The organism is Algoriphagus aquaeductus (genome assembly GCF_003253485.1).
GTDB classification, from domain to species: Bacteria; Bacteroidota; Bacteroidia; order Cytophagales; family Cyclobacteriaceae; genus Algoriphagus; species Algoriphagus aquaeductus.
Map to the genome: position 1 here is coordinate 57,672 of NZ_QKTX01000001.1, position 115,343 is coordinate 173,014.

Consider the following 115,343-nt stretch of genomic DNA (forward strand, 5'->3'; position numbering starts at 1 on the left):
GTTGAGCTTTAAAGTGGACAACAAGTTGCTGGATGTATCTGCCGAGTTTTCGAATATTCTTGCCAAAATGAATTCCCTTGACGAGCGTAACGCCGAGCTTGATTATCAACTGAAGTATTTTGAGGAGATCAAAGATTACATGGTGAGAAAAAGCAAGGACTTTTCTGATGTCATCGCTCCTTCGGTCATTGGGGTGCCGGACCCGCTTTTGAATGGCCTGATTCAGAATTTGGTCACGCTATCTCAGGATAGAAGGAAACTTCTGGCTACCGTCAATGAAAACCATCCGGAGGTGATCAAAATTGATGTTCAGATGGAAAAGGTACAAGACGCTCTCTTTGAGAACGTCGTCAATTTGATCGAGAATACCAAAAAGCAAAAAGACGGGATACAGCGGGAAATCAAAAGCTATGACTCGGAGTTTTCAAGACTTCCTGAATCTGAATCGAGGTACTCAGACATCTTTAGAGAATTCCAACTTCGGGAAAATATTTTCACCTACCTGTTGGAGAAAAGAGTGGAAGCAGGCATTGCCCGTGCTGCGAATGTATCTGATAACGCAATTTTGGATCTGGCCAAAAGAGGAACTCTTGTATTTCCCAAGAAAACGCAAAACTACGGTTTAGCGATTGCTTTGGGCTTTTTGTTGCCTTTTGGATTCATTGTGTTGAAAGATATTTTCGATGACACCATCAAAGATCAGCGAGACCTGAAAAAGCACTTTATGATACCTCAATTGGGGGTCATCGGATACAGTACCAAAGATACCAATATGGTGGTGCTTGAGCATCCCAAAACTGCCGTTGCAGAGTCTTTCCGATCCCTGAGGTCAGCGATTACCTATTTGGCCTCTGGCAAAAACACCAAAAAAATTCTGGTTACATCTTCTGTTTCGGGCGAGGGTAAAACATTCACCTCCTTAAACTTGGCCTCGGCTATGGCTTTGGGTTCTAAAAGGACAGTAGTGGTCGGGGCTGATTTGAGAAGACCTAAACTCGCGACGTATTTCAACCATTCTGATAAAGTGGGTCTTTCGACGTATTTGATTGGAAAAGTGAGCGCAGAGGAAATAATCAAGCCTTCTCAACACGAAAACCTCTTTTTTGTGCCTTCCGGTGTGATTCCTCCCAATCCGGCAGAATTATTACAAACTCCGAGATTATTGGAGTTCCTGAAGTATCTGGAGGAGAGGTTTGATATTATAGTTTTTGATACCCCACCCATGGGTTTGGTGTCTGAGACCATCGATTTAATGCGTCTTTTTGATATCAATCTATACGTAGTACGTCAAAACTATACCGTGAAGGATCACTTGGTCATGATCAATGACTTGTTTAATAACAAGCAGGTGAAAAGTGTTTATGGGGTATTTAACGGAATTATCAACTCAGGTTACCATTATGAGGGATACAATTATGGATATGGAAATACCTACCTGTACTCTCAGAATAACAAATACATGTACAACTATTATGGGGAGGATTTGGAGACCAAAAAGAAGAAAATTAAGAAGTCTGAAAAGTTTGATCCTGTGAAATTGATTAAGAAAGCATTCAGGTTAAAGTGATTTGGCATATAATGAACTTTGCCAATAGCATTCTTTTAAGGTGAAATGAATCAGAAAAAGCCAATTCTTTGATTTCTTCGGTCTTCTAGCCCAAAGTCAGATTATAATTCGTCAACTGACAGAGTAACGTTAATCAGGTTAGACTTGAATCCCACACTTCCATTCCATTAGAATGTTGTTATTTTACTTCTTTAATTAATATTGATAAAAGTTGAAAACCGCCGCCCTGATTCCAGCTCGATACGCCTCTACCCGTCTGCCTGCCAAACTCGTTCAGGACCTTGGCGGTATTTCTGTGATACAAAGGACCTTTGTCAGTACCCTTGCAACAGGTGTTTTTGACGAAGTATGGGTGGTCACAGATCATGAGAAGATCCGTGAGCAGATTTTGGATTTGGGGGGGAAGGTTTACTTCAGTCAACGGGTCCATGAGAGTGGTTCGGACCGGATCGCGGAAGCCCTGGAAGTAGTCGATGCAGATCTGATTGTCAACGTACAGGGAGATGAGCCTTTTCAGGACCGCAAATCATTGAAAGATCTGGTTGCCGCTTTTGAGCGGCCTAAGGTCAAGATGGCGAGTTTGATGTGCCGGATTTCAGAAGATGAGGCCTACAATCCCAATGCGGTAAAAGTCGTGATCGATGAAAAAAGCAATGCCATTTATTTTTCTAGATCCCCGATTCCGTTTAACAGAGAAAGACGAGAAGATATCTTTTATTGGAAACACATTGGGGTATATGCCTATACTAGGGAAATGCTTCAGGAATACACCGCCTGGCCTAAAGGCCAACTGGAGCAGATAGAAATGCTCGAACAGCTTCGGCTAATCGAACGGGGAGTAAAAATTAAAATGGTGGAAACCACCCATCAGGCAATTGCCATTGATACCAAAGAAGATTTGGATCGGGCCAGGAACTTCCTCCGAAGTATTCTTTAGTCTTCCGTTGGAATCCTCACAAAACTTCAGTCCTTTTCCATCCTTGCTTTTCCTTTACCCGATGAGAACGTTTCTGGCAATCCTACTTTTCACCCTATGTTCATTTGAATCGGTAGAGGCCCAAGAATCCATATATCGTATTCAGGCGTTAGAAATTCATCAAATTTCGCCAAACGCATATTTGCACATTTCTTACCTGAATACGGACGATTTTGGACGGGTTGCATGCAATGGTTTGGTCGTGATCCATGCCGGAGAGGCGATTGTTCTCGATACACCGGTAGACCGGGAGGCAAGCCTTTCTTTGATTCACTGGATCGAGCAAGAAATGGGGGCTAAGGTCAAAGGAGTGATTGCCACACATTTTCATAATGACTGTCTTGGAGGATTGGAATCGTTTCATCATCGGAGTGTGCCTTCCTTTGCAAATGAGAAAACTATTCAACTGGCTAGGAAAGAAGTAATAGAAATCCCCCAAAATGGCTTCAAAGATCAAATGACTTTTCAAGTGGGCAACTTACAGGTGGAGTCAGTTTTTTTGGGAGAAGGCCATACCACTGACAATGTGGTTTGTTATGTAAAAGAGGAAAAGCTCCTGTTCGGAGGCTGTTTGGTCAAAGAAGTCGGAGCAGGAAAAGGGTTCTTAGGGGATGCTAACCTGCTGGAGTGGTCAAATACAATCCAAAGGGTGAGAGAAAAATTCCCTGAAACCGAACTGGTGATTCCCGGCCACGGCAAGTGGGGAGGCCAAGAACTTTTGGAATATACCCAAGCGCTATTTCGTTGAATCGGAGGGGAATAAATTCTTTATTTTATACGCAAAGGTTTTGTTTTTCCGCTTCTTACGTTAAGGCTTTGCTTCCCTGAGGAATTTATCGGAGAGGCCGAAATCAGGAATTCTTTGGTCGCCTGTGCTGAGCTGTCGAAGTATCCAACCCTTAAATCATAGCCGATTTGGATGAAGGTGCAAATGCGGGCAATCCTGTTAAGTTTTTTGGGGAGCATACATTTGTTTTAATGAGTATCCGCATTCTTGCACGAATCCAAAGGATTTAAAGGTTTGATGCTGGATTTTGGCAAATTCCCCCTTTCAAAGGGGGCTAGGGGGATTTAAATCCAAATAATTTCAAATTCCATAACACGTGCAGCGTTCCGAATAGTCATATTTGTTTTTTTGTATTTATTCAACAGGTTATTGGTTATCAAAAATTAGGGTCGGTCTTCCTTTTCACTAAAATGATTGATTTTGACTTCGAAAGGCTGAATTTTTAATCATAGTAAATAAACTAATAAATAAAATATATCCACTAATTTTTTAACCGCTAGTAATCGTCAATTGCCTTTTGTGTAAAAGCGAGCAAGGGCTCACAATAAAATCGGAAAATAGTTGGCCTCATTTTAAATTTAGAGAATAATATTTTTGTCTTACCTCAGCCTGAACATGAAAAAAAATTCCAGAAGAGATTTTCTTCGGTCAAGTACTGCACTTGCTTCTTTGACAACCATTTCTACCCCATGGTTTTTGAAGGACAAGGCGATCCTTCATCTCACCGTCCCCGCCGATAAGGCAACGATTTCTTTAATCCATACCGCTGGATTAAAAGGTACCATAGAAGGAGTCGGGCAAATAGGAGGCTTGAATGCGATCCAAGGATATCTTCAGTCCTGTCCCCAAAGCCCGATATTTTTGGATTCAGGTGATTTTATGAATGCTGAGCGTGATCGCTCTTTCAATCTGGATTACCTGACTGAATTGGTTAAAAGTGGTTTGATGCTCACAGCTTTAGGGGAAAGTGAAATGAATATTCCCAAGGCGGATCTCCACTATTTAATAGAGCATTCGGGGGCTAAAATCCTCGGAAATGCGCTTGAGAAGAATGGGCTTATTTTAGGTGAGACGTATTACTCCAAAGCAATTATCCAATGGGGAAAATATAAAGTGGGTGTCCTGCCAACTCGCGGAATTTCGCTTTCTGAAATCAATAGAAAGGGTCTGGAACTGAAACTGATTCACCAATGTGACCTGATACTGGGATTGGGGCCCATTCCACTTGCTGCCAGGATGGAGTCCCTCAAGTCCAAGCACCATGAAGTAAATCACTACCTCAGTGATTCTGGAAATTCTTTTCCCTTGGGTACCCAGGTAGTTCGGTCATCGAAACAATCTGAGTTTTGGATTTCAAAATCGGGTGAATTTGGACAATTTCTGGGTGTATTTCATTACACGATGAACCCAGCCTATCAAGTACATCACATTACCAATCTTTCTTTTGTCCCTGGAGATGCCAATATGGCTAAAAAAATGGCGTACCTATCCCAACCCTTCACCAATTCAAATCAAGTTGTCTAATGGAACCATTTCTATCTGAAATCTATCTTTTTGCCTTCAATTTTCCACCCAAGGGATTTGCCTTTTGTAATGGTCAATTGCTTCCGATCAATCAAAATCAGGCACTTTTTGCACTATTAGGAACAACCTATGGTGGAGATGGCCGTGTCAATTTTGCCCTTCCCAACTTGAGGGGGAGAGCACCCGCACATTTTGGTAACGGATATTCCTTGGGAGAGGCTACCGGATCCACATCAGTCACCATCAATATCCAAACTTTACCGACGCATAGTCACCAGGCTTCCAAATCGTTAAGTTCCAACTATACGCCTCAAGCCGGTCAGACAGCCTCCTCCGGTGATCCAAATGGTAAACTCTTTGCCGGAAACACGGAGTTTCCGGAAAGATTTTCCAACAAGTTTGACGAAGGGCTTGCTGACCAGACTCAGGCGGGTACCCAAAACTCTGCTTCTGTAGGAGGAAGTCAGCCTCATCAAAATATGATGCCCTACCTGGTTCTGAATTATTGTATTGCCCTTCAGGGTGTTTTTCCATCTCAAAATTAATCTGTCATGGCTGGATTAGAACCATTTGTTGCCCAGATAGCAATATTCCCATTTAATTTTCCTCCGGAAGGATGGGCTTTTTGCAATGGGCAGCTCTTACCTATATCTCAAAATACCGCACTGTTTTCCTTGCTTGGGACAACCTATGGTGGAAATGGCGAATCCAATTTTGCGCTTCCGGATTTCCAGGGAAGAGTACCCATACATCCGGGCCAAGGAGCCGGACTTAGCCTTCGGGATTTAGGTGAAGCAGGCGGCCAGGATTCTGTTTCCTTGATGGAATCCGAAATTCCGGCGCATACACATAGTGTGACGCTCAGGGTTCCTGTGGGAGGAACTGCCAATACGGACAGCCCACTAAATGCATTTCCGGCAACTTTTGCAGATGGCGCACAGGTTGACGGAAAGCCGGGGATTTTCTATGCTTCAACTACTGACCCCAACCTTACCCAAATGGGAACTGTCACTGCCGATATCAGCACATTTCCCAATGGGGGCAGTCTTCCCCATAACAATTTGCAACCCACCTTATTCCTGAATTTTTGCATTGCCCTTCAGGGTGTATTTCCACCTAGATCTTAATACCATGCCACCATACGTTGGAGAAATCAGATTATTCGCCGGAAATTTTGCCCCTGCTGGTTGGGCTTTTTGCGAAGGCCAACTTTTACCCATTTCCGAAAATGAGGTACTATTTCAACTCATAGGTACAACATTCGGAGGAGATGGTGAGTCTACATTTGCAGTTCCGGATTTAAGAGGTAGAGTGCCTATTCATATGGGTACAGGCCCTGATGGCACCACCTATCAAATCGGGGAAATGGGTGGGGTGGAAGAAGTGACCCTGACCGTCCAGCAAATTCCAAATCACGCGCATAAGCTCAAAGGGCCTGGGATGGTAGCTTTAGGTTCTGGAGCTGGTAACTCTTCCAGTCCTGCCACCCGGTATCCGGCGATGGTTCCAGGTACAAACCTATATAGTACAACCATTCGAGATGGGGTTTTTATGGAAGATCCCACGGTCTCTAACCCCTCCGCTTTTTTGAGTTCAGCCGGTGGAAGTCAACCGCACAACAACATGCAGCCCTACCTTGCGGTGCATTTTATCATCAGTCTTTTTGGAGTTTTTCCTTCGCCAACCTAATGAAGAACATTGGTATACTTCTTCCCAAATCAAGTACGCATCCCGAAATCGGGTACGATTTCTTCTTTGGGTTGAAAGGGTATTACGCAGGCAAGAACCAAACCCCCGATTTCCATACGGCAAACATCGGCTTTGGAATTGATGAGGATTTACTTTTTTCCGAAGCTGAACGCCTGTTTTTGGAGAAAAATGTAGACATACTCCTGGTGTTTGCTGAGCATCCCAAAGTGGACAAAATCTTTCCGCTTGCGACTCTTTTCAAAAAACCAATTCTGGTAGTCAACCCTGGAGCTAAATACCCCTGGAAATGGAAAACCCCGGATTATGTGGCCATTCTTTCGCTTCAGGAAATGCTTTCGGCAAAAATTGCAGCCAAACTCGCCGTCTCTCAATTGGGAATCAAAAACGGGATCAATGCGACCAACTTCTATGATGGAGGTTATGGGATAGGAGATAGTTTTTATCAAGGACAGGAGACCTCAGGCGGTCAGATCAAGTATAACTTCGTGGGCAAACATCTACCCGCTGAGTTTGACCCAAGGCCTTTGCTGGAATATTTGGATTCGAATAGTGAGCCACATTTGATCTTTTCGATCTTTACAGGCCCGGTTCTGGAACTTTTCCTTCAGGCAATCCAAACTCATCATCGTGCTCAAGTACTAGTCTGTTCTCAGATGATGCTACATGAAATTGGAAAGAAAAATCTCCGGGAGAAAACCTCCCCTATGAGGTTATTTGCTAGCTCTTCTCTGAACCCAAATTCTGAAAATGAAGCTTCAACTGCTTTAGGAAAGTATCTCCAAGAGGTTGCCAAAAGAGAAATCGGCATCTTTTCTTATTTGGGTTGGGATGCGGGTCTGGTGATCGATGAGCTTATAGCGAAACAGGACTTGGATTGGACCTTGCAAAAAGCTCAGCTGAAAAGTAATAGGTTAAATGGAAGTAGGGGAGAGCTGGTTTTTCATCCGGAGACTAGCCACTTTCTTCCTCAATTATATCGGATTCATGCCTCAGATAAAGGTCTTGAAACCGACGCTATCGAACTTCCCATTGTGGTATCCGAATGGGAAGAATTGATTGCCAACCGTACAAATCCCCCTCAAGTAGGGTGGTTTAACACTTATTTATGTTCTTAATCTTATCATGAGTAAAAATCCACCCAACTAATTTCAATCATTTTTCTGATCAATTAGCGGGCTGTTTTCTGCACTTAAATATGAAGCAACTTTACAAGAGTTTTTGGATTTGTCTCGCCCTTCTTTGGGCCGCACTCACCCCCGTATTGGGCCAGTGTATCCTTTTTCCCGGAAACCTGGTTTTTTCGGGAGTAAACTTGGACGATGATGGGGTAGATGGTACCCAAAAAAATGACCGCTTCAGTTTCGTTCTGCTTCAGGATGTGAGTGAGAATTTTGAAATCTACTTTACCGATATTGGTTGGACCTCCGCCGGTTCATTCCAGTCTTCAGCTCAAGCCTTGTCTGATGGAGCGATTAAATGGACTGCTCCAGTAGGTGGGGTAGAGGCGGGCACACAGATCACCATTGATGCAAAATATAATCTGTCTGCATCCCATGGAACGGTGTCGGGGGTTCGGGCGACACCAAACAATTCTGCCCTTTATCTGGATCTGGGAATTTCAGGTGATCAGTTATTCGCATTTACAGGAAGTTTGGCCTCCCCGACTTTTATCGCAGGGGTCAATCTGAACCAAGCCTGGACTTCACTTTTACCGGATAAGCTAACCTCTTCAGAATCAGCTATTCCTTCAGGATTATCCATTGCCAATGTTCAAAATTTAAGCTTGACCAGTTCTTTTCAAAATGGATTTACGAATGCTGTAATCACGGGAACAAGCTTCTCTGGTCTATTCTCCACCATTGTATCTTCGTTTAATTCTCCTGCTAACTGGTCTTTTGATGAGACCTATTTGCCAACTTCTATTCCAGCAGGGTTCCAGCTCCCTAAAAACCTTTCGTTTACTGTCACTCCGTTTAATTTCTTAAACGCACCTACGGGTACCAATACGATCACGTATGGGAACAATACCCAGTTTGGAGTTACAACAGTGGATATCAGAAACATTGCTACTTACCAATGGCAAATCAGTATCAACGGCGGTGTTGCCTTTAATCCTATCACGGAAGGTGGAATTTATTCAGGAGTATCGACCAATACCCTGGTGATTACCAAACCTCCTGTATCCTACACCAACTATCAGTATCGGGTTTATGCTGTGGATGCCTGTGGAAATGAAACTTTTTCCTCTGCCATTACACTGACAGTCAATCCCAAAACCTTAACTGCTAGCCTGATTGGTACAATTCAAAAGGAAAGAGACGGGAACACCAATGCAACCATCCAGAATTCAAATTTGGAACTGAACGGAGTGGTCGGTACTGATCTTGTAGCCTTGGTCAATCCGGGGACGGGAACCTATGCTTCTGCTTTACCGGGTACCAATATCCAAGTCACTGTTTCCGGCCTTTCCATTACAGGAGCGGATGTGGCCAATTATATACTAAACCCATCTACTGCTTCAGCAGCTATTGGAATTATCATGGACACCACGCCTCCTGATGGGTATACAGTGGCCATTGATCAAGACCTGATTAATGAGTCGAATCAAAGTGCGGTAAGTTTCTCGTTTGCTGATGCGGAAATCGGTTCTACGTACCAATATTCATTTACCAGTTCAGGTGGGGGTACTCCTGTGAGCGGGTCTGGAACAGTTTCATCAGCTTCCCAACAGGTTGCAGGAATTAATCTTTCAGGATTGGGACAAGGGACAATTACATTGACTTTGACACTGACTGACTCCTATTCCAATACCGGTTCTCCCGTTACCGATACGAGTATCAAGTTTATTAACTCTCCACCAACGGTCGCTAATCCCATTCCGAATCAAGATACCGATGAAGATACAGCTTTTAATTTCCAGTTTGATCTAAATACCTTCCAGGATCCGGACAATCAAGTATTGTCCTATACCGCTCAACTTTCAGGTGGCGGTCCTTTACCTGCCTGGCTTATGTTTGATCCTGCTGAAAGAACCTTCAGCGGAACCCCTGCCAATTCAGATGTGGGGACGGTTTCCATTGCGGTGACAGCAGATGATGGAAACGGGGGAACGGTAACGGATACCTTTGACCTTACGGTCATCAATACCAATGATGCTCCGACCGTTGTAAATCCCATTCTGGACCAGTTTGCCACACAAAATGCTGCGTTTAACTTTCAATTTGCCCTAGATGTATTTGCGGATATTGATTTGGGTGATGTACTGACATATACGGCCCAAATAAGTGGTGGAGGGGAATTGCCAACATGGCTGAGTTTTGATGGGGTAAACCGAAGGTTTAGTGGTACCCCAGGTCAGTCCGATGTAGGTAATTTGGATATTGATGTCATAGCGAGTGATGGAAATGGAGGTACGGTAACCGATACTTTCCGGATCACCGTGGTGGATGTCAATGATGCGCCAACGGTGCAGAATTCTATTCCTAACCAAGACGCAACAGAAGATGAGGAATTTGTTTTCCAGTTTGGCTCGGATGTTTTCTTTGATCTGGATGGTGATGATTTGAGTTATTCCGCCCAACTCTCAGGTGGAGGCTCCCTGCCTGGCTGGCTGACTTTCAATCCGGCAATTAGGACCTTCAGCGGAACTCCGACCAATTCAGATGTAGGTACGGTTTCCATTACGGTTACGGCAGATGACGGAAATGGTGGGACGGTGACGGATACCTTCGATATCACAGTGATTAATGTGAATGATGCTCCAACAGTAGCCAATCCGATTGCGGACCAATTTGCCACAGAGGATATTGCTTTCAACTTCCAGTTTGGATTGAATGTATTCAATGATATCGATGTGGGGGATATTTTGACTTATACCGCCCAATTGTCTGACGGAGGTAGTTTACCGCTATGGTTAAGCTTCGATGGGAATAATCGAAGGTTCAGCGGAACACCAGGGAATTCGGATGTGGGCAATTTGGATATTGTGGTGACGGCAAGCGATGAATTAGGGGCCTCTGTTTCTGATACTTTTACCCTAATTGTGGTAGGGGTTAATGATGCTCCGGTGGTCACAGCGCCATTTTTTATCCAGGTAACTGAAGATGTTTTGACACCACTGACCGGAATCAGTATTGAGGATGTAGATGCGGGAACAGGGGAGATCACCTTGACTTTAAGTGTAACTTCGGGCGCGCTTTCCGCTACCGCTGGCAGCGGGGTTACTGTGGGAGGCACGTCAAGTTCGCTTATCCTTTCGGGAAGCTTATCGGATCTGAATGATTTTATTTCAGCAGGTCAGGTGGGCTTTACGACAGCTTTGAACCAAACGGATCAAGTAGGGATGGAATTGGAGGTGAATGATAATGGCAATACGGGAACAGGTGGAGCCAAAACCGACAACACGACTGTGAATTTGCTGGTTCTTTCAGTAAATGATCCTCCTGTAAACGTAGTTCCCGGGCCACAAAACGTGGATCAGGGAGGAGTTTTAATTTTCAGTATAGCAAACGGTAATGCTATTTCTACCTCAGATGTGGAAACCGGAGATGATGGTCTGATTACGGTCACCCTCACAGCAATAAACGGAACGCTTACCTTGGGTGGGAATACCGGAGTGACCACCAGCCCTGGAGATGGGATTGAAGATCCTACCATTACCCTTTCAGGGACTGTATCGAATGTCAATAGTGCGATGAATGGGTTGGCGTTTCGGCCGACGGTTGGATATAACGGTAGTGCTAGCCTCACCATCACTTCCAATGATGGGGGAAAATTTGGACTGGGAGGTGTCCTGACAGACACGGACGAAATTTCGATCACTGTCAATTCAATAAATCCAATTGTAAATCGGGTTACAAGCAGTGTAGCCGACGGATTTTATAAGATAGGGGACGTTCTTATTATTGAGGTTGAATTTGATCAGGTAGTAGAGGTGAATGCTACTGGAGGATCTCCAACTTTAAAACTGGAAACAGGAGGAACAGACAGGGAAGCAGTCTATCTGGAGGGTTCTGGAACCAATACCTTAAGCTTCACCTACACCGTACAGGAAGGGGATTTTTCATCGGATTTGGACTACACTGGAATTGATGCCCTTGCATTAAATGGAGGTATTATTGAGAATGTTTCAAATGATCCTGCAGTGTTGGATTTGCCTGTTGCTGGAACTTCCAATTCTCTCTCAGGACAAAAGGATATTGGCATTGACGGAGTTGTTCCTGTAATTACTTCCGTTTCGGTTCCTTCTAATGGGATTTATGCCATCGGTCAGAATTTGGATTTTACGATCAACCTCTCTGAAGCGGTGCTTGTCAATGGTACTCCACAACTCAGCCTTACCGTGGGAGCAACGACCCGACAGGCCATTTATATAGCTGGTTCAGGTTCCACGGCTTTGGTGTTCAGGTATACTGTACAAAGCGGCGACCTTGATCTAAACGGAATTGTTGTAGGGTCTTTGTCGCTCAATGATGGAACGATTAGGGATGCAGTTGGTAATAATGCCAATTTAACCTTGAATAGCGTTGGGAGTACCAGCCAGGTTTTGGTAGACGGGGAAAGACCCTCGGTTATAACCTTCACAGTATCAGAAAATCAGTTGGCAATCGGTCAAACAGCCACGGTATCGATTACCTTCAGCGAGGCGGTCACGGGTTTGACGGCTGCCGACTTCACGGTAGCCAACGGGACATTGAGCGGATTGAGCACTGCGGACGGAGGGATTACCTGGACGGCGACGCTGACTCCGGTCAACGGCGTGGAAGATCCGATCAATATCATCCAGCTGGACAATACCGGATATGCAGATCTTGTGGGCAATTCGGGAAGCGGAGTTTCCGCATCCGATAATTACGCGGTGGACACGCAGCGTCCGGTTGTTGTGAGTTTCATGGTATCGGACACCCAGTTGGCCGCAGGGGAAACCAGCTTGGTGACCCTCACCTTTAGCGAGGCGGTCACGGGTTTGACAGTTGCCGATTTTACGGTAGCCAACGGGACATTGAGCGGATTGACCACTTCAGACGGAGGGATTACCTGGACGGTGACACTGACTCCGGACAACGGCGTGGAGGATGCGACCAATGTGATCACGCTGGATAATACAGGATACACAGATCTTGCCGGCAATTCGGGTACAGGCACCACCGATTCGAACAACTATACGGTGGATACCCAGGTACCGACTGCGATACTTTCGGTGAATGATACCCAGTTGATTCTTGGAGAGACGACTACGGTTACGGTCACCTTCAGCGAGGCGGTCACGGGTTTGACAGTTGCTGACTTCACGGTAGCCAACGGGACCCTGAGCGGATTGAGTACCGCGGACGGAGGGATTACCTGGACGGCCACCCTGACTCCGGACAACGGAGTGGAAGACCCGACCAATGTGATCACGCTGGATAACACGGGATATCAGGATGCAGCGGGGAATGCAGGCACAGGCACCACCGATTCGAACAACTATGCGGTGGACACCCAGCGTCCCACTGCTACCATCACGGTTGGCGACACGCAGCTTACGGTTGGGGAGACGACTATAGTTACGATCGCCTTCAGTGAAGCGGTGACCGGATTGAGCCTTGGAGATTTTATAGTTTCAAACGGACTTTTGGGAAGCCTGAGCACCGAGGACAACATGACCTACACGGCAATCTTGACCCCTTTGCCCAATACCGAAGATGCAACCAATGTGATCCGTTTGGATAATACCGGTTTCCGGGATTTAGCGGGTAATTCAGGTTCGGGAACTACCGAATCGAACAACTATCTGGTGGATACACAGCCTCCATTGGTAAACACCCAGAATATCACGATTCAGCTGAATGAAACGGGCAATGTCAGTATCCAGGCCAACCAGGTTGACGATAACAGTACCGACGGATTTGGAATCGCAGATCTGATGATCGACCAAACTGATTTCGACTGCAGCGACGTGGGACCGAACACCGTGACCCTGACGGTAACCGATGTGAACGGCAACACGGCCACCGGCACGGCAATCGTCACGGTTGAAGACAACACGGCTCCGGTGGTGAACACCCGAAACCTCACAATCCAGCTGGATGCGACAGGCAATGCCAGCATCACGGCAGATCAACTGAACAACGGCAGTGCGGACGCCTGCGGAATCCAGAGCATTACAGCCAGCAAGACCAGCTTCGACTGCAGCAACGTGGGACCGAGCACCGTGACCCTGACAGTAACCGATGTCAACGGCAACACGGCCACCGGTACGGCAATCGTCACGGTTGAAGATAACATCGCTCCTGTGGTGAACACGCAAAACCTCACAATCCAGCTGGATGCGACAGGCAACGCCAGTATCAATGCTGCTGATCTCAACAACGGAAGCAATGATGCCTGTGGAATCCAGAGCATCATACTGAGCAAGGCTACTTTTGATTGTTCCGATATTGGGGAAAACACCGTAACGCTGACCGTCACCGATGTGAACGGCAACACGGCCACGGGTACGGCCGTGGTGACGGTAGAGGATAGGCTAGCTCCGGTACCCACCCGGGCACAGCTCAATCCGATCACGGCGATCTGTCAGTTGACGGAGTTGGTGGCGCCAACCGCAGAGGACAACTGTGGAGGCTTGATTACAGCAACTACCGATGCCAAACTTCCAATCCGAGAAACTACAACAGTGACATGGGTCTTTGTGGATTCCCAGGGAAATCAGACCATACAGACCCAAGAGATCCGAATAGAGGATCCGGTTGCTCCGGAGATTTCAGAGGTTCCGGAGGATTTCGAGGTGATTTTGTTTGCAAACCGGCCGTATGTGTTGCCTGATTTTACCAAAATAGCAAATGCAAAAGACAATTGTACTTTGGTAAGTTTCACTCAAAATCTGGAACCCGGAAGGGTCTTCATGACTCCAGGTAAAATAGAGGTGGTCTTGACAGCGGTGGACAGCTTTGAAAATGAGACCACGGTCAGTTTCACCATTACCCTGAGTAACCGTCTGCTCATAGGCCTGACGGATCCGGCCCTGATAACCGTTCCTTGGAATACCGCTGCCAATGCGATTTCAGTTCCACAGAATATAACGGTGACGCTATCCGACGGAGAGGTGATTACGCTTCCGGTGACCTGGGATCTTGCGGGGTACAATCCGCTCCTGTCGGCTGTCTATCAGTTCATGGGGACCCTTACGCTGGGTGATATTCAAAATCCGGAAAACCTTCAGCCTAAATTGACTATTCTGGTAGCTGACAAGTTGTTGCCGACGGATATCCTTTTGTCAAATTCTGCTTTTGGAGCCAACACGGGGACCAATCTGCCGATAGGAGGGTTTACGACGGTGGATCCCCAGGACAATATCCATGTGTATGAGTTGGTATCTCCGGGATTGAATGACGGAAAGTACTTCCGGATCGTTGGAAATCAGCTGTTCTTTGACACAGAGGAGTCCTTACCTGGTAAGGTGAATTTCACCATTACGGTGAGAAGTACGGACAGGGTTGGCAATTCCATTGAGCGGACCTTTACCTTGACCAGAACCCGGATTCCGATAGAACAGATAGAAGTGTTCAACAGCTTTACGCCAAACAACGATGGGACCAACGATACCTGGGGGATTCCGGATTTGCAATTCTTCCAAGGGGGTAGAGTACAGGTGTTTGACCGGGACGGTAGAAGAGTCTTTTATACTGAAAGTCCTGCTGTCCGCTGGGATGGAAGTTTCGAAGGAAAAGAGCTTCCGACCGGTTCCTATATCTGGATTTTGGAATCGAGAGAAACCGGTGAGGTGAGAAGAGGAACGCTCACGTTGATCAGGAATTAACCAGTTGAGTCAAGAAAATTTTTACCGGGTGAGATGAGCAATTCTCACCCACTCTTAAAATCAGGAAATTGAAATGAAAAAATACAGCTACCTATTCCTCCTTTTTCTGCTGACAGTAAGTACGGCATCCTATTCCCAATCCCGAAAGTTTGTCAGCCAGTTTTCCCACTTTCAGGGCTACTTCAACCCGGCTTTGACAGGCTATGAAGGAAGTGTGGTCCGGGGTTTTGTCCGCAATCAATGGGGCGGGATAGAGGGGGCACCGAAGACCTACTTTCTATCCGCGGACATTGACTTTGGCGAACTGGCAGGGGAGGAGGATCCGGCCCTGTTGGGCAAGAATGCACTTTCGGTGAACCTGCTGCAGGATAATTTTGGTGCTTTCCGTGAAAATGAGCTGATGGTAAACTATGCCGCACGGGTCAGAATCAGTCAATCCCATAATCTTCGCCTGGGTACGGGAGTGAGCTATCAGAGCATCCGGTTGGACGGAAATGCGCTGACTACAGAGGAGGCCAACGATCCGACGATAGGACAGTACCTGGGGACATTCAGCAATCTGAATGTTATCGACTTCAACATCGGGATGGCCTTGACGCATGCCAACTACTATTTGTCCTACGGGATCCACCGGGCCAACGGAGGTAAATTTCAGCGAGGGGATGAGTTTATGGAGGGCTATCCGGCAGAGCACATGGTGCAGGCGGGTTTCCGTCAGGCGGTGAGTGAAAATCTTGCTTTCACAGGCAATGCATTTTACCGAACACGAAAAAACCTGCCCGACATAATGGAACTGAACCTGAAGCTGCTGATGATGGATCGGTTTTGGATAGGGTTGGGCCATCGGTTCGACTATGCAACAAATGTTCAGGCCGGAATTCTGACAGGCAAACTAAGAATTGGCTATGTGTATGAATTTCCGATGGTGGGTTCCTACCTGCTTCCGGGAGGGATCCATGAGTTTACGGTCGCGCTGAACCTGTTCCGCTTCAATGAAAGACAGAACAAAGATGAGGTGATTATGTGGTAAGGGGAGAAGAAAGAGCCGAGAGATAAGAGGCTAGACTTAAAAATAAGACTTACACACTCTCCCCTAAGACCATTTTTAGGAAAAAATTAGATATGCTGGGGAGAAAAATTTGGTAAGTATTTCATTTAGAACTGATTGTATTTTTGGATTTGACTAAGAAATTGGAAGTTAGTACCCAAACTTGTCTAGCTCATTCCTAGGTAAGGGTAATGAAGGTTTAAATTAATTCCAGAACATGCCGCCCAAAGTGGTCGACAGGGTTATTCTCACAGCGAATCTGAAAAACTCAGTCCACACAAACATGTGACTTCACCCCCTTTTTTCAAGGGCTACTTTAGTGTCGGGAGATTTAAAAACTCTTTAACCTGGATGATGCATTAGATTTCGTAGCTGCCTTTCCCGATAGCGTGGCGTATCGGGAGGAGCTCAAAATGCAAGAAAATCAGTCACTTTGGATCCCGATAATTATCTGGAGAAAAGTGAAGTGAAACGACTGATTTTGTCCGCCGCGGCCGATAAGCTCGATGTGGATTTTCTAATGCATATTTCAGGTTTAAACTATATGATAAGGGTATTTTTACGATTTCTGCATTTCTCCGGACCTTCACTTTTTCATAGCAGGCCAGATATTATTTCCTCATGGGATAAGAAGATGCAAAAGGCTTATCCTTGTTTCTCTGGGGAGTAAAAAATGACTCTTCCGGGTTTCAATACTCATTTCTCCCAAATCATAGGACTGGGACAAAAAGGAACAAAATTCTTTGAAAGATTGGAAAAATCGAGCAATCTGAATTTCACCCATTTATGTGGTTTCAGACACCTGCTTATCTTCTGAAATTTGTCAAATAAAAAAATCAATCTAGAAGGATCGGCATGCTTGAGATATTTCCCGAGAAGGTTGAAAACAAGAATCCTTCGATAGCCGGTAATGAGCAGGTCAAAGTTTCGGTCATCACATCTACCTTCAGGTAGGAAGGCTTCCGATCCAATAATCAAAGCCGGTTAGGCTGGTGGTGCTAGGGGTCAATCTAAAAATTCAATCATGCCACACATAGGTTATAAACCAAAAATTATAAATCTCCGGAAAAGTGTTCAAGCCAAAGACAGTAACAGCGTCATATTTTTATAAAGACCTGAATCGAGACTTAAAACTAATTCTAAAGTAAATAATACGAATGAATCTTGAACATGTAGCACTTTGGACAGAAAATCTAGAAACCTTGAAAGACTATTATAGCCGGTATTTTCAAGGCAAGGCCAATACCCTATATATCAATCCCAAAACCGGGTTTAAAAGCTACTTTATCTCTTTTCAATCTGGAGCGAGGCTGGAAATTATGCAAATGCCGGGAATACCGGACAATCAAAATGACAGGAAACAAAAACAACATCTTGGATTGATCCATCTTGCCTTCGGGGCAGCGTCTAAAAAGGATGTGGATGCAAAAGCTTTAGAACTTCTGGAGTCAGGTTTTGAAATTTTAAAGGGTCCCCGAATCACTGGAGACAACTACTATGAATTCGAAACCTTAGACCCTGACGGCAATAGGATTGAGGTGACTTTCAGATTATAGTCCCATGCGATACCCTGATTCATTTTTCTAGTACATTATCTAACTGTAATAAATACCATGAACACAAAATTCTTTATCATCATAGTTTTCTGCCTAGTTTTTACTAAAGGAAAAAGTATGGCTCAAATGCCAGATTCGGTCAAAACATACATCGACAGTGCTCTGTATATCATGGAATCCAAATCCATTTATGCTAAAAATTTAGACTGGAATAAAATCAGGGATTCTACTTATCAATTGGGGAAAAAAGCCAGTAACATTCAGGAATCTTTTATTGCTATAAAATATGCCTTTGAACAATTGAATGATTCTCATGGCATGTTGGCCAGCAAAAGTGATTACCATCGGGTACCTTTATCGATTAATTTCAGCGAAGTATTAAGTCCTGGAATTAAATCAGAGTTTTTGAAAGGAAATAGATTTGTTCATCAATTTTTGCCGGGAAATATAGCCTATCTCCGCGTACCGACCATGCCAATCACAGAACAGGAGGATATAGATGATTTAGGCAATAAGTTGAGAAACCTGCTATGTGAACTTTTAGCTGAAAATCCCTCAGGATTGATTTTGGATCTGAGGATGAATTCAGGAGGAAATTCCGCTCCCATGCTATCCGGTTTGGGTCCTATTTTTCATCAAGAAGTAATAGGATATAGCGTAGACAAGGACGGCAATCTGCTTAATGAGATCAAGCTCCAAGATGGTGTGGTAATCGGTGAAAATGGAGAGAAAATGGTCAACATTCAAAATTCATGTATGGCAAGTCCTGAAATGCCAATAGCTGTTTTGATTGGTCCATCCACAGCTAGTTCAGGAGAAATCTTAGCATACTTGCTCCATGCTCAGCCCAATGTATCGGCATTTGGAGAGCCTAGCCTTGGTTTTTGCAATGCCACCCAAGGATTCTTTTTTATGGATCAAAAGGGATATCTGCTCCTGACTGTCCAAATGATTGCAGATGCCAATCAGTCAGTCAATTTTGGTATGAAGGTTATTCCCGATGTCTATATCAAAAGTGATGATAATTATGAAAACCTATTGGAGGATGTGACTGTCCTTCCTGCCATTGATTGGATAAAGGGAAGCAAATCAGCTCATTTTTGAAGTGATACCATGCATCATAGTGCGTGTAAAGCAATCTAAAACCCGATCTACCCAAATGCATCAGCTTTTGGGGAATTGTAAGATTTAGATTTATCCCATTTTAGGCTTTAAACCTTCAATTTTTCTGACCACCCTCAATGATCAATATGCTCTTAAAGGTTTTGAATTGGATGTAATTGATTACCTTATGAAACTCTTCTCTTTTGAGGGGTTTTACAAAGGCCTTTCATAAAACTATCAAGCTGGTGAATTGGAACCTGTACTGTCAGAAGACCCCTTTTAGAAAGTTCATGGAATAATGGTTTTTAAATTTCCATTAAATCTCTTTCTTTAAAAGTCATTAGTAAATCCAAAAACCCATTGAATACTTTTTCACTTTCCAGACTTTCTGGTGATGAGCAGCTTTGGAATGGGCTCATCCTTGGTGATCGCGATTCCTTAGGCGCGATCTACCATAAGTATGTGCAGGATTTATTCAGGTTTGGCTGTTCCTTAGTTCATGACGAGGATTTGGTCAGAGATGCCATCCAGGAAGTATTTGTTGATCTCTGGAAATATCATTTGACACTTCAGCCTACGGACAAGGTCAAGGTCTATTTATTCAAATGCCTGTCAAATCGAATTCAAAAAGAATCCCAATCCGGGCAAAAGCGAAAGGCAAAACTTGAAAAGTATATGCTGGATGAAGAGGTAATAGTCGAAAGCATCGAAACTAGTCTTATCACGGCCAGTCAGAATAGATCTCTTCAAACTCGTCTTCGAAAGGCATTGGAATACCTGCCTCTAAGGCAAAAAGAGGTAATCAACTGCCTGTTTTTTGAAAATTTCTCCTACGAGGAAACTGCCAAGATCATGAATATTAACCTTAGGTCTGTGTACACCTTGGCTTGGAAAGCCATCTCCAGTCTAAAAGAATCCGTAGGGTTCAGGATTTTTCTGCTGTTTGCAGTGGGATTATTTAGCTAAAAAGGGCTGGTGTGGGGCTCAATAAGCAGCAGGGACACAGAAAGAAATGATTCTGTTTAAGAAAAAATCGGTTCCAATCCATTCTTTGCAAAACTTATGAGACTGCTCAGGTCACCGGGTGCGAAGTCTATGACCTCACTTTTTATAGAAATCCTTTAAGTTATGATTTTTCCTCACGCTGTGTCAGTGGTGGTTTTTTGAAGTTGTATTTAAGATCAGGACGGGAATTGATGGACCAATAAAGATTGATATACGCTACAATCTTTGCTACCTTTGTCTTTCTAAAGGCAAACATCCAAAGGCCTTGGTTAGTGTTTTAGTCATGTTGCACATCAGGAAATCGAAAATCATCTTCCCCATTTGATAAGCACCCGCGGGTGTGCTTGATTTCCTGTAGTCTTTTCGCAAACCATACTTCTAAACCTTCTTTCTTACCGGGGTGATTACTCGCGGCGAATAGACTTTTCCCGATACAGGAACTGCGTACGGTATTCCATTCTACAGTCCTTAAATGAATTTTACCATGGCAAAAGGAAAAGATTTAAAACCCTCAACGGTTGATTTAAAAGCCCGAAAACAGGAGAAAATCCTAAAAAAGCTGGAAGAAAAGAAAAATAAAAAACGTCGTTAATCAACAATAGCGAATCGAGAACCTATAGGGCCAATTTTCTTGGTCAATTGGCAAATTGAGCCAACCTAAAAGCCACCTGATTTCGATTGGGTGGCTTTTTATTTTGAGCAAGAGAAGTTTTTACAGTGATCCAATCCAAGGATCACTTTTGGGGGAAATTCCAAATTGGATTGCTTTGGATCTCTCTCATCCTTTAGCAGGAAGAATTCCTAACCGGATGAAAAAGCAAAAACGACCAATAGTTTTGTCAGTTTTTTCAGAATAAATCTGAATAAAATTGAGTTTAATAGATGTTTTATTTTGTTTTCTTGATCAGCTGAAAAAAAATCTAAAACTGAAGGATAACTTTTTTCATTGTGGGACTTATGTGGATGAATACCTTCTCCTATGAGCAAATCGGAATATTCTACAGAAGATTTTGTCCTGGATCCTGACTTCAGAAAATGGGTTCTGGAAAACCATCCAGAAAGTAAAATCTATTGGGAGGATTTTCTTAACCAATATCCTGAAAAGGTGAAGGAGATTTTTCAGGCAAGGGAGATCCTGGTGCACCTGTCCCGCGAGAAAAAGGAGCTGTCCCAAGACCAGGTCGAGTCTCTTTTTGCCAACATTTCCAGAGAAATAGCACTTCTTCAAAAAGCCGAAGTTGCTGAATCTTCCAAAGTCGTTTCTCTGGATAGCTGGGCTACTATCCAGCGATATAATCTTGAAAAGGAACGTATGCGACGCAGGAGAAATAGAATCCGATGGGCCGCATCACTCGCTCTGATCTTGGGATTTAGTACAATTTTTTATTGGTTCAAAGGAGAGTCCGTCAACTCCAGTCCGGAGTTGGTTGCAGAATCGGTTACATTTGAAGCTCCTGCGGGAGTAAAGTCCTCGATCAGTTTGGAAGATGGCTCTAAGGTGCATCTCAATTCGGGTTCAAGAATCACCTATCCCAAAAATTTCTCTGAAGATAAAAGGTTGATCCGATTGGAGGGAGAGGCATTTTTCGAGGTAGCCAAGGATCCAAACCGACCGTTTATGGTCAACTCTGGGCATTTGACTACCACCGCTCTTGGTACCTCTTTTAATATCAAAGCCTATCCCAATCAATTTGTAGCAGTCTCACTGGTCACCGGAAAAGTGAGGGTAGAAGATCAAAATAATCAGGCCAATCAGGCATTGCTTTCTCCGGGGGAGGGGATTCAGGCAGATTTGGAAAAGCACCTTTGGAAACAATCCAAATTTGATTTGGAAGAAATCCTTGCTTGGATGAACAAAACCCTGGTTTTTAAAAATACCCCTCTCAAAGAAGCCATCCTGCAAATGGAAAACTGGTATGGTGTCAAGGTTCAGGTAGCAGGAGAAATCCCAAAAGATCTGAGCGTATCTGGCAAATTTAAAGATGAAACCCTTCAGAATATCCTGGAGGGATTGAGTTTTAGTGCAAGGTTTTCCTACAAAATCCAGGGAAAACAAGTCCAATTAACCTTTAAACCCTAACCCAAAAAGCCTATGAAACATCCAGCGATCCAAAAGTGAAAAGCCGGGAATGAATCAACATCCCCGGCCAGTGCATGTGAAGTCCTGTCTGCGAAACATCCTTCACAAGCCGTCTAAACCCATTCTTTAAGTTTAAACACCAAGTAAAGTTATGAAAAAAGTCATACTGTTACATGTATTGGCTATGTCCAAGAGAATACTGCAAGTTTTTCTGATACAGTGCCTTTCGATGAGTGTCTTGCTCGCCTCCAGCGGCAATGCACAGGTGAAAACCATCGATCAGGTCAAACTGAAGCTTAACCTCAACAATGCACGCCTATTGGATGCATTTTCCAGGATTGAGCATGCCACCGGTTTCAACTTTGTGTACACCAACAAAGAGTTGAAAGATATACCCCAAATTAATCTTGATGCGGATTCCAATCTCTATGATGCTTTGGTAGAAATGTCCAGGCAAACGGGTCTCAACTTCAAGCAAATCAACCAGAATATCCATGTTCGGAAAATACCCGCAACTGATCAGGAAATACCCGTAAGCATCATGGAGCAAATCCCGGTGACCCTTACAGGCACGGTGCTGGACGAGTCCAATGCACCGCTTCCCGGCGCTTCTGTGATCGAGAAAGGGACCACCAACGGAACAATTACTGACATGGACGGGAAGTTTTCCCTGAATGTGGCAGGACCGGAATCGGTGGTGATCATTTCCTTTATTGGTTACCTCAGTCAGGAAATTACGGTAGGCCAACAGTCTCAGCTTAATATTTCACTTAAACCTGATACCAAATCACTGGATGAAGTGGTGGTCATTGGCTATGGTACCCAAAAACGAAGGGAGATTACTTCCTCAGTAGCCAAGGTGGACCAGGAAAGCTTTAACTCAGGTGGGGTAAGGTCTCCTTTGGACCTGATTCAGGGTAAAGTTGCCGGATTGAGCATTACCCGTACGGAGGGAAACAATCCTAATTCCGGAGCAGCAATCCAATTGAGAGGGGTGACGTCTCTTACTGGAAATCTCAGCCCTTTGATCGTTATAGACGGTATTCCGGGAGGCTCCCTTGATCTTCTTCAGCAGGATGATATCGCATCCTTTGAAGTGTTGAAAGATGGTTCTGCTGCTGCCATCTACGGTACTCGGGGGAATAACGGGGTCATCCTGATCACAACTAAAAAAGGAAAGGCGGGAGACCCAAGATTTGAATACTCCAACTACATTCAAAGAGATGTAGTGGACCGGAAACCGGATTTTCTGTCCGCAGAGGAATACAGGGATCTTATCCGTCAAGGTCTTATTGGGGAAGGAAATGACCTTGGAGCATCCACAGATCTGTATGACGAATTATTAAACAGAAAAAACTTTTCCCAATATCACAATTTCGCGGCATCAGGAGGCTCTCTCAATTCCAATTATAGAGCATCTTTTTATTTCAACGATGCGGAAGGGATTGCAAAAGAAAATGGAAGGAGACAGTTTGGAGGCAGGGTAAATTTGAACCAGACCGGTTTAAATGGAAGACTGCAAATGCAATCTAATTTGGCTACCAACTTCAATCTTGCCAACCTCTTGGGCGGCGGTGGAGGTGATTTCGAACAAGCCATTCAACGTAATCCAACCGCTCCGATCAGAACTCCAGATGGGAGGTTTGTTGAAACAGAAGCATTTAACAATTACAATCCGCTTTCCCGCTTGGCAAACCGGGTCAATGAGCGGAATCAAGCTACTTTTTCAGGAGACACCCGCTTGACATTGGAAATCATTGAAGGACTCACTGTCAGTGCATTTGGTGCACATGTTCGAAATATGTTCAATGACCGACAGTATAGATCACTGAATGACTTCGAGCAGCGGCCAAATTCTCAGTTTCAGGGAACTGGCTATGCCCGAAAATACAATGAAGTGACTTGGACCAATGTGTTTGAGTCGACTGCCAATTACAAGCGTAATTTTGGAAGTCATAGCTTGGATTTTATCGGAGGCTATTCGTATCAGTACAGTGCTTTTGAGAATTTCGCGGTAAATAACAGTGGATTTACTACTGATGGTTTTCTGGATTGGAATTTGGGAGCAGGCAGTGCGATCAATAATACCCGACTTCCCCGTCCTGGAATGTCCAGTTTCAAAGAAGACAATACCTTGATTGCTCTTTTCGGGAGAGTCAGCTACTCCTTTAATGAACGCTTTTTTGGCCAGGTTACTTTGCGGAGAGAGGGATCTTCCAAATTTGGAGCAAATAATAAATGGGGCAATTTCCCTGCGTTTTCCGCAGGTTGGGATCTTTCCAAAGAGCAATTTCTCTCCAATCTGAAAGAGATAAATAACCTGAAGGTTCGGGTTGGATACGGAATCACAGGGAATCAGGGAATTCCCAACTACCAATCCTTGGTCACGCTCAGTACCGGAGGAGTCTATCCACAGGAAGGGGTGTTTTATCAGACTTACGGTCCTTCCCGTAACCCAAATCCAAACTTGAGATGGGAGAAAAAACAGGAGTGGAACTTTGGTTTGGACTTTGGATTGTTTGAAAATCGGGTTTCCGGTGCTTTGGATATTTACCAGAGAAACACCGTGGATTTGTTGAACAATTATACTGCGCAACAACCACCTTTTGTGCGTAGCTCTATCTATACCAATGTGGGAAGTATCCAAAACAGAGGGGTGGAGCTTTATGTCAATGCCATTTTGGTCCAAAAGGATAATTTCCGATACAGCATTGACTTTGCGGGAAACTCCCAGTTCAATAAGTTGAGCACGCTTTCCAATGAATTTTATTCTGCTGACTTCTTGGAATATGGATTCCTCCCTTCTCCGGGCAACTTGGGTGCAGCAATCCGTATTGAAGAAGGTGGCCAAGTAGGTAATTTCTTCGGCAAGCGTTTCGCCGGATTTGACGAGGATGGAAAATGGCTCTTTTTCAAAGCGGATGGTACCGCTGTTCCTGCCAGTCAGATTGCTCCGGGTGACCTAGCCGTGATCGGAAATGGGGTGCCTAAATTCATGGCCTCTCTATCCCATAACTTCAGTTACAAAAACTGGGACCTTACCGTCTTTTTCAGAGGGAAGTTTGCCTATGATATTCTCAATACTCAGGATCTCTATTTTGGCAACAAAGCTTGGTTGCCTAATAACCTGTTGAGAAGCGCAATAGAGAAAAATGCCGACCTCAATGACAATCCCCAATTCTCTGACTACTACCTTGAAAACGGAAGCTTCGTCAAGCTGGACAACGTCACCCTTGGGTATAATTTCAACCTAAAAGGGAAAGCAGTGAAAAATTTCCGGGTGTATGCTACCGGAAGAAACTTACTCACTTTCACCAGCTATTCAGGACTTGATCCTGAACTCCAGGACACAGGATTTACTACAGGGATCGATAACCGAGGATTCTATCCTCGAACCAATTCCTATACCCTCGGATTGAACATTACTTTCTAAAGGACGATGAAGATGAAAATTTTAAGAAAATCATATAAAGTATTAGTCGCTACCGCGGTTTTGGGATTCTCGGGTTGCATGGACCTGTCCGAAACCTTCTACAGCCAATTATCAAAAGACAACTTCTACAACAATCGGGTGGAAGTTATGCAAGGAGTGCTCCGGCCTTTCACCCACATGCAGGCTTGGCTGGCGCCCACTGGTCAGAATGGATATTACTACCATAGTGAAATGGCAGCGGACCAAGTGGCCTGGCCTCAAAAGGGCCGGCACGGATTTGATGGCGGTGACCATATCAGATTGCATTACCACACCTGGACTCCTGATGAACCCAGGATGAGAAGTGCCTGGTCACTTATGTGGGAAGGGGTAGGCTACGTCAATGCGATTTTAGGTGATTTGGAAACGCTGGATATTGCAAGGGCAGGGCTTACCGAACAGGAAAGACAAAAATTGATTGCCGAGGTGAAGGTAATGCGTGCCTATCATTATATGCGGATCATGGATATGTGGGGTAATGTGCCCATCATCACCAAAGTTGGTGAACCTTTGAATCCGCCGACTGCTCCCAGAGCAGAAGTATTTCAATTTGTCATGAATGAATTGGAAGAGAATGTAGAAATGCTTGAACCCCTATCCCAAGCCTTGGTAGGTCGGGTTTCCAAAGCTGCTGGCTATGCCATGCTTTCAGAACTATACCTCAATGCGGAAAAATGGTCCGGTACTCCGATGTGGGATAAGTGTATTCAATACTCGGATAAGGTAATCAATGGAGAGGGGGGATCACTTTCCGGAGCCATGCGGCTGGATCCGGATATACTCGGTCCTTTCAAAAACAACAATCATCTTTCCCCGGAAAACATCTTCCAGTTTGCATTTAGTAGAGAAGGCGGATTTACCTTCAACTGGTCAGGGTTCTATTTCGGCTATGGGAATATGTCCCAAGCTTTGAATGTTACCTATAGTGGTTGGAATGCGTTTGTCGTTATTCCCACAGCTTTTGATGCCTTCCAAGAAAAGGACTTGAGAAAGAAAGAATGGTTCCTTTTTGGACCACAGTATTTCTTCAACACTCAAAATCCAATCTTAGGAACAGAAGAGTACGACGGTAAACCCTTAGTCTATGTCAATTCAATCCGAAGAAACAGTGAGGGGCAAACCGGAGAAGGTTCCATGACAGCCGGAGAAGAGAATAGTGGAGCTCGATTTCATAAGTATCGCTCGGGTACCTTAAATGATCCGATGTACTGGGAAAATGATTACATCATTTATCGATTGACAGAGATTTATTTCAATAAGGCTGAGGCCATTATGCGGCAGAATGGGGGAGTTGCCAATCAGGAGGCAGTTGATCTGATCAACGCCTCACGGAAGCGGGCATTTTCGGAAGCTGACTGGGCATCGGCTGCCTACACGACCTCTAGCTTGACGCTAGACGAATTGTTGGCGGAGCGTGGTCGGGAATTTATTTTTGAGGGAAAAAGACGGACGGACCTGATCCGTTTCGGGAAGTTTACCACAGGTGACTGGTGGGATCATAGACCTACCAATAATCCTAATCTGGAATTGTTTCCCATCCCTCAGATTCAAATCACCTCCAATCCAAACCTGCAACAAAACCCGGGTTATTAATTTCATTGAAGTCTCTGGCCTGCAAAGCCAGACCAGAGACTTTTACTTTTCAACTAGAGTATAGAAATTGTCACTTTCAACCCTATTCTCCAAAACAAAAAAGAATAGTAACCATGAAAGTTGTATTGTGCTCGTTTTCAGCGACCTAAGTATGCTGATCTAAGCGGTATAAAATGCCCTAATTCCAGATTTAATTCTGAAATCTCAAATTCACATCACTCAAACCTAAAATCATCAATATCTAATCAAACCCTTATGAATTTCAATCCCGGAAAGATTGGCTTTGGGCTCGCCCTCATAGTCGGGGTCACGCAGTCATCGTGGGCTCAAACCACCGTTAGGCTTTCGGACTTTAAAGACCCTTCCAAAAGCTGGAAAGAAGTTGGTCAAGTTTGGGCTGATCCATCCTTGCCAAACTCCCTGTTTACCGATGGCCAAGGTTCTGTCTTGGTCAATCTCCCCGACAAAAAAAATCCAGGTAAAGACCTTGTTAGCACTGAATCTTACGGAGATCTTGAGCTGAAACTCGAGTACATGATGGCTCAGGGCTCCAACTCGGGCCTATACCTGCAAGGTCAATATGAAATCCAGCTCCTGGATAGCTGGACCAAAATTTCACCCAAAGCAGGAGATAATGGGGGGATCTACGAACGATGGGATGAAGCACGCCCTGATGGCCAAAAAGGATACGAAGGATATGCTCCCCGTCAAAACGCCAGCAAAGCACCGGGACTTTGGCAAATCCTCGAAGTGGGTTTTCAGGCGCCTAAGTTTTCTGCTTCCGGAGAAAAGATCCAAAATGCCCGCATACGTTTTGTTCGTCTAAATGGTGTAACCGTACAGGAAGACATCGAACTTCAGGGACCTACTCGTGGATCTCTTCGTTCAGTTGAAGTAGCACGAGGTCCTATCCGTATCCAAGGGGATCATGGGCCGATTGCCATTAAATCTCTTGAAATCAAGCCCATGGATACTCAGGCTCCATCCTTGGCCAACCTGACGATGGAAGTGTATTCCGGATCGTTCGCCGACTTAAATGAACTTGCCGGAAAGACTCCGGTAAATAAAAAGTCACTCCACTCATTGAATGAGCTGTCAACCGGAGTTACGGGGACTTCGCTCACCAAGGTACAAGGCACCATTCAAATAGTTCAGGCTGGGAATTATACCCTGGACATGGCGGTACCCAATGGATTGGGCGCAATTTCAATTGGAAGTGAATCTGCTTCTTCCTTAAGTTCCGGAAGAATCCGGGTTGAGAAAAATCTTTCTGCAGGTTCGCATCCGATCACTTTTTTTGTTTCCAAACCAAGAGATTGGACGACTCAGGGCTTTTCTCTCCAAATCCAGGAAAACGGACTCTGGCCTGTTCAACTCAGTCAGCCTGCCGGAAATACCCAGACGGATTCCGATCCAATTTGGGTTGATACGGATCAAACTCCGGTTCTTCGCTCCTTCATTGAGATGCCGGATAGAGGTAAAATCTCCCATGCGGTTTCGGTTTCTTCAAAGGCAGGCATTCATTTTTCGTATGACTTGAGTACCGGAAGGCTAATCCGGGTGTGGAGAGGCTTGTTTCTTGATGCCACCCCGATGTGGAACAATCGTGGAAATGGGGTCTCCAGGCCTTTGGGTAATTTGACCTATCTCAATTCCAGTTCCAAATCCGACCCCATCACAGGAACTGATTCTTTTACTCCCAAAGGATATCAAATCATCGGAGATGGACAGGTTCGCTTCTTGGCTACTACTGCGACTGGAGAATTGACCGACCAAGTGCAGTTGCTGGCTGATGGCAAAGGGTTAACCAGAACCTTGAAAAGGACCGGAGGTTCTTCTATTGAAGTCCCTGTCTTGGAAGGTAAGTCGATCAAGCAGATCCGGGAAAATTTCTATTGGATCGAGGACGCAGGACTTTACCTCCAAGTCGGAGATAAATCCGTCAAACCCACGCTTAACTCCCAAGGTCAAGTGGTTTTGCCATTTTCTTCGGAGTTGACTTATACGCTCTTGTTTTAAACCGAATAGCTCATCATGTTGACATATAAATCACTAATTAAAAAAGGAGCTTTACTGGCCGTGACTGCAGGACTCATTTTTTCTGCATCAGCTCAGGAATCTCCCAAGGAGGAGGACTTCTTCAAAATAGCCAAAGTACCTGCGCCGGAAGGGACGTTGTTGGAAGTGGGAGGCTTAACCATGCTACCCAATGGATCGCTAGGTGTGGCCACTCGTCGGGGAGATGTGTTTGTGGTGGAAAATCCCACAGCCTCCAGACCCTATTTCCGAAAGTTCGCATCGGGCCTGCACGAGATCCTGGGATTGCATTATGAAGAAGGCAGCTTTTATGCCGTGCAGCGGGGAGAACTTACCCGACTTAGAGACATGGATAGTGACGGAAAGGCTGATTGGTACGAGACTGTTGCTGCATGGCCGCTTTCTGCCCATTATCACGAATATAGCTTTGGCCCAAAACTCGCTCCGGATAATACCTTCATCGTCACTACCAACGTGGCCTTTGGAGATCAGGAATGGTGGAGAGGAGAAAGCCGGGTTCCTTACCGAGGTTGGACCCTAAAAATCCATCGGGATGGAAAGATTGAGCCATTCGCTACCGGGATGCGCTCTCCAGCCGGTCCGGGCATACTGAACGGAGAGGTGTTTTATACCGAAAATCAAGGCGACTATATGGCTTCAGGTGGGCTTTGGCACTTGGAGAAAGGAGACTTTTCCGGACATCCGGCAGGGTTGGCCTGGTCTCAAACCCCAGGATCTCCCATTACGATGACTACCGAGCAATTCAATGCAGTGGTAGATCCAATGAAAATAAAAGATGAAAATGGGCGCTTCATCAAGCCTGAAAATGTTCAGGATGACAACTTCATAACCCTTTATGAGGCTAAAAAATCGCTGCCTGCTATCAAGCTTCCAGCGGTATGGTTGCCCCATGGTATCCATGGAATCTCGAATTCGGAACCCTTGGTAATTCCTGAGAACTATTGGGGGCCATTTGCAGGTCAGATTCTCATCGGAGATCAGGGCCAAAGCAAAATCATGCGGGTAATGCTCGAAAAAGTCAACGAGGTCTATCAGGGAGCATCGATTGACTTCCGATCCGGATTTCAGTCGGGGGTTCTTCGAATGGCTTTTGCGGCAGATCAGTCCTTGTTTGTCGGGGAGACCAACCGGGGCTGGGGCTCTGCGGGTGATGCCAATGAGGGTTTGCAGCGTTTGGTTTGGAATCGACAGATTCCTTTTGAAATCCGCAATGTGAAAGCCATGCCGGATGGATTTGAATTTGAATTTACCCATCCCGTGGACAAGAAGTCTGCCTCAGATCCGGAGAGTTATTTGGTCAACAGTTTTACCTACAAATACTTCCCGGTATATGGTTCTCCTCCGGTGAAAAACCAAAATCATGAGATCAAGGGAATCGAAGTTTCCGAGGATGGGCTTAAGGTCAGGATTGCACTGGATCAAGTTCATCAATATCATGTACATCGCCTGAGTCTGATTGGTGTAAGAGAGGCTGGTACCTACCATGAATTGGTCCATACGGATGCTTATTACACCCTGAATGAGATTCCTTCGGGAACTAAAATGGCCATCAAAGCTCCTGAACCTAAGACAGTGGTAACTTCTGAAACGAAGACAGCTACCGGTGCTACCAAGCCTTTAGCGGCTCAGCCTAAGCCAGCAGCTAAACCAGCTACTGCAATTCCGAGTGAGACAGAGATCAAAGCGCTGTTGGCTAAAAACACCTGTACGGCTTGCCATGCACCGGACAAAAAGCAGGTGGGACCGGGTTTTAATGAGATAGCGAAGCGAGGCTATACTGCTGAGAAAATGGTGGAATTGATCTACAATCCTAAACCGGAAAACTGGCCGGATTACGCCACACCCATGCCTCCAATGCCACAAGTGCCTAAGGAAGAAGCACTCAAAATTGCCCGTTGGATTAACTCCCTTAAGTAATCAAGTTTCGAAAATTTCATATAGATAGGTCGATTAATCTGAAATCATTGCTATTCGCTGGTTTCTAAAGGTGTAAACCAATGAGCTTCTGGCTCATTGGTTTATTTATTTCAAGGCCAATCACCCCATTTAAAACAGGGGGAAAAAGTAGCTGTTGAGATTAGTGGTGGCAATATTCTTCTTAGTTTCCTGATTATCGAGCATCAAACACCTTGTTGGTTGATCCTATGAAACAACCATTGGATTAACCTGGTATCCATTGTGTTTACATTTTTTTACAGTTGATAATTTCAGTTTTTTCTTCTCTTTGAATTGTTTTAATTTTCCTCTGTTTTTTTATATGGGTGTTATTTCATCGTCACTAGTTAAAATGGGAAATCCGAATTTTGAAATTTTTGTACCGGATTTTATTAAAAACTCATCGGTCTATTTTGCGATTGTCACAGATTTGGAAGGGGTCTACCAATACGTCAACAGGCGTTTTCAGGCACGATTTGGATTTTTGGGAACCGATTTATTAGGTCAGTCATTTATGGTAGGTATTCATCCTGATGATCACCTGATTTGTCTGGAAACTGTCCAGTCATGTCTTGCTCATCCGGGTAAGGTTATTCCAGTATTGTTGAGGAAACCGGTAAAGGACCAAAAAGAACATGCCTGGTCTCAATGGGAGTTTTCGACACTGCTTGATGAAAATCAGGTTCCTTTTGGGATGTTTTGTGTTGGTCATGACATCACGGATGCAGAAAAAGCCACCCGAAATGCCCAGGAATTGGCGAAAAGAGTGGAAACTATTTTGGAAGAAATTTCAGACGGCTTTTTGCACCTTGGGGTCAGCCTGGAGATTCGGAGAATCAATTCCAAATTTGAAGATCTTTTTGAATTGGATCGAAATGATATCCTTGGAAAATCTGCTCAAGAATTAGGAGATAAAGTTTTCAATAAAAATCTTTTGCGAAAGCTTTCCACTATTCTTTTGGAAAATCAAATGGCTGTGATTGAGGAATTTTTAGGATTTTCCAAAAAATGGGTTTTGATCACCGTATATCCATCCAATGCCGGTCTTACGTGCTTTATAAGAGATATCACCGAAGAGAAAAGGAGAAAGGCACACATGGAGCTTTCTGAAAACAAGTTGAAAGCAGTCTTCGATAGTACGGTGGACAGCAATCTTCTGATTGGCTTGGGTGGTGAAATTTTGAATTTTAACCGAGTGGCCAATGAAGTGTCCCTCAAAACAAAGGGGAAAGAATTGACATTGGGCAGCTCAATTGAGGATTTTCTACCGGAGGATAGTCTGGAAGGGTTTCATGAGAATTTCCCGAAAGCCTTGGCTGGCAATCAGGTTCAAGTGGAGGTACTCCGGTATCTGAAGGGGAATCCTTATTGGTTTGAGGTATCGTATTTTCCGGTAAGGGATGCTTCAGGTTCTTTGATGGGAGTGGCAATGAATATTAAGGATATCAATGCGAGGAAACTGACCGAACTTGAACTCAAAGAAAGCCAAGGGATGCTGAATGCAATTTACAATAGCACCTCGGAGGCATGGTTTTTCATCGATAAAGAGTTGAGAATTAAATCCAGCAATAAGGCAGCAAAACTGTTGACTCAATCGCTGATGGGTCGTTCCATGACAATTGGTGAATCATTTTTGGATTTTCCCCATCCTATTTCGAAAAGGGAAGTTTCCGCTTACTTCAGGCAAGCGATTTTGGGTTCAAAATTTAATTTCCAGAAAATCCAGGATGAAAGGTGGTGGGATATTTTGATGGAGCCGGTTTTCGACAATGAACGGAGTGAAATCATCGGGGTGTCTTTTATCCTGAAGGATATCACCCTGATAAAGGAAAACGAAGATCGAATTCTCAGGCAGAACGAACTTTTGAAAGAAATCACCTGGTACCAATCCCACGGTTTGAGAAGGTACGTGGCCAATATTTTAGCCCTCTGTGATTTGGTAAGTAACTATACTCCGGATTCAGAACAGGAAAGAGAAGAGTATATCCGGATGATTCTGGCAGAATCAAAAAACTTGGATAGCCTTATTCACAAAATTGTGGCCTTGTCCTCAAATGCAGACTTGAGGTTTGAACAGTAATGAAGGGAAATGAAATTTCATCCGATCTTTTTTAAACTGGAGGATTGGATAATCGGTGATATCCGCGTTGATTTTAGCCTATTTGATTATTTGAACGGATTTTGCTAAAAGTAACCAGAGATTTTAAAATTTTACGATTATCCCTAATTGCACCACCAGCCAAATCGGCTTTGATCATTGGGTCGGATCCTTCGGGCCTCCCGACACTCGTCAGGAAAGTGCTCCGTACTGGCGATCGATACTACGACAAGCTCGGTATAAGTGACCGAAGGATTCTTGATTTCATCCTTTTCGAGAAATTTCATAATCCCGCTAAACGTATTGATAAGAAAGTCGATATTCAGATCATATTATGTGGTAGTTTGAATAATCTCGAATTAGGAATTCCTGCTACTACTTGGAAGTCGTAAATTCAGAAAAAAAATGTGGCAAATTGTTGATTTTCCAAAATGATAATCAGGAAGTTTAATCCGGATAAAGGGCTCTATTTTTTTGAAACGAGGTACTTGCAGGCGGATTTTCATGCCCATCCAGCAGCGGAATTGCTTGTTTCTGAAGAAAAACCATTCTGTATTTTGGGAGAATCCGGGATGTCCTACGAAACTTATTTTGCCGTAATTCCCAGAAATGTAATTCATGGAGTTCAGGCTTCTGATGATTGCTTCAAATTGATGCTGGTAGAAAATCAGGAAGAGTTTGTTTTTTCGTTTTTAAATGCTCGGGGAAATTTGACGGGCAATGAAGATGGCTTCTTTCTTTTTTATCCTGACCGGCCTATCTGCCTGGCAGATTTGTATGACCTACTCACCGGTCTATCCGGTAAGGGAAATTTGGACCAACGAGTAGTCCGGGTGATGGATTTGTTCCATTCTTGTTCGATGGAGTATCCGGAGTTTATATCAGAAGTGAAGCGGGTCAGTCATCTGTCCGATGGCAGAATTGCTCACCTGTTTAAAAGGGAAATCGGAGTTTCCCTGAAAAAATATTTACTCTGGGTAAAATTGAAAAAGGCAATTTCCTTATTGCTGGAAGAAAAAGAGGGGATTTTAAATGCGTTGCTCGAAAGCGGTTTTTATGATCAGGCTCATTTTAGCAATTCGTTCAGACGATTTTTAGGAGTAAAGCCTTCTTTCGGTTACAATAGCAGAATCGTACAAGTATTTACAGGGAGTAAGTGAGAATTTTGTCCAAATTAATTTCAACATGGACAAAATTAGAAATACCATTTCCTCTGACATCAAGGCAATGATGGAAGTAATTGATTCGACCGGATTGTTTCCCGGAGAAATGCTTCCCGAGATGATTTCGGATTATTTTGCAGAGAATCAATCCGAAGCACACTGGTTAACCGCAGAGTCAAATGGGAAAATCGTTGGACTGGCCTATTTTCTACCTGAACGACTCACCCAGTTGACGCTCAATTTGTTGCTGATTGCTGTGCATAAGGAGTACCAGGGTAGGGGATTAGGCAAGGCAATTTTGAAAGAAGTTGTCTCCAGAGGACGTGAACTGAACAGTCATCTTTTGCTGGTCGAAACATCCGGTCATCCCCATTTTGAAAATACCAGAAAATTCTACACGTATTTCGGCTTTCAAGTCGAGGCAAGAATTCGAGATTTTTACCAGATTGGAGAGGATAAGATTGTGTTTTGGATGAGGCTTTAAGTACTGCTCCTGTTAGATGGTTGGCTGTACACTTTTTTGGTGAACCTGGGTAGAAGGTGCGACTCCAAAATGCTTGGGCAAGGTCACGTAATCCAAGGGAGCACAGGCAAGTTTGATAATCGCTTGGTGGTGAATCCCATGCTCCAGATTATACCATAATTCTCTTAAATACGAGGTTTTGAAGGCGCAGGAAACCCCATCCACCTGAGAGATCAATAAGAGGTTTTTATCCGGTTTGGACAATCGGAAACCCATATCTTCCAGTTTTTGGATAGCTGAAAGGGGATCAGTTTCAAGTTGAAGATCTCTTTTCCGTGTATCGTAGCAGATGATTCCGCCTTCGTATTGGTCCAAAAGGCATTCAAACAATTCCAGAATGTGCCGGATATGTTGCCCGATACTCGAGCTGATCAATACCGGATTGGGTTGGGAATAATCTTCCTTTTTGAGCTGGAGGATAAGGGTCTTTAATTCATTCAGCAGTTTTGGACAGCTTTCCAATATCATATAGACAGGCATTAGTGAGGACGGAATAATTTATAAAAAAGCAGGAAATTGATCAGGCAGCAACTCCAACAAAGTAAGGCTAAGGAGAATAATCGTCCCCCATCTTCCCTAAACACGATACCGATGACAAACAAATGAGTGAGGATCGCTCCGGACATGATGCCAATCCCTAAAAATGACCCGATTAATTGGGTTTTGGGAATTATAAGCAGGGCTACGACAAGCAGTTCGATCGTTCCCAAGCCGATTCTGCCCCAAGGTTCCAGGTCCAGGATAGAGAATAAGGCCACTGAGTCCGGGTGAGCCCCGAATTTGTAAAAGAGCGATTGGAAAAGAATGATCGCCGCAAGTATCCGGAGAACCTGACTAAGGCGAAATTGTACCGGACTCAGCCGGTTGGAAGTGAGCAAAAGATTCATGGTGCTTAGGGTTAGATTATCCCTAATTTTCTACCATTTATACTTCCGATTTGTCCGCAGGCTTACACTTTTGGGATTATTTCAATCGGTGAAGGTCTTTGATGATAATTTCCTTTCTGGAATAATGTAAGACTCCTTCGTTTTCCCATTCATTGAAAAATTGGGTGGTGGTCTGTCGGGCTGCGCAGATAATCTGAGCGATGTCTTTATGCGTGAGATAATTAGTCAGCTTGATTCCCTTTTCCATTTTTTCTCCTTCGGATTCAGCCCATTCTTTCAGAAAGAAGACCAGCCTGTCCTTGGCTTTCAGGAAAAATAAGTTGGAATACCTGTTCTGAATCTTTTTCAGACGTAAACCTACCAACTTGGTATAGCTTAACGCCATCTGGGGAAACTCCAGGAGGAGTCGCTCAAAATCACTTTTGGAAAAACGGCAAAGGACAACCTTGTCGGTAAGTACCTGGGCATATTCATAGGTATTGGATTTGCCTCCGGATGATTCCAATTCTCCGAAAAGTTCGCCTTGTTTGATGATGTCCACGATCAATTCGTTTCCTTCTTCATCCACTTGCACCACCTTCAGATTTCCTTTTTTAAGCAAATAAATGTAGTGCTGTCCGGGTTGGACAAATTCCAAAACCTCACCTTTTTGGGCTTTTTTGAAATTTGCCAAAATACACAGCTGACGGATTTGCTCTTGATTCAAAAACCAAAACAGCTGATGATTCTTAATGTGCCAGTATTTAACTTCCTCGATGACCACTGGATTTTTGGAGCTTGGAATACCTTTTTAAATTACGGATTAATTCCAGGATTCCTGGGTAAGCACTTGTTTTTCTGAGATTTATCCTTGCGATCGCAGCCATATATCCGATATGGTTGATCAACTCTTCAATAGCCTCCAAATAGGTGAAGTGGGAAGAGTAAAGATGAATAGGTTCGGAATTGGCCCCATTGATTTCCAAGACCTTAATCTGCTCAGGATGGGCGAGGTCAGCCAATTCCTGTACTTTTACATCCAGTCTGCCGTAGTAAAAACCATCCAAAGGAGCACAGATTTGCTCAAAACTTTGGATGATTTCAGGACTGATCCATTCGCGTTGATCAACAAAGGCAGCTCCCCGGCAATGATTGCCATAGTCACTGAGTTTTTGGATTTGTCCTTTTTCAGGTACATATTCCAGCAAGTCCGACGGAATTTCATGAAGGTAGCGACTTGCTCGGGGATGATTTTTGCAGAGTTCGATTACCTTAGAATGACCATCACCAAGTACCTGAAGCGGGATTTTAGCAGTTATCGAACTGATTTGGAGTTTCCCGGTTTTAGGATCTTTCAGGACAAATACCCCATACTCTTGATGAAGGGAGATGCTTTCCTGAAGAAGTAGCGTTTCATTGGCAAAGTGATCCAGATAGGCGGCCAATTCTTTCGGGCTATTTAGTTTACTTACTCCTCGACCACGCTCGCCCAGGTCGGGTTTCGCAAATAAGGGGAAATCCATGTTCAAGGATTTGAGTTGAGCCAGTATGGAATCCTCCGGGGTATTGGGTTTCAGGATCAGAGTTTGAGGACGATTGGAAGGAGCTAGTTTTTCCATGATTTCCGACTTGGAATACATGAATAGTCCACCAAATGCCATGCTTGGGTTTACCGCTGAGAAAAAGTTGAGCCTGCCCAGACGTAAAGCCCAAAAAAGAGCAATCAATACCATAGGGATCTGCAAGGTCCAAGAAGGAAGAAACTCGAAAGAATTGACTTCCCGGGTTGGATCTACCAAAGTGGCTTGTGACTTTGCTTCTTTTTGCAAAATAGACTTCAAATTCTAGCGTACCTTATTTCTTTTTTACCTCAGTCCAGTTTTTATCAGCTTTTTGAATCATGGTATCCCTTTCTTTGAGCCAATCCGCCTGAACACTCTTGTTGTAATTTAAATACAGTTTTCCATTTACTATGCTCCAGGCCTCAGGAGATATCTTGGCCTTGTATCCACCCGCAACCCCAAAAGCGCAGTATCCCCCATATTGAGGAAGATAGTCATTTGGCGATTTGAGAAACAAGTCCATGTTTTCTTTGGAGGAAAAATACCATTCGACTCCTCCGTAGCTGGCTTTGAATTCTGCATTTCCCAACACAGGTTTTCCCAATTTGAAATAGCCAACTGGATCGTATCCAGAGATCGCTTTACCGTTTTGGCTGTTGATTTCGGATTTTTGAGCATATGCACCATGGAGTACTCCGGCCAGAAGTAGGATCAGAAAAGAAAGGTGTAAAGACTTCATAGACTTTTTGTTTGGGTGGAAAGATTGGATTTAGGCGGAATGGTCAGGGAGAGAGCGAATTTTTCTTGAGCTGATAAGCAAGGGAAATCCCATATCCCGGCGCATTCAATATATTTTGTCCTTTGAAAGGTTTGTTGATAAAAACAGTGATGCCCATGGCTTTGGTGAAAAAATAGCCCAGTTCGAAAGTAGGCAAAAGCATTTCCAAATTGTTGGAAAAAATCCCATTGGAAACGTTCTCGGCATTTCCGTTTTGGAAGGATTGAATGCCTTGTAAGTGAGCGGCAGCCAAAAAGGGGTGTTTGAAATACCCCAAATCAAAACCGTATCTAAATTCGTCTGAGAAATCCCGGGTTCTGTTGTTGAGTCCCAAATAGGCAGAAAAGAAGACTGAAAATGGGGTGGAGAAACTCACATCGGTCCTCAACAATTGATTGAATTCGCTGTCTCCGGTCTGTAAAATTCCACTCATTCCCTTTCCTGTTTGTCCGGTGGGAATCCCCAGCATCAACGTTCCTGACCAAACAACAGGTTTGTTCTGGATCAATCCTACTTTGATTCCCAGATCCATATCACCAATACTTCCATAGGAATCACCGGGGATTCGATTTCCGCTTTGTCTGAACCGGAGTTCATTCAGCGTATTTCCAACCCACACCGGTGCATAGACTATTCCGGTAAGTCGGTTGGTAAAACCATATTCTCCGTACAGGTACAGTGAACTGATTCCGGTGGTCGTGATGGGAACTTGGCTACCATCAGGAGCGTAGTAAGAATCTGATATGATCTGACTGAAACCGATCTTAAAAAAGCCTTCCCCAGATGGCTGACTCCATCCTTGGGAAAGCGCCGATTGACCTGACCACATTAAAAGAATCAGAATGGATAGGGTTCTGGACATGTTAATTTTTCAGTTGGGCAAATCCAAAAGTGACGGAAGCCGGTTTGCAAAGAATGATCACATGGCTATAATCAGTGATACTGAGTTGGGGGAATCGACTGCTGAGGTCGAAGGTATGAGCTCCGTTGGTTTTGATTTCAGCGATTTCGAGACCTTCGGTCCTGACTGTCTGCCCATTGGTAGAATTTGCCAAATAGACATAGGTGCCCAATGCAAAACTGGTTTCAAAATCATTTTCCAAGCGTAGAATTAATTTCCCGTTTTCACGGGACAGGACAGCAGTGCCTTTAGCCCGATAGCCTCCGGCTGGGACGAAGGTGCCACTCACCCGGTCGGTTTCTACCGTAAACTGAATCACATTACTTTTTACCCCGGAAACTTTGGCATGAATATCCACTTTTCCAAAAGCTTTGGCCGTGACCCTTCCTTCGGAATTCACTTCAGCAATGGAAGAATTTTCTGAAAACCATTCCACTTCCGTAGCTGAAACGGGTGTCCCATCAATGCTACTGGCTTCTAAAGAAAGTGGGGTTTGTTCTCCGGGTCTCAGTCTCGACTTCTCGGCCGTGATTTTGACCAAAGCGACCTGAGTACCATCTCGGACCACATTGAAGCGAAGAGATGTAGAGGCTTCATTTCGATAGTTGATAGTGATGACCCCGGTCCCGGTACCTATTGCTTTGACCAAGCCTGAAGCGCTCACTTCCAGGATAGTTGGATGAAGAGATGAGTAAGAAAAGTCCACTTTGCGGGCTACTCCATATTGATCGTAGTATTCTGGGGTTATTTGAAAGGATTCCCCAGTCTTCAAGGCTACAATGTCATTAGGCAATGATATGAGCGGCTCCACCATGGGGTCATCCAAATAGTCAATTCCGATACAGCCATTCATAAGGCAGGTCAAAACCACTAAAAAACATCGAAAGCAGAGTCGGACCATAGGAAATCGAATTTGAAGACCTAAGATCCGAGCTCCATTCATCTCCAATTGTCATTGGGCTGACATATCAGCTGACATATCATGGAAATGGCTTGAATCTCTATCTCTAAGACGCTAGGAAAAAGTTCACTAAATCATAAGTAGCTCTTTTTTTCACAAATTCGGCTAATTTATTCCAGCTACATCCTCCTAATCTTTATTCAGATTAAATGCTATTCCAGATAGACGAATATTTTCATGATTTAGGGCTGGATGCTTCAAATATGCGCTGAACAAGGGAGCAGTAAAGGGCAAATCCCAATAAGCGATTAAAGAAAGATAGGATTCAATCTGATTCCTCTTGGAGGTTAGTGTTGTATTTGAATCTTATTGAATAAGAGATATTTAGGCGGTGTAAGAAGCGGCAAATTTTCGCATCTCTTCAATCAAGGGTAGGGCAGACCTTCCTTTTTCTGTAAGTGCATATTCTACTCTAGGGGGAACTTCTCCAAAATTTTTTCGGTCGACGAGATCACTTTCTACCAGGGTTTTAAGTTCTTGAATCAGTATTTTTTCACTGATATCAGGAATGGACTTTCGGAGAATACTCAGCCTTAACGGACCATTGGTCAATTGAAACAGGATTAATAATTTCCATTTTCCACCTACTAATTCCAAAGTGGTACGGATCGGACATCGGGGTGTTATTTCAATTGAATTCATACTTACAAAAAGGTTAGTACCATATTATTTCTACTGTGCTCCAAATCTAGATACTTTTGAAGAAAAAGGCATAAAAATGAAGACAATTGCATTGATTGGGGCAACTGGAAGAACCGGACAACTATTTCTGGAAAAGGCTTTGTCTGCAGGCTATGCAGTAAAAGCCTTGGTCAGAGCCCCAGAAAAACTAAAACTGAGGCATCCGAAATTAAACCTAATTGAGGGGAGTGTGCTTAATGAGGAAACAGTTGAGTTGGTAGTTCAAAATACTGATATCGTGGTCAGTCTTTTCGGACACGTCAAAGGATCACCAGACGGCTTACAAACTCAAGGGACTAAACTCATCATTAAGGCGATGAAAGCCCACGGAATTCGGCGAATCATTTCCCTCTCCGGAGGTGGATTACCCTATCCTGAAAAGGATCAACCAAAATTTGCCGATAAGTTGATCCGGTTCATCATGGGGATAGCAGTTCCAAAAATCCTTAAGGATGCAAAGGACCATCATCTCATCCTGGAAAAAAGCGGTTTGGACTGGATCATTGTAAGAGGTCCACGTCTGACAGATGAACCTGAAAAAGGAAACTACCGCGTGGGTTGGGTTGGGGTCAATGCAAGCACAAAAATCGGTAGAGCTGATCTGGCAGATTTTATTCTAAGGCAGTTAGAGGATAAGACGTATATCCGACAAATGCCATTTGTGAGTTATTGAGTGGATTTGAATCCTTGCCTTTTTTGAAATAGGTGCTGGTTAAAGAATTGGAGGCCTGGGATAAACTCCTTACCGCCAAGAGTCAGGGAGTTCCAATCATCCAACCCATTAATCAGAGAGGCTTGGAACTATTTTACAATTGCTGATGATCATGAACATTTATTTTTTGTCTTGACGGTGACAATCCTGAGTAGAGTCAGCTTTTAGCTTTATGACAGTTGTAACTAAAACAAACAAATCATGGGAAATTTAAAATTATTAGTTGTTGGCATATTGGTTGTCTGTGCTGCAATTCTGAACAATTCAAATCTTTATGCCCAAGGAAATGTGAAGGGCGTCACGGTCATTGAGTTAGCTCAAACTCCCGGGGAGTTCAATACCAAAGAATTAACGCTTAAACCCGGGCAGTACCAATTTAAAGTGAAGAACCAAAACGTGGATAAAGATCTTGGGTTTGTGATCCAAAAGGCAGCGGATAAAAATGTGGATGTAATGAAATCCGCAGTTCCCAACTCCTTTACCACAGAATTAATAAAGAAGGGGGAAACAAAAATGACCGGCGTGGTCACCTTGGAAAAGGGGGAGTATGTCTATTCCTGTCCATTGAATCCAACACCACATTATAAAATCACGGTGAAATAAGAATCCAGGAGCATCTTTCAATTGCCTGATTGAAAGGTGCTGTTGTATTTTCTGGCTCCTGTTTTATAAAACTGATTTTTGATCATTTGAAATTGATTTTTCAATCAAGCCTGTGGATAGTGAAGGTATTGGGGGAGGGTTTTTTAAATGAAATTCTAATACTCTCATTTTTTATTTTTCCTGTTTTGAAACTGCCACAAGAAAACTTATCGGCCTAAGACTTTCTGGGGTAATTGGTCAAGCTGAACTGAAATTTTTAATCCAAAAGACGGGGGAATTCAACGGTTTACAACTATGGCTTAATCCAATGGTAGTTTACTTTTCCAATGGAAGATGGAGGTAATTGCCAAAATCCAGTTTAAGATTTTCTATTTAAAACGCCTCCCCAAAAGTCAGGTAAAACCGCAAATCTTCTCCCGGAGAATGCGCCAAATCCAGGCGGAGGTTGAGCTTTTCCCGCTTGCTTAGCTGAAATCTCCCTCCCAATCCATAAGTTGCCTTTGTGTTTTTTGCCCGAAAAGGACGGTTATTGGAATAGGTGTTTCCCAGTCCTGCAAACCCCACGGCACCCCATCTAGGCAAAATTTTCCAACGGTATTCCCCTTGAAGAATGGCCATATTATTGTCACGAAACTTTCCTTCAAATAAGCCCCTCATCAGGCGGTTTCCTCCCATTTGGGAAAGCGAGAAAAATGGTGGTTCTCCAACCTGAATTTCAGAATAGGCTTGCCAGACCAAAAGGTGTTTTTCGTTTAGGGGTGTGACTTTTCTCAGGTCCACTGCCCATCTCCAATACCGGAAATCACTTCCCAATTCTCTTCCGAAATACTGAATACTGCTTTCTGCATAGGTTCCGGTAGTAGGGTACAGCTGGCTGTCCCGATTGTCAAAGTAAACCATAGGCCCAAATCCACTGACTCTTCCCCCCTGGTCTCCCGTAAAATTTCCTGACTCCAACAACCCCATTGGCTCGGTTTTTTTAATCAAAAAGTCATCGTAGTGGTGCCGGAATCCCGCATAGAAATTATCCGAAATCTGTCTCAGGTAATCAAAACGCAGTCTGGGTAACTTGGCTTCAAAGGATTCTTTGTCCGATTCCCTGACTCCATTGCCTGTGCCATAGAAGAAAAAAACATAGTCAAACCAACCTATTTCACCTGAGAATCGGTTCTTGTTTTCGGAGGTAAAAATCCTCCAACTCCCGAAGGACAGGATCTGATCGAAAAGGGTATAGGCAAACCCTAAAGCTACTTGACTTTCAAAAGTTTTTGAATGCTGATCACCTAATTTGAAATTGCTGATCGCGCCTGCCCCAAAGGCCCAACTTGTCTCCGGGGTGAAATAAAGCACAGGAAGCGCGGCAAATGTGGGCTTTTGGGAGAGACTGTCTGATTGGGCAAGGACTGATTGTAGGGAAAGTAAAACAAACGAAGCCCAGATAAAATACTTCGATATTCTCATAGTTTCTATAGACGGAAATGAGATCCTGATTTTTAAAGGAATGAAATGAAGCTTTAATCTTTTGTCGTGCCTGCGACTATTTTAACGAAACCTACGATTGAAAGGAGGCTACCGGTTGTGATACTTTCGTGAACTTTACTGGTTATTTTTATTCGAAAAGAATCCCCAGATATGAAAAAAGTCTTGGTTGTGGAAGACGATGCGAATATCAGCAACCTGATCCAAATCCATCTTGATGATCTTGGATATCAGATTCAGGTGTCTAATCACGGTGGAAAGGGGTATGACCTTGCCTATTCCGGATCATTTGATTTGATCATTTTAGACATCATGCTTCCCGAACTGGATGGGCTTATGATTTGTCAAAAGCTTCGGGCTTTGGGCAACTTTACCCCCATTTTAATGATCACTGCAAAGTCCGAGGAAATCGATAAGGTCATGGGTTTGGAATCGGGTGCCGATGATTACATCACCAAACCTTTTAAAATCAGAGAATTCATAGCCAGAGTAAAAGCAATTATGCGGCGTCAAGATCAATTTCTCTCTCTAAGTCACAATAACCATCAGGCCATACACTTTGAAGGGCTGGATATCGATGAAAAGAGAAGAAAAGTTCTTTTGTTTCAAAAACGGATTGATTTGACACCAAAGGAATTCGACTTACTGATTTTGCTGGCTAAAAATCCGGGAAGAAGTTACAGTCGGTCGGAGTTGCTGGAATATATCTGGGGGTATGATTTCAATGGATACGAACATACTGTTAACGCACATATCAACCGACTAAGGGCTAAAATAGAGACCGATGCCAATAACCCGAGATTCATTCTTACCACCTGGGGCATCGGATACCGATTTAATGATGACTTGTAATTTTATATACCCATACTGAGACGATGAAGAGTTTATACTGGAGGATCACACTGGCTTTTACAGGAGTGATGATGTTGGTGGGTTTTGCTTACATGATGATCACGACGCTTGCTTCCAAAAACTACTTCCTTGAAACCACGCAAAGATTGAACGCATCAGTAGCAGAGTACCTAATCAAAGAGGCACCTCCCTTCAAAGAGGGAAGGGTAGATGAGGAGGCTTTAGGTGTGATCATGCATTCTATGATGGCAGTAAATCCCGGCATTGAAGTATACCTTTTGGACCCCGAGGGAGAGATTTTATCTTTTGTGGTTTTGGACTCCAAAGTCAAATTGAGCCGGATCGATATCGATCCCGTTAGGGAGTTTATCGATACCCATGGTGCCAAATTTATTTTAGGCGAAGATCCAAGAGGAAACGGTCTAAAGACCATTTTTTCTGCTACGGAAGTCAGGGAAGAAGGTGAATTACAGGGCTATGTATACATTACCCTAGTCAGTGAGAAGTTTGAAGCGGTGGCCTCTGGACTTCTTGGAAGTTACTGGATGAAGCTTACCTTGGAGTCCTTTCTGATCACAATGATTGTTGCCATTTCGATCGGATTCATTTTAACTGCAATGCTTACAAAAAATTTAAGAGAAGTCGTCAGGACTGTAAGCAAATTTAAAGACGGTGATCTAAATGCGAGAATTCCTGATCTAAAAACCAGGTCAGAATTAGCGGTCCTAGCTTCAACATTCAATCAAATGGCAGATAATATCCTAAACCATATGGAGGAACTTCAAAAAGTTGATGGATTGAGAAGGGAATTGATAGCCAATGTATCCCATGATCTTAGAAATCCACTTGCGGTAATCAACGGGTATGTGGAAACCATGTTGATCAAAGGGGATAAAATCTCCAAATCAGAAAGGGAACAGTACCTCAAAATAATCAATGACTCCTCTGACAAGCTTACCAAATTGGTTTCGGACTTATTTGAACTATCCAAACTCGAATCCGGGCAAATGCTGTTAAACAGGGAACCGTTTAGAATTCAAGAATTGCTTTTTGATGCTTGTCTTAAGTATGAATTGCTTGCAAAAGCAAAGAAAATTGACCTAGTAGCTGATATCTCTCCATCCCTCCCTGTAGTGGAGGCAGACCTGTACCTTTTGGATCGGGTGATTCAGAATCTAATAGATAATGCGGTCAAATATTCACCTGAAAACGGGAAGATTATCCTCAGAGCATTTTATTGTCAGGATACGTTTAAAGTTTGCGTCAGCATCAAAAATACAGGTGTCGGAATCCCCCAAAAGGACCTCAAATCATTATTTGAGCGATACTATATGGTAGATAAGGATAAAAAAGGAATAGAAGGAGCCGGGCTGGGTTTGGCTATTGTCAAAAAAATCCTGGAAGTACATGATTCTCAGATTAAAGTTTTTTCTGATTCTTCTACCTATACTGAATTTGTTTTCGAGCTTGATCCCAAATCTTGAAGATTGCATCAAGCATAAAAAAAAACAGGTATGATTCTCACATTTGGATCATACCTGATGGTTCAATATCAGAATGTTATTGGTTAAAAAAAGGCCAAATTCCGGGGTTTGGTTTGATTGAATTTCTTAGCGAAATGACTTTGGATCGAGGATACTAGATTAAGCTATACCAAATGGAAGGTCGTAGGCCAATCCTTTTATTCCAATAAGGTATTCCCAAAAGGGATCCCGGCCGCTCCACACCAGATGATTCCATGAGTAAATTTTGGATCAAGACTACCTGGCAATTCGAAGAAATGGACCCCCGGCCTATTCGCTAATCCCAATAACATAAAACTTCCACTTTCATTGAGTCGGAGACTGGCCGAGGTGGACAGGTAAACAGTGACAGTACCGGTGGAGAATTTGGTGGTAAAATTTTCACTCAGTCCTATATAATACTTATTGGTTGGTCCTTTCAGAAGTTCCATAGTACCTCGGGTCCCAGCACCGCTTTGGTTGCTTAACGTTCCTCTTTTGAGCACCTCAAGCGGCCCCTCAATTTCGGTAGAAGCATTCATAGGCATTTCTTCCCCCATGTTGTCGCATCCTGCAAATCCCATTAGCAGGGCGAAGAGAATGGGATAAAATTGAATTAACTTTTTCATAATCAGTAAATTTATCGATGAATAAGATTTAGGTTTCTGAATAAAATTCTGTCCCGCCGATAAGATATTAAGTTATTTGTTTTCAGTTGATTCATGATCGTAGTGACTGTCTGTCTACTGCAGTCTGTCAACTGGCCAATATCCTCATGGGAGAGCCATACTTTAAGTAAAGTTTCTTCTCCGAATTTTTGACCGGCTCTCAAAGCCAATTCTCTAAGGGTCTCCTTAATTCGATATTCGGCACTTTTATGAAGCAATCTTTCATACCTTTTTTTCCAAGTCTCAATTTCTTCAAAGATCCTTCTGGTCAATTCCAAAGGGTTTGTCATTCCTTTGATTTCGATCTCTTTTAGATTGAAACTCAGGATTTCAGTTTTTTCTGAAATGGATATTGCCGTACAGGTGAATCTGCTGGATGGGTTAAATACGGAGTCCCATTCTCCAAAAATCTCCCCTTCTGTTTTGATCTCACGGATAAATTGATCCCCTGATTCTGATTCGTGGACGATCTTTACCAATCCTGATTTTACCATAAAAAGCTTGTTTGCTAGAGCCCCCTGTTTAAAAATGCAACTAAATCTTACGAACTGCTGTGGTTCACCAAACATAATTCCGGGTAGATCGAATCCCATGTTTTCTCGACATGGAAATTCCTTGGCCAATGAGTTTTTCATTTAGATTCAGGTTTCAAATGATAAAAATGCCTAGGGTAAAAACTCCTCCCGAGTAGATGTTTTTTCTCTCAAAAAGAAGATCTCCGAAATTCCTAAAATTTAAAGTCAGGTGGGTATTCTTGTGGATCGGGATACTAGCCCCTATGCTATAGCTGGTATACGCTGATCCATCTCCTCTTACAAAATCGGTTACTTCAAGCACCTCCTTCACTGAAGTTAGCCCATTTACGCGACCGGTTAACCACACAGTCTGGGCGATCTTGTACCCAATCTCCGCCCCGATCCCTATTTGATCACTGAATGAAATCCCCTGATAGCTTGTCCTCAGGTTGTAAGCACCGAAGATTGATCCGTAAAATGGGATTTCGCCCAAAGAGAAGGAAGTTGCCAAGGTGGTCCAAACATTGAATTCGCCGTCTCCACTTGGCAGATTGATCTGTTCAAAGTCATTTATTTTACTCTGTGCAAAATTGTTGGCTCTACCGATCGGGATTTCTGGGGCAATGCTTACTGAAAGCGGTAAATACTTTTTCAAAATAGCATGCTTCAATTCCAGCCTTAAGTCTCCTAATCCAGAGACGGTTTCCGTTGTTGAAAATCCGTTGAAATTTCGAATTGGAAAGTTTGCAATTAAAGTGAATCGGTCAGAAACACCGTATTCTCCGTAGAAAACTATGCTTCTCTGTTTGTACTCATTGGTATGGAGGAGTTCCCCTTCGAGGGTATGGTAATTGTCTGAAGCAAAAAAGGAGAAACTGCTCTGAAAGAATCCCTCTCCTTTGGTTTTGGTCCACCCACTCTGTCCTTGGGCATTTACCACACTGCATCCTATGGCAAGGGTCACGATCCATTTTTCCCGAGTCTTTAGCTGAAGTTTAAACATTTCTGATTGCTGGGATGAATGGAGTAAATTATTGCAACCGTGCATTTCCGAAGGGGATACCTACCGAGCCGCACCATAGGATTACATGGGTGAATTTTGCCAGATCTGCATCCGATGGTATTCTAAAGAAATTTTCTCCGGGATTTCTCACAGGACCTACCAAAAGCAAGTTGGGGTTTCCGTTTCCCGGGTCAGGATTGAAGGTACCAGAGGTAGATAAGTATACGGTGACAGTACCTGTAGCAAGCGCTGTACGAAATACACTGTTGAATGCCAAAAATGAAGTGCCTTGGGAATCTATGCCGATAGAGGCTGTACCGGTACTTCCGGCTCCATTTTGATCGACAAAGTTCCCAGATCGTTGTATAGTCAAAGAGCCGTTTGGCAAGGTAGGATCGATTACCTCGGGGGTCTCTTCACCGGAACAGGATACAAATCCGATGATCAACAATAAGAACAGGATTTTTTTCATGGTATGAGAAATTTTGTTTGATCAAAATTCCCCAACGGATATCACAGAAATGTCACGAAAAGTTAAAATTTCGGTGTCATAAACTGCTTAATCTCATCATTCGCTATCCTGTTTAAGTACTAAGATCCCCCTGATTTTCGGCTGTATGGTTCGATTAGGGATCGCATATGCCACGGGTGACCTAAAGTCGATAAAATCAAAAAATCTGTCTTTACAAGTTCATTGGATCTTTGTAGTAAACTGCCTGCAAAGGAAAGTACATACATGTTCTTAATCTTAACTGTTTTTAGAATTGGTGAAACTTCCAAGTTCTTGGATCATAATTTCTTTTTGATTTTACCTGGTGGCCAAAAAAGCTTAAAAAATTTCTCGGAAAGGTTATAATCTTGGACACGTTGACTACATTCTCCGGATCCTTTTGTCAGATGGAATTTAGGTAGAATTGAAATTGCTAAAATTTTAAAAAGGTAATTCTCCAAGTAGGAGCTGTGACTTATTCCGCATGAATTAGCAAAAGACCTGGTCAACTCTTACACACTCTTATTGGTAAGGGGTAATTAGTCCTGAAATACGATAAACCGCTTCGCCTCCAGTTTTTTCGGCTTCAACCTATTTTTCAGCAGCTTCAGGTTTCTTTTTTTTTAGGGTTGGGCCACAGCCATCAATTTGGCGTCATCAATCATCTTTTACACTGATGCCGAATATATCCTTACCTCGATTTTTACTCACCTTAAGCGTGCTTTGTTTGAGCTGCTTATCGGTTCATGGCCAGGACCTTATCCTTCAGAGCTTGGAACAGGTGTTGCTATTTGCAAAGGAAAATGCCCCTGAGCAGCAAATCCGCAATTGGCAGAAGGAACGCGAACAATATGCGCCAAGTATAAGTAGTGCCGAGCTGTTTCCTTCCCTAAGAGCCTATGGCACCTGGGACAATTACCTCCAGCTTCCAGTTCAACTTTTGCCATCGGAAGCGGTAGGAGGAGAACCGGGAACCTTCACGGAAATCCGTTTTGGCACTCAATTCCAGGCCAGTCTTGGATTGGAGGCCTCGCTTCCGCTTTTTGATCCTGAGCTGTGGCGGAGAGTTAAATCGGACCGTCTTCGAGCACAGATGAATCTTCAGGAGCTTTACTCCCAAGAACAAGCTTGGAGGGAGGAAATTGCCAGAACCTATTTTCAGTTGCTCTTGTATGAAGAAAGTTTGAAACTGGCAGATACTCGGTTTCATCTCTCTGACTCGATCTACCGACTATCAGAGTTAATCTACGAGGAAGGTGAAATGGAGCCCTTGCCCTTTCAACGGATCAAGTCTTCTGCTTTAGCAGCCAAGCAAGCCCTCATCCGACAGCAAAAGCAGGCTGATCTGGTCAAGTCTTCCCTGCTTTCTTTGATCGGTGCCGGTGATAAGCAGATCAGGTTTTCCGGGAAAATTCAGGATCTAATTACCCAAGCGGAATTCTCAACTTATGAGCTTTCATCCCTCCCGGACTGGAAAAGATCCGAACTCGCTGTTGCATGGAGTGAGCAATCCTGGAAGCAAAACCGCGCGGGCCATCTGCCTAAGTTGAATGCAACTGGTCGCTTTTACCAGCAGACGCTAGCGAATCAGTTCAGCCTGCGCGATGCAAGTTCCTTTGAGGTAGGAGTGGTAGGATTGAGCCTAAACTGGAACCTGTTCCAGGGAAATCTGAAACGCCTTAAAATCAAAACAGCTTATCTCGATTGGCAAATTGCCAAGGAACGGCAAATACTTACCCGACAAATGCTCACGCAAGAGCAACAGAACCTCGAAACCGAATTGGGGAAGAGTCAGCAGCTGGTGAATGAATTTGGCAAGCTCCTGCAACTTTTTGAAGAAAACTACCGACTAGCTGGCATTCAGTGGGCCGAAGGCCCACTGAATGCCGATGAGCTCCTTCAGGTAGAAAGAGAGTGGATCGAGCAGCAGCAAGAATACCTAATCGCCCTCGCCGACCTGTTTACTTCCCAAGCCTTGCTTGCCATCCGAAACCAAACCTACTCCGAAAATCCATGAATAAGCTTCATCTAAAATTCAGCAACCTGTTCTTTTTTATTCTCTCTTCGGCAGCACTGATGGCCTGTTCGGAAGTGCCTACTCAGACTCCACAAGTCAAATCGGTGACTGAGGCCGTCTATGCCTCTGGCTACCTTGAAGCAATGGGTCAGGCAGAGATCCGGGCACAAGTAGAAGGAGTCCTGTTGGAGTCCTTTGTCCAGGAAGGAGAACCTGTCCGCAAAGGGCAGCTTTTGTTTACCCTATCCGGTGTAGCACTCGACAGTCGCCTCCAGTCGGCTAAAACCGCCTTTGAGGTAGCCCAGCGAAACGCCTCCGATTCAGGGCCTGTCATTCAAGAAGCCGTCAAAGGGGTGGCTATCGCAAAAGAACAATTTGTCAACGACTCGCTCACGTGGGTCAGACAATCCAACCTCTATGCACAGAAGGCAGTCTCTTCATCAACCTATGAGAATTCACGAAAAGCCTATGAATCCTCCCGACAGAGTCTGGAGCGCAGTCAGAGCCAGTTGAAAAGTAAGCGAGATCAGGTCATTCGGGAGCTGGAGGCCAGCAGAAAGGATCTGAGGATGATTCAAGACGAGTTGGATTTCTACCAGGTGAAAAGCGACCGGGATGGGATCTTTTATGAATCGGTTTTTTCTCCCGGAGAGCTGGTGAAAAAAGGCGATGTCCTGGCCATCATCGGCTCGGATCAGGGCTACCTCGGCAGTCTCAAAATCGATGAGAAAGATATCAGTCGGGTCAGTCTGGGCCAACAGGTCCTGTTGGAGATGGACGCGTTCCCGGATCAGACCTTTCAGGCCAAAGTGACCAAAATCTACTCCAGAATCGACCCCATTGATCAGATGCTCCGTGTGGATGTCGCCTTGATAGACAAGCTGCCCACAGTACTTACTGGACTGGCCTTGGAAGCCAATATACTCATCCGTGAAAAATCGGATGCCCTAGTCATCCCCGGAAATCTCCTGCTTCCAGGTGACAGTGTACGGGTTTTGAAGGAGGGTAAAGAGATAAAAGTGAAAGTGACTACCGGTATTCGCACCCTGTCAGAGGTGGAAATCCTAGAGGGAATCACAGCCGAATCCAATCTGATCAAACCATGAATGTCATTCTGAAAATCGCCAAAACTCACCTCTTGTCCAAGCCCAAGCAGACTCTAGTGGCGATGCTGGGCGTGACCTTTGGCATCGGGATGTTTATCATGATGATTAGCCTAATGACCGGTCTGAACAATTTCACAGAGGATCTGACCAAAATCGCATCGGCAGACATCCGAATTTACAAGGATGTCACCGAGCCACGGGCTACACTCTTGGATCGAATCCGTCCAGAAAGCCTCAATTGGGTACATCACGTCAAACCCAAAAATGAATCCGATAAAATCCGAAATGCCCGTCAAATTGCCGATCTGCTGCGCCAAGACCCCGAAGTGATCGGCGTGGCTCCCCGGCTCACCAGTCAGGTCTTTTACAACTTTGGCCCTGTAAAACTCAACGGTTCGGTGGCAGGGGTGGATATTCTGGAGGAAGACAAGCTCTTTGACCTTCACTCTAAAATCAAGGCTGGCTCTCTGGCAGCACTCAAAACCACTTCCAATGGCTTGATTATCGGTTCTGGTTTGGCAAAAAAGCTGTCTGCCCAAGTAGGTGACCTGCTGATGGTCACTACGCCACAAGGGGTCATCTATACCATGAAGGTGGTCGGGATCTTTCAGTTGGGATTGGGGGAAATAGACAACGTCCGCAGCTATGCCAACCTGTCCACAGTCCAAAAGCTATTGGGAAAAGATGCCAGCTACATCACCGACTTAAATCTCAAAATCACCAATTATCGGGAGGCTAAAGCCAAAGCTCAGACAATACAGGCAGCCTATGGGAATAAGGCAGAAGATTGGGAGACGGCCAACGCTACCCTCTTGGCCGGAGCAATCATCCGCGACATCATGACCTATTCGGTGTCGATCACCTTATTGATTGTGGCTGGTTTTGGAATATACAACATCCTCAACATGACCATTTACAGCAAGATGAAAGACATTGCCATTCTCAAGGCCACGGGTTTTGCGGCCAAGGATGTGACAGGAATTTTTCTTACTCAGTCCTTAATCATTGGATTGATCGGGAGCCTAATGGGCTTGGTGGTAGGATTTGTCTTTTCCCTACTGCTGGCACAGGTACCTTTCGACGGGGGGGAACTCCTCTCCTTGGATTCTCTTCCGATCAGCTTTGACACTAAATATTACATCATCGGGATTGTCTTTGGTGTCTTGACTACTGCCTTGGCGGGCTGGATGCCTTCCCGAAAAGCCGGAAAAATTGACCCTATCGAAATCATCAGAGGAATATGAGCACTAGCAACATCCTGCTCAAGACGCAGGGAATCATCAAATATTTCCATGATCCAGAGACTTTTCAGGTCTTGAAAGGCATCGATATAGAAGTCCATAAAGGAGAGTTTCTCAGTCTGATAGGAAAGTCTGGCAGTGGGAAATCCACCCTTCTTTACCTGCTCAGCACTATGGATATGGACTTTGAAGGCAAGTTGGTGATCAACGGGGAAGAATTGACAGGGAAGTCTCCGGACTACCTGGCACGATTTCGAAGTGAGCACATCGGTTTTGTCTTTCAGTTTCATTTTCTGTTGCCGGAATTTACTGCCTTGGAAAATGTCATGATCCCTGCACTGAAGTTGGGAAAGTATTCAGAGGAAGTGATCCGTCAAAAAGCGATGGAAAAACTCGACCTACTCGGCATTGCGGATCAGGCAAAAAAAGCTTCCTCCCGGCTATCCGGAGGACAGCAGCAGCGGGTGGCCATTGCCCGGGCCTTAATCAATGATCCCTTGCTGATCATGGGCGATGAGCCTACCGGCAATCTGGATTCAGTCAATTCGAAAATCGTGTTTGATACGTTTCGAAAACTCACCAGAGACCTGGGGCAAACTATCATCACGGTGACCCATGACGATGATTTTGCTGCAAAAACAGACCGCATCATTGAGATGAAGGATGGAAAGATCATTTCCTAATCACGGGTTTTGGAGTCAGTTATTGGCTGGCTATGGGAAGCAAACTGCCTACCTGCGAGGCTTTGACCGAAGCTTGGAAAATTGGAATTCTTTGAATTTTGAATTGACTCCTCCGAGAAAAACACGTAATCTACGCTTGAAACAAGCACAATGAAGATCAGAAAAAGCCTTTGGATGGAGTATGCCATTCTTGTTTTGGTCACCTTAGTCAGCGGGGTGACCAGATACTTGCTATGGGATGACTTGGGGTTAAAAGGGGAGTTTCCACCGGAGACCATCGCCTTTACTTTTGTATTCCTTGTGTTGAGCTGGGAGTTTTTCAAAGGGATGGACCGGTACATGAACAGCATCCTTCCCTACTCCAAAGGGTTGGCACTGCGGATTTCAGTTCAGCTGGTGATTGGAGCGGTTTACATGCTCATGGTCAATAGGCTTCTTTTCATGGTTGCGGGAAAATACCTCGAAGGTTCGCTTTCGGTCATGTTTAGCATGACGACCTATGCCACCTTTGCTACGCTTTCCTTTCTGATCAACAGTATCTTTTTCGGAAAGTATTTTTTCCAGGAATGGAAAAAAAGCCTCCTGCGTGCTGAGCGACTGGAGCGTGAAAAGACGCAGGTGCAATTTGACAACCTCAAAAATCAACTCAACCCGCACTTTCTTTTCAATTCTCTGAGTTCACTTCACAGCCTGATCATGGATCGGCCTGCGCTCGCCTCTGAATATGTGACTAACCTGTCCAAGGTCTACCGCTATGTACTCGTTCATGAAACCAAGGTGACGGTTCCCCTTCGCGAGGAATTGGAGTTTATCGGGCACTTTATCTTTTTGTTGGAAACCCGCTTTGGGAAAGGTGTGGACGTTAAAATTGATGTATCAGAGGAGTCCAAAAGTTTGGGAATCGTTCCTGTTTCCCTTCAGATCTTGCTTGAAAACTGCATCAAGCATAATGCCATCGATCCGGATGCCCCGCTCCGAATAAACGTAACGGCTGAGGGGAATTCGCTTCGGGTCAGCAATTCCCTTCATCCCAAGATCCAAGTGATGGAGTCCAACGGTAGAGGATTGGAAGATCTCAAGAAACTATACAGTTTCTTAAGTAATGAGCCTGTCCAAGTAATTTCTTCGGAAAGTGAATTTTCAGTCATCATCCCTTTGATCCAAAATTTATCCTAAACGATGAGCAGTTATTTCTCAAGCGAGCGTGTTCGAGTGGTGATCCTGGAGGATGAACCCTTAGTAGCCGATGGGCTGTATAAACATCTGAAGGATTTGATGCCGGAGGCAGAGGTTTTGGCCATTCTGCCCAGTGTCAAAAAAGCATCGGATTGGTTTGGAAATGGATACGAGGTGGATCTTATTTTCTCCGATATCCAATTGTCTGATGGGATTAGCTTTGATCTCTTTAAGCGATTTGAGCCGAAGTGCCCGGTGATCTTTACCACGGCCTTTGACCAATATGCTATCAGGGCTTTTGAGGTCAACAGTGTGGATTTTTTGCTCAAACCCATCGAAAAAAAGGAGCTAAAAAATGCCTTGGAAAAACTCAGAAAGCGTCGGGAGTCTTACGTTTTGCCGGAGCTAAGGATGGCATTGGATCGGGTTAAATCAGGAAAAACGCACCTGCAAAGGATGTTGGTGACGGTACAAAATACCCTGATGCCGGTGACGATTGGGGAGGTTTCGGGATTTGTAAAGGAAGAACTGATTTTTCTGGTCAATCGTGAAGGAAAGCGATTGATCACAGACTTTCAGACCTTGGAGGAGTTGGAAGGGAAATTAGACCCGGCCGTTTTCTTTCGAGCTAATCGGCAAACCATCATCCGAATAGATGAAGTCAAGCAGATCAAGACAACCTATAAAGGTCTGGAGGTGCAGCTCAAAAATCCGATGCTCAATCGGGTGGAAATCAGCAAAGAACGTAGTCCCCAATTCAAGCATTGGTTGTTGGGGAGTGGGTAGGGTAGAAGATCAGCCTTATTTGATTTGTAAATAGAAAATTTCCAGGTCTAATTTTTTGGATTGAAGGGGATAATTAACCAATTACTGCCTAGTCTCTATTACCCTCAACTTTCTTTGAATATCCAACAATTGTCCGCCCTCCATATTTCCAAGATTCCTCATTCTCCTTTTGGACCAGTTCTTGGATTACAGTTGTGGGGGTGAAGTCTGACTCGGCTGCTTGGGCGAGTTCACTGAGTTTTTTGATGGCTTGTTGCTGATCGGTGGAAGAGATCTTGGCTTTTTCCACAGCATTCCTTAGCGTTGCTATGGTCTCATCATAGACTTTTGTAGGTACTGGAAAGGGCTTTCCACCCTTACTTCCATGAGCAAATGAGAATCTTGCCGGATCAGTAAATCGGGAAGGTTTGCCATGAATCACTTCACTCACCAAAGCCAAAGATTGGAGCGTTCTTGGTCCAAGTCCTTTGAGAAGAAGAAGCTCTTCGAAAGTTTGTGTTTGGGACTCTTGGGCTAGCCAAAGGATAGAACCCAGGCGTTTTATGTCTACATCCTGATCCTTGACATCGTAGTAGTTCGGAAGCTTCATGTGGGGAATTTCTGCGAGGATTTTGGCGGGATCTTCTTGGGCGATGTGGAGCATGGAAGTTTGGGTTGGTTTGGCTTTTCGGTCCACCAAATTCAAAATATCCCCCTGATGATCTCCACAAATCGCCGTGTGGGGCTCCTCCACAAATGACTTCAGGCTGCTGGAATTCCAATGGTAACGCCGCGCCCTGCCGTTTTCTGGCTTCATGCCTTGCTGAACGACCGACCAATCTGCTTCGTCGCTGACCAGGAAATAGTGCATGTACACCTGAAAACCATCTTGAATTGCAGTGCTGTCTACTTTGGCTGAAAGTCTACTTGAGCGTGAAAGCTCCTGCCCATCCAGCCCAATAAGGTCGCCTACTCGAAGGAGTTCGGCGGGTGTTTGAAGGGAATCTTTTCCTTTTCCCCCACAGACAAAAATCCCCAATTCTTTTGAATACGGGTTCAATGCTTTTTTCAAGGCACTCATCACCGCAGTGGTGACACCGGACGAATTCCAATCCATCCCGATGACCGCTCCGAAACTCTGGAACCAGAAAGGGTCTGAGATTCTTATCAGAAACTCTTTTTTCCCGTACTCCATCAAAATCGTCTCCACAATCGGCAGACTCAGTCGGGTCATCCGATCAAATAACCAGGTGGGAATACTTCCACCCATGAGTTTAAGGTCAGCAGTGCCGGATCGCTTCATTGGATTGGTTTTTAGCTTTGGATTGGCTCGCTAAGAAATTTCGCAAAAGGCAGGGTAAGTTGGTACAAACGCAGTATTTGTTCAAGAAAGTCTGGCTTGGTGATTTCAGTGGCCGGAAGTTTTGTCATCGCCAAAAACGAGGTGTGGTACAACAAGGGTTGATGGGTTGCCGCTTCTTTAAACTCCTCAGGAATCCTCTTGATTTTGTCCCCCTGAATTTCTCCGAAGGCCTGCTTGAACTTTGGCTCTTGGATGATCTCCTCCAATCGCTCAGAATGCTGAGCAATATGGTGCCGGACTTCGATTAATTCTTCCTTTTCCAGCATTTTCAATCCAGAACCAATAGTCACCTCCTTAGCGCCAATACTGAGGTAAAGCCCAGGACAAGGATTACTTTTCTTCCCTTTTTTGGAAATCACCGCAGACATTTCTGTTTTGTAAGGAGACTTGTCCGCACTGAATCGAATGTCTTTGTTGATTCGGAATATTGCCTCTGAAGGAGAAATGGTAATCTCGGGAGTCAAGGTGTTCATCTCAAGAATTAACTTTGAAATAAATACTTCAAAAGGCTTTTTGACGTCTTTTTCGAAGTCTTTTTTATGGGTGTTAAACCAATCAGTGTTGTTGTTTTCGCTGAGCTGTGCGAAAAAGGATAGGTAATTGGAAGTGAACATGGTCATGGATTTTTAGTGTGAAAAGACCTCTTTCTTGAAGCAAAAGAACCATGGAAAGAAAGCCGAAAGTCAAGTGTCAGTGATTCATTCGATAACCTTGGGCCAAAAACCGGGAGGAGGCCTCGTCTCGCTTGGCGTCATATTCGATCCCAAATCCAGTAACCATACGGTTGGCAAAGCCAAAAAGGGCGCACACAAAAACCACATCTTCATAGTGTTTTTCGGTGTAGCCAAGGTTCAAAAAAGAAAGAATATTTTCCTCGGTTACTGCGTTTGCGACGATTTTGTCCGCCAAGGCAAAAATCGGTTTCAACTCCTCGGAAGGATGATCCACCAGACTTCTTACTTCTTCACCTCCGATCGCATAAGCGGTCTCCAAATGCCCCAAATGGCAGAATGAACAGCCAAATTGCTTGGAAACATACGCTCCCAAAAGCTCGCGGGTGAGTGGTGTGAAGGCACTCTCGGAATGCATGACCTCGTGGGCCAGGTTGAGAAATGCATCAAAGACGGTTGGTTTACGCCTCGCAATGGAGAAGATTCCAAACTTCGCGGCGGTCTCAAATAGGGTAACTTCTTTCAGTTCCATAGATGTACGATAGTTATTGTTTTGGATTAAATGGGACAGGTTATCTGTCTCGACTCGATAACTGAACGTAATTCATTTATGTTTTTTAAGAAGGAAAAAAAATCAATTTATTTTTTCAATGATCTGATTATCATGTTAATATAAGATGAAAAAAAAGCGTCTGTATTTTTGTTTAACTGTTGTTGGATGATGCCTGACTTTACATCAATGAGTTGGATGACTCCCACTGCCGAGGCCCAAAGCAGGAATGAAAATTCCGATTCATCGATATCCGGATGGATTGATCCTTGAGCTTTTCCCGATTGGATGACCTCAATAACATAATTGGTGATTTTTCGGCTGGCCATCAGGAGTTCCTCGGGTTCTTCCAGTCCGGCATTGGTTTCGTAAAAGGACACCAACTGATGGTAAAATGGATGCTCTTTGTAAAAATTAAAATAGGCCCAAAGCATCATGCGGACTTTTTTCAAAGCGTCTGAACTCGAATCACCACTTTCTATGAATTTTTGCAAAAGGATCTCTCTCGATTTAATCGTCAGATGAGCGATGATGTCTTCTTTTTTTGGAAAATACAGGTAAATCGTGCCTACAGCCAAGCCTACCTTTTTAGCAACTTGGGCAATGCTCAGGCTTTCTAATCCGCTTTCTTGAATGAGTTCTTCCGCGCAGTTTAGGATGTCCTGCTTGCGGTCACCTTTTGCTTGTTTGTTTCGAGCCCTTTTCATTTTTTACGCCTTCTATCTAAGATTTCTACTTATCTCAAAATTCTTTAGGCATTGCTACAATTACGGTCAACAATTCTAATATTAACGCAATTCTTGACAAGTTCTTTGAGTTGGTATCCCGTAGGCAAGTTAATATTTAAAGAAAGCAGGCGATTGAGTTGAATTCCTCAAGGTCAATTCTCATTTGGAAACAAATATTCAGGTAATCAGGAGAGATAAATATCAGTGTCAGCCAGGATATATATTCTGATTACATATTTTCTATTCTCACTTCCCATTAATAACTCCGAATCCGAAGGCCGGTCCCGATAAATATGGGGATGAGGCCATTTTGATCTTCTGGCATCATTGCGGATAATCACATAAGATAAAATTGCAAACTCATATTTTTAACCCGAATCAATAAAATAAAGGTGTGACCTAGGTTGCAAACAAAGTTCAGATCAATCCATTCCTTGGAGAATGAAGCAAAACCTAATCTTTCCTATTCAAATTTGACTAATACTCAGGCATGAAGGTCTCCCGAACGGTTCTTTATTGATGAGTTAAGATCTAGAGGAGGGATCCTAAGTTATGGTCTCAGAGTACGACTTCACTTTATGCTTTGAGGAGACCTTAAAAAAAGTATTGTTTTTCTTTCTTCCCCACCAGATTTTAACTCCGGTGTAAGTCAATAATGCCGGTAAAAGCCCTGCAATAAACCAAATGATTCGAGTGAGATAGCCTCCAAATTCTCCGAAGTGAACCGGCAATTGCCATTGAGCCATCAAGGCCGATCCCCGAGGTAATTTATCTGGATTGTTCTCAGACAAAACTTGACCAGTGTATGGATCAACGGCCAAAAATATTCTATGATCCGGTCCACTGTAAATATCAGTTCGATGCTGATAAGCAAAGGATAGTTTCCCGTCGGCTTGATCAGTGAGCCATAGGTTACGTTTGAAAAAATCAGGATAGTATTTATTCATTTCCTTTAAGGCTTCCTGAGTAGACATCAGCTTGGCATTAGGGCTTGACTCGGGTTTACTGCTTTTTGATTCCCAAACCGATTCAGAAGCGGGTTCTGAAAAGGTAATCACGTCTACCGCCCATTGGATCTCATCATCAAAATAGAAAGCAGCTCCTGTAATCCCTGCAAGAAAAAGGGGGAGGAAAAAATAAAACCCAGTGACATTGTGCAGATCATAATTGACTCTTTTTTTGCTGGCGTCCCATTTGATTTTGAAACTTGATTTTCTTCTCCCTTTATTGGTCGGAAACCATAAATACAATCCCGTAGTCAAAATCATTAGAGTAAAAATCAATGTGGCAACTCCGGTTACTAATCGCCCGATTTCACCCAAAGTCAGCGTAGTATGAAGATCGAGAATAAATCCAAAAAAAGAATTTCCCAAGGCTTCACCTCCGGGGGTAATTATTCCTGTGCTTTGATCCAGGTAGTACCAGATAGGGTCATCGAAAAGCTTGAAAACATACGTGTCCCGACCTCTTTTAGGCCATTGGATACTCTGGATCAGTTGACCAGTCTCCCTTTCGATATGTTCTGCAATCGCATAATCGTTCGGAAAAATGGACTCTTCTCCCTGCAAGTGATACAGCTCACGATCCAAAAAGGCGCTAAGCTCAGGCTCGAATACATAGATGGAACCTGTGATTCCCACTATGGACAATACCAATCCGGAGACTAGTCCCAGCCACAAATGTAGATTTCTTACCGCCTTTTTGATTCGCATGATATTCAGTTTGCAATTAGAAATTCGCCGCTAGGGAAAAAATTGCAGTGGTGGGTGCTCCATAGAGAAAGCTGCCAAATGCCAATCCTTCTATAAAGCGGATGTTGGTCACATTCCTTACATTCAGTCGGGCAGTCAGGTTTTTACCGAAGAGATTGAATTCATATCGTGAGCCCAAATCCAATCGGGTAAATCCATCCACATTGAATGTGCCGAAATTGTCCGCAAAACGATCACCCGTATAGAAAACCCCGGCATTTACAGAAAGACCTTTTACAAAGTCAAAAGCATAATCCGCGTAAATATTACCTTGAAGCTCAGGGACGCTTGCAGGGCGCTGTCCATCCAGGTTGGGCTGACTTGGATTATCAATCACTGCATTTAAATACAATCCTCCCACAATTACCTTAAAGTTGTCTGTCACCTGACCAGAGAAAGTGGTCTCAACCCCTCTGTGTCGTTGGCTTCCCCCGTATCCAAACACATTGTTTTGATCCAGGAAGGCCAAAGGTTGATCAATGTCGAAATAGGCTCCGGTTAGCAATACCCGCTTAAATAGATCCGCCTTAAAGCCTACTTCAAATTGCGCTGTTTCTACAGGGTCCAGGAAGATATCAGTACCAAAATTGGCTGCATCAGAAGGGATTTGTAAACCGTTGGTAACTCCGGTAGCATAGCTGCTGTACACACTCAGATTTTCCAGTGGTTTGTAGATTATTCCAAAATTTGGGGAGAAAATATTGTCTCTATACGATTCTTGAAGGGTGCCCGAATCATTGAATACATCCCGGTTTTGCTGTTCAGTAAATCTGACCGCTGCCAAAAGCTCCAATTTTTCGGAAACCTTGATGAAATCGGTAACAAAGGCCGCTTTTTGGGTAAATACCAATGCTTCGACGGATTGACCGGCTTTCGCCTCAGGGAAGGGTAGCTCAACCGGGTTGAAAATGTTCGAAGGTCCTGCGATAAATTGGGCATTTCCCTGAGAAAACTTGAGCGGATTGTTGCTGTAGGCACCACCGATGGAAAGATTATGCTCCAATCCAAAAGTCTTTACCTTACCGGTAATAAATGCCTCGATAGACAATGGATCTCTGACTTGGGCGGGATCAAAAAATATCTCGGAAACGAAATCCCCGTTAGCCTGAAGGGACCGGTTTACAATTCCAGCTGCTTTTTGATCCCGGATAAGATTCATTTTTTGAATCCTTCCCTGAACCTTCCAATCAGCATTGATCTTATAGGTGGTCCCAATGGAACTTACAAAGTTTCGGGTAGGGTAGGTTCCCCACTTTTGGCCAATGAAGGTTCTGGGGTCAAAATCCTTGATCAGTTGTTTTTGCTGTTCGATGCTTAAATCTCTTGAAAAGGAGTTAAGCCTTAGGGTAGCCTGTTGCTCCAATTCTCGGTATTGATATTCTCCTTCGAAATCAATCGTCAATTTTTCCGTTGGGGTCCACTCAAACAGTGCGCTGAAAAGTTGTCTAGGGCCTGAAACACCTTTTACATAAGATGCTTCTTCAGAAATCACTGTGTTGATTCTGTAACCAAAATTTTGATTGACTTTGCCTCCAAAATCCCCATGAACACCAACTGTTCCATTGCTGTCTCCAAATCCTTGGATAAATACAAGAGGAGTCTTAGTAGGCCTTTTCAAAACATAATTGATGATTCCACCGGGAGGAGTAAATCCATAACGGATTGCCGCAGGACCTTTTACAATTTCTACTGCGGCCTTGTTTTCAAAGGGGCTGACGACCTGATTTTGGAAGATTAAATTTTCGCGTCTGTAACTGCTGGAGTTATCCAGGTTGTAGCCTCTCATGTTTAAGGTCTCATTAAATCCCGGAGGATTACTGACTATGACAGAGGGATCATTCCTGACCAGATCCCCCAATGCCCGAACCTGCTGATCGAGTAAAACCTCCTGCGTAATCACCGATACAGACTGGGGTAAATCCAGCATTCTTCGGGGGCCAAACGTGGCAGCGGTTTGGGTGGTTGCTACATATCCCACTTCACGTTCTGAGGCAATTACTACCTCCTGAAGGAGTTCATTACTTTCTTGAAGTATAAAATCTACGGTTTGGGAATTGTTGGCCAAGATGAGGGTTTTCTCTGCCGCTAGGTAGCCCAGATAATTGGCGACTAGTTTGATTTCCCCATTGGGAAGATTGGAAATGGAATAGTATCCTTCTGTGTTGGTAACCGCTCCTTTCTTGGATTTTGTGACTATCACGGTAACTCCTATCAGGGGTTGACCATCCTGCGAAGTAACTTTACCCGATATTTGGTTTTGAGAATACCCTAGGCTGACAGTAAAAGAAAAGAGTGCTAGGAAAAGTAATAGTGATCTCATTGGCTTTATTTAGACTGATTATCGTTAAGGCAAAAGTAAAAGTCTATTTTTATTAAATCTAAATAAGAATGATTTTTTTTTTAATGGTTGATTCCCGAAAAAAAAGAGTAAAGCTTAAGTCTCTTTTTGGTCAGATTTGATATCCAATCCGGAAACATTAAGGAATTGCTATTCTATTAATTTTCTGTTCAATAGCGGGGGCATTGACTTTTTGGTTTCAGATTCTTGACTTAAGACCACCTCCTCTGGGTAGAGCAGAATCATGAATAGGACTAGGTGCAGATTTACTTCCCTGCAATCGGGCCTCTGGCTAAAAAGTTTACCAAAGCTTTAGCTTACACTCGATCCACCCTTCATATAAAACAAATTTGTGGTATAGTTATGAAGTAGGTGGGAATTAAAATGGACCAAATGCATATTGGTTGGAATAATTGAGTGAAGTCATTAAACTTCGCTCAATACCTAATTGGCGTTCAGAGGTGCTGGGAAGATTCTACGCTAAGAAGAGGCACATAAGACCAACTTCTGACCGCAGACATTACTTAGACGATCTGGCAAGGGAGGAGGATCATGCGCAGCTGGGCTAGAATGTAGTTTCAGTTATTCTGCTGCGAGGTAATTATTGGAGACTTTCAGAGAAAAGTTATATGAAATTAGGCTTTTCGCCCACAGCCATGAAAGTGTAAAACCGCTGTCAGGTTTATTCTAATCGTGAAGTTTTTTTGGAAACTTTCAGAAAAATGAAGCCCGTAATCATATTTGAATACGGGCTTTTTATTGCAGAGAGTGGGGGATTCGAACCTTTTTTTCGTAGATGTACAAAATCACCTTCAAACACCCAAATGAAGTCCTTTTTTCTTTTTAGGATGAAGTTTTTGGTAAGTTTTGACCACTTTTGAGCGATATTTTCGCTACTGAATTCGCTACTGAAATTTTCATTCAGTATCTTTATTTAAGAAAGATCAGACAATGGAAGCAACAGTAAGATTCATTTTAAGGCACGATTTACAAAACAAGAAAGGCGAGCAGCCCTTAATGCTAGTTGTCCATTTAGGTGGGAAAAGGAAAGTGATTTCAACTGGAATCCGATTATTGCCTGATCTATGGTCTGCTGAAAAGCAAGAGATCCTAGACATGACAGCAAAACAAAAAGTAGCTCTCGAGAAGAAGTTTGGATCTGTTGTTCCTCCAAAAAGCTATCTGCTCCAAAACCAAGATGAATTACTTGAAATCAGAAATAAAGTCAGACAAATCGAAGAAGGGTTTCGAGCGAAAGAAGAACCCTATGATCTCGATATGCTGATTGCAAAAATCAAAGAAACAAAAAAGGAGGTCATCAAAAAATCTGAGCCAGTAGAATTGGTTTATGACTTTATCGATCAATACATTCAGGAAAATGGAGTCAATAGGGTGAAGGGTAGTATGGTGGTCTATAAATCCTTGAAGAAGCATTTAAAAAATTTCCAGGAAAAGACAGGGACACCTATTCGATTTGAAAACATGGATTATTCCTTCATGCAGAGATTTCAAAATTTCCTAATTGACTGGAAAGAGGTCCACCCTAACACAGGAAACATAAAAACAATTAATAATATCACCATCGCCAAACAGTTAAGTACGCTGAAGACCTTTATGAGCTATGCAAGACGGAGAGGCATCAAGATCCATGAGGGTTACAAGGATTTTTCTGTAAAGAAAGAAAGACTTGAAGTCATAGCACTTAATCAGCAGGAATTCGATTCTTTGTATGCTCTTGATGTAAGTGCAAATCCGAGGTTAAGCCAAGTCAAAGATATTTTTCTCTTTAGCTGTGTAACTGGCTATCGATTTTCTGATTTACTCCAGCTCAAGAGAGAGCATATCAAGGAAAATGAAATCAGACTGACAATCACCAAGACGAAAGAACCATCGATTGTTCCTCTTACCAGAATTTCTCGGGAGATTCTGAAAAAGTATGAGGAAAGAGTTCTTCCACTTCCTATGATCTCAAACCAAAAGTTTAATGATTACGTCAAGGAATTATGCGAATTGGCGGGGATTAAAGATCCTGTTGAGATAGTAAGGTATAGAGGAGCCGTAAGGGAATCCAAAATTTACCCCAAGCATGAACTTGTCAGCGCTCATACCGGCAGAAAAACATTTGTTACCCTATCTCTTGCCAAAGGAATTCCGGCTGAAGTGGTCATGAAGATCACCGGCCACTCCGATTACAAAAGTTTCAAGCGATACGTCCAGGTCGATGAGTCAAGGAAAAGAGATGCCATGAGTCAGGCCTGGGACTAAACCAACTACTGATGAAAAAATTTGAATCAGACCTTTCACTTGGCCAATACAAGGCAAAAGAAACATTCTGGTATTTTGATGAGCTATCTGAGGAGGAACGCATTTTGGCCTACCGATTAGGTTGGCAGATTTTTGATGGCCATAAAATGTTCTTCGAAGATTTTTTAGCCTTTCATAAAAGGAGAGGGTATCTGCTCCAAGGTCTTGGTTACCTCATTGCGGTAGTTTTGCTCATATCGGTATTATTTATTGTTTTGGTTCACCCGTCTACTCTAAAGTATGCCTTTGGATTATTCGTATTGGCGGGCTCAATTATGACTTTCATCGTGATCATGGGAAAGGCCAGAAAGAATCTACGGGAGACAAGTCGATTTTTTGATTACATCGATCCTCTGACCAAGCCATATAATTATAAGGAGTTCCTCAATCTGGATTTGAATGATTTCGCAGGAGCTGAGATTTTTTATTCTAACCTTAGAAAAGGTATCGATTATCAAGAAGAGCAAATTGAGCTCGTGGAGTATGACAAAACCATCTCCCTTCTTGCCATCGATTTCCTCCTTGGGAGTCCAGGCTCATTAAATGAGTTGAAGCAAAAAGCGCTGCAACAGGATCCGGAATTAACCAGCGGAGGATTTGACAAGGTAATCTCAAGTGTGATTGGCGGAACCGACAGGGGAATCCGCGATTATTTTTCTAAGATTTCCCATGATATCCTGACTACAAAAGACCTAAGCGGCAAAAGAAAAGAACAACTTTTTAAAGTCAGAGAAATTTTCGTGAAAGCAGGCTTGAAAAGAAAAGTTGCCTCTATCGACGATTTTATCGGTAATCGGTCAGATTTGTAATCCTATCATTCTTTTTGGATAGTATCCCACTAACTATCCAAGGTCATTTTTGGGCAGATTCGGCCAGAAACAAATTTTCAGCCGATCATGAACAATGTCATCTTAAGTCCCATCGACAAAGGGCAACTCATCAATGAAATAGCGGAAGCTATCGTCAACAAATTATCCAAGGTTTCAAATCCTACTATCCCTGAAGAAGAATTCATCAAGATCCCCGAAGTGATGAAGCTCCTGGGTAGATCCCGAACCACCATTAATAATTGGAGAAAAGAAGGATTCCTGAAGGAACACATGATCAACAGCAGTGTGTACTTCAAGAAATCAGAGGTCCTTAATGCTGGTCGACAGCGAAACCCCAGAAAAAAATAAAGCGAGCCCTTTCGAACTCGCCCAATTCTTTTGTGGATTCAGTATCCTGTTTGACGACTTAAAGATACTGTTTCTGCATTCTTTATCAAACCCTTACATGCAGAAATATGACTTCAATAAATCATAGTACAAATTCCAATGATCCAAATTCCGGTGACTTTCTAATCATCAAATCCGCCAACGAATGGATGGATGAAGCCAAGACCAAACCTATTCCAAAAAAGATCTTTGGTCCGTTTTGGTATGAGGAAGAGCTATGCATTCTCTTCGCTGATACCAATCAAGGTAAGTCTTTGCTTGCCGTACAAATTATCGACAGTGTTTCGAAAGGAGTTCCAACTCTAGGATTGGAGATGGAGCTGAAAGCATCCAAAGTCATCTACTTCGACCTGGAACTGACTGCCAAGCAGTTTGAAATGAGATATGCTCAATACGATAAGGAAAGGGATATTCTGTTTGATCATTTCGAATTCAGTGACCTTTTTTTGAGAGCAGAAATCAATCCTTATGGATTTGATGAGGCTTTTGAAGAGTATGAAAGCTTTCTTTTTAAAGAGATAGAAGTTCAGGCCTCCAAGTCTGGTGCAAAAATCCTCGTCATCGATAATCTGTCTTGTGTGATTTCAGATAATGAGAAGGCAAGGAATACCACTCCTTTTTTAATCAGGCTAAACAATCTGAAGAAGATTCACGGGTGGTCGATTTTGCTCATTGCCCATACTCCAAAAAGGAACCTGTTTGCTCCGATCAGTAGAAACGATATCCAAGGTAGTAAGAGCTTTATCAACCTGATTGATTCTTGTTTCGCTGTAGGTGAAAGTCAAAAAGACCCCTCCATTAAATACCTGAAGCAGATAAAAGTCAGGTATGGTGCTTTTAAATATCCCTCTGAAAATGTCCTGGTCTGTAAAATCGGTAAAGACTCCAATTTCAGTTCGTTTCGCTTCCTCCAGTTTGGGAAAGAGTCAGATCATTTAAAGCAGTTGAATCCGGTCGATAAATCTCAACTGAAGACCAAAGCCTTAGAACTCAAAAATGAAGGCCATACCAATGTCAAGATAGCTCAGGAACTCGGAGTGTCAGAAGGAGCTGTAAGGAAATGGCTCAAGCAACTTGAGTTGGACGAGTAAGCTCAATCGTAAAAATCGAACTGTACGAGGGGTACGAGGTGTGCGATTCGTACGATTTCAACTAGCCTTTACCCCTCTTTTTCTTTTTGCAGGTAGTCCGACAATTCACGACAAAAGGAAAGATAAGACTCCTTTAAATCAATAAGATGCATTATTTATGTATAGATATATTTATATAAAAATGTAAATATTATGAACTACTCTGAAGTAAAACAAGTAGCGGCCAAGATCAAACAGGAATTCCCAGTGCTGGAATATTTCCATAGCCTGGTCAGATCCGGACTTCTGAAATACGAAGGCATCCACGGCAAAGAATCTTTTTTTGGCTTTTTGGAACAGCGAACTGGCTCAATTGCGGTGGATGACAAAGCGAATGTGTGGTATGACCATGCTGCCGGAAAGGGGGGAGATATTATCGCAGCGGTGCAGGAATTTGAAAACAAAACCTTTTTTGAGTCAGTAGAAAGTCTTTCTGGATCTGTTCCAGTAAAAAAGTTTGTTCCGAGGCATAAAACTGAGATCGCCCAGAAGATCGTGGTGGAGAAGGTTTCAGAGATCAGCCACGATGCCTTGATACAATACATTCAAGGAAGGGGGATTGATATTCAAGATATAGCTCCCTTCGCTAAGGAGGTCCATTGGCAGAACAAGGGCAAGCGATATTTCGCAGTTGGTTTTCCGAATAAATCGGGCGGTTGGGTACTCCGATCCTCTATTTTCAAGGGTAATATTTTGGGAGGCGGAATTTCGATTCAAGTCCTTGGGGCCGCTAAATCCATCAAAGTTTTTGAAGGCTGGTTTGACTTTCTGAGCTATTTGAAACTTTCTGGGGCTACAGATTTCAAAGCCATCATTTTAAACAGTACAGCTAATCTAAGTATGCGTCTGATGCTAGATAGCTTAAAGGAAAGTCAGAAAATTGAGCTTTACCTAGATAATGACGCTACCGGGGAGACTTACACCAATGGTTTTATCAAAGTTGCTAAGCTGTACCAATACTGCTTTCAAAATGGATTGGCTACTGATTGGGATTTGACAGCATTGAGAGGTCGAAAGGATAAACTTGCACAGTTGATAGTCAACTTAAAAATCGAGGAGTCAAAAGTAGAGGAGATTTGGAAAATGCAGGTGGATATTTTCGACCAGAGGGCTGTTTATTCTGATTATGAGGATCTGAATGCGTTTTTGGTTGGAATAATGGCTCGGTGAAAAGGTGGCGTTCAAAATCTTTCCCTAATCTTTATTTCCATCCTAAAAGTCATTTTGATATTGCTTTAGCAACTCTCTAATGTCCATTTTTCCCTGAATTGTTTCTTGGCATCGCCAAACCCTTTTTCATTTTTTACAAAGAGATGAGTAGGTGACCCTGAATTCCGAAATAAGTTAGCCCTTTATCCTCGGGGCAGCCAAGAGCTTCCGGCATAAAGCTATCCCTCAATTCTCCGATGGTTTATTCCTTTTCCTCTTGGCCTTGCTCGGAACAGGGCTGGGATCATTCCATAATTCATGTTTCACCAAAACTCAAAAAATTATGGAAGCTTTAACTCAAATCGAGCAAAACTCTAACGTGTCTGAACCCTTGATAAACCTTAATGCGAGATTCCATGTGACCGATGAAAATCAATCAAAATCACATGAATCATTCCACTTTAATGAAGTCGCAGAAATCACACTGGCTTATCGACCCAAAATCAAGGCAAGTCAACGTCCAAAAGTTACATGTTCCAGGCAAGTTTATGATGTCTTGTTAAAGTTCTGGAATTCAGATGCTCTGGAATACGTCGAGCAGTTTCAAGTGATGCTTCTAAGCAGAGGCAACCGTGTGTTGGGTATTTGCACCATCAGTACTGGCGGAACGTCGACAACTGTTGTAGATCCTAAATTAGTCTTTGCTGCCGGATTGAAGGCTAACGCATCCTCCTTAATTATTAGTCATAATCATCCGAGTGGAAATCTTCAACCATCCGAACAGGATAGAAGACTAACCCGAAGATTGGTAGAAATCGGTCGAGCTTTGGATCTACCTATTGTGGATCATGTTATCCTAAGTTCAGAAGGGTACTTTTCCTTTGCAGATGAAGGGGAGCTTTAGGCTTCCTTTTTTCTATTAAACTTGATTTCAAGGACAAAAGAGTCAGGATTTTTAAATAAACAAAGTCAGATTTGATTGTTTCCGACAAAGGTGTGTTTCAGCCTTTGGTCAAATCACCGAATTGCTTAAATTTCTCTCCTTAACAGATAAGGTTCCAATTTCACGCATTTCTTCTAAATACGAATTAATTTGTGAAGTTAGATTTGGTGTTTTGTTTATATTAAGAAAAAGAAATTTGGTTATTAAAAGCATCGTTCCTGAAAGGGGAACAAAAGAGCCTGAGTTTAAAGATTTCATTGACTATTGAGTTTACAATGTCCTTAGTTGGAATGATATCGTTCTCCTCATTGGTTACAATGATGTTAATGCTAAACTTTACGGCTATGATAGAAAAAATCAAAAGTGTAGTAGTTGGGGTAGCTCTCGCGGGGAGAACGGTTTCCAGCCCCATGCTATATGACATTGGAAACAATAGAAGAGTAATCTGAACTCAGGGAAGAGAGCTGGGGGTTCGAGTCCCCCTCTCCCCACTTTTTAAAAATAAACAATTAAGAATCAATAGAAATGAAGATAGGATTGTGGAAAAATCAATCGAGTTAGCTTCAAAAAATGAAATTAAAAAGAGAGAGAATTAATTCACTTATACAAAACAAATAAATATTTGAAACTATGATTTTAAAGCCAGATGATTTAAAAAAACTTTTAGAAAAACGTGGGAAAAATGAATTGCTCGAATTGCGAGGAGCTACACTATTAGGAGATTTTTCTGGATTTGATTTAAGGTATTTAGATTTATATAATGCGAAATTAGGATCTGCTAATCTTTCAATGGCAAATCTAAGTAGAGTTGATCTCTTTGAAGCAAATTTAGAGGGGACAAATTTGGAAGGAGCTAACTTAAAAGAAGCCAATCTTTGTTCTTCAACTCTAACTAAAGCTAATTTAAGAAAAGCTAATCTTGAGGGAGCAAATTTAAACGGTGCTTTGTTAAACGGGGCAATTCTATTTGCAGCGATCTTAAACAAAGCAAATTTTAAAAAGGTGGATCTTAGTGGCCGAGACTTTAGTAATCAAGATCTTAGTGCATGTAACTTTTATTCTGCAAACCTTTCCAACACTAATTTCATGAAAACAGATCTTCAACATGCGGATTTATCTTATGCCAACCTTATAGGTGCGAAGTTAGAAGATGCAGATCTTCTTTATGCGAATCTTACAGGAGCAAAGTTGAATGGGAAAGCCTTAAAAGGAGCGGACCTGACAGATGTAAAATTGGTGGGGGTCAACCTTAGTGGGGAGGATTTAAAGGGATGCCTTTTTTGGAATGCAAATCTTAGGGATGCGAATCTTTCTGGAGCGGATCTAACTGGAGCCACACTTAATAGAGCCAATCTAGAAAATGCAGATTTAACTAAGGCAAAATTGGAAGGAGTAGATCTAGAACGAGCAACTTTACGAAGAGCGAATCTCTCTTTTGCGAATTTTAGAAATACAAATCTTGAAAAAGCTGACCTTTATGGAGCCTTGCTTACTGGAACTGACTTTTATTCTGCAAATCTTAAAGAGGCCGATCTAAGTATGGCACAAGGAGAAAGAATTAATTTTAATCGGGCAGACCTGAATGGAGCAAAAGGTGCTCCTAGTAAATAAGTTAAAAATCTGAATATTTTAGACCAATAGAGTTGATGATATCAAAAAAACAGGGCTCAGAAATTTGCATTTTTTTCAAATAATGGAAAAGCGAATTGTCGCTTACGAAATATTAACAAAAGCCACAAAGGCTGGCTTTTGTTACACAAAAAAAAGTATTTATTCACTTACCTAAATCCCATAATACTCCGCCACCGCCTTCAAAATCATATCCCGCATTGACGCTTTGGTCTCCCGGCCGATTTCATACTTGAGCTTGTCAAACATGGCGGTAGGAATCCGTAGGGAATAGATCTTTACATCTTCGGTGTCGAATTCTTTGCTTGATACTTTTTCTTTTTGCTGGAGTTCTGGTTCGGGATTGATCAGCACTCCGATTCCTCGCTGTTTGGTGCCGAGGTTTTTATTGCCCTTGCTTGGGTCATTTAGCTTCTTTGCCATGGTTTGCTCAGTTTAATCTGTTTAGAATTTCTTCGACTAGCATTTCATAGTCCTTTGCCCCATTGGACTCAGGTGCATAGTCGAAAATGGTTTGTCCTTGGAGTTGGGCTTCAGCCAAGGCAACATTGATCCGGATTTTAGTATCGAATACTTTATCCTGGAGATCCTCGGTTAGTTTCTCGACGATAGTTTTGGTAAGAATTCGGTTTGGGTTTATTTGAGTAATGAACACTCCTCCGATTTCCAATTTGTCGTTTAGGTTATCCCGGACTTCATTTACTATGCCCAGAAGCCGGTCCACTCCTTTGTAAGCGAAATACTCTCCTTGAAGAGGAAGCAGAATGGTATCACTGGCTACCATTGCATTGACGGTCAACAGCCCAACAGAAGGAGGACAGTCAATGATGATGTAGTCGTACTCTGAGCGGATAGGCTTTAGCAGTTTATGGAGGATTTGCTCCCGGCCAATCTTGGATACGATCTCCATTTCAGCGCCCAATAAATCGATCGATGAGGGAACTAGGTCTAGATTTTCGGAGACATTTAGGATCGGTAACTTTTTATTTTCTCGGATGGAATCATAAACAGATAATTCCGGGTCACCCTTTCCCAATCCCTCAGTCAGATTTGCTTGGGAGTCGATATCCAATAACAGAACCTTTAGACCTTTTTTGGCAAGCCCAGCACCGATGTTGATGGAGGAGGTGGTTTTACCCGTTCCTCCCTTGTGATTCATGATGGAAATAGTCTTCATAATTCAGTTGGTTTAACTAAAGATATGAAAATGTATTTCCATAAAAAAGTATTTATATAAAAATGTAATTACTTTTGATTGATTCTGGATTCCAAGTTCTCGATGATCAGGTTCTTGGATCTTACCAATTCGCTGTAGGAGCTGTTCTCGGCAGAGAGTCGGGTCACTTCTTTTTGAAGCCTGTCGATTTCAGACTGAAGCTGCTCAAAGAAGTGCTGTTCGCGGCCCATTTTGTCTGAATCCATTTCACGATCCTCGATGGTAGCACTAAACATTTCACCTTCTCCCGTCTCAAGCCATTGGAGATTGATGTGGTGTTCCCTTTTGAGAAGGATCTTGATTTTTCCTGAAACACTGTTCTTGCCTCGTTCTATGTCAGAATATCCAGCCTGAGTCAATCCCAAGGAAGCCCCGAAATCTTCTTGGGTTTCTTTTAAGAATTTCCTGATGATTTTTAGGCGTTGATTTTCAGTCATATCTGAAAGATTCGGATTTTAAAACGATAGATTTTTTCCAAAATATAGCAAAACCATATATTTTTATAAATGGATATATTCAAAGGAATTATCCTTAGGTCTAATCGGATTGCTCAATTGAGCCGCTCTGCTTGGCCTCTTCATTCTTTGATTTATTGAACTCAGGGCTACCATCAGCAAATAGAGTCTGAGGAATAGGATTTTGCCTATTTTCTCTTTTGCCGATCTACTGTAGATCACTCATGACAAATATATACTTACAAATGTATTTTGAAAGGTGATTATTGGTTTTCTATATATGTAAATATCTGCATATCTATATATATCGAAATACCGATATAGGGATATTTCGATATCCTTTTTCTAATGATCTGAGGTTTGTTCCGATTTTAATCAGTACGCCACATTTAATTTTCAGCCAAAAATTTTGGCGCCTTTCCCGGTAGTGGGGAAGCTATGGCCTTGAGGGATATCGAAGAATTGACCTTGCTTTTTTCAGCATGTGAAGATGAATAAGAGTGTTGAGGAACCTTTTGCGTGTTCCTTGCAAGTTGTGTATTTGTGACACAAATTCTGCCGAATTTTTCTCCCAAACACGCACTTGCCATTCCGGTGATTCTTATCAGAATCATCCAAAATGGAGGGATTTGACCTCGCAACTCGGTAAAATTTAAAATGACTGAACCATGAGAAAATTCATTGAACAGGATCGAGAAAAAATCATTAACATCTTAGTGAGTTCTTTTGAAGGCAATAAATCCGTTGATTTTGTCGTGGGCAAATCAGCTTCCGGAAGAAGAATTCTAATGGAGTACAGTTTGGCAAACTGTCTGGAAAACGGAGAAGTGTATGTATCCGATAGCGGAAAATCCTGCGTCTTGATCAAGTATTCTGACCGAAAGCAAAAGCCATTTAGCCTTTGGATTTGGGACCTGAAACTGGCCCTTCAGGGAATTGGTATTTCAAGAATTTCGAAGGTGCTCAAACGGGAATCCAGCATCGAAGCTGTCCAGCCCAAAGAGCCATTTCTATATGTCTGGTTTATTGGCGTAGAGCCAGAAAATCAAGGTAAAGGGGAGGGATCCAAGCTGCTCAAGTCAGTTCTTGACATGGCTGAAGACAAGAAGCTTCCTGTTTGCTTGGAGACTTCGACAGAACGCAATTTTAAATGGTATGAGAATTTTGGGTTCTCAGTTTATGCATCTTCCGCTCAATTTGGCTTCCCATTTTACTTCTATAGAAAGGATTAATTATGACAGTGTTTGGAACTGACATGCACCTGGCGACTTTTATTTTTGTCGTGTGCGAGGTGCTATTTTTTGTCTCTCAGCTGGTTTTGTATCTCCAAAATCCCGCTGAAAAGAATCGTCAATACTATTTGATTCTCCTGGGTCTCTTGATCATTTACAATATTGCGGGAGGTTTATTTCCAGATCCCGCTCTCCCGATTGATATCAATTTGCAGATCAATCTTGCCTACGGGACTGGCTTTGTAATGGGGGCGTATTTTCCCTATTATTTTTATCGAGTTTTTGAACTGGATGATTTGAGATGGAATGCGCGCATCGGCGTTTGGATATTTTTGATAGCTCCATTCCTGCTTTTCTTTTGTATTGGGCTTCCATTATTGGATGACCTTCCAGCCACCATCTGGTATGGTTTAGCTATTCCTTTGGTTTATGCGATTTATTTGATTGTGATCATTTTTCTGAGTATCCGAAAGAAATTTGAAGGATCACAAAATTCATTGGAAGCAATTTTGACTTATTCGGCAGCGGTACCTTGGGTCTTGTTACCGGTTTTTAGCTATGTTGATGCCACCCAATTCGTCGAGGTGATTTGTACCAATGGAGGCTTTATCATCATCACGTTTTTGTTTATTCGAAAGATGATCTTCGAAAACAGAAAGGTCTTCGCAAAACTCAATGATTCTGACCTGAGACCTCCGGTTGATCCCAGTGCTTTTTTCGGCCAACGATGTGCCGAATTGGGCTTGACCAAACGAGAATGCGAAGTGGCGGAGAAAGTAGCCCAAGGCCTTACCAGCAAAGAAATCGCTGAAGAACTTTTTATTTCAGAACGAACCGTCAACAAACACCTTCAGACAATTTTTAAAAAAGCGGACAGCAAAAATCGAGTTGAGCTGATCAACGTACTGAATTCCTACTCATAATCCTGATTTTCTAGGCTTTATCCTAAGACTAAGTATATCTGCGTATAGGTATTTCTCTATACGCAGATATGCCTATTTATCCCAATTACGCAGTTTTAGGTATTTTTTTTCGCCTACGGAATCCAATCCTTTACCCCCATCAACATGTCGCCATGATGGAGAAAAGAGAAAATCTCTCTTGGGTATCGGTTCGGTTAAAGCCGGATGTTTTTGCCCGATTGAAGGAGGAAAGCAGATCCCTTGGAGTGTCTTTGAGCCACTTGATCAGAATGAAGCTCAGCGCTGAAACGATCAAGATCATCGACACTAAGGGAATTCTAAATGCAATCGATAAGGTGGTTGCCGAACAGGCTCGGGTAAACAATAATATCAACCAGCTGGCCAAGCACGCCAATACCTATCGAGACAAAATTTCCCCAGAGATTTTTCTGAATCACACCATACAGATGGCCAAGCATCTTGAGCATCGGGATTTCATGAACAAGTTTTTGAAGCAGATCTACCAGGCAATCAAATGAGAGTTAAAATTCTTTCCAGCGCAAGTTCATTCAATGGGGTAACCTACAACACGAACAAAACCCAAAATGAAAAGGGTGAGCTGACCCGACTCCGGAATTTTGGGTATTTGCAGGATACCAGGGATGTGGGACCGAATGAGGTGAAAAATTACCTGATAGCTCATTCGAACAGAAATACACTGGTCAAGGACAAGCAGTTTCATGCGATGATCAGCTGCAAGGGGAGGGAGTATTCCAAAGAAGAGCTGACTGATATTGCCCATGAGTGGATTGATAAAATGGGCTATGGAGCTAATCCCTTTTTGATCGTTTTTCACAAGGACACGGCAAATAACCACGTCCACATTGTGTCATCGAGGATCGACCGGGAAGGCAAAAAGATCAGTGATTCATTTGAGAAGCTAAGAGCACAAGAAGCAATCAACGAGATCATGAGGCTCAATCCCAAGCATGAAGCAGCGAAGGCTGCGGATGGCTTGATGGAGTTTCGATTCAGTACCAAAGCCCAAGGATTCCTAATTCTGGAAAACTTGGGATTTAAAGTGCGGGAAAAAGACGGGCAGATCGAATTGATCAAGTATGGTTCAGTACAAGGCCAGATTCCTGCTTCAGAGTTCAACCAAAAGATCCAGTCCTATCAGTTGAATAAGGATCGGGCAAAACAACTAAAGGCGATTTTGGATCGGTATTCCAAGGTTTACCAGAGCCAACCCACCTGTCTTTTTGAGCCGAAACCCGGTGGAAAAAAAGGAAACCAAACTGGGTATCGCTCGGATCTTGGTGATTTTATCCGGGACAAATTTGGGCTTCAGCTCGTATTCCATGGCAAAGATGGGAAAAGGCCCTATGGTTATTCCCTGATTGATCATGCCAACAAGATCATTTTTAAAGGAAGTGAGGTATTTCCGATTCAGCGATTTTTTGAACAAGAAGGCGAACGAAAAACCTATCAAGCTCAGCAGCCTAGCAAGGATAGACCGATCGATTTGATCGAGGCAAAAGTAAAGCTTCAATCAGCTCTCAATGATTTTTCGACTGTTCGGCAAGGTTTGGAGCACCATGCTTTGAAGCTGGAGAATCGGGATGGGTATTCTTACCTGAAAACAGCCCAAGGAGATATCGCAGCCAGCGACATTCTTTCTGCTGAGCAACAGCTGGCATTACGGCAATACTTCCATGAAAGCGAACCCCATAAGGAAGGACAAAGCCAAACGATTTTTGACCTCGCACCGGTACTCAATATCGCCAATGACATCGATGATGAGTCGGTTCACGGCAGGAAAAGAAGCAAAAAGCGCAAGGGAGAAAATGAAATCACCAGATAAAGAGAAGGCCATGATTATTCTATTCGCAAACCAAAAAGGCGGAGTGGGAAAAAGTACCCTCGCGGTGCTATTTTCAAATTTTGCCGTCCAGAAAAGGAAAAGAAAGGTGAAAGTCTTTGATATGGACTTTCAGCAGTCGCTTTACAACAAGTATCTCAATTCAGACCTCTTGGAAAATGAAAAGCTCTATGAAGTCGAGCTATCGAGTATTCCGGGGTTCAAGTCTATCCGAAAAAGAGCCTCCCAAGATCCCAGAATTCTCACCGTCATTGACCTTGCCGGGAGAATGGATGACGACAACCTGGTCCCGGTACTCAAGGAATCAGAATTGATCATCTGTCCATTTTGCTACGATGAATACAGCGTCACGAGCACCTTTGAGTTTTGCTACGTGGTCAAAAAGGTGAATCCTGATAGCCGGATTATCCTGATTCCCAATAGAGTCAAAACATCGGTCAAGTACGAAACCATGGAGAGTGTCAATCAGGCACTTGGCCAATTCGGTGAGTTGACCTCCCCAGTATCGGATCGGATAGACTTCCAAAGACTGACTACCTCTTACACTCCGGAATCGCTCGTGCCTATCCTGGATCCCATTTTCAACAAATTATTTGATGACCATATAGAAGCAGACCAGCCATGGGAAACGGAGACTACATAAGCAAACTTGTCCAAGGAGTAAGGGCAGATCTGGTACTACCTGAACATAAGGCGAAACCTTCTATAAAGTCCAAAAGAAAAGTGAGTATCAAAACCAGAAGCCGTGGAATCAATAATCTGATAAGTGCCATAAAGGATTTTGAAGTAAACGGAGATTCCAAAAGGCTGATTCGGATGGACGCTCGAACCGAAGAAGTCCTTAAAAGAATCAATCCCACTTTTGGAGTGGACGTGACCTCCTTCGTGAATTTTCTGTGCTGGGACTTTCTGGAAAACAACCCAGAACTGGTCAACGAAATCAAACAATCCATACAAAAACTATAACCATGAGCTGGACAGACTTCTTTCTATACCTATCCCTTTTCTATGTGGTGTACTATGCAGTAAATGTCGTTATCGATGTTTTGCGCAAACCACAAGTCTCAGAAGTGTCGGCAGGGAATGCCTACACATTCCAGACGGACCTCAATGAGTTTGACGAAAACCCAACCGTGATTGAGGATAATGAACCGATGCTTGAACCTGTAAAGCCTAAAAAGGAATCGGCTTCAGAAGTATGGGTCCACAGCGAGGAGGATTCTGAGGACATCGAATTTGAAATCAATGATCCCAGCCCGGTCAAATCTACCGGAGGAGTGACCACACTCAATTCCCTCTTTGTACTCGCCAAGGAAGGCAGTATTGAAATGAAAAAGAAAGTCGTGTTCTCATGAAGCTTTCCTATCGCTTAATCCTATGCGCTATTTCCCTCCTTCTCTTTTTCTCGGCAACGGATACTTATGGGCAATCCCCTCCAGGAGTTTCAAAATTTCAGGAGGTCGAGACGGACATGAAAAGTTTCTATGTCGCGCTTTCCCGACTATCATTTGCCGTGGGCGCAGTCTCTGGATTAGTTGGCGGTCTTCGGGTTTACAACAACTGGCAAATGGGAAAACATCAGATCGATGTCCAGGTAGTCAGTTGGTTTGGAGCCTGTTTATTCTTGGCCACGATGGGCTTTTTTCTCAGCGGATTGTACGCTGTTCCACTGACTTGATACCCAAAAAAAGCAAAATCAACTATCACTATTTTCTCAATAAACTATGAAAACCATGTTCAACAAAACCAAAAAAATGATCGCAAGCGCACTGTTTGCGACGCTTGCAACCACAACCGCCAATGCTCAAGGTGTTCAAGGGATCACCGCTGCCGAATCTTCTTTACTCGCCTATGTGGATCCCGTGGCCAGTCTTTGCCTGGTAATCGGAGCGGTAGTAGGGCTGATCGGAGGGGTAAGAGTTTATATTAAATGGAATTCCGGTGATCAGGACATCAATAAAGAATTGATGGGATGGGGCGGCTCCTGCCTGTTTTTAGTCTTGGTCAGTGTGATTATCAAAGCGTTTTTCGGTGTCTGATGGCTAAGCAATTTCCGATCTATAAGGGGCTTCAAAAGCCTCTTATATATCGGGGTTTTCAGGGAAAATTCATCGGATGGGGAGTCGCTTCCTTAGTCATCGCGGTTGTCTCGGGAGGATTAATTGGAAGCTTAACCAGTATGGTTTTAGGCGGGGTGATTACGCTAACCGCCATGACAACCGGACTTTTCATCACCTCTCAGCAGCAGAAAAAAGGCCTGCATAGCAAAACAAGGTACAAAGGGGTATTTCAGATCGCTACATCCTTAAAATCGAAGTAATCATGTTTGGGAAAAAAAGGAATGAATTTAAGCTTCCCTATCTGGGGATTGAAGATCAGATCCATGGTTTTCATTGTCTATTCAATCTGAAGGGTGACTTTGGAATCATCCTTGGGTTGGACAATCTAGTCTTGCAGTATTCAGCGGATTCTTCCAAATACGATTCCTTTCACCAGCTATACACCAACCTGATCAAAATATTGGGTGAAGGGCATTTGATCCAAAAGCAGGACATTTTTTCAAGAAAGACCTACAGCGAAACATTCTCAACAGAATACCTACAGCGAAAGTATGATGACCATTTCCAGGGGAGGCAATACACTTCGCTAAAGACATTTTTGGTGATTACCAAACGGGCAAAAGGCAGATACAGTCAAAAGTCAGTCATGGATTTTATCCAGACATTGGGTAAGGTAACCGATCTTTTTGAACGCGCGGGAATCAAGGCAGAAGCACTCTCAAAAATTGAGACTGACCGATATTTAAAACGGATTCTCAGCATGAATTTTCATGAGGAAAAGATTGTGCTGGACAACCTGCTTGCCGAAGAAAGCCAGGTGGAAAGCGGAGAAAGAGCGTTTCGGTCGATCACCTTGGTGGATACCGACAAAGTAGAACTTCCGGAAAAAGTAACCACCCATTTGGAGCGTAACGACAAGGATAGCCTAAAAGGGTTTCCGGTGGATAATATGGCCTTCCTCTTCGAAGTCCCTAATTTCCAGACGATAGTTTATAACCAGGTCATTGAAATAATTGAGCAGAGATCAACGCTCAACAAGCTTGAATTGAAGCGAAAACGACATTCCGGGATACCCGATCCAGCCAATAATATCTGTGTGGAAGATATCGACAGGCTATTGGAGGACGTGGCCAGACATAACCAACTTCTGGTCAATTGCCACTTCAATGTGGTGGTTTCTGCCAAAAAGGAGCATATCCAAGGAGCTTGTAATTATGTGGAATCCTCCCTTTTCCAACAGGGGATAGTTGCCAACAAGAATTCCTATAACCAACTGGAGCTATTCAGGACACTACTTCCCTGCAATACCGCTGAGTTGAAAGTTTACGATTACTTCCTAACCACCTCCGATGCGGCCTTATGTTTTTTCCTGAAAGAGTCACTGAACAAGGATGAGATAAGCAGATTTCAGATTCGATTTACGGATAGGCAAGGAATTCCTTTGAAGATTGATCCGGCTGATTTGCCGATGCAAACCAATCGGATTAACAATCGAAACAAGTTTGTGCTGGGTCCCTCCGGTTCGGGAAAATCATTCTTTATGAATGCCCTGATCGAGCAGTACTGCATGTGGAATAATCGGCCCAATCCGAAATGGCTGATGGATGTGGTCATTGTGGATACCGGCCACTCGTATTCCGGACTTTGCCAATACTACCAAGGGAAATACATCACTTATACTGAGGAAAAGCCAATAACCACCAACCCTTTTTCCATTACCGAAGAAGAATACAACATTGAGAAGAAAGACTATCTCCTGACCCTGATTTCCCTTTTGTGGAAGACAGCGGAAGGAACAGTCGCTCAGGTCGAAGCGGACGTTATTTCCAGTACCATTTCGGCCTACTATTCTTCCTTTTTCTCGGGAGAAAGTAAAATCGACCGACTTTGCTTCAACAGCTTTTATGAATTCGCCCTAGAGAAAATTCCCGAAATCAAAGAGAGTGAAAGCATCGGATTTGAACTTGAAGAGTTTCGCTTTGTGCTGAAGAAGTTTTACAAAGGAGGAGAGTTTGAAAACTTGCTCAATGAGGAAGTTGACCAGTCCTTGTTTACCGAATCTTTTGTGGTTTTTGAGATCGACAGCATTAAAGAGCACAAGGTGCTTTTTCCGATTGTCACACTCATAATCATGGATGTTTTCATCCAAAAAATGAGGTTCCGAACCAAATACAGGAAAGCGCTCATCATCGAAGAGGCTTGGAAGGCCATCGCCTCCCCGCTCATGGCAGGCTATATTTTATACCTCTATAAAACAGTTCGAAAATTCTGGGGGGAAGCCATTGTGGTAACCCAAGAGCTGGGAGATATCATTGGAAATGCGGTGGTCAAAGACAGCATTATCAATAACTCGGATACCATCTGTCTCTTGGATCAGACCAAATTCAAAGACAATTATTCCCAGATCGCCTCCCTGCTGTCCATCAATGAAAATGAAAGGAAGAAGATTTTCACAATCAATCAGCTGGATAATCATGAGGGCAGGGGAAGATTCAAGGAAGTCTACATCCGAAGAGGATCTACCGGAGAGGTGTATGGGGTAGAAGTTTCCCTGTACCAATACCTGACCTATACTACGGAAAAGCCCGAAAAGTCAGCCATCGAAATCTATATCCAAGCATTTAGAGGATACCAAATGGGACTTGATGCTTTTGTCGAGGATTTCAAAGCTTCTGAGCTTTCTCTCCATGAGTTTTTCAGTGAAGTCAACAAGCAAGGGGCTCCAGTAAGAGAAACACTAACTGCCACCTTTTAACCAAGTCCATGATGAAGACCTTGAATCTACTGGTATTTCTGATTCTCTCGGGATCTGCTTTTGGGCAGACGGTCTATGTAGATCCTGCAGTGGCGGGAGCAACGGCTGCACATTCTGCGGTGATCAATTCCCAACTGAATGCTACCAATGAACGATTGACTTTGATTGAGCGAGGACAACTGGCGATTACCGGAAATCTGACCATCGTCAACACGATGCAGGATAAAATCTACAAGGGACTTTCTGAGGTCAGTTCGATTTTGACCAATCTTTCCAATGTGCAGGAAATCGCACGAATAGCCACCGGGATTTCCAGTGACCTCAGCCAGGTGATGGACTTGGCCGGAGAGAATCCCGCTTTACTCCTCTTTGCCGAACGGAATGCTACCCTATTTCAGCAAAGGGCAACTTCCTTGGCTTTGGAGGTCAGTTCTTTTGTGTTGAAGGGAGGAGAAAATAATCTCATGGATGCAGGAGAACGGTCCAAACTGATCAATCAGATTTTGACTGAAATGGTCATCCTGCGATCCTACTCTTATGGAATGTATCGAGCCATGTATTTCGCTCAGATGAAAGGATTTGTAAGAGCATTAAATCCTTTCCAAGGTTACATCAACGTGGATATCCAGCTTGCGCAGGATATAGCCAGAAAAGCCAAAACCCTGCAATGATGAAATCTTTTTGGCTTTTTTCCTTCATTTTGATTGCAACCCTTGAGGTGAGTTTTGCCCAAACCAATGTGGCTCTTCTCCACCAGCTGGTTGAGGAGTCCAAGTCTGAATACAACCTTCAAAAACAGGCGAAGGAAAATCAGGGAAGGAACGCGGTCAACGAGGAGGTCAATACCAATTTGCTCAAGTCAGTGAAGGAGAAATACCGAGCCGTTCAAGACAGATTCGCCAAACTCTCGATAGTTATCGATGCTTTTGGAATTGGTGCTGCGGCTGAGCCCTTGGTCAACTCCATTATTGATAACCAACAGCAAATTGTTTTCTACTGTAGCCAAAATCCTGATTTAGTAATTTTTGCGCTAGAGACTGAAAAGGTTTTCGTCGAAAGATCCTATTCACTTTTGAATTACCTCTTTGGCCTTTCGGCAAGTATCGGAGTGGTCAACCAGATGAAAGTTTCGGAAAGAAGAATCCTTTTCGGGCACATTCTGGATGAGCTGAGGGAGATCAACGGACTTTCCTATACCGTTTCCAAATCACTTCAACACTATCTGGAAAGGAAGCGAGGAGCCAATCCTTACCTACAATATGTGGCAACGGAAATGGCTTTGGTAGAAGAAATCATTCAAAACGCCAAAACCCTAACCCGATGAAGAATCTCCTTTTTCTATTTATGTGTTTCGTGGCTGTTGAATCTTATGCCCAGACAGTGGTATTTGACAAAGCCCATTTTTCGATTGTCAATGCCAATGCAGCCGTAAGAAATGCCAGTGAAATAGGATATCACCAAACCTTGAATATCATCAGGCAAAACACCGATGATATCATTCTCAATTCATCCAGCCTGGCACTGGTTCAAACCATGATTGTCAACTCCCTAACCCAAATCAATGAAGGGTTCAAGGATGCAATTCAGGTGAGGATGATCGCTGAGACGGTCTTGGATATCAGTACCATTTCCGCAGAGGCTTTCCGGTTGGCGGGCGATAATCCCATCCTTTTTCTTTTTGTGGAAGAGTACACGGCTCAGGCCAAAAAACGAAGTCTCAATCTGGCCACGGAAGTTTCTTCCCTGATTCTCAATGAAGGAGATAACCTCCTGATGAATTACAATGTCCGGGATGAGCTCCTTGATTCGGTTCAGAAGGAATTACGGGTAATTCTTGCCTTGGTACTGGCCGCAAAAAACAGCATCTACTGGGCTAAGACCAATGGGATAATTCGATCTCTCAATCCCTATCAAGCTTATATCAATCGTGATTTGGGATTGATCAATGAAATCATCATCAAACAGAAAATCCTTACCCGATGAAGCTACCACTCTCATTTTTGATCCTTTTTTCTGTTTGTATTCTCAGTTACGGACAGACTCCCATCCACGATAGAGCGATTGTCGCTCAGCAGGAAAGGATGGTCTTTAAGCAATGGGATAAGGATAAATTCTTTCCCGAACCCAACAGGTTTCTTGGAATCCCAACGAATCCGATTTGGTATATCACTTGGGGTTTGCATCCCAATTACCCGGATCTGGACAGAAGGCCTTTGTCTCCAAGGGGAGAACAAACTCAAAGGCTGGGATTGGCAGCGGCCATGCAGATTTCATCCAACTACTACAAGCAGCACTCTGATACGGTCAAGAACTTGGCAACAGCGGAGATGGCCCGCATTTCAGGTGCTTTTTCATCAGCTGATCCGCTTTTCCAATTCTATTATAAGCGAGAGCTGAAGCCTTTGGAAAATCCTGAAGCTTCAGCTTTTCAGGGTGTTCCTGCGGAAGTAATAAAGTACATGACTGATCATGGGGCATACCAATGGTATTTAAACAACATGGCTTCGCTTTCAGAGCGATTTGAGTTTGCCAAAAGCCTGGATATGGAAAGAGGGCAACGAATTCTGATGTATCACAGAATCATGCTTGAAATGAGGGATGTCCTTAAAAAGTGGCAATACAAGCTGGATATGTCTTCCAATATGCTTGCCTTCCGAAAGTTGAACCAGCGAAAAATCAGCGGTGAGATTATCCTTTCAGATCCAAAAAGCGAGGAGGAGAGAGCCAAGAAAATTGCTAACCAAACCCAAGTGATAAGATGAAAAGACTGACCACAGGACTATCTATTTTCCTTGGGATATCCATCTCCGGATTTGCACAATCGGCCAACCATGACCAGTACAAGGAGACCATAAGCTATTTGCAGGGAAACAGTATTTACGACCGAGGAGTGATGACATTCTTTGAAGAAATGAGGGATTATGGCTTTGCTCACTCCGATCCTTTCATGAGAGATGCCCAGACCTTGGCCTGTATTTTCATGTTGATTTTTTTCAGTCTGAAATGCTACGAAATGATGGCAGGAGACAAGAAGCTTGAAATTATGCCCCTTCTGAGGCCATTTGCTTTGGTGATTCTTCTGATGTGGTGGCCAATTTTCTGCCAGATCATCGCTTTTCCTACCGATTTGATCGCCGCCAAAACCGAAGCGCTTTTCGGGACTCAAAACGATATCAATAATGGATTGCGGCTTGACCGGGCGGCCTACATGATCGAGATGGCCGATCAGCTGGTGGAATATCAGGCAATGACCGAGATGGCATCTGAACAGGCGCAGGAATCAGATAAAGATTTGGGGACAGTGATTGTGGATGGGGTAAAAGGATTTTTCTCTGATCAAATTCTAGCTCCAATTGTCCAAATGAGGATTAGGATGCAAACCAGCCTTCAGCTGCTTGCTACCCAAATCATCGAATTGGTGGCTATCTGGATTCTGAGGGTGTGTGTCTATATCATTTTCATGTTGCAGATCATCTACTCCACGGTCTTAGTGATACTTGGGCCATTTTCAGTGGTGGCGAGTATTCTTCCTGCCTTTCGGGATGCGTTCACGACTTGGATAGCCAGGTTCGTTTCGGTTAACCTCTATGTAGGAATAGCCTATTTGATTCTCTACATCACAGGAAGACTTCAGCAATACGCCTTGGAGGTCGAAATTGACAAGTACGAGTACTTGCTTTCAACCGGTGGGGGAGCGGATCGACTTGAAAAAATGGCTTGGCTGGCATCTAATGGCTTTTTGAGTTTCGGGCTGGTGATTGTAGCATTTTTTGTCAGTGCCATTGCCATTACTACCGTGCCCTCGATTTCCACTTGGATCATTTCTACTTCAGGAATATCCTCGGCAGCAACCACCGCCGGAAGGATGGGGACTTCTGCTTCAAAATCAATTTCAAGAGCTAAACTAATCTAACCATGATCATCCAAAATATTGAGTCGAAAATCAGATTGGCAACTGTTCTTTCCTTGGGAAGCCTGATTACCTCAATCATTATCTGCGGTTTTGTTTCGGTTTATGCCTATAAACAGGTAGCCAATGCTAGGCAGTCCATTTATATCCTGGACAATGATATCCCAATTTTGGCCAAGCAGGCCAATATGCAAATGAACAGGCCAGCTGAGTACAAAGCAGCCGTGGACTTATTCCATAGCCTTTTTTTCAACCTGACTCCTGACGATAAGCACATTGAATACCAAATGAGCAGGGCTATGTACTTCGTGGATGAGACCGGAGTCGGCCAATACAATAACCTGAAAGAAAAGGGCTACTTCAATTCCATCCTTTCCTCAAGTTCGGTGCTGTCTATCCAGACGGATTCCATTGTCTTGGATCAGAATAGGTTCAGGTATTACGGCAAGCAAAAGATTGATCGAAGAAGCGCCACAATCACCCGATCGATCATCACTGAAGGTGAATTGATCGATATCCCGAGAAGTGAAAATAACAGCCACGGGGTATTGATCACGAATTGGAAAACCATTGAAAATAAAGATCTGAGCAATGTTTCGAAAAACACCTTTTAAGGATCGGGAAACTACCATTTTCCAAGAGCTGAAAAATGAGCTTTATCCTCACCTGGTTGGGGTAAATGGCCAGATGAAAGGCTTGATGGATCGTCATGCCAAAATCATTTTTTGTGTCATGCTCCTTCTCATCGTAGCCTCTTTTATCCTGACCTTTTTTGTGCTGAAGCCAAAGCCAGAGAATCAGGCTGAAAACTTGAAAAAAGAGTTGAAGGCCATCCCAGGAGAGCTGTCAGGCGAATTTTCAGCCTTGCAGGATTTGACTCTGAGAGCTGCGAAAATGGCGGAATTAAAGACTGAAATCGAACGGATTATCGCTCAGGATTCCATTTCAAAGACGGATTCAGCCTATCTGGAAAAAGCAATTGAGTAACTGCAATACTTTAACAACCACTCCCATGAAAATTGACTTCAAACAACCCAAATACATCCTGCCGATTATCATGCTCCCGTTTTTGTGCTTGCTGTTTTACGGCTATAAATCCTTCAGCAAAGACGGTCCGGCTGAGCCTGTTCAGGGGCTTAGTGGAATCCAATCCGAGATTGGCAAGGTATCGGAACAGATCCAGAAAAAACCGCTTGATTCCAAACTCGATGCTTCCAGGGAAACCTATAAAAGGGCAAATGATGGATACACGGCTATCAAAGGCTTGGAGCTCGAGGTAGAAGAATCCAGCCAAATTAAAACGCTGTATAACGAGGAAGAAAAAAGGCTGCTGGATTCCATAGATAACGCTTTAAAAAGCGCAGGTCTGTACTCGGAAAAACCCGATGCAGGGAATCCGATTCCAACTGTTTTGCCACAACCTACCAGACAGCAAAGCTTTTCCAAGGAAGATGAAGAATTGCTGAATGCCATCAATCAATTGGAAGGGAAAAAGACCCAAGTTCCCGCCAACAGATACGAAGATCCCATGGATCTATTCAAAGCTCAAATGGCTGTGATAGACTCCATTTCCAAAGCGAATGATCCGGCTTATCAAGAGCTACAGCAAAAAGAAAAGGAGAGTCAACCCGTAGCAAATGAGACCGAAAACGTGGTTTATCGAGTCCACAAGTCAGAGGGGGCATCGACCTTATTCAATACCGTCACCAGAGAAAAAAAAGGGAAGTTCATCGAGGCAATCATTGACCAGGAAATCAAGAGCGGTACCCTTGGAGCCAGATTGAGAATTCGACTTTTGGACGATATCCTGATTGGAAATGCTATGGTGAGAAGAGGCACTTATCTCTATGCTTTGATTTCCGGATATGAAGCGCAGCGGGTGAAGCTGACCATTTCTTCGGTCATGATCAATGACCAAATCTTTCCGATTAAGCTCTCCATTTATGACGTGGACGGGATGGAAGGGCTGTATGTTCCGGCCAGTGCCTTCCGGGAATTTTCCAAAGAACTCGGAGGAAATACCACCGGAGGAATGAATCTTACCATGCAGCAAAACTCAGATGCCTTGAGCCAACTGTATATGTCTGCACTCCAACGAATGTTCACTTCAACTTCCCAGGCTGTTTCTAAATCCATCAAAAAGAACAAGGCCAATATCAAGTATGGCACTTCAGTCTATCTGATCGATACCAACGAATTGCAGGAAAACGGAAAAATGATCCAAAATCAAAACTGACCTACCATGAGACAAAAGATTATAACCCTTATCCTTTGGGCGATATCCGTTTCGGCCTACGCACAGCAAAACGGAACGCTGCTGAAAAGCCAACTTCCCAAGATCTACATCGACGAGGAAATCTCTCTACACTTTCTTTCTCCCGAACCTATCCAATACGTGGATATCTCGACCGACAATATGATCGGGGATATTCCTTTGGAGAGTGTATTTCGGGTAAAAGCAATCCGAGACAGTGTTTCCAACCTTAATGGATACAATAAGTCTTTGGGAGTGGTTACCATTGTCGGGCAGAAATTCATCGCGCAGTATGATTTATGGTATGCCCATGATGAGCGACAGCTGAAAACTCAAATCGAAATTCTTCCTATCCACACCAGTCCCTTGGAGGTTGGTAAAATCCCCATGAGCGACCAAGAACTTCGGTATTTTTCGATAGAGGCATTTAAAAGGAAAAAGAAGGACAAGATCACCAAAAGCAGCCAGTATGGGATTTCCGGTCAGGTGAACAGGATTTACACGGTAGACGATTACATCTTTTTGGACATCTCCTTTACCAACAAGACCAATCTCAAATTTGATCTGGACCAGTTGAGGTTTAAGATCGAGGACAAACGAATTGTTAAAGAAACCAATGTCCAATCCATTGAGATAGAACCGGAATACCAGCTTTTCACCCCGCAAAGCTTTGATAAGAAATACCGCAATATCTACGTGTTCAAAAAATTCACCTTCCCCAATTCAAAGGTGTTCACCATCGAGCTTTCGGAGACCCAGATCAGCGGAAGGACGCTTTCCTTGGAGATCAAGTACGCAGACCTTTTGGCGGCAGACACACTTTAAAAATGATTTTTCCTCTCAATTAATTCCTTGCCATGAATGAGAAAAGAGAATTAAAAAGCCTTCACGCGACCTTTCAATTCATTGTCTACCTGATGGTGTTTCTGGACATTCTGATGTTTGTCTACGCCCCACAGTTGTTGGCCATGGATGGGGTAGGAAGGTTTCTTTTTCCTCTTTTCGAAAAGCTACAAAACCTGAAGATTTACAGTAATGTGCTTCTTGGAAAAGTGGCCATTTTGATAGCAATTTGCCTTTCAGCTATCGGGACAGTGGCCAGAAAGAACCTGGATTTAAACCCGAGAAATCAGATCATTTTTCCCTTGACAATCGGCCTGATTTTATTCTTTGGATCGATCTATCTCTACACGCTGGAAGATTCATTTTTGGTGATGGATTTCACTTCCATTCAAGACCTAGGGTATAGCCTATCTTTATTTCTTGGGGCTGTTTTGATCCATACCTCCTTGGACAATGTATCGAAACTGATCAAATCGGGTCTGGGAAAGGATGAGTGGAATATCGAAGGAGAGTCCTTCATGCAAGACACCAAAAAAATCGAAAACCCCTATTCTGTCAACATTCCCATGAAATTCTATTTCAGGGGAAAAGTCCGAAAAGGTTGGATCAATTTGGTCAATCCATTCCGAGGAACTTTTGTGATCGGAACCCCGGGTTCCGGGAAGTCCTTTGGAGTGATCAATCCTTTTATCCGACAGATGATTGGCAAGGGATTTACTATGTGTCTTTACGATTTTAAGTTTCCTGACTTGGCTCAGATTGCCTATTTCCACTATCTGAAAGCTCAGGACAAAAAGGCAAATCCATATTTCAAATTCCATGTGATCAATCTGGATGAGGTAGAATATTCCAGGAGGATCAATCCGATCAACAGAAGGTATTTGAAGACAGTGGCCAATGCTTCTGAAACCGCAGAGGCTATTTTTCAATCCCTTCAAAAATCCGATTCCACAGGAGGAGCAGACAAGTTTTTCGAGCAATCGGCCATCAACTTTCTCTCTGCCTGTATCTTTTTTGTGTCTCGATATGAGGAAGGCAAATATTCTACCTTCGCTCATGTGCTGGATTTCCTGAACAGGGACTACGAGGATATTTTTAACTGTCTGACCAAATATCCTGAACTCAGATCCATGGTATCTCCCTTCCGAAGCGCCTTTGAAAAGAAGGTTTACAAACAGCTGGAAGGGCAGGTCGGTACTCTGAAGATTTTCCTTTCAAGGCTCAATACCAAAGAAACCGCTTGGGTCTTCAGTGGGGATGATTTCGACCTTAAAATTTCGGATCCCAATTCTCCATCCATTCTGGTTCTTGCAAACAGTACCGAAACGCAGAGTATCACGGGTACTTGCTATTCGGTGATCATTAACCGGTTGACCCGATTGATCAATACCAAAGGGAATCTGCCGACTGCCTTGATAGCGGATGAAGCGCCGACTTTTTACATCCATAAAATCGAAAACCTGATTTCTACAGCCCGAAGTAATAAAGTAGCGGTCTTGCTCGGCTTGCAGGAATTACCTCAATTAAATCAGCTTCAGGGAAAGGATACGGCATCGACCATGACCTCGGTGATCGGAAATGTGCTTTGTGGTTCAGTTCGCCATAAGGACACGCTGTCTTGGTTGGAAATGATGTTTGGAAAGCGAAAGCAGCTGGGGCAAAGCGTTTCGATTGATCGGGATAAAACCTCGATTTCATACAGTGAGCGATACGATCCACTGATTCCTGCGGGAAAAATTGCCTCCATGCATACCGGGGAAATTGCGGGAATTATTGCCACGGAAGGAACTCAGTTTGATGGGAAATACAAGACATCTAATGTCCATTGTCGCGTCAATCACGATATGAGGGAGATCAGGCTGGAGGAAAACTCCTATCGAAGCACTCCGAAATTCTATGATTTCAAAGGGAAAAAGGAAGAGATCTTGACCAAGCACTTTGAGAAAATCCACCGACAGGTTACTGAGATTATTGAAAAGCACCGGGAAATGGCAATCCTAGATTAAGTCATTGAAATCATGCAAAGGAACCTATCGATTATACTTCTTCTTTTTGCTCACCAGGCATTTCCTCAATTCAATTCCATTGAATTTCGAAAGGAAATGACTTCAGTGAACGTGATCAGGTCCGCTGAATTCAAGCAAGAAGCGAAAGGGTCTGAAATTCCTCCTTTGTCCCAACAGGAACTAGCCGTGGAACATGGGGAGGAGCTATTGTTGGCATCCCTTCCCTTAGAGGATTTTTTTCTGACTTCAGAGTTTGGCTACCGCTCCGATCCATTCTCCGGAAAAACGAAATTTCATGGGGGAATCGATCTAAAAACCAAGCGTTCAAAGGTGCTTTCCATGCTTCATGGAACTGTGGTTTCGGTGGGCAACGATCCGCTTTTAGGAATTTTTGTCAAAGTCCAACACGGCAACTATGAATCGATTTACGGTCACCTTTCTCAATCCTTTGTAGCAAAGGGCGATCGTGTCTTACCGGGAACTATCCTGGGGATTTCCGGAAGTACGGGAAGAGCTACTGGCGAACACCTTCACCTGAGCATTAAGAAGGGGAAGGAATACGTCAATCCAGTCTTATTCATTCAATTGATTTCAATGCTATCGACTAAAGAAGAAGCAATCACTTATTTATCAAAACCGTAAAGCAAGCAACATGGCAAATCAAAATGGATTACCGATGAAGGATTTGGAGATTTTTGGAGTCATCAAGAACGGAAAATTTACCATTCCTGAAAGAGAAGTCAACGCCCTTAAAAATGGAGGGATAACCGATGTAGTGGAATTGACCGACCTGAAAGGGAAGGATATTTTCATCGATAAATTACCGGCTAGACTTTCCATAGTCAGGGGAGAAGATGGGAATCCCGCCTTGCGGATTGATCCGGTTTACAGGGAACCTAATCAACATCCCAATTTGAATGACGCTGAGCGGAATCAACTGGTCCGGAAAGAATTGGCCAATATCAAGAAAAGCTATGTTGACAAAGAAGGGAACATTCAGACTGAGATCATCGAGTACGATCAGCGAACCAAACAATTTCTCTCCTACAATCCCCGAGACATCAAAGCCCCTCAATCAGTCAATGGGCAAGAACTCGATCCACAGCAAAAGAAGAAATACAAGGAAGGGGAAACGGTGCTGTTGGCAGATGGGACAGCATTTCAACTTTCTCCATCTGCTCCAAAAGGCCTCAGATCAAATAAGTCAGGGTTAGTCCTTTCGGTTTTGCTGGATGGCGGTTTGTCCTACCTACTGATTACCGGTGTTCAGAAAGTGCTCGGAAAGGAAAGCCAGGAGGAAAAGGCGTATAGCGAAGGATACCTTCAAGCCATCAAGGAGGTTCAAAAACAAGTAGAGCGCCGAATCGCTAGAAACCCAAAAGACAGAGATGCAATCCGTGATTTGAACAACATCAAGGAGGAATACTCCAAAATTTCGGCTGATTTCTCACTCCCAAAAGGTGTTAGGGATGAATTCGATATCAATGCCATCAAAAGGCTAAACAGCATCGATACTGAAGAAGGAAAGAACCCAAGAAAACGCTTTGAACAAGACAATGGCTTTGACCGAGACCTTTGATATTTTGAGCTACAAAGGAGTGGATAAGGCTATCCAAAGTCTGTTTTCCAAGTTTGCCCATCAGGATCAAACGGGCCAGATCATTTTTTACTTCTTTGGTAAGCAAGGCGAGAAAGTGGATTGTGAAATCCTGAGCCTTTACCGAAATAGGAAGGCTTCCAGAGGAATCTCTGCCCTTAATGTTTCAGAAGATTCTCGGTCAATTTTTGTCTCCGACTCCTATGCTTCCCTGATTTGTTTTGCTAATCAATTCAAAGCCAGAATCTCCTTTGATGAAGCAGGCTTTTTGATCATTGGGGCAGATTTTGATTACAATTTATTGCGCCAGGCTTTTGAGAAAATCTCAAAAAAAGCAAAGGTAAATACTGTCTTTGACTCATCGGTTTTGGGTCGTGTGATGGATTGTAAAATCCAGGATCTAATTCACGATCATGACTGTATCTATAACCTGACCAGCGATTTGGTTCACCTTGAAAATTCAAAAAAAGCCAAGAGTTCGATTGAATCGATATTCACCTTTTCCCTGCGAACCTATTGCATCTCTCAAGGGGTGAAGCAAACAGTCCGAACCTTCAAGCCTAAGCAAAAAGGAGTTGAGTCCTTTTATCAGCTCAATCAAATGAATTGGGAAAATTTCAATTAATACGGTTTTGCTATATTTAAACGCTGGCCACTCAATATTATGGAGAATAATAATCTTGAATTCATGAAAAAGAGCCTGAAATTTCTCGGCTTTGGCACTTCGTTAAATGCCGCACTTGAAGCTAAAGTTTCTGAGCGACAGGAGTTCTTTAAAATCGGAGTTTCTGCCGATTTTAATGCCAGGCAAAAAGATGGAAGTCCGGGAAAGGACAAGGTTAATTATGAGCTGAATTTTTCGAGATCTTCGAAGCCTTTTAATTATTCTTTGGATAGCGTAAAAGTCACCCTCAACGAACAGATCCAAAGCACATTTTCTTATGGAAAGGGGAATGACGTGACGGCAAAGGAAGCCTATAATCTGCTCAGAGGGGCATCTATCCATAAAAAAGCTATTCTAAATAGGCAAATGGATAATAGGGTATTGGCTTCGGGCGAGGTCAGTCAGGTGAAGGAAGGCTCAGGAGAAAAGATTGATTCCATCTGGATCAAACTGGATTTTGAAAAGCTGAATGAGCAGGGGAATTTCTCCTACAAAAAGTTCTATCCTGATCATGGATTCCACCTGGAAACTGAACTGAGCAGATTCCCGATTAAGGAGCTTGAAAATTTTCAGGAAAAGGAACTGCTTATTTCCAGCTTAGGACGGGGTAATATCCAAAAAGCCACTTTGGAAAATGGTCAATCCGTATTTATCGAAGCAGATCCGGAATCGAAGAAAATTCAGTTTTATGACATGGATTTCAAGAAATTAGACGTTTTACCTACTCAGACCCAGGAAATGGGTAGGTGATGAAAGTAAAATCAACTTGTTTAAGTTTTAAAATTAGCCTCAAGTATTTATTGATAATGAAGAAAATATTTCTCTTGATTACCTTTTTGATATTGATCGGATGGAATCTGTCATATGGGCAAACATCTGAATATCAATATTTCAGCTATTCGGAATATTTTAAGGATGATGTAATCAAAGAGAAAAAAATTAAGAAAATTACAAGTACGTTTTTTTGGACGATCCCACCAGGACCCTTGTACCAGAATGATAAAAGCATTTCTTCTTTCAATGAATTAGGAGACCTACTTTGCTCTGAATCTTATTATTTTGATGAAAATGACCCCAAAATAATTATCCAACAGACTAAGGACTGCTTTGAATATGCGGATGGCTTCCAGTCTCGACAGTTAAGATTTCACAATAATAGAGATTCTGCAGAATGGATTAGGGACTTCAGTTATGAGCTTGATGATAACCAAAATGTTACAAAAATTATCGTGAAAGATCGCAGTTATCCCCATAATTCATCCGTGACTGAAAAATTTTATAACTCCCAAAATAAAGTTATTACTGAAAAAACAGATTATGGTTATTTGGCTGAATACAAATATGATTCAAAAGGGAATTTAATAGAGCGAATTTGGGGACAAGAAGATTGGCCCCGAAATAGTAACCTTTATACGTATGATAATGCTGGTAAACTTATAAGATATGAGAGAACTCCTCAAGAAGAATATGAAACAGTTTTGGAATTGAATAAATATGATAAACAAGGAAGAATTAAAGTAAAGGAGTCTCTTTCAACTGAAAATGTCAAATCTCAAATTAATTATCGGTATGAAGGGAGAAATATTGTTAAGTTGGAATTTGTAAATCAAAAAGGAGAAACTTATCAAGTAACTACAAAGAGTTTTTCTAATGGATTGATCCAATCAGAAGTTACAGAAATGAATGGGAAAGTTCATTCCAAAGTGATTTTTGAATATGAATTTCATTAAGCCAAGAAAAGGGCTAAAAAAGAATTTTCGAATTAAACTAAACCATTTTACGCCATGAGAAATCTGAAATACCTGTTAGTAATCGCTGTAGCTGTTTTTTCTTTTAGCTGTTCCTCAGAGGATGAGACTCCAAAACTTGTTGAAAAATCAGTGACCATTGAAGTTGAAATGGATGGTAATTACGCTGACTATCTGGTGACCTTTTCGGTTCATAGTATGCTGAGCGGTACCTCTACCTTTGTCGCTCCCGTATTGGATCAGCCAACTGAACTCAACTGGAGCCAAGTGATCGAACAAGGCAATACCTACACACTTTCTTTTGAGCCAGACGTTCCAACAATCTCAGCCACTTCTTCAGCCCCGATCCATAGCCTAGGCTTTGTTTTCAATGCCGTTCACTTGGGAGGAGAAACCGATCATTCTTTCCAGCCACTTTCAGCGACGGTCAATGTTTTGGCTGATGGCGTAGTCTATCGACAATTTGAATTTGAAGCTATGCCTCATGGAGAAGTTTCTGTGCCACTTGCTGAGGAGATTTCCTTTTAACAGCTAGGCAAAAGAAAAGTTGGTTGGTAAAATTGGGGGAGTTACAAGATTTCAATTATATTCAACTATTCATTTCATGATGATAGGGATAAGACGTGTATCAATCCTCCTTGAATCTGGGAATGGTTTTCTGAGTCTAAACCTTGAAAGTTGGATAGGTAGCTTTGAATTACAGGTCAATATAAAATTTAAAAAAATAGTTAAGTAAAATGATTAAGAAATTATTAATTATTCTATTGGTAATGCCTCTTTTTACCCTTAATAGTTATAGTCAAACAGCAAAGGATTATGTGAACCGAGGGAACACTAAAAGTATGAGTAAAGACTACACTGGAGCAATATCAGAATATAATAAAGCAATAGAAATTGATCCAAACTATTCTGATGCATATCATTTACGGGGGACTTGTAAATCTGATCTTGGTGATCATAGAGGAGCGATTATTGATTTAACTAAGGCAATAAACCTGAATCCGAAAGAACCAATGAGGTATACAAACCGAGGCTTGTCCAAACTTGCTTTAGGTCAAAAAGAAGAAGCGTGTTTAGACTTTTCTAAATCAGGTGAACTGGGATATAGTTACGCCTACACTCTGATAAAAATTTATTGTAATTAAAAAATATACCAAACAATTATAATGAAGCTTGGTGGTAAAATAAAGTAGATTTTCTTGTGCAAATTAAGGATTTATAATATTCTTGGTAAGGTTAGTTAATTGAAAATATCTGATTTCCTGAAAAATCAAATTTTAACTTTAATATATAATGAAAATAGAAGACTGGAAAAAGCTACTTTCCATTTTAGATAGTCAATATTCAATTTTTCTACTGGAATACCCAACAATGAAAAATGGTAGAAATAAAAAAATAAGAGAAAATTCGGAAAGGAAGGTATATAATAGTATTCAGCTTTCTTGCAATTGGATTACAGACTATCCAGAAGCCTATCAACTTTTAACAGGTAAGGATAATACTGATTTTGGTAGACATATAATTTGGGATGAATTTTCTAGACCAAATTATTTTGGGAGTGACATGTCTGAATTCTTGGAAAAGATAAAGGATAAAATAAAATCTTTGGAAGAGAAGAGTGATATTGAATAGTAATATCTTTTATTGTGGTTATAAAAAGTCCAGATGAACATATAAAATGAAATTGTAAACCTAGAGTAGGATACTCACTTCAATAATAGAAATAATTCCTTGTTTTGGATAATCACCTGTTTTTAATTTCGAACTTAACACACCCCTATGAGTATCAAAAAAGTAGTAGAAAATGCCTTGAATCTATTGGATAAGGCTGATGATGGAATTGTTCTGATGAACATGTACAATGAAGTAGTGCACCCAGCGGATGCAGCGTTCAAAGGTCAAGTGGTCTATCCCTACAATGCCAAATCATTTATAGAGGAGTCGTTTCGGCAGAATGGAATTGATTTAACCGATAAGGACCTGAGATTTATGTTGATGAAGCTTTTGCTGTCTTTCGAGCAAATGGAAGCCAATAAGGTTAGAAAAAGAAAGGTGAACGAGTTATTAAGGGAAAATGCGATTAGTGAATTTGGTAAACTAATGTAGGTTCTGGTCTCGAATAGAGCAGAAGGTTTTTATCATAGGCTGGTCTTGAATATTTCCGGGCAATTGACTTCCAAATCGTAGTTTTCCGGGCCATTCCAACCTAGTAAACTATGCCCTAGTCTGGTTTTATCCAATTGTATGCACAAAGGTCGGACGGCCTGTCAGATTTAGAAAAATGTGGTTCAAATGCCAAATAACCTTTAAAAGATTTTAGTCCTCAAACCCACAGTAAAGTTTGGTTTCTTGGGGGAAGGATTAAGGCTCAAACTTTATTTATTCAATTTATTCAGATCGTTTTTTCATCTTTTTGACGATCAAATCCACAGCCATTTTGGGATTGAAGCGATAGAGCATATCCAGTAGGGTAGCGTCTTTGCCTACCAAGACCCGAAATTTATTCCGCTCGATCCCATCGATCATGAGGGCTGCTGCCTTCTCAGCAGAAAGGATTTTTGATCCGGCTTCGGAGTTGGTCGAGGCAGTCTTGAGGTCGGAATTTTTCATGATGTTGGTGTTGACAGCACCCGGATGGATGACGGTGACACCGACGTTGGTCCCTTTCAATTCCGAGTATAGCCCTTCAGTCAGGATTTTGACCGCGGCTTTGGAAGCACTATAAACCGTCTGACCGGGAAAAGGGATAAATCCTCCCATACTTGAAACATTGGCAATATGAGCTTCTGGTCTTTTTAGGAGTTCTGGCAAAAAGGCTTTCGTCATATAGAGCGTTCCATAAAAATTAACATTCATCACTTTCTCAATCACAGCATAATCCAGACCCTTCACATCCAAAAAAGGCTGGATAATTCCTGCATTGTTTATCAATCCATCTACTTCTCCCAATTGAGAAAGAACTTGAGATGGCAAATAATGAACTGAATTTCTATCTGTTATATCCACTTCATGAAAAGAAACCCTTTCAATCCCTGCTTGAACAGCAGTTTCCTGAATTCCTTTACGGTTGATATCTACCAAAGCAACCTGAGCACCTTTTCGAACCAATTGAATAGACAACTCCCTTCCCATTCCACTACCTGCTCCGGTAACGACAAAAACTTTATCCTTTACTTTCATTCCCTTTTAAAACAAGTTGGTAGTATCAATCTTTAACCGAGACCTTCACCCTGTCAATATTTTGAATTCTAGCAAAGGGGGTAGACGAATCTCCTTCTCTTTGAGTGGCAATTTTTAGAGAAGCAAAATAAACTCCTGAATTATCAAAGACATAATCCAGATCAAATTCTACTTGTGAGCCGTTGTTAGAAATTACTGCGTTTCCCAAGTCAATCAGGTTTTTGAATTCTCCTGATCCGTCAAAATCCCAAGCGGCATACACCAATTTTCCAGTATTTTTTGGAATTTCCACCTTCGCATGGAAACTTAAGGATTCGCCTTTTTTAATGGTAGTATGATCAGTTCCATTCACAGTGGCATGAACGGTAGCCTGAATCCCTGCCCGCTCATTTGCATGTTCAGGCACTTTTACCTGTCCTCCATCTACTATTTTATATGAAGTACTTGATGCTGGCTCTGTTCCTTTTTCTACCCATTGACTAAGATCTCTTAATGCTTGCTGAAGAACACCCAAATAACTCACTACACGGGTATTGTCATCCAATTGCCCGGAAGCATCCCCATGAATCGCGTGATCCGTGTACCATAAACGGAAATGATCATTGGCTTTTTCTCCCAAATGCTCAAAAACCCGATCTCGATACCAAGCTTGTTGCCAAGGATAGGCTTCTCTATCCCAAAGCGAACCTAACAGGATCATTTTTCCTTCAAACTTCCCTGTTGGCAAAGAACCTGCAGCTCCCATAGTAAAAAACGGACCGATCAAATAGGGTCGTTGGGGATAAATCGGATTTCCCTCAGCATCCCGGAACTGATCCCAGGCCGTGTATTCTGGTCCCGGCACTTGATGCCTGTGGTAGGTCTGAACGGCGAGAAAGTTTGAATTATCCACCTGAACTTGATCACCTGCTTTAATTTTGAAAAGGGTTTCAGGGGAATTTGTAGGCCCAAGGACGACTTTGTTTCCAATCACATCTGTGATTTGAAGCACAACTCCTTCAGCTTCGCCACTTTGAACTATCAAGTCACCTCCCAAAAAGCCTACATTCGGCATGGAGTCTTCCAATTCAAAAGCCACAGGCATTCCTCCTTCTTCTCCTCCCATACTTTTCCAAGCCAAATCGGCACTTCCCCTATCCGCTTCAGAAATAGGTTCTTTGATTCCCGTCGCAATTGCATCATCCAAGTTAATGGAGGCCTTTACCTTAGTCTTTTCCTGAATTCTTGCTTTCAAAAGGGATTCAGGTGGATTTGCTCCCAAATATCCAGGTGTATTCCAAAAATCATTTTCAAAATATCCTTTGTCAGCCATCACAACTCCCTGATACAAAACCAAAAAACCATGGATTCCCATTTCCTTATATCCATACCAAGACTGAGGAGGAAAGCCCATTCGGGTTGCTTCTAATAGAGCTGCTTTTTCCTCCTCATTCAATCCTAAATAGGGATCCCCACTTCCCCCAGGCTCTAATGATGCCACTATTTGAGGGAACTTGTCTTTCAAAATTCGCATGGCATGCATTCGGATAGTGAAAGAATTTGGAATTGCCATGGGAGAACCCATTACAAAAGGAACTACTCCATCCCAAACATTTTTTGTGTTTTCAATACCTCCAACGGTTCGATAAGCTCCACCACTGCCTCCAAATGCATATCCAAAAGGCCTATCCCCGCCATAAAATTCCTGAGCCACTTTTCTGGAAAACTGAGCTGATGCGGCATTCGCTCTATATGCGCCGATAGAGGCATCATTGGCTTGGGGATTTGCAAAATCCGTTTTTCCGCCACCGTTTGTTTCTACAAAATAGGCTCCACTAGAAATTGAAAAACCGATCACATCCTCCTCTCCTTGAGCTCCTTGAGCCAAGTTTTCATTATCTGGGAATGGGGTAATGTATTGGAAAAACCTTCCCTCGTATTGCTCCTTTGGAGGAAAGTAAAAAGAGAATCGAGTCTCAGTCCCTTCAAATCCGCCATGCACGTAACGATGGCGAACTGGCTCATTTCTCCATTCATCAATATCGATGTATGGATGAAGAAACATGGAATCAATTGGAGTATCGAGAATTGGATTTTGGGCAAAACTTGTTTCAAGGGTAAGAAACAAGGAAAGAGAAATTAGAATCCTGAATAAAGTCTTCATAGATAAATGCTTTAGGTTTTGACAAGACCTCCTTTGTGGTCCTCATTTTTTAAAGGGATTTACACCCTTTCAAATTCAGGGCTTAGATAGGCGTTTGGCCTTTGCGGTAAACATCCCCATCAAGGTACCTTCCAGATTGTTTTCATCCTTTTTTCGAAGATCAATGTTGACATCTGTACCCTCTGCAAAAAAGAGAATCGAAATGCTGTCTGGGTTTTCGATCACTTGCTCAATCTGAATTTTTGGTGCAGTGGCATTGGTGGCATCAGACAAGACTCCGGTCAATTTCCCATTTACTCTAGTGAGTGTGGTTTTCAACTTTGCATCCCCATTTGGGGTTTCGAAAACTGAAATTTCCCAAGGACCTGCAAAGAAGTCTTTGGATGCGGTCTGAGAGAATCCCTGGAAAGTCAAGCCCAAGAATAGGAGAATGAATAATACGCTTACTTTTTTCATGATTACTTGTTTTTAGGTTTTATAATTGATTGAAATACTGTGATTTGATTTTTCGAAAAGGGAGTTGGATCCCTAGAAATTACCTAGATCCGTTTGATTATTGCTTTTTACCCTCGAAACTGATCCCCATGGCTTTCATGGTGAGTTTAACCACTTTCTTTTCGGAGTTTCTTCCAAATTCCAAGGCGGTACCGTTTTCACCGGTGAAGCTATCTTCTTTAGCACCGGGAGTCAGAACTCCTTCATTTTCCCCGGCTTTTAGATAGAGTTTTCCAGCTTTTGTCGATATCTCCAAAAATTCAAAAGGAAGTCCGGATATTTTATATTTTCCACTGTAGGCCTTCAGTGATTCTTCGGAAAGCTGTTTGTTGGAAATGGGAGCAGGAGCATTTTTGAGTGCAGCACTTTGGGCTGTTTGAAATTCTAAGTCCATAATCACAAAGAGCGACTGTCCCGAAGCCGCAGCATCGTTTTTGAAGACAAAATAGACATCATGTAAGCCCACAGTCTGGGCAAGTTTAGCCTCAATAGGAGCTGGTAAACTGCCCTGACTCGGTAGTTGAGCCTGGGATTTTACCTCAGCAGATCCGATAATCTTGCCAGATGCGGAACCCAGACGAACCTCAATCGTGCCACCGGCAGCGTTCAATTGGGCTTGTGGAGCAGTCGCTGTGAAAGCAATTTTTTCGATGCCTGTGAGATCCAGATTTTTGAAACCGATGTAGGAACCACTAGTAGAAGCAATGATCACACTCGCATACTTCATTGTGCCCTCAGCAACCTCAGCCTTGCCAGCTGGCATTTTAGCGTTTCGAAGTGTCAGCACTTTTTCTGCGGTGATGGAAGGGATTCCTTGATTGCCCCGGTCCTTATAGGCAGCTCGAACCACATAAATGCCTTCACCCTTGTCACCCTCTGGGATTGCCATCACATAGCTTCCTTTTACAGGTAGGTTTGCAGTAGCCTTTTTCTCTACTCCGAGACTCAGGATATAGTTTACCATTTCCAAGGCATCTGACTCGGATAGTTGAGGATGGGCGCTCATCGGCACCTCTCCCCATACACCACCACCACCGCTGATGACTTTTTTGGCCAGCATCTCGGCAGCCTTGGAATCATTTTGATACTTTTTGGCGATGTCGCTATAGGCCGGCCCCACCGATTTTTTATCAACGCTATGACAAGCTTTACAATCGCTTCCTTCGATCAGACTCAGCCCCTTCATCGTCCCTGCTGCGGCATCCGCTGAGCGGTGTCCTTGTGCAATGGCCACCAAATCATATCCCTCAGGGAGGTAATCAAAACTGATTGCTACTTCTTCAGGCTTGATTTGACCGTTTGCCAAGCTGCCATCTTCTTTGTCAGTCACTTTCACTTCATAGTCAAAGGGCAGACCGGGGAAGAAAAAGGTCTGATTACTTACTGGGGTTTCGAAAACCAAGATCGGTTCTTCATTTCCAGCCAGAATTTCCAAAGACTGACTGGTGCTTCCTCCTTGAGAATCGGTCACAGTTAGCGTGGCTTTGTATACTCCTGGCTGATCAAATGTCACCGTTGGGTTTGCTTCTTTGAATTTGCGTGTATCGCCACCCTTGTCATTGGAAATGCTCCAAACATACTCCAGCTCATCAAAATCCGGATCACTGGTTCCCTTGGAAGAAAACTGAACCGTAAGCGGAATTGAACCTCCTCTTTTATCACTTGCCACTTGTAGGACTGGCTTTCTGTTGCCTCCATTGTATTCTATCTTGATCAGGCGGGCATCGTCATTTTGGGTAAACCAACCGCTGCCATATTCCAGCATGTACAGGTCACCCTCTGGACCAAATTCCATGTCCATGGGATTGGAAAATTTATAGCTAGGCATAAAACGCTCCATGGATTTATAGTTTCCTTCTTCGTCCATCGTAACCGCCAGGATCCAACCCCGCATCCATTCGTAGATCAGCAATTTTCCATCATAGTAGTCAGGAAAGGCCCGTTTTGCATTTTTGAACTGATCCGAATAGAACACCGGACCTGCCATGGCAGATCGGCCACCAGCACCGACTAAAGGGAATTCGACTGATTCTCCATAAGGATACCAGATAAATGCTTTCTGTGCTGGAGGAAGCTGATTGATTCCTGTGTTGTTTGCAGAATTGTTGACTGTTTTTGCGGGATCAAAAAGATCGCCTGACTTACCGGAAGCAAAGTCAAATTGATAGTAGGGCTTATTGTCTCCCACAAAGTATGGCCAACCGAAATTCCCTGCTTTTCTGGCCTGCCCAACTTCATCCTGTCCTTCAGGACCACGGTTTTCGCCTGGCTGAGAAGCGTCAGGACCTACATCTCCCCAATAGAGGTATCCAGTCTTTGGATCAACTGAAATCCGGAATGGGTTGCGGTGCCCCATTGTATATATTTCAGGTCGGGTTTTAGGAGTGCCGGGAGGAAATAAGTTTCCTTCTGGAATGGTATAAGTCCCGTCTTTTTCCGGATGAATTCTCAGAATTTTTCCACGCAAGTCATTTGTATTTGCAGAAGTCATCTGGGCATCGAATGGCTGACGACCGGGACGATCATCCGTCGGGCTGTAGCCATTAGATTGATGGGGATTGATATGGTCGCCTGTTGAGAGGTAGAGATTGCCTTTGGAATCAAAAGCCAGAGATCCGCCTGCGTGACCTGAAATTTCCCGTTGAGTGGCGATTTCCAACATCACTTTTTTGGAATCCATCAGCAACTCATCGCCCTTCATTTGGTAGCGGGCAAGAATATTTTTGGGTTCATTCCCCTCAGGTGAATAATAGAGGTAAATCCAGCCGTTTTCTGAAAATTCCGGATCTCTAGTTATTCCTAGCAATCCGCCTTCATCATTTTCTTTATTTCCCGCCTTGTCTGTCACCATGGTATTAACAGGGATTTTCGCAACCACGGTTGTTTTGCCATTTGCTGGGCTGTATAGCTTCAAATTACCCTTCCGCTCTACAATCAACACCCGACTGTCTGGCAAGACAGTCAACTCCATCGGTTCATCCAGTTTTTCTTCCAGGATCACTTTGGCAAACCTGTTTTCCTCTGGCATTTTTTTGGTTTTCGCTTTGGAATAATCCAAAGGCTTCGGCTTGTCTCCACCCATTGCATAATGCAATCCTGCATGGAGGTGCTTTAAAAACAGGGGATCAGCGAAAGTTTCGTCGGTATGGCCACCGGCAGTATAAAAAGATCGTCCTCCATCAAATTCATGATACCAGGCCATCGGATGATTTTCTCCATTGGTTCCACCCGTGTAGGTTTTTTCGTCGATTTTCAGAAGGACATGAATGTCTGGATGGATATCCTTGAAGGAATAAAATTCATCTTCCCGCTCCCAAAGTTCAGGAAGGAAACTGGTCGAAGGGTGTGTATCATCCGCTCTGATAAAGGTGCCTTTTTGGACATTTTCAGGCATGGGATGGCTCTCAAACCATGCTCCAGCCAGCTTGTTGTACCAGGGCCAACCGTATTCCGTATCTGTGGCGGCGTGGATACCCAAATACCCGCCGCCCGCCTGAATGTAGCGTTCAAAGGCATTTTGCTGCTCGGGGTTGAGCACATCGCCTGTAGTATTCAAAAAAACCACGGCACTGTACTTCTTCAGATTCTCCTCGGAAAATCGGGTGGCATTTTCAGTGGTATCCACTACAAAGCCATACTGCATCCCCATTTCCAAAAGTGCCTTTTGACCGGCTTCTATCGAATTGTGGCGAAAACCTTCAGTCTTACTGAACACCAAAACTTTCGAAGGACCTTGTTCAGAAGAACAACCCAGAAAACTGATGACTACAAATCCTATCAGCAGGATGCCGAGGACAGTTCTGAGCGGATGGAAATTAAAACGAATCATAAGAAATGCTTAGAATTTGATTTGTTGGTAAGATATCGGTCAAGAAAAAGTGGGATTAAATGTCGCAGATTTCAACCCCTTGCTTGAGCGAACCGAGCTTGTCTTCACGCTTTGGAATGAATTCCTGGCCGACGAATCCTTTGTAGCCGGTCTCCACAATTGCCCTCATGATGGCAGGATAGTTCAATTCCTGTGTCTCATCGATTTCATTTCGTCCAGGAACGCCACCGGTATGGTAATGGGAAATGTAAGGATGGTATTTTTTGATAGTGGCAATTACATCTCCTTCCATGATCTGCATGTGGTAGATATCATACAGGAGTTTGAAGCGGTCTGAACCGATCCTGTCTGCCAAAGCGACTCCCCAAGAAGTGTGGTCAGCCATGTAGTCTTTGTGATCTACCTTGCTGTTGAGCAGTTCCATGACTAAGGTTACTTGGTGCTTTTCAGCGAAAGACATCAGGCGTTTTAATCCTATAGCTGCATTTTCCAAACCTTGCTCATCGTCTATGCCGTTTCGGTTGCCGGAGAAGCAGATGATTTGCTTAAATCCCGCTTGGGCTGCCAGAGGAATTACTTCCTCATATTTTTTTATCAAGGCATCGTGGTACTGTGGGTCGTTGAACCCCTTAGGAATGCCCAGGTCAGCACCCCAAGGCAAAGCTGAGGTCAGTCCATATTTGGCAAGTGTTGGCCACTCTTGGGGCCCGACCAGTTCAATGGATTGAAGGCCGATTTCATTTGCAGCTTTACAAAGATCTTCCAGTGGGACCCGATAGCACCAGCGACAAACAGAGTGGTTGATGTTTCCTTTCAGATCAGGGCCTAGGGCATTGTCTGCTGCTTCCAGGCGAAAGGATAGGGAAGTACCAAGAGTAGTTAAAGCGAGGCTTCTGGCAATTTTTTGAAGGCTTCCTCTACGGGAAATTTTAGTAGTCATGGCGGTGGAATTTTATGTCTGTTTTAATATTTAAAACACGTTTCAATTAAGGCTTGGAGTTTTATAATTCTAGTTCGCAACTTCTTCATCTGTTTTTCCCCAACCTATGAGATATAGCGGTACTAATTCCATCATGGCATCCATCGTACCTGGTTTTTCATCTTTCCAAACCGTATGGACAGAGGCCTTATGGCCTTTCATTACAAACTTTTCGATAAAGGCATCTATCTCTGAAAAATTGTATTGCAGTGGTTTTAGTGCCACAATATGGTCCGCCTGATCCTCTTCATAGAGCCAGAATGGAGCATTCATTTCTCGAAGTTGCTTACTGATGTAATTGGACCCGGCGTAAAGATTTCCCTCGATGGAGTATGAGTCAAAAGGCACTTGCATGTCTTTATTCCCATGCATGAGCAACATGGGACTTGGGGTTCTTTTCCAGATTAGGCTGTCTTGAGAAACTATGACTGCTCCAGCATGAGATATCACTCCGGCATAGTTAAAATCCTGCGGAAGGTGCTTGGAACCTTCTCCCTCCGAACTGATTTCATACACTGCATTTAGGCAGGTGATCGCACCAGCACTGCCCCCAGAAATAATGATTTTGTCGGGGTCAATTCCCCACTCTTCAGCATGTTTAAGGATAAAAGCTGTAGCATCAATCAGGTCACTTGTAGCTATGGAAACCGCATGCATTATTTCATCCTGACCTGCTTCCAAACCTGGAGTGATTCCCAAGCGGTAATCCATTAAGATGGATACAAAGCCTTGTTCTGTAAAATGCTTGGCATATTGGATTTGCAAGGCATTGACTCGATTACCTACTGAAAAACCTCCTCCATGAACATAAATTAAAACCGGTTTTTCACCTTCGAAAAGAACATCCTTGTTCACATATTTATCCAAGTGAAGCGAAGCACCATCTTTCTCGGCATACACAAACGTTTCTTTTTCAACTCTGCTTTGTGCATGTGAGCCAAAAACCAAAAAATTTACAAACTGAAGGAATACGAGTGATTTTTTCATTTTATGGAGGTTATATGGATTTGATTTTTTGATTTCTTAGACTTAGTTGACCAAGTCATCCAAATGCTGGTTGGTTTTGAAAAGCTGGATTGCCTTTTTAGTCAACCAAACCAAAAATCCTAGGATCAAGGCAAGAATTAACAAAGCTATAATTGAGAGCAAAATCGGATAATTCAACAGGGTCAGGACCCATTGGATTTTTGATCTTGTTTGGTCTAATTGGGTGATATTGGCCGATAAGTCAGGAGTAGGCTGACTGTAATCGATGTCTTTTATTTTTGGGAGGTATCCTCTCTCTACACTGCTTTCGAGACAAAATATATGAACCTGTTCTACAACATTCCCGGCAAGGATGATATCACGCTCCAGATCCTCCCAACTTAGGGTAGGTGGAATTTGAGTCATTCCTTCGATTTCTACTCCTCCTCCTGTACTTCCGATTGCAACTGCCTTAAGTCCTTTTCCATACAAGGGAATAAATGCCGCCCCATTTGGACCGTAGAAACTGCTGTACAACATAGGGATTTCTAAATCAGACGGTATGTCTAGGATACCAGTTACCCGCTGAAAGACCCTTGAATTGGCTTCCCGCTCATCAAAAAGAAATGGTAGAATGTAACTTTCCAGCGCATAGCCATCTGATTTGATCCTGGAGATCACCTTTTGATAATCGGCAGTGCCTTTTTCTATTCGGGAAGAGTCAAACAGACGTCCGAAAGCCTTTTTCATGGCGGCCCGAGGGTTGTTGGTCATCAATACAATGTCCTCCATACTTGGCTCCAAATCGATTCCCACCCCTGCCCATTGTAGATTGTTGGCCAAGGTCCACTCTTGGAAATCTTCATAACGCTGCAATGCATCAGCCCCGTTTTCCATATTAAACCAATAGCCCTCTTCTTTAGGCAAAAGCAGCCATCCGACCACAGGAATTCCCTCCCTGTTGAGTTGCTGTACCACTCGAACCCGTTCAGGAGAAAAATCAAGTATCCCCATTCGAATTTCTGCCTCCATCGCATGCAAATCGGAAATCACTGTAGAATCAGCAAACAATGCTTCCAATTCCACAGATGGCAGTTCGGTAAAAAAAGAAAGCTTGGGCTTTTGGCCTAGGGCAGGCAGGGACATGATTAGTAAAATGGGAAGGATGATTTTCTTGAAATTCCTGAGCTGTTGTGTAAAAGAAATTTGCGTGTGATTTTTCATTGTTGTTTCTAATGGAGAATTCGAAAGAAGAAATTGAAACAAAATCAATCCGTCAATATGACGGAATAAAAGTAAAGAAAGTTTTTATCAATCCGTCAAATTAACGGAATAAAAAATTTTACCTTTGGTCATGCATTCACAAGAAGAGCTATTAGACTTTATCAAAAACGGCCATAAGCAATATTTGCCGCATGTTTCGATTGATCCGGTAATTTTTGGTTATAGTGATCAAAAGCTTAAAATCTTACTCCTTAAATGGAAGGGATTGGAAGGCTGGGGATTGCCAGGAGGCTACATTAAGCGGGAGGAACCTATTAGCCAAGCAGCCAACCGGATTTTGGAAGAGCGTACCGGGCTAAAAAATGTCTTTCTTCAGCAATTTTACACCTTTGGAGATTCACATTACCGGACGCATGAGCAAAGCCTAAAGGAAATTACTCAAGAACAAGGTGAGGATATTTTGAAAGGAAGTTGGCTATTTGAACGAACGCTGTCCATCAGTTACTTTTCCTTGGTGGATCACTCAAAGGTGAATGTGACCACTGATTTTTTCACCTACGATTACCATTGGTTTGGTATCGATGAGATCCCCGAGCTTTTGTTTGAGCAGAATGAGGTCGTGGACAAGGCCTTGACAACACTTCGCCTTCAACTGTATCATCAGCCGATTGGCTCCAATCTTCTTCCTGAAAAGTTCACGCTTCCTGAAATTCACAGTCTCTACGAAACGATTTTGGACAAAAAACTCGATCAGCGGAATTTTTTGAGAAAGATGATGACATTGGGAATTATCAAGAAACTGGACGAACAGCGGTCCATAGGAGCCCACCGATCACCTTTCCTTTACCAGTTTGAAAAGGAAAATTACGAGGAGGCGCTAAAGCAGGGGATTATCCATGCGAATTGATGGCTAGCACTTTCCGAAAAAGTAACCCGATAAATTGACCTTGATAAACTAAGTCAGGTTAATCGGGTCAATTTACGCCTGTCATGAAATCATGGATTTGGAACCTTAACCTTATCCAATCTCAATTTTCTCAGATGATAGACATGGATCACACAAAATACCACGCTGGCAATGATTAAAGGAAAAGCCATGAGAAAAAATCCATAGAGTGTATAGAAGACGCTAGAGATCAGATGCCAAACTCTAAACTTAGCCATGTCCTTTTTGGAGATGGCATAAAAACCTGCCCCAATAGCCAGGTATCCCATTGTTTCTGCTACCCAATTCATCCTGCTTTGAAATTTTCGAAGGTTCTCTCTTTATAATTGCGTTCTTTAAATTTTGCTTCAACATAGCTTAGCTCTTCTAAAAAATTTGGACTGTCTGAGACTAATTGCTGCATGGTGAGTATCCCTGCCTCCCAATGCTTTTTAAATTCTGGAAGTTTGGACTTGGCTTTTTCTGTAAGCATCAAATTTTGTTTCCTGGCGTCATTTTCATCCTTTTTATTTTGCAGGTAGCCTTTTTCCTTCATGCTGCTGACGATTTTGACAATGGCCGGATGGGACATGTTGAGGGCTTCAGAAATATCAGTAATTGTCAATTCCTCCTTTTTTTCAAAAAGCAGGAAAACGAGATGCCAGTTGGGGCCGATGTCCAAGCCAACAGATTTATAATAATCCCTCGTGCTGTAAAGCAGCTCATCACTCAATCTTTTGAGCCTGCCCGCCAATCCTTCATGGCCTAATAAGGTTAGAAAATCTTCCATACTTCCATTATGTAACCAGTTACACAAATATAATGCAATATTTTACGTAACCGGTTACATTTAATCGAAGCCGATTAAAATTTTTTTATCAGGTATCCCAAAAAACAATCCCAGTGTTTCTTGGAAACTTTACCTATGGAATGCCTTATTCCGGTTTTGTCCAATTGTATGCACAAAGGTCGGATTGCCAGTCAGTTTTAAAAAATTGAGGCTTCCAGCAGAATTTCCTAAAAACAGGGTTTCCTACGGACTGCCTCCCAGTTTTTCAATTCTAATTTTCATCACTTTCCCGGCCATCCTAAATGACCTGCATAAATTTTAACTAAAACCAAAATACTATGGCATTCTCAAAAAAGTACATCGGAAAAGGAAAGCAAGTCGAAAACATGGACATTGTGGAAGTGAGCCTGAATATGGCCGAGCTTCAAAACCACACCTTCAAATATGAAGGAGAAACCTTCGTCAAGTTCAATGTCGCCAAGCTAAAAGAACCTGACCAGTACGGAAAAACCCACACGGTTTACATTTCCGTCAAAGAACCGGATTCGGAAGAATCTTGAGAAAAGCCCTTCGGGGCTTTTTTTGAGGGTCTAGGTTTTCTTACCGAGAAAAATTTGTTTTTGAATAGCTTGAAGTAGGTTTTAACACTAATTCATTCCGGTATTATTCTGACTATTTATTACTTTGACAAAATAACTGTACAAAATGGACATAAATTTTTCTTCAGATAAACCAGTTTCAGCTAAAGCTGATGATAGATTTCAGCGGTATGAATTCTCAAAGAGAATCTCTGAATCCATAGTTCAGAGAGAGAGTTCTGATGGTATCGTAATTGGCTTATATGGTGCTTGGGGGGAAGGAAAGACCTCCATTTTGAATTTTATCAACCAAGAACTCGAATCTCAAGAATCCGTCCTAACCATAAAACTAAATCCTTGGCGATACGGGGACGAAGAGACCCTTTTAAAAAAATTCTTTGGCAAAATTGCTACAATTCTTGGTCGAGAACTAGAGAATCAAAAGGAGAAATTGGGGAATTTCATCTCTAAATATGGTAGCCTCGGCGGAATATTTGGGGTAGATGCCTCTGGAATTGGAAAGTCAATTGCCGATGTTAACCTAGAGGATTTAAAGAACCGAATAGATGAATTTTTGAAGGAAAGTCGACGCAAGCTTGTAATTTTTGTGGATGATATTGATCGTTTAGATAGGTCGGAAATATTCACTCTTTTTAAACTTGTAAAACTGACAGCAGATTTTACCAATACTACATATCTTCTTTCTTTTGATGAACAAATGGTCGCTTCTGCTATTGGAAGTAGGTTTGGTGAAGGAAGTCAAAAATCAGGAGAAAATTTTCTTGAAAAGATTATTCAGGTTCCCTTAAAGGTCCCGCAAGCTCAACCTGATGCACTTAAAAAATATTGCTTTGAATTAGTAGATAAAGCTTTGCATGGTAGTGGGTTAGAGCTTACCAAAGAAGAGGCTCAGCGATTCGTTTCAGTATTTTCAGAGAATGTGTTGTTAAAACTGAAAACTCCACGGTTTGCGGTGAGATATGGGAACACATTGTCCTTTTCTATGCCTCTTCTCAAAGGAGAAGTGAATCATGTCGATCTTATGCTTATTGAGGCGCTGAAAATCTTTTACCCAACTCATTATTTGTTTGTTAAAGACAATCCTCATTTTTTTCTATCCTCCTATGGGGGACAAATGGAATTTGGAGATTCAAGAGAATACAAAGAGAGAGCTGAACTTCTCCAAGAACATTTGAATGAACTATCGAAAGATTTTTCCAGAAGGGAAAGAGAAAACGTTTTTAATCTTTTAAATGATTTGTTTCCAAGACTAAATGAGGCTTTTAATAGTAACTTCTTGCATGAAGGCACAAATATTTGGTTTAAGCATAAGCGAATCGTTTCAACTAGTTATTTTAAAAGATATTTTTCTTATACGGTTATTGAGGGAGAGCTTTCTGATATTCAATTTGATTCTTTCTTCAATTCAATAAATGATTCATCAATAGACGATTTGACAAAGCAAATCGAGAAGTTGATAAAGGATAGTTCTGTTGATAATTTTCTTCATAAGGTCAGAAGTCTAGAAGAGGAACTGCCTTGGAATATTTCAAGAAAATTATCATTGTCGCTTGCTCAAATGGGAGATACGTTCCCAAAAAATGACTCATTCTATTTCAGTTTCGGAATGGATGGGGCTCTTTCTCAAGCAGCAATATTTATTTATCAAATAATGAAGAAGCATGAGAACAGAGACGAATGTTTTGAACTCGCCAGTTCCCTTATGGTAAACCCAGTTCCTATAAAATTCTCCTTTGAAGTCACTAATTGGATTGGAGTAGGAGATACTGAAGAAGAAAAAATATTTACTCCTGATCAGTATGTGAAACTTGAATCAACTCTTAGAATGAGAGCTGTAGAGGATTCTAAGGGAGAACCACTTTTTTTGGCCTATCCTGATCATTCTGGTTACCTACTTCGAATCTGGAGAGATGAAAAACCGAAAGAATTACAAAGCTACCTAAAGAAGATTATCGATAATGATCCAAAGAAAATAAAGGAATTACTTTGGTCATTTACACCTACAGCTAGAAGTTCCAATCATCCAGAGCCTTTTAAGTCAACATTTACTAAAGAATATTATGAATACGTCATAACTTTTTTAGACAAAAAATACATTCATAGAATCTTGGAATCCTCTTTTGGGGAAGAAATTTCAAAAGAAAAAGCAAAGTTTAATGATCGATATGATAATAGTCAAACTGATATTAACATTCTAAGACAATTTGAGCATTGGTACAGTTTAGATGTTGCTCAAAGTGAATAAAGGCCAGCTCTCTATTAAAATTTTTTTAGTCACCTTTCTATCTCAAAAAACGAGATATTCCCAATAATTCTCTATTTTTAGTCTCTGACGAATTTCAGGAATGAACCGGATCAAAGAAGTGCTTGAGGAAAAAGGGATTACCCAAACTTGGCTTGCCGAACAACTCGGTAAAAGCTACAATATGGTCAATGGCTATGTCCAAAATCGGCACCAACCACGATTGGAGGTTCTCTTTGAGATTGCTAGAATATTGGGCGTGGACCCGAAAGAACTTATCAAGTCTAACCAAAATTTTTAAAACCAGCTTTAATTTAAACCAATGCCTACACTACACTGGATAGGAAAGGAAAAAGTAATCAATCACCACCTGGACGTGCCTTTTAAGGTACTGGAGCATAGCTATGGATTTGATAACGGAACGCAAACCAGCAACGAAACGCAAAGCGGCAATAAAATCATCCACGGGGACAACCTGGAAGCCCTCAAGGCTCTACTTCCGGAGTATGAAGGCCAAATCAAGTGCATCTATATCGATCCTCCATACAATACCGGAAATGAAGGATGGGTGTATAACGACAATGTAAATGACCCCAAAATAAAAAAGTGGCTAGGGCAAGTGGTGGGAAAAGAAAGTGAAGATCTAAGCCGTCATGACAAATGGCTCTGTATGATGTATCCAAGATTGAAATTACTTCATAAGCTACTTTCAGAGGATGGGGCTATTTTCATTTCAATTGATGAAAATGAGATAACAAGTTTAAGATGTTTTTGTAATGAGATTTTCGGAGAAGCAAATTACATTTCAACAATTACGGTTGTTGTAAAACCTGAAGGAAGACGATATGGATTCTTTGCAAAAACGCATGAATATATTTTAGTTTTTGCAAAAAAGGCATCTGAGTTATTTTTGAATGAAATTGAAATAGAAGGAACAAAATATTCCTATTTCGATAAGGATGGCGGGTTTAACCTAAAAGGATTAAGAAATCGAAACGTAAAGTCATTTAATTCAAATAACCGACCAAATCTTAGGTATCCATTTTATGTAAATATTAATAATCCTGATGAAAATGGTTTATTTGAAGTAAGTGTTGAACCCGTTGACGATTGGAAAGAGGTTTTTGCAAGCACCGTAGATGGTCTTGAAAGTGTCTGGCGATGGGGAAAAGACAAGGCCAAAAATCAAAAATCCGATTTGGTTGCTTATCGTGGCAACGATAATGAAATAAGGATATTTCAGAAAGAAAGGAAACTGACTCAAACTGCAAAGACCACCTGGGATAATAAAAATTTCCATTCAATAAGAGGCACTAAAGAAATCACGGATTTATTAGGAAAATCAATCTTTGATTTTCCTAAGCCTGAAATGCTAATAAGGCAAATATTGACGATTGGAATGGATGAGGAAGATATTGTCCTCGACTCCTTTGCCGGTTCAGGTACCACGGCGCATGCGGTGCTTAATCTGAATAAACAAGATGGGGGAAACCGAAAATTTATCTGCATAGAAATGGAGGATTATGCAGAGACAATTACCGCGGAGCGGGTGAAGCGGGTAATCAATGGATATGGCGAAGACAAAAAGTCGGTAGAAGGCACAGGCGGTAGTTTCGATTTCTACCAATTGGGTCAGCCACTATTTGATGAAGTCGGAAATCTCAATGAATCTGTTGGGCTGCCAAAAATCCGAAACTATGTATGGTACACTGAAACCAAAACTTCCTTGAAGGAAGAAAAGCTGGAGGACAATGTCCATTTTCTTGGGAAGCATAACGATACTTCCTACTATTTCTATTACGAATCAGAGGCCATTACTACACTGGACCATAGCTTCCTGGCAAGCATCAAGACCAAAGCTGAGCAATATGTGATCTACGCCGACATTTGTTTGCTAACCAAAGAGTTTATGGTAAAGCACCATATCATTTTTAAGAAGATACCTAGAGACATTACCAGATTTTAAGCATGAGCGACCACCAAAATAATTTCTTGCTCTACACCGCCCCTTCCGGGGAAGTACGAGTGCAGGTTTACCTTCAGGATGAAAGTGTTTGGTTGACTCAAAAAGCAATGAGTTTGCTCTTTGACACTACCACCCAAAACATCACCATTCACCTCAAAAACATATTTGAAAGTGGTGAATTGGACGAAATGGCAACTTGTAAAGAAATTTTACAAGTTCAGCAGGAAGGTGATCGTCAGGTCTCAAGAAAACAGAAATTCTATAATCTGGACGCAATTATCTCAGTCGGGTATCGAGTCAATTCATCCAAAGCAACCCAATTCAGGATTTGGGCGACCCAAACCTTAAAAGAATTTATCATCAAAGGGTTTGTGTTGGATGATGAGCGATTAAAGCAGGGGACTACCGCTTTTGGTAAGGACTATTTTAAGGAGTTGCTCCGCAGGGTTCGATCCATCCGTGCCAGCGAACGAAGGATATACCAGCAGGTGACAGACATTTTTGCAGAATGCAGCATCGATTATGATCCTAAGTCGGAGATCACCAAGAATTTTTATGCGATGGTTCAGAATAAATTTCATTTTGCCATCACGGGTAAGACGGCCGCTGAAATTATTCATCTCTCAGCTAACGCCAAAAAAGAAAACATGGGCTTAACCACTTGGAAAAATAGCCCCGATGGCCGAGTGTTAAAGTCGGATGTGATCATCGCCAAGAATTACCTTCAGGAAAAAGAGATCCAACAATTGGAAAGAACCGTGACCGGATATTTCGATTACATCGAAGGGCTGATCGAGCGTGAAAACACCTTTACCATGGAAGGCTTGGCAGAAAGCGTCAACAAATTTTTGACTTTTAATGAATATAGAGTCCTTTCGGGTAAAGGCCGGATTTCTAAACTACAGGCAGACAAAAAAGCGGTGAAGGAATATGATGAGTTTAACAAAACGCAAAAAATCATCTCTGACTTTGACAAGGAAGTGAAAAAATTGAAGAAGAAGTAATGGAACTGAAGCCCTATCAACAAGAAGTCATCAATGATTTGTCTCTATTCCTGGAGAACGTGCAAGAAACCAAGGACACGGCAAAGGCATTTCATAATTTTTGGTCAGCTCATCCCAAAACGCCATTGATGCCTTTCCCCGGAACAG

At 42.8% G+C, this 115,343-nt stretch carries 107 protein-coding genes (2 of these 107 cut by a window edge); 75 read left to right on the forward strand and 32 right to left on the reverse strand.

Annotated elements, in window-relative coordinates; all coding sequences use genetic code 11:
• The 19 genes from CLV31_RS00195 to CLV31_RS00300 all read left to right on the forward strand — a co-directional run.
• A protein-coding gene (locus CLV31_RS00195) for a GumC family protein (RefSeq protein WP_111390860.1) crosses the window boundary here: on the forward strand, positions 1-1,567 show its 3' portion. It extends 896 nt beyond the left edge of the window; 1,567 of the gene's 2,463 nt are visible here — the last part of the coding sequence; its start codon lies off the left edge, out of view; the stop codon is at positions 1,565-1,567.
• 211 nt (positions 1,568-1,778) lie between these two features.
• Positions 1,779-2,504: a 3-deoxy-manno-octulosonate cytidylyltransferase gene (kdsB, locus tag CLV31_RS00200; protein WP_111390861.1), complete on the forward strand. Its 726-nt coding sequence runs from the start codon at positions 1,779-1,781 to the stop codon at positions 2,502-2,504.
• A 61-nt stretch (positions 2,505-2,565) separates the two neighbouring features.
• Entirely contained in the window at positions 2,566-3,291 is a 726-nt protein-coding gene (bla, locus tag CLV31_RS00205; RefSeq protein WP_111390862.1) for a subclass B1 metallo-beta-lactamase, read from the forward strand.
• A gap of 654 nt (positions 3,292-3,945) precedes the next feature.
• Entirely contained in the window at positions 3,946-4,854 is a 909-nt protein-coding gene (locus CLV31_RS00215; protein ID WP_111390864.1) for a hypothetical protein, read from the forward strand.
• Complete coding sequence (locus tag CLV31_RS00220; protein ID WP_111390865.1) at positions 4,854-5,399, forward strand: phage tail protein; 546 nt, start codon at positions 4,854-4,856, stop codon at positions 5,397-5,399. The genes CLV31_RS00215 and CLV31_RS00220 overlap by 1 nt, the downstream gene beginning before the upstream one ends.
• A gap of 6 nt (positions 5,400-5,405) precedes the next feature.
• The gene (locus tag CLV31_RS00225; RefSeq protein ID WP_111390866.1) at positions 5,406-5,981 is read left to right on the forward strand and encodes a phage tail protein; all 576 of its coding nucleotides are present in this window, start codon (positions 5,406-5,408) and stop codon (positions 5,979-5,981) included.
• Positions 5,982-5,985: 4 nt separating this feature from the next.
• Positions 5,986-6,543 carry a phage tail protein gene (locus CLV31_RS00230; protein WP_111390867.1) on the forward strand — a complete coding sequence of 186 codons (558 nt, stop codon included), beginning with the start codon at positions 5,986-5,988 and terminating at the stop codon, positions 6,541-6,543.
• On the forward strand, positions 6,543-7,679 hold the full coding sequence (locus CLV31_RS00235) for a type 1 periplasmic-binding domain-containing protein (protein WP_111390868.1): 1,137 nt from the start codon (positions 6,543-6,545) through the stop codon (positions 7,677-7,679). The genes CLV31_RS00230 and CLV31_RS00235 overlap by 1 nt, the downstream gene beginning before the upstream one ends.
• Before the next feature lie 80 nt (positions 7,680-7,759).
• Positions 7,760-15,361 (forward strand): Ig-like domain-containing protein, encoded by a 7,602-nt coding sequence (locus tag CLV31_RS00240; protein WP_111390869.1) that lies wholly within the window; start codon positions 7,760-7,762, stop codon positions 15,359-15,361.
• Positions 15,362-15,434: 73 nt separating this feature from the next.
• A complete protein-coding gene (locus CLV31_RS00245; RefSeq protein WP_111390870.1) occupies positions 15,435-16,391 on the forward strand; it encodes a PorP/SprF family type IX secretion system membrane protein in 957 nt (318 codons plus the stop codon).
• 1,175 nt (positions 16,392-17,566) lie between these two features.
• On the forward strand, positions 17,567-17,965 hold the full coding sequence (locus tag CLV31_RS00255; protein ID WP_111390872.1) for a VOC family protein: 399 nt from the start codon (positions 17,567-17,569) through the stop codon (positions 17,963-17,965).
• A gap of 57 nt (positions 17,966-18,022) precedes the next feature.
• Positions 18,023-19,069: a S41 family peptidase gene (locus tag CLV31_RS00260; RefSeq protein WP_111390873.1), complete on the forward strand. Its 1,047-nt coding sequence runs from the start codon at positions 18,023-18,025 to the stop codon at positions 19,067-19,069.
• Positions 19,070-19,429: 360 nt separating this feature from the next.
• Complete coding sequence (locus CLV31_RS00265; RefSeq protein WP_111390874.1) at positions 19,430-20,035, forward strand: RNA polymerase sigma factor; 606 nt, start codon at positions 19,430-19,432, stop codon at positions 20,033-20,035.
• Positions 20,036-21,053: 1,018 nt separating this feature from the next.
• On the forward strand, positions 21,054-22,154 hold the full coding sequence (locus CLV31_RS00275) for a FecR family protein (protein ID WP_111390876.1): 1,101 nt from the start codon (positions 21,054-21,056) through the stop codon (positions 22,152-22,154).
• Between the two features lie 151 nt (positions 22,155-22,305).
• Positions 22,306-25,587 carry a SusC/RagA family TonB-linked outer membrane protein gene (locus tag CLV31_RS00280; protein WP_245943289.1) on the forward strand — a complete coding sequence of 1,094 codons (3,282 nt, stop codon included), beginning with the start codon at positions 22,306-22,308 and terminating at the stop codon, positions 25,585-25,587.
• 12 nt (positions 25,588-25,599) lie between these two features.
• On the forward strand, positions 25,600-27,219 hold the full coding sequence (locus CLV31_RS00285) for a RagB/SusD family nutrient uptake outer membrane protein (protein ID WP_111390878.1): 1,620 nt from the start codon (positions 25,600-25,602) through the stop codon (positions 27,217-27,219).
• 255 nt (positions 27,220-27,474) lie between these two features.
• Positions 27,475-29,238, forward strand: coding sequence for a 3-keto-disaccharide hydrolase (locus CLV31_RS00290; RefSeq protein ID WP_111390879.1), 1,764 nt, complete (start codon positions 27,475-27,477; stop codon positions 29,236-29,238).
• A gap of 15 nt (positions 29,239-29,253) precedes the next feature.
• A complete protein-coding gene (locus CLV31_RS00295) occupies positions 29,254-31,194 on the forward strand; it encodes a c-type cytochrome (RefSeq protein ID WP_111390880.1) in 1,941 nt (646 codons plus the stop codon).
• Positions 31,195-31,564: 370 nt separating this feature from the next.
• Entirely contained in the window at positions 31,565-33,292 is a 1,728-nt protein-coding gene (locus CLV31_RS00300; RefSeq protein ID WP_181452535.1) for a PAS domain-containing protein, read from the forward strand.
• A 143-nt stretch (positions 33,293-33,435) separates the two neighbouring features.
• On the opposite strand, the gene CLV31_RS21765 is transcribed toward CLV31_RS00300, so the two are convergent.
• Entirely contained in the window at positions 33,436-33,597 is a 162-nt protein-coding gene (locus CLV31_RS21765) for a hypothetical protein (RefSeq protein ID WP_181452536.1), read from the reverse strand.
• Positions 33,598-33,741: 144 nt separating this feature from the next.
• Here CLV31_RS21765 and CLV31_RS00305 point away from each other — a divergent pair, with 144 nt between their 5' ends.
• Entirely contained in the window at positions 33,742-34,470 is a 729-nt protein-coding gene (locus CLV31_RS00305; RefSeq protein ID WP_111390882.1) for a helix-turn-helix domain-containing protein, read from the forward strand.
• A gap of 25 nt (positions 34,471-34,495) precedes the next feature.
• Positions 34,496-34,957, forward strand: coding sequence for a GNAT family N-acetyltransferase (locus tag CLV31_RS00310; protein WP_111390883.1), 462 nt, complete (start codon positions 34,496-34,498; stop codon positions 34,955-34,957).
• Positions 34,958-34,969: 12 nt separating this feature from the next.
• On the opposite strand, the gene CLV31_RS00315 is transcribed toward CLV31_RS00310, so the two are convergent.
• From CLV31_RS00315 to CLV31_RS00355, 8 genes are all read right to left on the reverse strand, one after another.
• Positions 34,970-35,464, reverse strand: coding sequence for a DinB family protein (locus CLV31_RS00315; protein WP_146250837.1), 495 nt, complete (start codon positions 35,462-35,464; stop codon positions 34,970-34,972).
• 11 nt (positions 35,465-35,475) lie between these two features.
• A complete protein-coding gene (locus CLV31_RS00320; RefSeq protein ID WP_111390885.1) occupies positions 35,476-35,883 on the reverse strand; it encodes a DoxX family protein in 408 nt (135 codons plus the stop codon).
• Positions 35,884-35,959: 76 nt separating this feature from the next.
• Positions 35,960-36,556, reverse strand: a complete 597-nt coding sequence (locus tag CLV31_RS00325) for a Crp/Fnr family transcriptional regulator (RefSeq protein ID WP_220084307.1) — start codon at positions 36,554-36,556, stop codon at positions 35,960-35,962.
• Positions 36,557-36,626: 70 nt separating this feature from the next.
• Complete coding sequence (locus CLV31_RS00330) at positions 36,627-37,691, reverse strand: ATP-grasp domain-containing protein (protein ID WP_146250838.1); 1,065 nt, start codon at positions 37,689-37,691, stop codon at positions 36,627-36,629.
• Positions 37,692-37,716: 25 nt separating this feature from the next.
• Positions 37,717-38,163, reverse strand: a complete 447-nt coding sequence (locus CLV31_RS00340; protein WP_111390889.1) for a YHS domain-containing (seleno)protein — start codon at positions 38,161-38,163, stop codon at positions 37,717-37,719.
• A 43-nt stretch (positions 38,164-38,206) separates the two neighbouring features.
• Positions 38,207-39,064, reverse strand: coding sequence for a hypothetical protein (locus CLV31_RS00345; protein ID WP_111390890.1), 858 nt, complete (start codon positions 39,062-39,064; stop codon positions 38,207-38,209).
• Between the two features lies 1 nt (position 39,065).
• Positions 39,066-39,956, reverse strand: coding sequence for an Ig-like domain-containing protein (locus tag CLV31_RS00350; RefSeq protein ID WP_181452537.1), 891 nt, complete (start codon positions 39,954-39,956; stop codon positions 39,066-39,068).
• A gap of 432 nt (positions 39,957-40,388) precedes the next feature.
• Positions 40,389-40,706 carry a winged helix-turn-helix transcriptional regulator gene (locus CLV31_RS00355; protein WP_111390892.1) on the reverse strand — a complete coding sequence of 106 codons (318 nt, stop codon included), beginning with the start codon at positions 40,704-40,706 and terminating at the stop codon, positions 40,389-40,391.
• A gap of 76 nt (positions 40,707-40,782) precedes the next feature.
• Between CLV31_RS00355 and CLV31_RS00360 the strand changes: the two genes are divergently transcribed.
• Together CLV31_RS00360 and CLV31_RS00365 are read left to right on the forward strand one after the other, a co-directional pair.
• A complete protein-coding gene (locus CLV31_RS00360) occupies positions 40,783-41,418 on the forward strand; it encodes an NAD(P)-dependent oxidoreductase (protein ID WP_111390893.1) in 636 nt (211 codons plus the stop codon).
• A 240-nt stretch (positions 41,419-41,658) separates the two neighbouring features.
• Positions 41,659-42,060 carry a plastocyanin/azurin family copper-binding protein gene (locus tag CLV31_RS00365; protein WP_111390894.1) on the forward strand — a complete coding sequence of 134 codons (402 nt, stop codon included), beginning with the start codon at positions 41,659-41,661 and terminating at the stop codon, positions 42,058-42,060.
• A gap of 372 nt (positions 42,061-42,432) precedes the next feature.
• On the opposite strand, the gene CLV31_RS00375 is transcribed toward CLV31_RS00365, so the two are convergent.
• A complete protein-coding gene (locus tag CLV31_RS00375) occupies positions 42,433-43,521 on the reverse strand; it encodes a BamA/TamA family outer membrane protein (RefSeq protein ID WP_111390896.1) in 1,089 nt (362 codons plus the stop codon).
• 171 nt (positions 43,522-43,692) lie between these two features.
• Here CLV31_RS00375 and CLV31_RS00380 point away from each other — a divergent pair, with 171 nt between their 5' ends.
• Both CLV31_RS00380 and CLV31_RS00385 read left to right on the forward strand, forming a co-directional pair.
• Positions 43,693-44,391 (forward strand): response regulator transcription factor, encoded by a 699-nt coding sequence (locus CLV31_RS00380; protein ID WP_111390897.1) that lies wholly within the window; start codon positions 43,693-43,695, stop codon positions 44,389-44,391.
• A 23-nt stretch (positions 44,392-44,414) separates the two neighbouring features.
• Positions 44,415-45,875, forward strand: a complete 1,461-nt coding sequence (locus CLV31_RS00385) for a sensor histidine kinase (protein WP_111390898.1) — start codon at positions 44,415-44,417, stop codon at positions 45,873-45,875.
• A 197-nt stretch (positions 45,876-46,072) separates the two neighbouring features.
• On the opposite strand, the gene CLV31_RS00390 is transcribed toward CLV31_RS00385, so the two are convergent.
• Genes CLV31_RS00390 through CLV31_RS00405 form a run of 4 tightly spaced genes read right to left on the reverse strand, consistent with a single transcriptional unit; the run spans position 46,073 to position 48,551 of the window.
• Positions 46,073-46,522, reverse strand: coding sequence for a hypothetical protein (locus tag CLV31_RS00390; protein WP_111390899.1), 450 nt, complete (start codon positions 46,520-46,522; stop codon positions 46,073-46,075).
• An 11-nt stretch (positions 46,523-46,533) separates the two neighbouring features.
• Positions 46,534-47,196 carry a Crp/Fnr family transcriptional regulator gene (locus CLV31_RS00395; protein ID WP_111390900.1) on the reverse strand — a complete coding sequence of 221 codons (663 nt, stop codon included), beginning with the start codon at positions 47,194-47,196 and terminating at the stop codon, positions 46,534-46,536.
• 13 nt (positions 47,197-47,209) lie between these two features.
• Entirely contained in the window at positions 47,210-48,079 is an 870-nt protein-coding gene (locus CLV31_RS00400; protein ID WP_111390901.1) for a hypothetical protein, read from the reverse strand.
• 28 nt (positions 48,080-48,107) lie between these two features.
• A complete protein-coding gene (locus CLV31_RS00405; RefSeq protein ID WP_111390902.1) occupies positions 48,108-48,551 on the reverse strand; it encodes a DM13 domain-containing protein in 444 nt (147 codons plus the stop codon).
• Positions 48,552-49,296: 745 nt separating this feature from the next.
• On the opposite strand from CLV31_RS00405, the gene CLV31_RS00410 reads away from it, so the two are divergent.
• From CLV31_RS00410 to CLV31_RS00435, 6 genes are all read left to right on the forward strand, one after another.
• Positions 49,297-50,586 carry a TolC family protein gene (locus CLV31_RS00410; RefSeq protein WP_181452538.1) on the forward strand — a complete coding sequence of 430 codons (1,290 nt, stop codon included), beginning with the start codon at positions 49,297-49,299 and terminating at the stop codon, positions 50,584-50,586.
• On the forward strand, positions 50,583-51,692 hold the full coding sequence (locus CLV31_RS00415; RefSeq protein WP_111390904.1) for an efflux RND transporter periplasmic adaptor subunit: 1,110 nt from the start codon (positions 50,583-50,585) through the stop codon (positions 51,690-51,692). The genes CLV31_RS00410 and CLV31_RS00415 overlap by 4 nt, the downstream gene beginning before the upstream one ends.
• A complete protein-coding gene (locus tag CLV31_RS00420) occupies positions 51,689-52,936 on the forward strand; it encodes an ABC transporter permease (RefSeq protein WP_111390905.1) in 1,248 nt (415 codons plus the stop codon). Before CLV31_RS00415 ends, CLV31_RS00420 begins: the two co-directional genes overlap by 4 nt.
• Positions 52,933-53,616 carry an ABC transporter ATP-binding protein gene (locus tag CLV31_RS00425; RefSeq protein ID WP_111390906.1) on the forward strand — a complete coding sequence of 228 codons (684 nt, stop codon included), beginning with the start codon at positions 52,933-52,935 and terminating at the stop codon, positions 53,614-53,616. The genes CLV31_RS00420 and CLV31_RS00425 overlap by 4 nt, the downstream gene beginning before the upstream one ends.
• A 150-nt stretch (positions 53,617-53,766) precedes the next feature.
• Complete coding sequence (locus CLV31_RS00430) at positions 53,767-54,792, forward strand: sensor histidine kinase (protein ID WP_111390907.1); 1,026 nt, start codon at positions 53,767-53,769, stop codon at positions 54,790-54,792.
• Positions 54,793-54,795: 3 nt separating this feature from the next.
• On the forward strand, positions 54,796-55,578 hold the full coding sequence (locus CLV31_RS00435) for a LytR/AlgR family response regulator transcription factor (protein WP_111390908.1): 783 nt from the start codon (positions 54,796-54,798) through the stop codon (positions 55,576-55,578).
• 88 nt (positions 55,579-55,666) lie between these two features.
• Here the strand turns inward: CLV31_RS00435 and CLV31_RS00440 are convergent, their stop codons facing one another.
• The 6 genes from CLV31_RS00440 to CLV31_RS00465 form a co-directional block, all read right to left on the reverse strand.
• On the reverse strand, positions 55,667-56,860 hold the full coding sequence (locus CLV31_RS00440) for a DUF763 domain-containing protein (protein WP_111390909.1): 1,194 nt from the start codon (positions 56,858-56,860) through the stop codon (positions 55,667-55,669).
• A gap of 11 nt (positions 56,861-56,871) precedes the next feature.
• A complete protein-coding gene (locus CLV31_RS00445) occupies positions 56,872-57,534 on the reverse strand; it encodes a DUF2461 domain-containing protein (RefSeq protein ID WP_181452539.1) in 663 nt (220 codons plus the stop codon).
• 76 nt (positions 57,535-57,610) lie between these two features.
• Positions 57,611-58,123: a carboxymuconolactone decarboxylase family protein gene (locus tag CLV31_RS00450; RefSeq protein WP_111390911.1), complete on the reverse strand. Its 513-nt coding sequence runs from the start codon at positions 58,121-58,123 to the stop codon at positions 57,611-57,613.
• Positions 58,124-58,230: 107 nt separating this feature from the next.
• Entirely contained in the window at positions 58,231-58,848 is a 618-nt protein-coding gene (locus CLV31_RS00455; protein ID WP_111390912.1) for a TetR/AcrR family transcriptional regulator, read from the reverse strand.
• 566 nt (positions 58,849-59,414) lie between these two features.
• Complete coding sequence (locus tag CLV31_RS00460) at positions 59,415-60,581, reverse strand: PepSY-associated TM helix domain-containing protein (protein ID WP_111390913.1); 1,167 nt, start codon at positions 60,579-60,581, stop codon at positions 59,415-59,417.
• 16 nt (positions 60,582-60,597) lie between these two features.
• Entirely contained in the window at positions 60,598-62,940 is a 2,343-nt protein-coding gene (locus CLV31_RS00465; RefSeq protein ID WP_111390914.1) for a TonB-dependent receptor, read from the reverse strand.
• A 969-nt stretch (positions 62,941-63,909) separates the two neighbouring features.
• On the opposite strand from CLV31_RS00465, the gene CLV31_RS00470 reads away from it, so the two are divergent.
• The 7 genes from CLV31_RS00470 to CLV31_RS00505 all read left to right on the forward strand — a co-directional run bounded on the left by CLV31_RS00470 (position 63,910) and on the right by CLV31_RS00505 (position 71,312).
• Positions 63,910-65,223, forward strand: coding sequence for a site-specific integrase (locus tag CLV31_RS00470; protein WP_111390915.1), 1,314 nt, complete (start codon positions 63,910-63,912; stop codon positions 65,221-65,223).
• Between the two features lie 11 nt (positions 65,224-65,234).
• A complete protein-coding gene (locus CLV31_RS00475) occupies positions 65,235-66,071 on the forward strand; it encodes a hypothetical protein (RefSeq protein ID WP_111390916.1) in 837 nt (278 codons plus the stop codon).
• An 87-nt stretch (positions 66,072-66,158) separates the two neighbouring features.
• The gene (locus tag CLV31_RS00480; RefSeq protein ID WP_111390917.1) at positions 66,159-66,440 is read left to right on the forward strand and encodes a helix-turn-helix domain-containing protein; all 282 of its coding nucleotides are present in this window, start codon (positions 66,159-66,161) and stop codon (positions 66,438-66,440) included.
• A 107-nt stretch (positions 66,441-66,547) separates the two neighbouring features.
• Entirely contained in the window at positions 66,548-67,570 is a 1,023-nt protein-coding gene (locus tag CLV31_RS00485; RefSeq protein WP_111390918.1) for an AAA family ATPase, read from the forward strand.
• A gap of 192 nt (positions 67,571-67,762) precedes the next feature.
• Positions 67,763-68,779 carry a toprim domain-containing protein gene (locus tag CLV31_RS00490; RefSeq protein ID WP_111390919.1) on the forward strand — a complete coding sequence of 339 codons (1,017 nt, stop codon included), beginning with the start codon at positions 67,763-67,765 and terminating at the stop codon, positions 68,777-68,779.
• Between the two features lie 322 nt (positions 68,780-69,101).
• Positions 69,102-69,662 carry a JAB domain-containing protein gene (locus CLV31_RS00495; RefSeq protein ID WP_111390920.1) on the forward strand — a complete coding sequence of 187 codons (561 nt, stop codon included), beginning with the start codon at positions 69,102-69,104 and terminating at the stop codon, positions 69,660-69,662.
• Between the two features lie 669 nt (positions 69,663-70,331).
• On the forward strand, positions 70,332-71,312 hold the full coding sequence (locus CLV31_RS00505; RefSeq protein WP_111390922.1) for a pentapeptide repeat-containing protein: 981 nt from the start codon (positions 70,332-70,334) through the stop codon (positions 71,310-71,312).
• A 171-nt stretch (positions 71,313-71,483) separates the two neighbouring features.
• Here CLV31_RS00505 and CLV31_RS00510 read toward each other — a convergent pair whose 3' ends face one another.
• The 3 genes from CLV31_RS00510 to CLV31_RS00520 all read right to left on the reverse strand — a co-directional run bounded on the left by CLV31_RS00510 (position 71,484) and on the right by CLV31_RS00520 (position 72,983).
• Positions 71,484-71,753 (reverse strand): hypothetical protein, encoded by a 270-nt coding sequence (locus tag CLV31_RS00510; protein WP_245943291.1) that lies wholly within the window; start codon positions 71,751-71,753, stop codon positions 71,484-71,486.
• Between the two features lie 7 nt (positions 71,754-71,760).
• On the reverse strand, positions 71,761-72,507 hold the full coding sequence (locus CLV31_RS00515; protein ID WP_111390923.1) for a ParA family protein: 747 nt from the start codon (positions 72,505-72,507) through the stop codon (positions 71,761-71,763).
• A gap of 68 nt (positions 72,508-72,575) precedes the next feature.
• Complete coding sequence (locus CLV31_RS00520; protein ID WP_111390924.1) at positions 72,576-72,983, reverse strand: helix-turn-helix domain-containing protein; 408 nt, start codon at positions 72,981-72,983, stop codon at positions 72,576-72,578.
• Positions 72,984-73,669: 686 nt separating this feature from the next.
• On the opposite strand from CLV31_RS00520, the gene CLV31_RS00530 reads away from it, so the two are divergent.
• The 30 genes from CLV31_RS00530 to CLV31_RS00675 all read left to right on the forward strand — a co-directional run bounded on the left by CLV31_RS00530 (position 73,670) and on the right by CLV31_RS00675 (position 96,960).
• Positions 73,670-74,233, forward strand: a complete 564-nt coding sequence (locus tag CLV31_RS00530; protein WP_111390926.1) for a GNAT family N-acetyltransferase — start codon at positions 73,670-73,672, stop codon at positions 74,231-74,233.
• Positions 74,234-74,235: 2 nt separating this feature from the next.
• On the forward strand, positions 74,236-75,156 hold the full coding sequence (locus CLV31_RS22215; RefSeq protein ID WP_111390927.1) for a helix-turn-helix domain-containing protein: 921 nt from the start codon (positions 74,236-74,238) through the stop codon (positions 75,154-75,156).
• A gap of 152 nt (positions 75,157-75,308) precedes the next feature.
• The gene (locus tag CLV31_RS00540) at positions 75,309-75,674 is read left to right on the forward strand and encodes a plasmid mobilization protein (protein ID WP_146250839.1); all 366 of its coding nucleotides are present in this window, start codon (positions 75,309-75,311) and stop codon (positions 75,672-75,674) included.
• Positions 75,671-76,999, forward strand: coding sequence for a relaxase/mobilization nuclease domain-containing protein (locus CLV31_RS00545; RefSeq protein WP_111390929.1), 1,329 nt, complete (start codon positions 75,671-75,673; stop codon positions 76,997-76,999). The genes CLV31_RS00540 and CLV31_RS00545 overlap by 4 nt, the downstream gene beginning before the upstream one ends.
• Entirely contained in the window at positions 76,983-77,660 is a 678-nt protein-coding gene (locus CLV31_RS00550) for a ParA family protein (RefSeq protein ID WP_245943292.1), read from the forward strand. Before CLV31_RS00545 ends, CLV31_RS00550 begins: the two co-directional genes overlap by 17 nt.
• An 80-nt stretch (positions 77,661-77,740) precedes the next feature.
• Positions 77,741-77,983 carry a hypothetical protein gene (locus CLV31_RS00555; RefSeq protein ID WP_146250840.1) on the forward strand — a complete coding sequence of 81 codons (243 nt, stop codon included), beginning with the start codon at positions 77,741-77,743 and terminating at the stop codon, positions 77,981-77,983.
• A gap of 2 nt (positions 77,984-77,985) precedes the next feature.
• A complete protein-coding gene (locus CLV31_RS00560; protein WP_146250841.1) occupies positions 77,986-78,372 on the forward strand; it encodes a hypothetical protein in 387 nt (128 codons plus the stop codon).
• Positions 78,369-78,695, forward strand: a complete 327-nt coding sequence (locus CLV31_RS00565; RefSeq protein ID WP_111390932.1) for a DUF4134 family protein — start codon at positions 78,369-78,371, stop codon at positions 78,693-78,695. The genes CLV31_RS00560 and CLV31_RS00565 overlap by 4 nt, the downstream gene beginning before the upstream one ends.
• A 46-nt stretch (positions 78,696-78,741) precedes the next feature.
• Positions 78,742-79,056 (forward strand): DUF4134 domain-containing protein, encoded by a 315-nt coding sequence (locus CLV31_RS00570; RefSeq protein ID WP_245943293.1) that lies wholly within the window; start codon positions 78,742-78,744, stop codon positions 79,054-79,056.
• A complete protein-coding gene (locus CLV31_RS00575) occupies positions 79,056-79,337 on the forward strand; it encodes a DUF4133 domain-containing protein (protein ID WP_111390933.1) in 282 nt (93 codons plus the stop codon). Before CLV31_RS00570 ends, CLV31_RS00575 begins: the two co-directional genes overlap by 1 nt.
• Before the next feature lie 2 nt (positions 79,338-79,339).
• Positions 79,340-81,832 carry a TraG family conjugative transposon ATPase gene (locus CLV31_RS00580; RefSeq protein WP_111390934.1) on the forward strand — a complete coding sequence of 831 codons (2,493 nt, stop codon included), beginning with the start codon at positions 79,340-79,342 and terminating at the stop codon, positions 81,830-81,832.
• Positions 81,833-81,840: 8 nt separating this feature from the next.
• Complete coding sequence (locus CLV31_RS00585; RefSeq protein ID WP_245943294.1) at positions 81,841-82,503, forward strand: hypothetical protein; 663 nt, start codon at positions 81,841-81,843, stop codon at positions 82,501-82,503.
• A complete protein-coding gene (locus CLV31_RS00590; protein WP_245943295.1) occupies positions 82,500-83,156 on the forward strand; it encodes a hypothetical protein in 657 nt (218 codons plus the stop codon). The genes CLV31_RS00585 and CLV31_RS00590 overlap by 4 nt, the downstream gene beginning before the upstream one ends.
• A complete protein-coding gene (locus tag CLV31_RS00595) occupies positions 83,153-83,815 on the forward strand; it encodes a hypothetical protein (RefSeq protein ID WP_111390936.1) in 663 nt (220 codons plus the stop codon). The genes CLV31_RS00590 and CLV31_RS00595 overlap by 4 nt, the downstream gene beginning before the upstream one ends.
• Positions 83,812-84,594 (forward strand): hypothetical protein, encoded by a 783-nt coding sequence (locus CLV31_RS00600; protein WP_111390937.1) that lies wholly within the window; start codon positions 83,812-83,814, stop codon positions 84,592-84,594. The genes CLV31_RS00595 and CLV31_RS00600 overlap by 4 nt, the downstream gene beginning before the upstream one ends.
• The gene (locus CLV31_RS00605) at positions 84,591-85,745 is read left to right on the forward strand and encodes a plasmid transfer protein (RefSeq protein ID WP_111390938.1); all 1,155 of its coding nucleotides are present in this window, start codon (positions 84,591-84,593) and stop codon (positions 85,743-85,745) included. The genes CLV31_RS00600 and CLV31_RS00605 overlap by 4 nt, the downstream gene beginning before the upstream one ends.
• 2 nt (positions 85,746-85,747) lie before the next feature.
• Entirely contained in the window at positions 85,748-86,356 is a 609-nt protein-coding gene (traK, locus tag CLV31_RS00610; protein ID WP_111390939.1) for a conjugative transposon protein TraK, read from the forward strand.
• Positions 86,334-86,729, forward strand: coding sequence for a hypothetical protein (locus CLV31_RS00615; protein ID WP_111390940.1), 396 nt, complete (start codon positions 86,334-86,336; stop codon positions 86,727-86,729). The genes traK and CLV31_RS00615 overlap by 23 nt, the downstream gene beginning before the upstream one ends.
• Before the next feature lie 25 nt (positions 86,730-86,754).
• Complete coding sequence (gene traM / locus CLV31_RS00620) at positions 86,755-87,978, forward strand: conjugative transposon protein TraM (RefSeq protein ID WP_111390941.1); 1,224 nt, start codon at positions 86,755-86,757, stop codon at positions 87,976-87,978.
• Between the two features lie 6 nt (positions 87,979-87,984).
• A complete protein-coding gene (gene traN, locus CLV31_RS00625) occupies positions 87,985-88,821 on the forward strand; it encodes a conjugative transposon protein TraN (RefSeq protein ID WP_111390942.1) in 837 nt (278 codons plus the stop codon).
• A gap of 32 nt (positions 88,822-88,853) precedes the next feature.
• Positions 88,854-90,845 (forward strand): type IV secretory system conjugative DNA transfer family protein, encoded by a 1,992-nt coding sequence (locus CLV31_RS00630; protein ID WP_111390943.1) that lies wholly within the window; start codon positions 88,854-88,856, stop codon positions 90,843-90,845.
• Between the two features lie 12 nt (positions 90,846-90,857).
• A complete protein-coding gene (locus CLV31_RS00635) occupies positions 90,858-91,487 on the forward strand; it encodes a M23 family metallopeptidase (RefSeq protein WP_111390944.1) in 630 nt (209 codons plus the stop codon).
• Positions 91,488-91,497: 10 nt separating this feature from the next.
• Positions 91,498-92,424 carry a DUF4099 domain-containing protein gene (locus CLV31_RS00640; protein WP_111390945.1) on the forward strand — a complete coding sequence of 309 codons (927 nt, stop codon included), beginning with the start codon at positions 91,498-91,500 and terminating at the stop codon, positions 92,422-92,424.
• Entirely contained in the window at positions 92,402-93,067 is a 666-nt protein-coding gene (locus CLV31_RS00645) for a hypothetical protein (RefSeq protein WP_111390946.1), read from the forward strand. The genes CLV31_RS00640 and CLV31_RS00645 overlap by 23 nt, the downstream gene beginning before the upstream one ends.
• Positions 93,068-93,130: 63 nt before the next feature.
• On the forward strand, positions 93,131-93,856 hold the full coding sequence (locus tag CLV31_RS00650; protein ID WP_146250842.1) for a hypothetical protein: 726 nt from the start codon (positions 93,131-93,133) through the stop codon (positions 93,854-93,856).
• Positions 93,857-93,912: 56 nt separating this feature from the next.
• Positions 93,913-94,836, forward strand: a complete 924-nt coding sequence (locus tag CLV31_RS00655) for a hypothetical protein (RefSeq protein WP_111390948.1) — start codon at positions 93,913-93,915, stop codon at positions 94,834-94,836.
• A gap of 54 nt (positions 94,837-94,890) precedes the next feature.
• On the forward strand, positions 94,891-95,382 hold the full coding sequence (locus CLV31_RS00660; RefSeq protein ID WP_111390949.1) for a hypothetical protein: 492 nt from the start codon (positions 94,891-94,893) through the stop codon (positions 95,380-95,382).
• Positions 95,383-95,591: 209 nt separating this feature from the next.
• Entirely contained in the window at positions 95,592-95,999 is a 408-nt protein-coding gene (locus CLV31_RS00665; RefSeq protein WP_111390950.1) for a tetratricopeptide repeat protein, read from the forward strand.
• 148 nt (positions 96,000-96,147) lie between these two features.
• Positions 96,148-96,486, forward strand: coding sequence for a hypothetical protein (locus tag CLV31_RS00670; RefSeq protein WP_111390951.1), 339 nt, complete (start codon positions 96,148-96,150; stop codon positions 96,484-96,486).
• A 147-nt stretch (positions 96,487-96,633) separates the two neighbouring features.
• Positions 96,634-96,960, forward strand: a complete 327-nt coding sequence (locus CLV31_RS00675; RefSeq protein WP_111390952.1) for a hypothetical protein — start codon at positions 96,634-96,636, stop codon at positions 96,958-96,960.
• 282 nt (positions 96,961-97,242) lie between these two features.
• Here CLV31_RS00675 and CLV31_RS00680 read toward each other — a convergent pair whose 3' ends face one another.
• The 7 genes from CLV31_RS00680 to CLV31_RS00710 form a co-directional block, all read right to left on the reverse strand.
• On the reverse strand, positions 97,243-98,034 hold the full coding sequence (locus CLV31_RS00680; protein WP_111390953.1) for an SDR family NAD(P)-dependent oxidoreductase: 792 nt from the start codon (positions 98,032-98,034) through the stop codon (positions 97,243-97,245).
• 25 nt (positions 98,035-98,059) lie between these two features.
• Positions 98,060-100,177, reverse strand: a complete 2,118-nt coding sequence (locus tag CLV31_RS00685) for a hypothetical protein (RefSeq protein WP_111390954.1) — start codon at positions 100,175-100,177, stop codon at positions 98,060-98,062.
• 75 nt (positions 100,178-100,252) lie between these two features.
• Positions 100,253-100,633 (reverse strand): hypothetical protein, encoded by a 381-nt coding sequence (locus tag CLV31_RS00690; RefSeq protein ID WP_111390955.1) that lies wholly within the window; start codon positions 100,631-100,633, stop codon positions 100,253-100,255.
• A 97-nt stretch (positions 100,634-100,730) separates the two neighbouring features.
• Positions 100,731-104,501: a ThuA domain-containing protein gene (locus tag CLV31_RS00695; RefSeq protein ID WP_111390956.1), complete on the reverse strand. Its 3,771-nt coding sequence runs from the start codon at positions 104,499-104,501 to the stop codon at positions 100,731-100,733.
• 55 nt (positions 104,502-104,556) lie between these two features.
• Positions 104,557-105,441 (reverse strand): hydroxypyruvate isomerase family protein, encoded by an 885-nt coding sequence (locus CLV31_RS00700; protein ID WP_111390957.1) that lies wholly within the window; start codon positions 105,439-105,441, stop codon positions 104,557-104,559.
• Between the two features lie 69 nt (positions 105,442-105,510).
• On the reverse strand, positions 105,511-106,467 hold the full coding sequence (locus CLV31_RS00705) for an alpha/beta hydrolase (RefSeq protein WP_111390958.1): 957 nt from the start codon (positions 106,465-106,467) through the stop codon (positions 105,511-105,513).
• 42 nt (positions 106,468-106,509) lie between these two features.
• Positions 106,510-107,592: a hypothetical protein gene (locus CLV31_RS00710; RefSeq protein WP_146250843.1), complete on the reverse strand. Its 1,083-nt coding sequence runs from the start codon at positions 107,590-107,592 to the stop codon at positions 106,510-106,512.
• A 208-nt stretch (positions 107,593-107,800) separates the two neighbouring features.
• Between CLV31_RS00710 and CLV31_RS00715 the strand changes: the two genes are divergently transcribed.
• Positions 107,801-108,577: an NUDIX hydrolase gene (locus CLV31_RS00715; protein WP_111390960.1), complete on the forward strand. Its 777-nt coding sequence runs from the start codon at positions 107,801-107,803 to the stop codon at positions 108,575-108,577.
• Between the two features lie 89 nt (positions 108,578-108,666).
• On the opposite strand, the gene CLV31_RS00720 is transcribed toward CLV31_RS00715, so the two are convergent.
• Positions 108,667-108,906, reverse strand: a complete 240-nt coding sequence (locus CLV31_RS00720) for a YgjV family protein (RefSeq protein ID WP_111390961.1) — start codon at positions 108,904-108,906, stop codon at positions 108,667-108,669.
• On the reverse strand, positions 108,903-109,385 hold the full coding sequence (locus tag CLV31_RS00725; RefSeq protein WP_111390962.1) for a MarR family winged helix-turn-helix transcriptional regulator: 483 nt from the start codon (positions 109,383-109,385) through the stop codon (positions 108,903-108,905). The genes CLV31_RS00720 and CLV31_RS00725 overlap by 4 nt, the downstream gene beginning before the upstream one ends.
• A 338-nt stretch (positions 109,386-109,723) precedes the next feature.
• Between CLV31_RS00725 and CLV31_RS00730 the strand changes: the two genes are divergently transcribed.
• The 6 genes from CLV31_RS00730 to CLV31_RS00755 form a co-directional block, all read left to right on the forward strand.
• A complete protein-coding gene (locus CLV31_RS00730; RefSeq protein ID WP_111390963.1) occupies positions 109,724-109,945 on the forward strand; it encodes a hypothetical protein in 222 nt (73 codons plus the stop codon).
• Between the two features lie 145 nt (positions 109,946-110,090).
• Entirely contained in the window at positions 110,091-112,229 is a 2,139-nt protein-coding gene (locus CLV31_RS00735; protein WP_111390964.1) for a KAP family P-loop NTPase fold protein, read from the forward strand.
• 100 nt (positions 112,230-112,329) lie between these two features.
• Positions 112,330-112,527 carry a helix-turn-helix domain-containing protein gene (locus CLV31_RS00740; protein WP_111390965.1) on the forward strand — a complete coding sequence of 66 codons (198 nt, stop codon included), beginning with the start codon at positions 112,330-112,332 and terminating at the stop codon, positions 112,525-112,527.
• Positions 112,528-112,548: 21 nt separating this feature from the next.
• Complete coding sequence (locus CLV31_RS00745) at positions 112,549-114,192, forward strand: site-specific DNA-methyltransferase (protein ID WP_111390966.1); 1,644 nt, start codon at positions 112,549-112,551, stop codon at positions 114,190-114,192.
• Between the two features lie 2 nt (positions 114,193-114,194).
• Complete coding sequence (locus CLV31_RS00750) at positions 114,195-115,196, forward strand: virulence RhuM family protein (protein ID WP_111390967.1); 1,002 nt, start codon at positions 114,195-114,197, stop codon at positions 115,194-115,196.
• Positions 115,196-115,343: the beginning of a DEAD/DEAH box helicase gene (locus tag CLV31_RS00755; RefSeq protein WP_111390968.1), read on the forward strand. Its footprint extends 2,462 nt past the window's final position; 148 of the gene's 2,610 nt are visible here — the first part of the coding sequence; its start codon is at positions 115,196-115,198; its stop codon lies off the right edge, out of view. Before CLV31_RS00750 ends, CLV31_RS00755 begins: the two co-directional genes overlap by 1 nt.

Excerpts from the sequence above, each read along its gene's own strand:
- bla (WP_111390862.1), top strand. The coding sequence starts at position 2,566 with ATGAGAACGTTTCTGGCAATCCTACTTTTCACCCTATGTTCATTTGAA.
- CLV31_RS00215 (WP_111390864.1), top strand. The coding sequence starts at position 3,946 with ATGAAAAAAAATTCCAGAAGAGATTTTCTTCGGTCAAGTACTGCACTT.
- CLV31_RS00220 (WP_111390865.1), top strand. The coding sequence starts at position 4,854 with ATGGAACCATTTCTATCTGAAATCTATCTTTTTGCCTTCAATTTTCCA.
- CLV31_RS00225 (WP_111390866.1), top strand. The coding sequence starts at position 5,406 with ATGGCTGGATTAGAACCATTTGTTGCCCAGATAGCAATATTCCCATTT.
- CLV31_RS00230 (WP_111390867.1), top strand. The coding sequence starts at position 5,986 with ATGCCACCATACGTTGGAGAAATCAGATTATTCGCCGGAAATTTTGCC.
- CLV31_RS00235 (WP_111390868.1), top strand. The coding sequence starts at position 6,543 with ATGAAGAACATTGGTATACTTCTTCCCAAATCAAGTACGCATCCCGAA.
- CLV31_RS00240 (WP_111390869.1), top strand. The coding sequence starts at position 7,760 with ATGAAGCAACTTTACAAGAGTTTTTGGATTTGTCTCGCCCTTCTTTGG.
- CLV31_RS00245 (WP_111390870.1), top strand. The coding sequence starts at position 15,435 with ATGAAAAAATACAGCTACCTATTCCTCCTTTTTCTGCTGACAGTAAGT.
- CLV31_RS00255 (WP_111390872.1), top strand. The coding sequence starts at position 17,567 with ATGAATCTTGAACATGTAGCACTTTGGACAGAAAATCTAGAAACCTTG.
- CLV31_RS00260 (WP_111390873.1), top strand. The coding sequence starts at position 18,023 with ATGAACACAAAATTCTTTATCATCATAGTTTTCTGCCTAGTTTTTACT.
- CLV31_RS00275 (WP_111390876.1), top strand. The coding sequence starts at position 21,054 with ATGAGCAAATCGGAATATTCTACAGAAGATTTTGTCCTGGATCCTGAC.
- CLV31_RS00280 (WP_245943289.1), top strand. The coding sequence starts at position 22,306 with ATGAAAAAAGTCATACTGTTACATGTATTGGCTATGTCCAAGAGAATA.
- CLV31_RS00285 (WP_111390878.1), top strand. The coding sequence starts at position 25,600 with ATGAAAATTTTAAGAAAATCATATAAAGTATTAGTCGCTACCGCGGTT.
- CLV31_RS00290 (WP_111390879.1), top strand. The coding sequence starts at position 27,475 with ATGAATTTCAATCCCGGAAAGATTGGCTTTGGGCTCGCCCTCATAGTC.
- CLV31_RS00295 (WP_111390880.1), top strand. The coding sequence starts at position 29,254 with ATGTTGACATATAAATCACTAATTAAAAAAGGAGCTTTACTGGCCGTG.
- CLV31_RS00300 (WP_181452535.1), top strand. The coding sequence starts at position 31,565 with ATGGGAAATCCGAATTTTGAAATTTTTGTACCGGATTTTATTAAAAAC.
- CLV31_RS21765 (WP_181452536.1), bottom strand. The coding sequence starts at position 33,597 with ATGAAATTTCTCGAAAAGGATGAAATCAAGAATCCTTCGGTCACTTAT.
- CLV31_RS00305 (WP_111390882.1), top strand. The coding sequence starts at position 33,742 with ATGATAATCAGGAAGTTTAATCCGGATAAAGGGCTCTATTTTTTTGAA.
- CLV31_RS00310 (WP_111390883.1), top strand. The coding sequence starts at position 34,496 with ATGGACAAAATTAGAAATACCATTTCCTCTGACATCAAGGCAATGATG.
- CLV31_RS00315 (WP_146250837.1), bottom strand. The coding sequence starts at position 35,464 with ATGATATTGGAAAGCTGTCCAAAACTGCTGAATGAATTAAAGACCCTT.
- CLV31_RS00320 (WP_111390885.1), bottom strand. The coding sequence starts at position 35,883 with ATGAATCTTTTGCTCACTTCCAACCGGCTGAGTCCGGTACAATTTCGC.
- CLV31_RS00340 (WP_111390889.1), bottom strand. The coding sequence starts at position 38,163 with ATGAAGTCTTTACACCTTTCTTTTCTGATCCTACTTCTGGCCGGAGTA.
- CLV31_RS00345 (WP_111390890.1), bottom strand. The coding sequence starts at position 39,064 with ATGTCCAGAACCCTATCCATTCTGATTCTTTTAATGTGGTCAGGTCAA.
- CLV31_RS00350 (WP_181452537.1), bottom strand. The coding sequence starts at position 39,956 with ATGAATGGCTGTATCGGAATTGACTATTTGGATGACCCCATGGTGGAG.
- CLV31_RS00355 (WP_111390892.1), bottom strand. The coding sequence starts at position 40,706 with ATGAATTCAATTGAAATAACACCCCGATGTCCGATCCGTACCACTTTG.
- CLV31_RS00360 (WP_111390893.1), top strand. The coding sequence starts at position 40,783 with ATGAAGACAATTGCATTGATTGGGGCAACTGGAAGAACCGGACAACTA.
- CLV31_RS00365 (WP_111390894.1), top strand. The coding sequence starts at position 41,659 with ATGGGAAATTTAAAATTATTAGTTGTTGGCATATTGGTTGTCTGTGCT.
- CLV31_RS00375 (WP_111390896.1), bottom strand. The coding sequence starts at position 43,521 with ATGAGAATATCGAAGTATTTTATCTGGGCTTCGTTTGTTTTACTTTCC.
- CLV31_RS00380 (WP_111390897.1), top strand. The coding sequence starts at position 43,693 with ATGAAAAAAGTCTTGGTTGTGGAAGACGATGCGAATATCAGCAACCTG.
- CLV31_RS00385 (WP_111390898.1), top strand. The coding sequence starts at position 44,415 with ATGAAGAGTTTATACTGGAGGATCACACTGGCTTTTACAGGAGTGATG.
- CLV31_RS00390 (WP_111390899.1), bottom strand. The coding sequence starts at position 46,522 with ATGAAAAAGTTAATTCAATTTTATCCCATTCTCTTCGCCCTGCTAATG.
- CLV31_RS00395 (WP_111390900.1), bottom strand. The coding sequence starts at position 47,196 with ATGAAAAACTCATTGGCCAAGGAATTTCCATGTCGAGAAAACATGGGA.
- CLV31_RS00400 (WP_111390901.1), bottom strand. The coding sequence starts at position 48,079 with ATGTTTAAACTTCAGCTAAAGACTCGGGAAAAATGGATCGTGACCCTT.
- CLV31_RS00405 (WP_111390902.1), bottom strand. The coding sequence starts at position 48,551 with ATGAAAAAAATCCTGTTCTTATTGTTGATCATCGGATTTGTATCCTGT.
- CLV31_RS00415 (WP_111390904.1), top strand. The coding sequence starts at position 50,583 with ATGAATAAGCTTCATCTAAAATTCAGCAACCTGTTCTTTTTTATTCTC.
- CLV31_RS00420 (WP_111390905.1), top strand. The coding sequence starts at position 51,689 with ATGAATGTCATTCTGAAAATCGCCAAAACTCACCTCTTGTCCAAGCCC.
- CLV31_RS00425 (WP_111390906.1), top strand. The coding sequence starts at position 52,933 with ATGAGCACTAGCAACATCCTGCTCAAGACGCAGGGAATCATCAAATAT.
- CLV31_RS00430 (WP_111390907.1), top strand. The coding sequence starts at position 53,767 with ATGAAGATCAGAAAAAGCCTTTGGATGGAGTATGCCATTCTTGTTTTG.
- CLV31_RS00435 (WP_111390908.1), top strand. The coding sequence starts at position 54,796 with ATGAGCAGTTATTTCTCAAGCGAGCGTGTTCGAGTGGTGATCCTGGAG.
- CLV31_RS00440 (WP_111390909.1), bottom strand. The coding sequence starts at position 56,860 with ATGAAGCGATCCGGCACTGCTGACCTTAAACTCATGGGTGGAAGTATT.
- CLV31_RS00445 (WP_181452539.1), bottom strand. The coding sequence starts at position 57,534 with ATGTTCACTTCCAATTACCTATCCTTTTTCGCACAGCTCAGCGAAAAC.
- CLV31_RS00450 (WP_111390911.1), bottom strand. The coding sequence starts at position 58,123 with ATGGAACTGAAAGAAGTTACCCTATTTGAGACCGCCGCGAAGTTTGGA.
- CLV31_RS00455 (WP_111390912.1), bottom strand. The coding sequence starts at position 58,848 with ATGAAAAGGGCTCGAAACAAACAAGCAAAAGGTGACCGCAAGCAGGAC.
- CLV31_RS00460 (WP_111390913.1), bottom strand. The coding sequence starts at position 60,581 with ATGCGAATCAAAAAGGCGGTAAGAAATCTACATTTGTGGCTGGGACTA.
- CLV31_RS00465 (WP_111390914.1), bottom strand. The coding sequence starts at position 62,940 with ATGAGATCACTATTACTTTTCCTAGCACTCTTTTCTTTTACTGTCAGC.
- CLV31_RS00470 (WP_111390915.1), top strand. The coding sequence starts at position 63,910 with ATGGAAGCAACAGTAAGATTCATTTTAAGGCACGATTTACAAAACAAG.
- CLV31_RS00475 (WP_111390916.1), top strand. The coding sequence starts at position 65,235 with ATGAAAAAATTTGAATCAGACCTTTCACTTGGCCAATACAAGGCAAAA.
- CLV31_RS00480 (WP_111390917.1), top strand. The coding sequence starts at position 66,159 with ATGAACAATGTCATCTTAAGTCCCATCGACAAAGGGCAACTCATCAAT.
- CLV31_RS00485 (WP_111390918.1), top strand. The coding sequence starts at position 66,548 with ATGACTTCAATAAATCATAGTACAAATTCCAATGATCCAAATTCCGGT.
- CLV31_RS00490 (WP_111390919.1), top strand. The coding sequence starts at position 67,763 with ATGAACTACTCTGAAGTAAAACAAGTAGCGGCCAAGATCAAACAGGAA.
- CLV31_RS00495 (WP_111390920.1), top strand. The coding sequence starts at position 69,102 with ATGGAAGCTTTAACTCAAATCGAGCAAAACTCTAACGTGTCTGAACCC.
- CLV31_RS00505 (WP_111390922.1), top strand. The coding sequence starts at position 70,332 with ATGATTTTAAAGCCAGATGATTTAAAAAAACTTTTAGAAAAACGTGGG.
- CLV31_RS00510 (WP_245943291.1), bottom strand. The coding sequence starts at position 71,753 with ATGGCAAAGAAGCTAAATGACCCAAGCAAGGGCAATAAAAACCTCGGC.
- CLV31_RS00515 (WP_111390923.1), bottom strand. The coding sequence starts at position 72,507 with ATGAAGACTATTTCCATCATGAATCACAAGGGAGGAACGGGTAAAACC.
- CLV31_RS00520 (WP_111390924.1), bottom strand. The coding sequence starts at position 72,983 with ATGACTGAAAATCAACGCCTAAAAATCATCAGGAAATTCTTAAAAGAA.
- CLV31_RS00530 (WP_111390926.1), top strand. The coding sequence starts at position 73,670 with ATGAGAAAATTCATTGAACAGGATCGAGAAAAAATCATTAACATCTTA.
- CLV31_RS22215 (WP_111390927.1), top strand. The coding sequence starts at position 74,236 with ATGACAGTGTTTGGAACTGACATGCACCTGGCGACTTTTATTTTTGTC.
- CLV31_RS00540 (WP_146250839.1), top strand. The coding sequence starts at position 75,309 with ATGATGGAGAAAAGAGAAAATCTCTCTTGGGTATCGGTTCGGTTAAAG.
- CLV31_RS00545 (WP_111390929.1), top strand. The coding sequence starts at position 75,671 with ATGAGAGTTAAAATTCTTTCCAGCGCAAGTTCATTCAATGGGGTAACC.
- CLV31_RS00550 (WP_245943292.1), top strand. The coding sequence starts at position 76,983 with ATGAAATCACCAGATAAAGAGAAGGCCATGATTATTCTATTCGCAAAC.
- CLV31_RS00560 (WP_146250841.1), top strand. The coding sequence starts at position 77,986 with ATGAGCTGGACAGACTTCTTTCTATACCTATCCCTTTTCTATGTGGTG.
- CLV31_RS00565 (WP_111390932.1), top strand. The coding sequence starts at position 78,369 with ATGAAGCTTTCCTATCGCTTAATCCTATGCGCTATTTCCCTCCTTCTC.
- CLV31_RS00570 (WP_245943293.1), top strand. The coding sequence starts at position 78,742 with ATGAAAACCATGTTCAACAAAACCAAAAAAATGATCGCAAGCGCACTG.
- CLV31_RS00575 (WP_111390933.1), top strand. The coding sequence starts at position 79,056 with ATGGCTAAGCAATTTCCGATCTATAAGGGGCTTCAAAAGCCTCTTATA.
- CLV31_RS00580 (WP_111390934.1), top strand. The coding sequence starts at position 79,340 with ATGTTTGGGAAAAAAAGGAATGAATTTAAGCTTCCCTATCTGGGGATT.
- CLV31_RS00585 (WP_245943294.1), top strand. The coding sequence starts at position 81,841 with ATGATGAAGACCTTGAATCTACTGGTATTTCTGATTCTCTCGGGATCT.
- CLV31_RS00590 (WP_245943295.1), top strand. The coding sequence starts at position 82,500 with ATGATGAAATCTTTTTGGCTTTTTTCCTTCATTTTGATTGCAACCCTT.
- CLV31_RS00595 (WP_111390936.1), top strand. The coding sequence starts at position 83,153 with ATGAAGAATCTCCTTTTTCTATTTATGTGTTTCGTGGCTGTTGAATCT.
- CLV31_RS00600 (WP_111390937.1), top strand. The coding sequence starts at position 83,812 with ATGAAGCTACCACTCTCATTTTTGATCCTTTTTTCTGTTTGTATTCTC.
- CLV31_RS00605 (WP_111390938.1), top strand. The coding sequence starts at position 84,591 with ATGAAAAGACTGACCACAGGACTATCTATTTTCCTTGGGATATCCATC.
- traK (WP_111390939.1), top strand. The coding sequence starts at position 85,748 with ATGATCATCCAAAATATTGAGTCGAAAATCAGATTGGCAACTGTTCTT.
- CLV31_RS00615 (WP_111390940.1), top strand. The coding sequence starts at position 86,334 with ATGTTTCGAAAAACACCTTTTAAGGATCGGGAAACTACCATTTTCCAA.
- traM (WP_111390941.1), top strand. The coding sequence starts at position 86,755 with ATGAAAATTGACTTCAAACAACCCAAATACATCCTGCCGATTATCATG.
- traN (WP_111390942.1), top strand. The coding sequence starts at position 87,985 with ATGAGACAAAAGATTATAACCCTTATCCTTTGGGCGATATCCGTTTCG.
- CLV31_RS00630 (WP_111390943.1), top strand. The coding sequence starts at position 88,854 with ATGAATGAGAAAAGAGAATTAAAAAGCCTTCACGCGACCTTTCAATTC.
- CLV31_RS00635 (WP_111390944.1), top strand. The coding sequence starts at position 90,858 with ATGCAAAGGAACCTATCGATTATACTTCTTCTTTTTGCTCACCAGGCA.
- CLV31_RS00640 (WP_111390945.1), top strand. The coding sequence starts at position 91,498 with ATGGCAAATCAAAATGGATTACCGATGAAGGATTTGGAGATTTTTGGA.
- CLV31_RS00645 (WP_111390946.1), top strand. The coding sequence starts at position 92,402 with ATGGCTTTGACCGAGACCTTTGATATTTTGAGCTACAAAGGAGTGGAT.
- CLV31_RS00650 (WP_146250842.1), top strand. The coding sequence starts at position 93,131 with ATGAAAAAGAGCCTGAAATTTCTCGGCTTTGGCACTTCGTTAAATGCC.
- CLV31_RS00655 (WP_111390948.1), top strand. The coding sequence starts at position 93,913 with ATGAAGAAAATATTTCTCTTGATTACCTTTTTGATATTGATCGGATGG.
- CLV31_RS00660 (WP_111390949.1), top strand. The coding sequence starts at position 94,891 with ATGAGAAATCTGAAATACCTGTTAGTAATCGCTGTAGCTGTTTTTTCT.
- CLV31_RS00665 (WP_111390950.1), top strand. The coding sequence starts at position 95,592 with ATGATTAAGAAATTATTAATTATTCTATTGGTAATGCCTCTTTTTACC.
- CLV31_RS00670 (WP_111390951.1), top strand. The coding sequence starts at position 96,148 with ATGAAAATAGAAGACTGGAAAAAGCTACTTTCCATTTTAGATAGTCAA.
- CLV31_RS00675 (WP_111390952.1), top strand. The coding sequence starts at position 96,634 with ATGAGTATCAAAAAAGTAGTAGAAAATGCCTTGAATCTATTGGATAAG.
- CLV31_RS00680 (WP_111390953.1), bottom strand. The coding sequence starts at position 98,034 with ATGAAAGTAAAGGATAAAGTTTTTGTCGTTACCGGAGCAGGTAGTGGA.
- CLV31_RS00685 (WP_111390954.1), bottom strand. The coding sequence starts at position 100,177 with ATGAAGACTTTATTCAGGATTCTAATTTCTCTTTCCTTGTTTCTTACC.
- CLV31_RS00690 (WP_111390955.1), bottom strand. The coding sequence starts at position 100,633 with ATGAAAAAAGTAAGCGTATTATTCATTCTCCTATTCTTGGGCTTGACT.
- CLV31_RS00695 (WP_111390956.1), bottom strand. The coding sequence starts at position 104,501 with ATGATTCGTTTTAATTTCCATCCGCTCAGAACTGTCCTCGGCATCCTG.
- CLV31_RS00700 (WP_111390957.1), bottom strand. The coding sequence starts at position 105,441 with ATGACTACTAAAATTTCCCGTAGAGGAAGCCTTCAAAAAATTGCCAGA.
- CLV31_RS00705 (WP_111390958.1), bottom strand. The coding sequence starts at position 106,467 with ATGAAAAAATCACTCGTATTCCTTCAGTTTGTAAATTTTTTGGTTTTT.
- CLV31_RS00710 (WP_146250843.1), bottom strand. The coding sequence starts at position 107,592 with ATGTCCCTGCCTGCCCTAGGCCAAAAGCCCAAGCTTTCTTTTTTTACC.
- CLV31_RS00715 (WP_111390960.1), top strand. The coding sequence starts at position 107,801 with ATGCATTCACAAGAAGAGCTATTAGACTTTATCAAAAACGGCCATAAG.
- CLV31_RS00720 (WP_111390961.1), bottom strand. The coding sequence starts at position 108,906 with ATGAATTGGGTAGCAGAAACAATGGGATACCTGGCTATTGGGGCAGGT.
- CLV31_RS00725 (WP_111390962.1), bottom strand. The coding sequence starts at position 109,385 with ATGGAAGATTTTCTAACCTTATTAGGCCATGAAGGATTGGCGGGCAGG.
- CLV31_RS00730 (WP_111390963.1), top strand. The coding sequence starts at position 109,724 with ATGGCATTCTCAAAAAAGTACATCGGAAAAGGAAAGCAAGTCGAAAAC.
- CLV31_RS00735 (WP_111390964.1), top strand. The coding sequence starts at position 110,091 with ATGGACATAAATTTTTCTTCAGATAAACCAGTTTCAGCTAAAGCTGAT.
- CLV31_RS00740 (WP_111390965.1), top strand. The coding sequence starts at position 112,330 with ATGAACCGGATCAAAGAAGTGCTTGAGGAAAAAGGGATTACCCAAACT.
- CLV31_RS00745 (WP_111390966.1), top strand. The coding sequence starts at position 112,549 with ATGCCTACACTACACTGGATAGGAAAGGAAAAAGTAATCAATCACCAC.
- CLV31_RS00750 (WP_111390967.1), top strand. The coding sequence starts at position 114,195 with ATGAGCGACCACCAAAATAATTTCTTGCTCTACACCGCCCCTTCCGGG.